Annotated in this window: 107 protein-coding genes and 2 pseudogenes (2 of these 109 cut by a window edge); 68 read left to right on the top strand and 41 right to left on the bottom strand. The window is 60.1% G+C overall.

Going from position 1 to position 115,343, the window contains the following annotated elements; all coding sequences use genetic code 11:
- From FHT76_RS18080 to FHT76_RS18070, 3 genes are all read left to right on the top strand, one after another.
- Positions 1-34, top strand: the end of a protein-coding gene (locus FHT76_RS18080; protein ID WP_183861722.1) for a thioredoxin family protein. 764 nt of this gene lie to the left of the window's left edge; 34 of the gene's 798 nt are visible here — the last part of the coding sequence; its start codon lies off the left edge, out of view; the stop codon is at positions 32-34.
- A gap of 5 nt (positions 35-39) precedes the next feature.
- Positions 40-321 carry a hypothetical protein gene (locus FHT76_RS18075; protein WP_183755489.1) on the top strand — a complete coding sequence of 94 codons (282 nt, stop codon included), beginning with the start codon at positions 40-42 and terminating at the stop codon, positions 319-321.
- A gap of 124 nt (positions 322-445) precedes the next feature.
- Positions 446-1,324 (top strand): aldo/keto reductase, encoded by an 879-nt coding sequence (locus FHT76_RS18070; RefSeq protein WP_183861724.1) that lies wholly within the window; start codon positions 446-448, stop codon positions 1,322-1,324.
- 29 nt (positions 1,325-1,353) lie between these two features.
- On the opposite strand, the gene FHT76_RS18065 is transcribed toward FHT76_RS18070, so the two are convergent.
- Positions 1,354-2,238: a LysR family transcriptional regulator gene (locus FHT76_RS18065; protein ID WP_183861727.1), complete on the bottom strand. Its 885-nt coding sequence runs from the start codon at positions 2,236-2,238 to the stop codon at positions 1,354-1,356.
- Positions 2,239-2,335: 97 nt separating this feature from the next.
- Between FHT76_RS18065 and FHT76_RS18060 the strand changes: the two genes are divergently transcribed.
- From FHT76_RS18060 to FHT76_RS18050, 3 genes are all read left to right on the top strand, one after another.
- Positions 2,336-3,082 (top strand): sulfite exporter TauE/SafE family protein, encoded by a 747-nt coding sequence (locus tag FHT76_RS18060; protein WP_183861729.1) that lies wholly within the window; start codon positions 2,336-2,338, stop codon positions 3,080-3,082.
- 162 nt (positions 3,083-3,244) lie between these two features.
- Positions 3,245-4,702 (top strand): CHAD domain-containing protein, encoded by a 1,458-nt coding sequence (locus tag FHT76_RS18055; protein WP_259185758.1) that lies wholly within the window; start codon positions 3,245-3,247, stop codon positions 4,700-4,702.
- Between the two features lie 203 nt (positions 4,703-4,905).
- Positions 4,906-5,694, top strand: a complete 789-nt coding sequence (locus tag FHT76_RS18050; RefSeq protein WP_259185757.1) for a hypothetical protein — start codon at positions 4,906-4,908, stop codon at positions 5,692-5,694.
- 69 nt (positions 5,695-5,763) lie between these two features.
- On the opposite strand, the gene FHT76_RS18045 is transcribed toward FHT76_RS18050, so the two are convergent.
- Positions 5,764-6,468 (bottom strand): SDR family oxidoreductase, encoded by a 705-nt coding sequence (locus tag FHT76_RS18045; RefSeq protein ID WP_183861735.1) that lies wholly within the window; start codon positions 6,466-6,468, stop codon positions 5,764-5,766.
- A gap of 129 nt (positions 6,469-6,597) precedes the next feature.
- Between FHT76_RS18045 and FHT76_RS18040 the strand changes: the two genes are divergently transcribed.
- From FHT76_RS18040 to FHT76_RS18030, 3 genes are all read left to right on the top strand, one after another.
- Positions 6,598-7,491: a LysR substrate-binding domain-containing protein gene (locus FHT76_RS18040; RefSeq protein WP_183861737.1), complete on the top strand. Its 894-nt coding sequence runs from the start codon at positions 6,598-6,600 to the stop codon at positions 7,489-7,491.
- A gap of 177 nt (positions 7,492-7,668) precedes the next feature.
- The gene (locus FHT76_RS18035) at positions 7,669-8,025 is read left to right on the top strand and encodes an RT0821/Lpp0805 family surface protein (protein ID WP_114713645.1); all 357 of its coding nucleotides are present in this window, start codon (positions 7,669-7,671) and stop codon (positions 8,023-8,025) included.
- Positions 8,026-8,305: 280 nt separating this feature from the next.
- A complete protein-coding gene (locus FHT76_RS18030) occupies positions 8,306-8,788 on the top strand; it encodes a ProQ/FINO family protein (RefSeq protein WP_183861739.1) in 483 nt (160 codons plus the stop codon).
- 402 nt (positions 8,789-9,190) lie between these two features.
- On the opposite strand, the gene FHT76_RS18025 is transcribed toward FHT76_RS18030, so the two are convergent.
- Entirely contained in the window at positions 9,191-9,442 is a 252-nt protein-coding gene (locus FHT76_RS18025) for a BON domain-containing protein (RefSeq protein ID WP_183861741.1), read from the bottom strand.
- A gap of 140 nt (positions 9,443-9,582) precedes the next feature.
- On the opposite strand from FHT76_RS18025, the pseudogene FHT76_RS18020 reads away from it, so the two are divergent.
- Positions 9,583-9,711 (top strand): annotated as a pseudogene (locus FHT76_RS18020) (DUF3175 domain-containing protein); the annotation flags it as partial.
- A gap of 335 nt (positions 9,712-10,046) precedes the next feature.
- Here the strand turns inward: FHT76_RS18020 and katG are convergent.
- Entirely contained in the window at positions 10,047-12,221 is a 2,175-nt protein-coding gene (gene katG / locus FHT76_RS18015; protein WP_259185756.1) for a catalase/peroxidase HPI, read from the bottom strand.
- A 446-nt stretch (positions 12,222-12,667) separates the two neighbouring features.
- Between katG and FHT76_RS18010 the strand changes: the two genes are divergently transcribed.
- Genes FHT76_RS18010 through FHT76_RS17975 form a run of 8 tightly spaced genes read left to right on the top strand, consistent with a single transcriptional unit; the run spans position 12,668 to position 20,726 of the window.
- Positions 12,668-13,399 (top strand): FadR/GntR family transcriptional regulator, encoded by a 732-nt coding sequence (locus FHT76_RS18010; RefSeq protein ID WP_183755477.1) that lies wholly within the window; start codon positions 12,668-12,670, stop codon positions 13,397-13,399.
- Positions 13,396-14,979, top strand: a complete 1,584-nt coding sequence (locus FHT76_RS18005) for an ABC transporter substrate-binding protein (RefSeq protein WP_183861747.1) — start codon at positions 13,396-13,398, stop codon at positions 14,977-14,979. Before FHT76_RS18010 ends, FHT76_RS18005 begins: the two co-directional genes overlap by 4 nt.
- A 54-nt stretch (positions 14,980-15,033) precedes the next feature.
- Positions 15,034-15,993: an ABC transporter permease gene (locus FHT76_RS18000; protein WP_183861749.1), complete on the top strand. Its 960-nt coding sequence runs from the start codon at positions 15,034-15,036 to the stop codon at positions 15,991-15,993.
- A 2-nt stretch (positions 15,994-15,995) separates the two neighbouring features.
- Positions 15,996-16,871 (top strand): ABC transporter permease, encoded by an 876-nt coding sequence (locus FHT76_RS17995; RefSeq protein WP_183861751.1) that lies wholly within the window; start codon positions 15,996-15,998, stop codon positions 16,869-16,871.
- Between the two features lie 20 nt (positions 16,872-16,891).
- A complete protein-coding gene (locus FHT76_RS17990; RefSeq protein WP_259185755.1) occupies positions 16,892-17,809 on the top strand; it encodes a dihydrodipicolinate synthase family protein in 918 nt (305 codons plus the stop codon).
- A gap of 5 nt (positions 17,810-17,814) precedes the next feature.
- On the top strand, positions 17,815-18,828 hold the full coding sequence (locus FHT76_RS17985) for an ABC transporter ATP-binding protein (protein ID WP_183861753.1): 1,014 nt from the start codon (positions 17,815-17,817) through the stop codon (positions 18,826-18,828).
- Positions 18,829-19,797, top strand: coding sequence for an ABC transporter ATP-binding protein (locus FHT76_RS17980; protein ID WP_183861755.1), 969 nt, complete (start codon positions 18,829-18,831; stop codon positions 19,795-19,797).
- On the top strand, positions 19,794-20,726 hold the full coding sequence (locus FHT76_RS17975) for a dihydrodipicolinate synthase family protein (RefSeq protein WP_183861770.1): 933 nt from the start codon (positions 19,794-19,796) through the stop codon (positions 20,724-20,726). Before FHT76_RS17980 ends, FHT76_RS17975 begins: the two co-directional genes overlap by 4 nt.
- Positions 20,727-20,743: 17 nt before the next feature.
- On the opposite strand, the gene FHT76_RS17970 is transcribed toward FHT76_RS17975, so the two are convergent.
- Positions 20,744-23,152, bottom strand: a complete 2,409-nt coding sequence (locus FHT76_RS17970; protein WP_183861772.1) for a glucan 1,4-alpha-glucosidase — start codon at positions 23,150-23,152, stop codon at positions 20,744-20,746.
- 164 nt (positions 23,153-23,316) lie between these two features.
- Between FHT76_RS17970 and FHT76_RS17965 the strand changes: the two genes are divergently transcribed.
- Positions 23,317-24,045: an ROK family protein gene (locus FHT76_RS17965; protein WP_183861774.1), complete on the top strand. Its 729-nt coding sequence runs from the start codon at positions 23,317-23,319 to the stop codon at positions 24,043-24,045.
- A gap of 43 nt (positions 24,046-24,088) precedes the next feature.
- Here FHT76_RS17965 and FHT76_RS17960 read toward each other — a convergent pair whose 3' ends face one another.
- Positions 24,089-25,045 carry a GlxA family transcriptional regulator gene (locus tag FHT76_RS17960; protein WP_183861775.1) on the bottom strand — a complete coding sequence of 319 codons (957 nt, stop codon included), beginning with the start codon at positions 25,043-25,045 and terminating at the stop codon, positions 24,089-24,091.
- Between the two features lie 93 nt (positions 25,046-25,138).
- Between FHT76_RS17960 and FHT76_RS17955 the strand changes: the two genes are divergently transcribed.
- The 7 genes from FHT76_RS17955 (at position 25,139) to FHT76_RS17925 (ending at position 33,750) form a co-directional block, all read left to right on the top strand.
- Positions 25,139-26,032, top strand: coding sequence for a 3-keto-5-aminohexanoate cleavage protein (locus FHT76_RS17955; RefSeq protein ID WP_259185754.1), 894 nt, complete (start codon positions 25,139-25,141; stop codon positions 26,030-26,032).
- 209 nt (positions 26,033-26,241) lie between these two features.
- Entirely contained in the window at positions 26,242-27,795 is a 1,554-nt protein-coding gene (locus tag FHT76_RS17950; protein WP_183861779.1) for an ABC transporter substrate-binding protein, read from the top strand.
- A 70-nt stretch (positions 27,796-27,865) separates the two neighbouring features.
- On the top strand, positions 27,866-29,371 hold the full coding sequence (locus FHT76_RS17945; RefSeq protein ID WP_183861781.1) for a carnitine 3-dehydrogenase: 1,506 nt from the start codon (positions 27,866-27,868) through the stop codon (positions 29,369-29,371).
- A gap of 11 nt (positions 29,372-29,382) precedes the next feature.
- A complete protein-coding gene (locus FHT76_RS17940) occupies positions 29,383-30,339 on the top strand; it encodes an ABC transporter permease (protein ID WP_183755463.1) in 957 nt (318 codons plus the stop codon).
- Between the two features lie 13 nt (positions 30,340-30,352).
- A complete protein-coding gene (locus tag FHT76_RS17935) occupies positions 30,353-31,186 on the top strand; it encodes an ABC transporter permease (protein ID WP_183861783.1) in 834 nt (277 codons plus the stop codon).
- Positions 31,187-31,189: 3 nt separating this feature from the next.
- On the top strand, positions 31,190-32,815 hold the full coding sequence (locus FHT76_RS17930; RefSeq protein WP_183861785.1) for an ABC transporter ATP-binding protein: 1,626 nt from the start codon (positions 31,190-31,192) through the stop codon (positions 32,813-32,815).
- Positions 32,812-33,750, top strand: a complete 939-nt coding sequence (locus FHT76_RS17925; protein WP_183861787.1) for an alpha/beta hydrolase — start codon at positions 32,812-32,814, stop codon at positions 33,748-33,750. The genes FHT76_RS17930 and FHT76_RS17925 overlap by 4 nt, the downstream gene beginning before the upstream one ends.
- A 30-nt stretch (positions 33,751-33,780) precedes the next feature.
- On the opposite strand, the gene FHT76_RS17920 is transcribed toward FHT76_RS17925, so the two are convergent.
- From FHT76_RS17920 to FHT76_RS17890, 7 genes are all read right to left on the bottom strand, one after another.
- A complete protein-coding gene (locus FHT76_RS17920; protein WP_183861789.1) occupies positions 33,781-35,004 on the bottom strand; it encodes a cyanate transporter in 1,224 nt (407 codons plus the stop codon).
- Between the two features lie 27 nt (positions 35,005-35,031).
- The gene (locus FHT76_RS17915) at positions 35,032-35,751 is read right to left on the bottom strand and encodes an aspartate/glutamate racemase family protein (protein ID WP_183861791.1); all 720 of its coding nucleotides are present in this window, start codon (positions 35,749-35,751) and stop codon (positions 35,032-35,034) included.
- Between the two features lie 71 nt (positions 35,752-35,822).
- Entirely contained in the window at positions 35,823-37,265 is a 1,443-nt protein-coding gene (locus FHT76_RS17910) for an amidohydrolase family protein (protein WP_183861793.1), read from the bottom strand.
- Positions 37,266-37,277: 12 nt separating this feature from the next.
- Positions 37,278-39,002 (bottom strand): ABC transporter ATP-binding protein, encoded by a 1,725-nt coding sequence (locus FHT76_RS17905; RefSeq protein ID WP_183861795.1) that lies wholly within the window; start codon positions 39,000-39,002, stop codon positions 37,278-37,280.
- Positions 39,002-39,901, bottom strand: a complete 900-nt coding sequence (locus FHT76_RS17900; protein ID WP_183861797.1) for an ABC transporter permease — start codon at positions 39,899-39,901, stop codon at positions 39,002-39,004. The genes FHT76_RS17905 and FHT76_RS17900 overlap by 1 nt, the downstream gene beginning before the upstream one ends.
- The gene (locus FHT76_RS17895) at positions 39,901-40,866 is read right to left on the bottom strand and encodes an ABC transporter permease (RefSeq protein WP_183861799.1); all 966 of its coding nucleotides are present in this window, start codon (positions 40,864-40,866) and stop codon (positions 39,901-39,903) included. Before FHT76_RS17895 ends, FHT76_RS17900 begins: the two co-directional genes overlap by 1 nt.
- Before the next feature lie 204 nt (positions 40,867-41,070).
- Positions 41,071-42,642 (bottom strand): ABC transporter substrate-binding protein, encoded by a 1,572-nt coding sequence (locus tag FHT76_RS17890; protein ID WP_183861801.1) that lies wholly within the window; start codon positions 42,640-42,642, stop codon positions 41,071-41,073.
- A gap of 159 nt (positions 42,643-42,801) precedes the next feature.
- On the opposite strand from FHT76_RS17890, the gene FHT76_RS17885 reads away from it, so the two are divergent.
- The 4 genes from FHT76_RS17885 to FHT76_RS17870 all read left to right on the top strand — a co-directional run bounded on the left by FHT76_RS17885 (position 42,802) and on the right by FHT76_RS17870 (position 47,736).
- On the top strand, positions 42,802-44,166 hold the full coding sequence (locus tag FHT76_RS17885) for an amidohydrolase family protein (RefSeq protein WP_183861803.1): 1,365 nt from the start codon (positions 42,802-42,804) through the stop codon (positions 44,164-44,166).
- Positions 44,167-44,214: 48 nt separating this feature from the next.
- A complete protein-coding gene (locus FHT76_RS17880) occupies positions 44,215-45,411 on the top strand; it encodes an amidohydrolase (protein WP_183861805.1) in 1,197 nt (398 codons plus the stop codon).
- Complete coding sequence (locus FHT76_RS17875; RefSeq protein ID WP_183861807.1) at positions 45,401-46,873, top strand: amidohydrolase family protein; 1,473 nt, start codon at positions 45,401-45,403, stop codon at positions 46,871-46,873. The genes FHT76_RS17880 and FHT76_RS17875 overlap by 11 nt, the downstream gene beginning before the upstream one ends.
- Before the next feature lie 146 nt (positions 46,874-47,019).
- Complete coding sequence (locus tag FHT76_RS17870) at positions 47,020-47,736, top strand: GntR family transcriptional regulator (protein ID WP_183755450.1); 717 nt, start codon at positions 47,020-47,022, stop codon at positions 47,734-47,736.
- 73 nt (positions 47,737-47,809) lie between these two features.
- Here FHT76_RS17870 and FHT76_RS17865 read toward each other — a convergent pair whose 3' ends face one another.
- The 6 genes and pseudogenes from FHT76_RS17865 to FHT76_RS17840 form a co-directional block, all read right to left on the bottom strand.
- A complete protein-coding gene (locus FHT76_RS17865; protein ID WP_259185753.1) occupies positions 47,810-48,694 on the bottom strand; it encodes a DUF2971 domain-containing protein in 885 nt (294 codons plus the stop codon).
- A gap of 136 nt (positions 48,695-48,830) precedes the next feature.
- Positions 48,831-49,877, bottom strand: coding sequence for an AI-2E family transporter (locus tag FHT76_RS17860; protein ID WP_183755448.1), 1,047 nt, complete (start codon positions 49,875-49,877; stop codon positions 48,831-48,833).
- 14 nt (positions 49,878-49,891) lie between these two features.
- Positions 49,892-50,967 (bottom strand): annotated as a pseudogene (locus tag FHT76_RS17855) (amidohydrolase family protein).
- A 566-nt stretch (positions 50,968-51,533) separates the two neighbouring features.
- Entirely contained in the window at positions 51,534-52,013 is a 480-nt protein-coding gene (locus FHT76_RS17850) for a BON domain-containing protein (protein WP_183861811.1), read from the bottom strand.
- Positions 52,014-52,076: 63 nt separating this feature from the next.
- The gene (locus tag FHT76_RS17845; protein WP_246712590.1) at positions 52,077-52,880 is read right to left on the bottom strand and encodes an anti-sigma factor; all 804 of its coding nucleotides are present in this window, start codon (positions 52,878-52,880) and stop codon (positions 52,077-52,079) included.
- Positions 52,877-53,626: a sigma-70 family RNA polymerase sigma factor gene (locus tag FHT76_RS17840; RefSeq protein WP_405049270.1), complete on the bottom strand. Its 750-nt coding sequence runs from the start codon at positions 53,624-53,626 to the stop codon at positions 52,877-52,879. The genes FHT76_RS17845 and FHT76_RS17840 overlap by 4 nt, the downstream gene beginning before the upstream one ends.
- Before the next feature lie 301 nt (positions 53,627-53,927).
- On the opposite strand from FHT76_RS17840, the gene FHT76_RS17835 reads away from it, so the two are divergent.
- Positions 53,928-54,902, top strand: coding sequence for an MBL fold metallo-hydrolase (locus FHT76_RS17835; RefSeq protein WP_183861813.1), 975 nt, complete (start codon positions 53,928-53,930; stop codon positions 54,900-54,902).
- Between the two features lie 19 nt (positions 54,903-54,921).
- The gene (locus FHT76_RS17830) at positions 54,922-55,374 is read left to right on the top strand and encodes a tetratricopeptide repeat protein (RefSeq protein WP_183861815.1); all 453 of its coding nucleotides are present in this window, start codon (positions 54,922-54,924) and stop codon (positions 55,372-55,374) included.
- Positions 55,375-55,466: 92 nt separating this feature from the next.
- Here FHT76_RS17830 and FHT76_RS17825 read toward each other — a convergent pair whose 3' ends face one another.
- From FHT76_RS17825 to FHT76_RS17815, 3 genes are read right to left on the bottom strand one after another with little or no spacing between them, the layout of a single operon-like run.
- Positions 55,467-56,402 carry a DUF2950 domain-containing protein gene (locus FHT76_RS17825; RefSeq protein WP_183861817.1) on the bottom strand — a complete coding sequence of 312 codons (936 nt, stop codon included), beginning with the start codon at positions 56,400-56,402 and terminating at the stop codon, positions 55,467-55,469.
- A gap of 34 nt (positions 56,403-56,436) precedes the next feature.
- Complete coding sequence (locus FHT76_RS17820) at positions 56,437-57,903, bottom strand: DUF3300 domain-containing protein (RefSeq protein WP_183862021.1); 1,467 nt, start codon at positions 57,901-57,903, stop codon at positions 56,437-56,439.
- A 46-nt stretch (positions 57,904-57,949) separates the two neighbouring features.
- Positions 57,950-58,264: a hypothetical protein gene (locus FHT76_RS17815; protein WP_183861819.1), complete on the bottom strand. Its 315-nt coding sequence runs from the start codon at positions 58,262-58,264 to the stop codon at positions 57,950-57,952.
- A gap of 293 nt (positions 58,265-58,557) precedes the next feature.
- Between FHT76_RS17815 and FHT76_RS17810 the strand changes: the two genes are divergently transcribed.
- The 6 genes from FHT76_RS17810 to FHT76_RS17785 all read left to right on the top strand — a co-directional run bounded on the left by FHT76_RS17810 (position 58,558) and on the right by FHT76_RS17785 (position 65,880).
- Positions 58,558-58,899, top strand: coding sequence for a DUF3302 domain-containing protein (locus FHT76_RS17810; RefSeq protein ID WP_183861821.1), 342 nt, complete (start codon positions 58,558-58,560; stop codon positions 58,897-58,899).
- The gene (locus tag FHT76_RS17805; protein ID WP_183755441.1) at positions 58,899-60,056 is read left to right on the top strand and encodes an HlyD family secretion protein; all 1,158 of its coding nucleotides are present in this window, start codon (positions 58,899-58,901) and stop codon (positions 60,054-60,056) included. Before FHT76_RS17810 ends, FHT76_RS17805 begins: the two co-directional genes overlap by 1 nt.
- A gap of 82 nt (positions 60,057-60,138) precedes the next feature.
- On the top strand, positions 60,139-61,827 hold the full coding sequence (locus FHT76_RS17800) for a SulP family inorganic anion transporter (RefSeq protein ID WP_183861823.1): 1,689 nt from the start codon (positions 60,139-60,141) through the stop codon (positions 61,825-61,827).
- Positions 61,828-61,861: 34 nt separating this feature from the next.
- The gene (gene ppk2 / locus FHT76_RS17795; RefSeq protein WP_183861825.1) at positions 61,862-62,698 is read left to right on the top strand and encodes a polyphosphate kinase 2; all 837 of its coding nucleotides are present in this window, start codon (positions 61,862-61,864) and stop codon (positions 62,696-62,698) included.
- Between the two features lie 53 nt (positions 62,699-62,751).
- Positions 62,752-63,891 carry an AI-2E family transporter gene (locus FHT76_RS17790; RefSeq protein WP_183755438.1) on the top strand — a complete coding sequence of 380 codons (1,140 nt, stop codon included), beginning with the start codon at positions 62,752-62,754 and terminating at the stop codon, positions 63,889-63,891.
- A gap of 210 nt (positions 63,892-64,101) precedes the next feature.
- Positions 64,102-65,880 (top strand): hypothetical protein, encoded by a 1,779-nt coding sequence (locus FHT76_RS17785; protein ID WP_259127478.1) that lies wholly within the window; start codon positions 64,102-64,104, stop codon positions 65,878-65,880.
- 55 nt (positions 65,881-65,935) lie between these two features.
- Here FHT76_RS17785 and FHT76_RS17780 read toward each other — a convergent pair whose 3' ends face one another.
- The 5 genes from FHT76_RS17780 to FHT76_RS17760 all read right to left on the bottom strand — a co-directional run bounded on the left by FHT76_RS17780 (position 65,936) and on the right by FHT76_RS17760 (position 72,324).
- Positions 65,936-66,868, bottom strand: a complete 933-nt coding sequence (locus FHT76_RS17780) for a hypothetical protein (RefSeq protein ID WP_183861829.1) — start codon at positions 66,866-66,868, stop codon at positions 65,936-65,938.
- Positions 66,869-67,056: 188 nt separating this feature from the next.
- On the bottom strand, positions 67,057-67,839 hold the full coding sequence (gene fabI, locus FHT76_RS17775) for an enoyl-ACP reductase FabI (RefSeq protein ID WP_183861831.1): 783 nt from the start codon (positions 67,837-67,839) through the stop codon (positions 67,057-67,059).
- Positions 67,840-67,872: 33 nt separating this feature from the next.
- Complete coding sequence (locus FHT76_RS17770; RefSeq protein WP_183861833.1) at positions 67,873-69,045, bottom strand: acetate/propionate family kinase; 1,173 nt, start codon at positions 69,043-69,045, stop codon at positions 67,873-67,875.
- A 4-nt stretch (positions 69,046-69,049) separates the two neighbouring features.
- Entirely contained in the window at positions 69,050-70,018 is a 969-nt protein-coding gene (locus FHT76_RS17765; protein ID WP_183755433.1) for a phosphate acetyltransferase, read from the bottom strand.
- Between the two features lie 56 nt (positions 70,019-70,074).
- Positions 70,075-72,324, bottom strand: coding sequence for a DUF3141 domain-containing protein (locus tag FHT76_RS17760; RefSeq protein WP_183861837.1), 2,250 nt, complete (start codon positions 72,322-72,324; stop codon positions 70,075-70,077).
- Positions 72,325-72,793: 469 nt separating this feature from the next.
- Between FHT76_RS17760 and FHT76_RS17755 the strand changes: the two genes are divergently transcribed.
- Together FHT76_RS17755 and aspT are read left to right on the top strand one after the other, a co-directional pair.
- The gene (locus FHT76_RS17755) at positions 72,794-74,419 is read left to right on the top strand and encodes a bifunctional aspartate transaminase/aspartate 4-decarboxylase (protein ID WP_183861839.1); all 1,626 of its coding nucleotides are present in this window, start codon (positions 72,794-72,796) and stop codon (positions 74,417-74,419) included.
- 50 nt (positions 74,420-74,469) lie between these two features.
- Positions 74,470-76,161, top strand: coding sequence for an aspartate-alanine antiporter (gene aspT, locus FHT76_RS17750; protein WP_183755430.1), 1,692 nt, complete (start codon positions 74,470-74,472; stop codon positions 76,159-76,161).
- Positions 76,162-76,222: 61 nt separating this feature from the next.
- Here aspT and FHT76_RS17745 read toward each other — a convergent pair whose 3' ends face one another.
- Both FHT76_RS17745 and FHT76_RS17740 read right to left on the bottom strand, forming a co-directional pair.
- The gene (locus tag FHT76_RS17745; protein WP_259185752.1) at positions 76,223-77,260 is read right to left on the bottom strand and encodes a hypothetical protein; all 1,038 of its coding nucleotides are present in this window, start codon (positions 77,258-77,260) and stop codon (positions 76,223-76,225) included.
- 4 nt (positions 77,261-77,264) lie between these two features.
- The gene (locus FHT76_RS17740) at positions 77,265-77,621 is read right to left on the bottom strand and encodes a DUF982 domain-containing protein (protein ID WP_183861843.1); all 357 of its coding nucleotides are present in this window, start codon (positions 77,619-77,621) and stop codon (positions 77,265-77,267) included.
- A gap of 132 nt (positions 77,622-77,753) precedes the next feature.
- Here FHT76_RS17740 and FHT76_RS17735 point away from each other — a divergent pair, with 132 nt between their 5' ends.
- Positions 77,754-77,921 (top strand): hypothetical protein, encoded by a 168-nt coding sequence (locus FHT76_RS17735; protein ID WP_183861845.1) that lies wholly within the window; start codon positions 77,754-77,756, stop codon positions 77,919-77,921.
- Positions 77,921-78,115: a hypothetical protein gene (locus FHT76_RS17730; protein WP_016555129.1), complete on the top strand. Its 195-nt coding sequence runs from the start codon at positions 77,921-77,923 to the stop codon at positions 78,113-78,115. Before FHT76_RS17735 ends, FHT76_RS17730 begins: the two co-directional genes overlap by 1 nt.
- A 61-nt stretch (positions 78,116-78,176) precedes the next feature.
- Here the strand turns inward: FHT76_RS17730 and FHT76_RS17725 are convergent, their stop codons facing one another.
- Together FHT76_RS17725 and FHT76_RS17720 are read right to left on the bottom strand one after the other, a co-directional pair.
- A complete protein-coding gene (locus tag FHT76_RS17725) occupies positions 78,177-79,544 on the bottom strand; it encodes a GAF domain-containing protein (RefSeq protein WP_183861847.1) in 1,368 nt (455 codons plus the stop codon).
- The gene (locus FHT76_RS17720; RefSeq protein ID WP_183861849.1) at positions 79,541-80,026 is read right to left on the bottom strand and encodes a pyridoxamine 5'-phosphate oxidase family protein; all 486 of its coding nucleotides are present in this window, start codon (positions 80,024-80,026) and stop codon (positions 79,541-79,543) included. The genes FHT76_RS17725 and FHT76_RS17720 overlap by 4 nt, the downstream gene beginning before the upstream one ends.
- Before the next feature lie 288 nt (positions 80,027-80,314).
- Here FHT76_RS17720 and FHT76_RS17715 point away from each other — a divergent pair, with 288 nt between their 5' ends.
- The 12 genes from FHT76_RS17715 to FHT76_RS17660 all read left to right on the top strand — a co-directional run bounded on the left by FHT76_RS17715 (position 80,315) and on the right by FHT76_RS17660 (position 89,491).
- Positions 80,315-80,776, top strand: coding sequence for a cupin domain-containing protein (locus FHT76_RS17715; protein WP_183861851.1), 462 nt, complete (start codon positions 80,315-80,317; stop codon positions 80,774-80,776).
- A 56-nt stretch (positions 80,777-80,832) separates the two neighbouring features.
- Positions 80,833-81,729 carry an arylamine N-acetyltransferase gene (locus FHT76_RS17710; RefSeq protein WP_259185751.1) on the top strand — a complete coding sequence of 299 codons (897 nt, stop codon included), beginning with the start codon at positions 80,833-80,835 and terminating at the stop codon, positions 81,727-81,729.
- Positions 81,717-82,331, top strand: coding sequence for a YceI family protein (locus FHT76_RS17705; RefSeq protein ID WP_183861855.1), 615 nt, complete (start codon positions 81,717-81,719; stop codon positions 82,329-82,331). Before FHT76_RS17710 ends, FHT76_RS17705 begins: the two co-directional genes overlap by 13 nt.
- Positions 82,332-82,535: 204 nt before the next feature.
- Complete coding sequence (locus FHT76_RS17700; protein WP_183861858.1) at positions 82,536-82,985, top strand: ester cyclase; 450 nt, start codon at positions 82,536-82,538, stop codon at positions 82,983-82,985.
- A gap of 228 nt (positions 82,986-83,213) precedes the next feature.
- Complete coding sequence (gene ada, locus FHT76_RS17695) at positions 83,214-84,311, top strand: bifunctional DNA-binding transcriptional regulator/O6-methylguanine-DNA methyltransferase Ada (RefSeq protein WP_246712592.1); 1,098 nt, start codon at positions 83,214-83,216, stop codon at positions 84,309-84,311.
- Between the two features lie 85 nt (positions 84,312-84,396).
- Positions 84,397-84,840, top strand: coding sequence for a DNA-3-methyladenine glycosylase (locus FHT76_RS17690; RefSeq protein ID WP_259185750.1), 444 nt, complete (start codon positions 84,397-84,399; stop codon positions 84,838-84,840).
- A 149-nt stretch (positions 84,841-84,989) separates the two neighbouring features.
- Positions 84,990-85,613 carry a hypothetical protein gene (locus FHT76_RS17685; protein WP_183861860.1) on the top strand — a complete coding sequence of 208 codons (624 nt, stop codon included), beginning with the start codon at positions 84,990-84,992 and terminating at the stop codon, positions 85,611-85,613.
- A gap of 8 nt (positions 85,614-85,621) precedes the next feature.
- On the top strand, positions 85,622-86,272 hold the full coding sequence (gene alkB, locus FHT76_RS17680; RefSeq protein WP_183861862.1) for a DNA oxidative demethylase AlkB: 651 nt from the start codon (positions 85,622-85,624) through the stop codon (positions 86,270-86,272).
- A gap of 148 nt (positions 86,273-86,420) precedes the next feature.
- Positions 86,421-86,825 carry a hypothetical protein gene (locus FHT76_RS17675; RefSeq protein WP_259185749.1) on the top strand — a complete coding sequence of 135 codons (405 nt, stop codon included), beginning with the start codon at positions 86,421-86,423 and terminating at the stop codon, positions 86,823-86,825.
- A gap of 35 nt (positions 86,826-86,860) precedes the next feature.
- The gene (locus FHT76_RS17670; protein WP_259185748.1) at positions 86,861-87,427 is read left to right on the top strand and encodes a methylated-DNA--[protein]-cysteine S-methyltransferase; all 567 of its coding nucleotides are present in this window, start codon (positions 86,861-86,863) and stop codon (positions 87,425-87,427) included.
- Positions 87,424-88,173: a 2OG-Fe(II) oxygenase gene (locus FHT76_RS17665; RefSeq protein WP_183861868.1), complete on the top strand. Its 750-nt coding sequence runs from the start codon at positions 87,424-87,426 to the stop codon at positions 88,171-88,173. The genes FHT76_RS17670 and FHT76_RS17665 overlap by 4 nt, the downstream gene beginning before the upstream one ends.
- Positions 88,174-88,405: 232 nt before the next feature.
- Complete coding sequence (locus FHT76_RS17660) at positions 88,406-89,491, top strand: patatin-like phospholipase family protein (RefSeq protein ID WP_183861870.1); 1,086 nt, start codon at positions 88,406-88,408, stop codon at positions 89,489-89,491.
- Positions 89,492-89,786: 295 nt separating this feature from the next.
- Here the strand turns inward: FHT76_RS17660 and FHT76_RS17655 are convergent, their stop codons facing one another.
- A complete protein-coding gene (locus tag FHT76_RS17655) occupies positions 89,787-90,083 on the bottom strand; it encodes a hypothetical protein (RefSeq protein WP_071224919.1) in 297 nt (98 codons plus the stop codon).
- A gap of 74 nt (positions 90,084-90,157) precedes the next feature.
- Positions 90,158-93,118: a PAS domain S-box protein gene (locus FHT76_RS17650; protein WP_259185746.1), complete on the bottom strand. Its 2,961-nt coding sequence runs from the start codon at positions 93,116-93,118 to the stop codon at positions 90,158-90,160.
- Between the two features lie 61 nt (positions 93,119-93,179).
- Between FHT76_RS17650 and FHT76_RS17645 the strand changes: the two genes are divergently transcribed.
- Positions 93,180-93,692 (top strand): GNAT family N-acetyltransferase, encoded by a 513-nt coding sequence (locus FHT76_RS17645; protein WP_259127487.1) that lies wholly within the window; start codon positions 93,180-93,182, stop codon positions 93,690-93,692.
- Between the two features lie 134 nt (positions 93,693-93,826).
- On the opposite strand, the gene FHT76_RS17640 is transcribed toward FHT76_RS17645, so the two are convergent.
- Positions 93,827-94,654, bottom strand: a complete 828-nt coding sequence (locus FHT76_RS17640) for an SDR family NAD(P)-dependent oxidoreductase (protein WP_259127489.1) — start codon at positions 94,652-94,654, stop codon at positions 93,827-93,829.
- A gap of 98 nt (positions 94,655-94,752) precedes the next feature.
- Here FHT76_RS17640 and FHT76_RS17635 point away from each other — a divergent pair, with 98 nt between their 5' ends.
- Both FHT76_RS17635 and FHT76_RS17630 read left to right on the top strand, forming a co-directional pair.
- The gene (locus tag FHT76_RS17635) at positions 94,753-95,709 is read left to right on the top strand and encodes a LysR family transcriptional regulator (RefSeq protein ID WP_259127491.1); all 957 of its coding nucleotides are present in this window, start codon (positions 94,753-94,755) and stop codon (positions 95,707-95,709) included.
- 206 nt (positions 95,710-95,915) lie between these two features.
- Positions 95,916-96,710 (top strand): potassium channel family protein, encoded by a 795-nt coding sequence (locus tag FHT76_RS17630; RefSeq protein ID WP_259127493.1) that lies wholly within the window; start codon positions 95,916-95,918, stop codon positions 96,708-96,710.
- 146 nt (positions 96,711-96,856) lie between these two features.
- On the opposite strand, the gene FHT76_RS17625 is transcribed toward FHT76_RS17630, so the two are convergent.
- The 6 genes from FHT76_RS17625 to FHT76_RS17600 form a co-directional block, all read right to left on the bottom strand.
- A complete protein-coding gene (locus FHT76_RS17625; RefSeq protein ID WP_183755413.1) occupies positions 96,857-97,600 on the bottom strand; it encodes a ribonuclease activity regulator RraA in 744 nt (247 codons plus the stop codon).
- Between the two features lie 21 nt (positions 97,601-97,621).
- Complete coding sequence (locus FHT76_RS17620; protein WP_259127496.1) at positions 97,622-98,785, bottom strand: mandelate racemase/muconate lactonizing enzyme family protein; 1,164 nt, start codon at positions 98,783-98,785, stop codon at positions 97,622-97,624.
- Positions 98,786-98,818: 33 nt separating this feature from the next.
- Entirely contained in the window at positions 98,819-99,916 is a 1,098-nt protein-coding gene (locus tag FHT76_RS17615) for an ABC transporter ATP-binding protein (RefSeq protein ID WP_183755411.1), read from the bottom strand.
- An 11-nt stretch (positions 99,917-99,927) separates the two neighbouring features.
- The gene (locus FHT76_RS17610) at positions 99,928-100,818 is read right to left on the bottom strand and encodes a carbohydrate ABC transporter permease (RefSeq protein WP_259127499.1); all 891 of its coding nucleotides are present in this window, start codon (positions 100,816-100,818) and stop codon (positions 99,928-99,930) included.
- Positions 100,815-101,774 carry a carbohydrate ABC transporter permease gene (locus FHT76_RS17605; RefSeq protein ID WP_016555152.1) on the bottom strand — a complete coding sequence of 320 codons (960 nt, stop codon included), beginning with the start codon at positions 101,772-101,774 and terminating at the stop codon, positions 100,815-100,817. The genes FHT76_RS17610 and FHT76_RS17605 overlap by 4 nt, the downstream gene beginning before the upstream one ends.
- Before the next feature lie 73 nt (positions 101,775-101,847).
- Positions 101,848-103,326: a sugar ABC transporter substrate-binding protein gene (locus FHT76_RS17600; RefSeq protein ID WP_183861883.1), complete on the bottom strand. Its 1,479-nt coding sequence runs from the start codon at positions 103,324-103,326 to the stop codon at positions 101,848-101,850.
- A gap of 203 nt (positions 103,327-103,529) precedes the next feature.
- On the opposite strand from FHT76_RS17600, the gene FHT76_RS17595 reads away from it, so the two are divergent.
- The 4 genes from FHT76_RS17595 (at position 103,530) to FHT76_RS17580 (ending at position 108,112) form a co-directional block, all read left to right on the top strand.
- A complete protein-coding gene (locus FHT76_RS17595; RefSeq protein ID WP_183861884.1) occupies positions 103,530-104,240 on the top strand; it encodes a GntR family transcriptional regulator in 711 nt (236 codons plus the stop codon).
- A gap of 55 nt (positions 104,241-104,295) precedes the next feature.
- Positions 104,296-105,462: a mandelate racemase/muconate lactonizing enzyme family protein gene (locus FHT76_RS17590; RefSeq protein ID WP_183861886.1), complete on the top strand. Its 1,167-nt coding sequence runs from the start codon at positions 104,296-104,298 to the stop codon at positions 105,460-105,462.
- Between the two features lie 68 nt (positions 105,463-105,530).
- The gene (locus FHT76_RS17585; protein WP_183861888.1) at positions 105,531-106,892 is read left to right on the top strand and encodes a mandelate racemase/muconate lactonizing enzyme family protein; all 1,362 of its coding nucleotides are present in this window, start codon (positions 105,531-105,533) and stop codon (positions 106,890-106,892) included.
- Positions 106,893-106,912: 20 nt separating this feature from the next.
- Complete coding sequence (locus FHT76_RS17580) at positions 106,913-108,112, top strand: mandelate racemase/muconate lactonizing enzyme family protein (protein ID WP_183861890.1); 1,200 nt, start codon at positions 106,913-106,915, stop codon at positions 108,110-108,112.
- A 591-nt stretch (positions 108,113-108,703) separates the two neighbouring features.
- On the opposite strand, the gene FHT76_RS17575 is transcribed toward FHT76_RS17580, so the two are convergent.
- Positions 108,704-110,428, bottom strand: a complete 1,725-nt coding sequence (locus FHT76_RS17575; RefSeq protein WP_183861892.1) for a hypothetical protein — start codon at positions 110,426-110,428, stop codon at positions 108,704-108,706.
- Positions 110,429-110,971: 543 nt separating this feature from the next.
- Between FHT76_RS17575 and FHT76_RS17570 the strand changes: the two genes are divergently transcribed.
- The 7 genes in view from FHT76_RS17570 to FHT76_RS17540 are tightly spaced (at most 23 nt apart) and all read left to right on the top strand, a layout consistent with a single transcriptional unit that may run on beyond the window.
- The gene (locus FHT76_RS17570) at positions 110,972-111,448 is read left to right on the top strand and encodes a Na+/H+ antiporter subunit E (RefSeq protein WP_259127514.1); all 477 of its coding nucleotides are present in this window, start codon (positions 110,972-110,974) and stop codon (positions 111,446-111,448) included.
- Complete coding sequence (locus tag FHT76_RS17565; protein ID WP_183755403.1) at positions 111,441-111,701, top strand: monovalent cation/H+ antiporter complex subunit F; 261 nt, start codon at positions 111,441-111,443, stop codon at positions 111,699-111,701. Before FHT76_RS17570 ends, FHT76_RS17565 begins: the two co-directional genes overlap by 8 nt.
- Before the next feature lie 5 nt (positions 111,702-111,706).
- Entirely contained in the window at positions 111,707-111,958 is a 252-nt protein-coding gene (locus FHT76_RS17560; RefSeq protein WP_183755402.1) for a hydrogenase subunit MbhD domain-containing protein, read from the top strand.
- On the top strand, positions 111,951-112,295 hold the full coding sequence (mnhG, locus tag FHT76_RS17555) for a monovalent cation/H(+) antiporter subunit G (protein WP_183861894.1): 345 nt from the start codon (positions 111,951-111,953) through the stop codon (positions 112,293-112,295). The genes FHT76_RS17560 and mnhG overlap by 8 nt, the downstream gene beginning before the upstream one ends.
- 23 nt (positions 112,296-112,318) lie before the next feature.
- The gene (gene mbhE / locus FHT76_RS17550) at positions 112,319-112,993 is read left to right on the top strand and encodes a hydrogen gas-evolving membrane-bound hydrogenase subunit E (RefSeq protein ID WP_259185744.1); all 675 of its coding nucleotides are present in this window, start codon (positions 112,319-112,321) and stop codon (positions 112,991-112,993) included.
- Between the two features lie 17 nt (positions 112,994-113,010).
- On the top strand, positions 113,011-113,379 hold the full coding sequence (locus tag FHT76_RS17545; protein WP_183755399.1) for a sodium:proton antiporter: 369 nt from the start codon (positions 113,011-113,013) through the stop codon (positions 113,377-113,379).
- Positions 113,373-115,343 carry the 5' portion of a complex I subunit 5 family protein gene (locus FHT76_RS17540; protein WP_183861898.1) on the top strand. 1,155 nt of this gene lie beyond the right edge of the window, so 1,971 of the gene's 3,126 nt are visible here — the first part of the coding sequence; it begins with the start codon at positions 113,373-113,375; its stop codon lies beyond the right edge, outside the window. Before FHT76_RS17545 ends, FHT76_RS17540 begins: the two co-directional genes overlap by 7 nt.

The following is a 115,343-nucleotide window of genomic DNA, read 5'->3' as shown; positions in this document are numbered from 1 at the left end:
GTGGCGTCGTCACGACGAGTATGGCCGGGGATAACGTTCATGCGTTCCTACGACCAGACGAAGCGCAGCGCACCGATCGAGACTCCGACCGACACGGCAGCAAGCATCGCCGACTGGCTATGCCTGGGCGCTGCGCCCACCTTCGCCATCATGGCGATCGTCACGATGGCGAACAGCGGAGCAGAGATGATCTGCTCCGCCATGCCGGACGCCTTTCCGGTGGACGGCATGACGACCATGTACCTACTGATGTGTGCTTTCCACCTTCCGCCATGGCTGCGCCTCATTTCCGGTCGTTCGGTCGGACCTGAGCACCCCTGACCTCTGCGGCACCGGAGGTGTCGCGAACGGCCGAGATTGCGGGCAAAGCGACTTGTATTGTTGCCTGCCCGCTCCACCTTTAACACCCGAGCAAGCCCCAAACCAGGCAACCGGGAGAAGGTCCGTGCCCGACAGTTCCACGATTTCAGCAGCCGCATCGGGTCAATTTTCGATCGGCAAGATCACCGTCAATCGTCTCGGCTTTGGCGCCATGCGCATCACTGGGGCCGGCATTTGGGGACCGCCGGCAGACAAGGCCGCAGCATTGGCAACTTTGCGTCGCCTGCCGGAGATCGGCGTCAATTTCATAGACACGGCCGATTCCTACGGCCCCGATGTTTCCGAAGAACTCATCCGGGAATCGCTGCATCCTTACAAAGGACTGCTGATCGCGACCAAGGCGGGCCTGACTCGGAAAGGACCGGATATCTGGACGCCGAACGGACGGCCGGACTATCTTATCGAGCGCGCGAAAGGCAGCTTGAAGAAGCTCGGTGTCGACCGGATTGACCTTTGGCAGCTGCACCGCATAGATCCGCGGGTTCCCGCCGGCGAGCAGTTCGGTGCCGTCAAGATGCTTCTTGACCAGGGCGTCATTGCCCATGCGGGCCTCAGCGAAGTTTCTGTCGACGACATAAAGGCAGCCCGCGAGGTATTTCCTGTCGCGACCGTCCAGAACCGCTACAACCTCGTCGATCGCGGTAGCGAAGACGTTCTTGACTACTGCGAACGCGAGGGCATCGGTTTCATTCCATGGTATCCGCTGGCGGCCGGCGAGCTTGCCCGCCCCGGCTCCATCCTCGACAGGTTGGCCAGGAAGTATGATGCGACGCCAAGCCAGCTCGCTCTTGCATGGGTGCTGAAACGCAGCCCTGTAATGTTGCCGATTCCCGGAACCTCGAAGGTGAAACACCTTGAGGAGAACGTTGCGGCTGCGAACATCACTCTCGATGGAGAGGATTTTGCTGCCCTCGACAAAGCTGCTCGCGAATCCGGCTCGTGAACGCGCACACCGGCCACAAACACGCTTTATCAAACATCGACGGCCAGGTGATCAAAGAGGTCTCGTGCTTGGCTCGTCAACCAATCCGGCGACTGGCAGCATAAGACCAGGCGCCGGACGGCCCATGCGTCGGCAATGCGCACCTCCGATAGCGGCAATGATCTCCGAAATCGCTTTGCAGCCGTGCCGGGAATAATGCCTATGCCGGCCCCGCTGGAAGCGAGACGGCATATCCCTTCAAAGCTTCTTACCCGGACACGCATCTTCAGCTTCGCGCCCAATCGTCTGGCATGATCCTCGACGTGGCTTTGCAGCGCGCCGTCCATGAGGCCGATAAAGTCTTCCTCCAGGACTTGGCGGAAGTTGATTTTCTTCTGTTCCGCAAGATGCCACTGTTTGCTCGCAACGACCACCAGCCGGTCCGTGGCGAAATCGCGAACGTGCAGGTCGCCTGTTTCCACGGCATCGGAGAAGATGCCGATTTCAGCGTGCCCGGCCGCAATCGCCCGCGCGATTTCAGCGCTCTGTCGCTCCTTAAGATCGAGATCGATATTGGGATGCTTGACCAACCACGGCGCAAGCTGCGTTGGAAGAAATTCCATGATCGCTGCAGTGTTGGCCAGAACCTGGATTGTCGCCCGCAGTCCCTTTGCGTGCTCGCTCAGTTCACCGCGCATATGCGCCATTTGACGTTCGATCAGCCGCGCGTGATGGGCCAAGGCCTCTCCTGCCGGTGTCGGAGATACGCCTCTGCGTCCGCGCTCCAAGAGCAAGACGCCGCAGACTGCTTCCATCGACCGCAAGCGCTCACTGGCCGCAGGAAGCGACAAGCCGACTTCCGCCGCGCCGCGCGTGATGTTGCCCGCCTCGGCAACCGCGAGAAAGAGGCGAAGATCGGTAAGGTCAAAGCGCATTCTAAAGGATTACACCAAGGCCAGCCTTCGGACCAGCCGAAGTCTGTGTTCCGGCAATCCGCATTGTGCGCGATGATCGATCTGCTATCCGCAACCGATGGAAACGACACTTGCCTCCCTCCCGCTCGTCATCGTGATCTTCCTTGTTGCCGGGGTCGTCAAGGGAATTACGGGCATGGGCTTGCCAACCGTGGCGATGGGCCTGTTGGGGGCACTCGTCTCGCCGCTTGCCGCAGCCGCTTTGTTGGTGGTGCCCTCGCTGATCACGAATATCTGGCAATTGGCGGCAGGACCGAATGTTTTTCCCGCGACACGACGCCTCTGGCCAATGATGGCTGCGATTGCCGTGGCTACGATCGCTAGCAGCGCCTTCATAACCGGCGGGCACAGCAATGGGCCAACCGCCGCGCTCGGCGCGGTGCTCATGCTATACGCGATCTACACTCTCGTCGCCCAGCCGCTTAGCATCCCGGCATGGCAGGAGCGGTGGCTTTCTCCGGCAATCGGCCTCGTGACGGGCCTGGTCACTGGTGCAACAGGCGTCTTCGTCGTCCCAGCGGTCCCCTATCTGCAATCGCTTAATCTATGCCGAGACGATCTCATCCAAGCTCTCGGACTGTCCTTCACCGTCTCGACGATTGCGCTTGCCGGCGGACTTGCTTGGCATGGAGAATACCAGGGGAGCGCCCTGATGATGTCCACAATGGCCGTCGTTCCTGCACTTGCCGGCATGATCGCCGGACAAGCTATCCGCACAAGAATAAATCCTGCCCGTTTCCGAGCGTGGTTCCTCATTGGCCTGTTTCTGCTTGGTCTGGAAATGTTCGCGCGGGCTCTACTGTAGCATGGCAGAGTTCAAAGGCCGTTTTTTCTGTGGGATTAGTTTGCAGTTTCCCCTTGCCCGAGTTTTTTGTCATCAAGGCGTTTTGTCCGGATGGCACCGCTCTATCTCTCGTCAAAGGAATTGCATCCATCGATCATCATGCGACCGAGCGGAGACCGCCATTTGGGAACCGAAACAGAACTGAAGCTTGAGCTGAGTGCCGACGCCGCGGATACACTATTGGGATCCGGCTTGCTCGGCGAGCCAATCTCCGTAGAGCCGCTGACTTCGATTTATTTTGACACACCCGACCACCAGGCATGGCAAGGCGGTTATTCGCTAAGAATTCGCAGTGTCGGCGAAGCGCACATCCAAACGGTAAAGGCGACCGGCCCGAACAATGCGATCTTCGCGCGTTCCGAATGGGAAGCGCCGGTCACCGGCAACACACCCGTGATCGATTATTCGACGCCATTGAAGGCAGAGCTTGATATCGACGCGACCGCCCCCATCCCACAGTTCTCTACATCCGTAAAGCGGCATCGATGGAACGTCGATCAGGATGGAAGCAAAATAGAAGTTGCGCTGGATACGGGCTTTGTCGTCGCCGGCGACCGCCAGACGCAGATACGGGAATTGGAACTGGAGCTGAAGGATGGCAAGCCAAACGCCCTGTTTGTGCTTGCCCGCAGAATCGAGGCGATTGTCCCAATCCATTTCGGTGTCGCCTCAAAAGCAGAGAGAGGCTACCGTCTCCTCGGCGAGCAGACGACCGCGTACAAAGCCGAAGCAGTGCACCTCAATCGCGAGCTGCGAGTGTCCGCGTCGTTCCAGATCGTTGCCGAAGCGTGCCTCCGGCAATTCCGTCTGAACGAGTCAATTCTCCTCGACCGGGCAAACCCGGCGGCGCTTCATCAAGCCCGGGTATCCCTGAGGCGGCTGCGGTCCGCCTTCTCACTCTACAAGGCAATCCTGGTTGATGCGGAATCGCGGCGGCTCAAGGACGAGCTGAAATGGCTGACCGGCGTTCTCGGAACGGCGCGCAACATAGATGTCTTGATTGCCAGGGCAGGAAGCAGCGACATCCGCGGCCGGCTGCTTGAGGCCCGCGATAGCGCCTATGACGATGTGCTGAATGCCATCTACAGCTCGCGCGCCAAAGCCCTGATGCTCGACGTTAACGAGTGGCTCCGTTGCGGGGAATATCTCACGTTGTCGGAAACCACGGAGATCCGCAACGGCCCGGTGGTCGATTTCGCGATCGAGACTCTCGACCGTCACCGCAAGAAGTTGAAGAAGCGCGGCAAGTCCCTCGTCGAGGCTGACGACGAGCACCGGCACGAAGCACGCAAGGCGGCGAAGAAGCTCAGATACGCGTGCGAGTTCTTGATCTCATTGTTTACCGGCAAGCAGGCGGAGCGAAGGTACGCCAAGTTCATCAAGTCGATGGAGGAATTGCAGGACGAACTCGGTCTCCTGAACGATATGGCAACGGCCCCGACTGTCGTTCACGAGTTGGAACTGGATTCGCATCCCGACGCCGAATCGCTGGTCGCCGTTGGCAACCGCGAAAAACTGCTGAGCGCCGCACAGTCGTCCCTGGATGACCTGATGGAACGGAAAAGATTCTGGCGCGGATGAAGCAGTACGGCACTGACATGCACCGATTTCGCTGGAGGCTGAAGCGGCTTAGCAACGGTGTCCGAGATTTCCGACGTCAGATATATGAGAACCGACATATAAGCACTTTGCGGCAAACAGAACTTAGTGCAATCTGCGATATCAGTTCAGGTCGGTGAATCGGGGCCATTTGTGACCTGAACGCGAGAGGGGACAGGTTCACTATGAGTAGCAGGATTTCGCTGATCGCATGCGCTGCCGCCGCGTTGGCATTTGTGACACCGTTGCATGCAGCAGATCTTTTGCCGGCCACGGCACCTCAGCCTCAGGCTTCGGAACCGAACGGCTGGACGTTTTCGTTCGCACCCTATTTCTGGGTCGCGGGACTCGACGGCAAAACCCAGGTGTTTGGCCTTCCGACCGTCGACATAAATCAGAGTTTCAGTGACATCCTGAAGGATCTCGACTTTGCCTTCATGGCAGCCGGCAATGCGCGCTATCACCGCTTCAGCATCTTCACCGACATAATTTACGCGCGCATAACGACGGATGCCGCCACGCCACGCGGCGTCGTCGCCGACGAAGTCGATCTCAAATCGGTGACGTTCACATCGCTGCTCGGTGTCGGCTACACGGTCTATGAGGATCCCAAGGCCCGCCTGGATGTGGTTGGAGGCGCCAGATACTGGCATGTCGAAACCAGGATCGCCCTAAACGGCGGCCTCATTGGCAACCTGTCGCGCACCGACACCGGAAACTGGGTGGATGGGCTTGTCGGCTTCAGAGGCAACTATTTGCTGACCGACAAGGCCTTTTTGACTGGTTCCGCCATGATTGGCGCCGGCGGCGCCGATTTCGACTGGGACGTGCTGGGAGCGATTGGCTACAAATTCAACGATCGAATCTCGGCAGTTGCCGGCTATCGTGCCCTCGGCGTCAATTACAGCAACGACGGCTTCACTTATGACACGATCGAACACGGCCCGATCTTGGGAGCTGTCTTCCGCTTCTGATCGATGACGTACGGAAGGCTGGAGCACGCCTGCCCATGGGACGGCGCGCTTCGCAGTATCCTCGTGACATCACACCGAGCGGGTCAATCCACCATCGACCCGAAGGTTCTGTCCCGTCATATATCCCGCCCCCGGTGATGCGAGGAAGGCAACGGTCGCGGCGATTTCCTCGCTCGTGCCATACCGCTTCATCGGAACACTGTCGCGGCGCTCCTCGGTAGCCGGAAGACTGTCGATCCAGCCCGGAAGAATGTTGTTCATACGGATATTCTCGGCCGCGTACGTCTCGGCGAACAACTTTGTGAACGATGCCAGTCCGGCCCGGAACACGGCCGATGTCGGGAACATCGGGCTCGGCTCGAAAGCCCAGGCTGTGGAAATGTTGATGATGGAGCCAGCCTTCTGCTTCTGCATGTGCGGCGTGACCAGCCGCGTCGAGCGGATGACGTTCAGCAGATAGACCTCCATGCCCCGGTGCCAGTCGTCATCCGATATGTCGAGGAGTGGCGCCCGAGGACCGTGGCCGGCGCTGTTCACGAGCACGTCGATGCGTCCCCACGCCGAGATCGCAAGGTCGACGAGCCTGCGTAGATCGTCATTGGACTGGTTCGAGCCGGTCACCCCGAGACCGCCCAGGGTCTTCGCAAGTTCCTCGCCCTTGCCCGACGACGACAGGATTGCGACCTTGAACCCATCCGCCGCAAGACGCTTCGCCGCCGCGGCGCCCATCCCGCTGCCGCCTGCCGTAATCACCGCTACCTTTTCTACTGACATCAACCTCTCCTGCTTCAAAAAGATCGGCACCGATTGCCATCTTCTGTCACACACGGAAAGCGTGATATCATTCCGGCATCGGCTACGCGAACCAATTCCCCTCTCATCAAGCAGTAGAAAAACTATCGAATGGCAGAAGGTATCCGGCGTCTTCCCTCCCTGAACGGCCTCCGTGTCTTCGAGGTCGTCACCCGGCACTTGAACTTCCGGCTGGCCGCCGAGGAAATTGGGGTGACACAGGGAGCCGTTGCGCAACAAATACGCGGCCTAGAAGCGGAATTGGGCCTGAAGCTGTTCGACAGACTCCCGCGAACATTGGCGCTGACCGAGGCGGGACAGAGCTACATCACCAACATCCGACGCGCCTTCGAATTGATCGCCGACGCAACGGAGACGCTGAAGCCGGAACCACTTCACCTGACCATCAGCGTCACGCCGACCTTCGCCTCGAAATGGCTGATCCCTCGTCTGCCGGATTTCACCGCGGTCCACCCCAACATCGATCTGCGCATCCTGGCCACCGATCGCATTGCCAATTTCCAGACGGATGCTGTGGATCTCGCCGTGCGTTATGGCCGGCTTCCTTTCGGATCGGGGCTGAATGCGGAACTTCTCTTCGACAACGTGCTCGTCGCCGTTGCCAGCCCCCTGCTGGTCGAGAAGCTTGGGCCGCCAGGCCAGGATGGCAATTTCGGGCGCTATCCGCTTCTTCACGACGCCCACGATTCTTGGCCACAATTTCTCGAACTGGCGTTTCCGGACAATCTGCCGACTGTCTCCAAAAATATCAGATTCAATCAGACGTCCTTAGCGATCGAGGCCGCGATTGCTGGCCAAGGTCTCGCGCTTACGAGCACGTTCTTCGTGGAGGATGACGTTGCGTCTGGCCGCCTCCTCCGTGTGTTGCCGAACGAACTTACGATTGGCTCGGATTTTTACGTCGTCTCGCCGCGCAAGCCTCGTCATCCGACCTCGGTGATTGCCGTAAGGAGCTGGCTCGCAGACGCCGCAAGCAGGCAATAAGGGAAGGATGCGTTCCGCGCTCCAGGCATCGTTGGAACCGGATTTTGTGGGAACGGGCCGGCAAAAACACCCCGATGAACGGAACTGACTGGTGTAGCTCCCATTTCTATAGTAGCCCTCAGTTTGAAGTCAGGATTGCATGCTACTATGCAGAACCATAATCATCGGGACGTCCGGATGACGCGAAAAAACATAGGCGTATTGCAGCTGTCTTTTGTAGCCTTGGTGCTGGCGGGATGTACGAAGGTCGAGCCCCTGGAAACCGCCGCCGTTCCACAGTCGGCCCCAGTCGCAAAGACTGATCAAGCGGTTATCGCAGACACTGTCAGCCGCGGCGACGTCGGCGTGAAGCCGCTTGCCTGGGCGAATCCATCGACGGGAAGTGCCGGCGTGATTGAAGAAATCGGCGTCGACCCTGAAAGCTCATGCCGGGCATTTGTGACAACACAGCGCACGCTCGAAGGCGAAACCCGCTTCAAAGGCCTCGCCTGCCCGTCCGGTGACTCCGACTGGAAGCTCGGACCCGCACGATAAGCATGATGGCCCGCGCTATCCTGGGCAACCGCGCCTAGACGCTCGAGACGTTTCTCATCCTCAACCACCGGCAATCACCCGGATCTCCGGCGCATAGACAGCATCGTCAGCCTCAAGACGACACGCCGACAGAAGGTCGCGGAGGCGCGCAGCCTCGCCTGCGAGCGGGGCGGAAGCTGCATCGCTCTCCTCCAGCGGCGGTCGAGCATGGCGCGCCAAAAGCTTTCGTCAAATTGCGTTCACAGTTGCTGCCTAAAAGGTCCGCAGAGGTAGTTGTGAGATGAGCAAACCCTGGACCACCAGCCGCGGCCCGATTGTCGCAAATGAAGCGGATATCCGCAAAGCCCAGGCAATCAGCGACTTGCTCATGCAACCCGTCGCTGTTCTGCCAAACGCGGTCGGCGAGCCTATCCGGCCTTTTGCGCTTGGGCTCTGGCACGAGCTGAGGCCGCTTCTCAAGCCCGACGTTGGCATCACCACGCTGCGCCGCGCGACGGGTGCCTATCTTCACTCCAAGCGCTACTATTTCGCCACCGCACAGCCCGACTCCTTGCGTTACGGCATCGATGGCAAACCGCGCGAGCCGGTCTCGGAGGGTGACCGGATTGCGGCGCAGGAAAAATATCTCGGCCTCAAGCGGCAAAGTGTGGCGCGTGAGGATGCCGACGCTCCTGCACCGATGGCCTCGCCAGCGCCTACGAAAGTGGATTTGATCCGGGCAGCCCTGCTCGAACGCCGCAAGACCTCGCCGTTGAAGAGCTAAAGCCGCTGCTTGCGGATGCAATCCCTTGGTTTGGGTGATCGTCGGATCAATCGCATTGTTTGCGGCGCTCGACCAAACTGCCGTGGTCGGAGAACCATTCGAAACGTTCGATGTTCCGCCTCGCCTGCGACCACCCACGCCACCATATGCATGGGCCCGCGAGTTTCCTGACGGGCCCTCGACGCAATACAATGGCCGCATCTGGCCGAGACCATAAAATCACAACCGCGCATTGACTGCACGTACCCCATTGGCGGTTAGGCGGCCTACCTTTCGGTGAATCTCGTGTTGGAAGCTGATCAAGTCGGCCACATCCTCGCCCTGGATCGCCGCGGCTGCTTGCGCCCGCTACGAGACTAACCTTGGCGCTCATTCCACACTCCACCTCACATTGCAACGCGATCAGCCTATAGAAATTCGGGAAAGAACAATCGAACCAGCGCAGCGGCGCGCGACCTGAAGGATCTGGTCGGCTGCGGCTTGGGTCGGAACCTGGCCTTCCAGAAAGAACAGTCCGGCCGACTCGACAATCGATAGCTGCAGGTCTTCCGCACAGCCGCAATAGGCAATTGCTGACAAAATCTCCTCGGCAAGAGAAGCCAAAGGGGCGCGTTCGCCAATAGAGGCGTATCCATCGAATTGAGGCATGAACATTATTCCATCTCCTGGAGAGGGAACGCGCCCAAGCCTGTTTCGTTCATCTGTTGTTCATCAAAACTCCCGAGGCCCGGTGCCCAAAAATTCTGGAACTAAGCGGTTGGCGCACTGTTCCAGCCTCCACTGGACGACAATCAGCCGCCATGTCGATGCTGAACTTCCATATCAACCGCGCCGGGCAGCCACTGACCAAAGCGCAGCACGCGAAACTCGAAAACGCCAAGGACGAACTCCGCAAGGACTTCGGGCGAGAGCCCGAAGCATAGGAGCCGCAATCATCTGGCATGATATTGAACGCGCGACGATCGAAGGAATTTTTATGATTCGCGGAAAGTCCATAAGCGTGAGCGGGAAGCAATCGACATCTGGATCGAATACCCAACCGCGGCTTTCTACACGTGACGGCCGATCCGACGGGTAGTGCCGACAAAATGGACCTCGTGCTCGCCGGTTTCGAGACTTACGAAGGTTAGTCCGAGGTCGCCTCAAGCGCAAATCATCGTCGAGACTTGATGTGCAAGCACATCCCTTCTGATGCACTTGGGGAGGGGAGGAAGCATGGACGCCGCTGACCGGCCGCGTCCATGCCAGATTTTACCGATCAGACGAGATCGAAACGATCGGCGTTCATGACCTTAGTCCACGCTGCGACGAAGTCCTTGACGAACTTCGCCTTTGCATCGGACTGGCCGTAGACTTCCGCAAGCGCACGAAGCTGCGAATGCGAACCGAAGATCAGGTCGACCCGCGTGCCGGTCCACTTGCGTTCGTTCGTCTTGCGATCACGACCCTCGTAAACGCCTTCGTTGCCGTCAACCGGCGACCACACCGTGCCCATGTCGAGCAGGTTGACGAAGAAATCGTTCGTCAGCGCTTCGGGACGCGAGGTGAAGACGCCATGCTCAGGCACGCCGGCCTTCAACACCCGCAGCCCGCCGACCAGGACAGTCATTTCCGGAGCGGTCAGCGTCAACAGCTGGGCGCGGTCGACGAGAGCCTCTTCCGGTCGCATGAACTGCCGGCCACCGACATAGTTACGGAACGCGTCGGCGCGCGGCTGGAGCGCGGCGAAGGACGCCGCATCCGTCTGCTCCTGCGAGGCATCCATACGGCCAGGCGTGAATGGAACGGTCACGTCGTGACCGCCAGCCTTTGCAGCCTTCTCGACACCAGCGGCACCGGCGAGCACGATCAGGTCAGCGAGCGAGATCTTCTTGCCGCTCGTTTGGGCGGCATTGAAGTCCTTGTGGAGGCCTTCAAGCACGCCGATCACCTTGGCGAGCTGCGCAGGCTGGTTCACGTCCCAGTCCTTCTGTGGCGCAAGGCGGATACGCGCACCGTTCGCGCCGCCGCGCTTGTCCGAGCCACGGAAGGTCGAAGCGGACGCCCAGGCGGTCGAAACCAACTCTTGCACTGAAAGACCCGTCGCGAGAACCTTTTCCTTCAGGTCCGCAATGTCGGCGTCATCGACGAGCGGATGATCGACGGCCGGGATAACGTCCTGCCAGATCAGGTCTTCTGCCGGGACTTCCGGACCGAGGTAGCGCACCTTCGGGCCCATGTCGCGATGCGTCAGCTTGAACCAGGCGCGCGCGAAGGCATCGGCGAACTCGCCTGGGTTCTCGAGGAAGCGGCGCGAGATCTTTTCGTATACCGGATCGAAACGGAGGGAGAGGTCGGTCGTCAGCATGGTCGGCAGCTGCTTCTTCGCCGGGTCGAAAGCATCCGGAATGGAAGCCTCGGCGTTCTTGGCCTTCCACTGCTTCGCACCGCCCGGGCTTTGGGTCAGCTCCCATTCAAAGCCGAACAGGTTTTCGAAGAAGTAGTTGCTCCACTGGGTCGGGGTCTGCGTCCAAGTCACTTCAAGGCCGCTGCCGATGGCATCGCGCCCGACACCGGTGTTGAACTTGCTCGTCCAGCCGAGGCCCTGCGCTTCCAGTTCGCCGCCTTCCGGGTCGACGCCGACAAAAGACGGATCACCCGCGCCGTGCGTCTTGCCAAAGGTATGACCACCAGCGATCAGCGCTACGGTCTCTTCGTCGTTCATCGCCATTCGGGCGAAGGTTTCGCGGATGTCGCGGGCAGCAGCGACCGGATCCGGAGTGCCGTTCGGGCCTTCCGGATTGACGTAGATCAGACCCATCTGCACGGCGCCGAGTGGCTCGGACAGCTCGCGTTCGCCGCTGTAGCGCTCATCACCCAGCCAAGTGCCTTCCGGGCCCCAATAAAGCTCTTCCGGTTCCCAGACATCGGCGCGGCCGCCGGCGAAACCGAAGGTCTTGAAGCCCATGGATTCGAGCGCGACGTTGCCGGTAAGGATCAAGAGATCCGCCCAGGAAATCTTGTTGCCGTATTTCTGCTTGATCGGCCAGAGAAGGCGGCGGGCCTTGTCGAGGTTGACGTTGTCAGGCCAGCTGTTCAGCGGAGCGAAACGCTGCTGACCGGCACCGGCGCCGCCGCGGCCGTCGGTAATGCGGTAGGTGCCGGCACTATGCCAGGCCATGCGGATGAAGAGACCGCCATAGTGGCCGAAGTCGGCTGGCCACCAGTCCTGCGAGTCGGTCATCAGCGCATGAAGATCCGTCTTCACGGCGTCGAGATCGAGCTTCTTGAACTCCTCGGCGTAGTTGAACGCCTTGCCCATCGGATCGGAGAGGCCGGAATGCTGATGAAGAACCTGAACGTCCAGCTGGTTTGGCCACCAGTCGCGGTTGGATCGACCACGGGGCGTATGCGCAACGGGACATTTGCCGGCGCTGTCGGGTTTCTGGTCCATAACGTTCTCCTTGATTGCTTTGAGTTTTCTGCCGTCCAAAGGGAACTCTTCCAAATCATCCGGTCGAGCCGCGGCACTTTCCGAATGAGGTTCGGTGCTTGAGGCGAAGACACCGGTCGACGCGCATCCTCCCTTTGCTTCTTCTTATCGGAACTAGACGATAATTCTAAGTTGGATTTACTGATCGTTACGATAATTAAAAGCTATGACGTTTTCGACATCGGCTGCAGCAAAACTTTGCCAACCGCGCTGAAACGAAGGTCTCGAAATTCGTGGTTCTGACACCCCTCTACTCGTAGCTGACGCAGCGCTCCCAATGGTCAGGAGAACGACCCGCTGCCTGCTCGATCCGAAATCCGTACCAGCATGCACACATGTTCATTTGACAGATATCCTACAAGTGGATATGTGTCTCGACACTAGGAATTTTCCGCAGCGAGATCGGCATGCCCCTAAAGACCATGAAGCCGTTGACAAGAGCCCCGTTGCTGCATGTTTCCGTGCAGGAGAGCCTGCGCGCCTACATCAACGATAACGGCCTGAAGCCGGGAACACTGCTGCCCGCCGAGAGCGAGCTTGCGACACAACTTGGCGTCAGCCGCAACTCGCTGCGCGAAGGCATCAAGGCACTTGAATCGCTTGGCGTCTTGGAATCACGGCGCGGCGTCGGAATTTTCGTGAAGGCGTTCTCGTTCGAGCCATTGCTCGACAATCTTGCCTACGGCCTTGGCGGCGCGCTCCGCCAGATCGAGGAAGTGATCGAGATCCGTCGGACGCTCGAAGTCGGCCTGATCGGCAAGACCTTGGAAACGATCGGCAAGGACGACATTGCCGAGCTCCGCGCCACCGTCAACCGTATGAAGGCGCACGCCGAACGCGGCGAATCCTTCGCCGAGGACGACCAGCTCTTCCATCGACTGCTCTTCCGCTGCCAGGAGAACGAAACGCTGAGCCGGCTGATCGACGTGTTCTGGCTCGCCTTCTACAAGGCCTCGGATTTCGTGAATCTCGACAACGTCGATCCGATGGCCACTTGGCGCGATCACGCCGCCATCGTCGATGCCGTAGAAGCCCGGGACGTGGAGGAGGCCCGCCGGCGCCTCGACCACCACTACGAAGGCATCGCCCGAGTTATCGCAACCAATAAGACAAGTTCAAATGTGGGAGGAACGCAATGAACACCCTGTCTCGACTTTCGGCTATCGCAATCGCCGCGATGATGGCAACACCAGTCGCATCGGGCTTCACCCGCCCGGCGCAAGCTGCAACCCTGTCGGGCGGCTTCGATGTTGGCCCCGGTGGCTTTCAGGGCAATTTCAATCCGCTCGCCGCAACCGCGGGCTTCACCTGGCTCAGCATCTATTTCGAACCGCTCGTGACCTATGATGCGAAGCTGCAGAAGACGGTCGGCGTACTTGCATCGTCTTATGACGTGAGCCCTGACCAGCTGACCTATACGTTCAAGCTCGTTGACGCGAAGTGGCACGACGGAAAGCCATTCACGGCCAAGGACGCGAAGTTCACGATGGAACTCGCCAAGAATGCAAAGACCGGATCTGTCCTGGCCGCTCGCCTAACACCGGTGTCATCCGTCGAAGCTCCGGACGACCACACGCTCGTGATCAAGCTCAACGCGCCGTCGGCCAGTCTCATGGATACCCTGACAAAGGTCATGATGCTCCCCGAGCACGCACTGGCCGCAATACCGGCCGACCACCTCGCCAAGAACGCATGGTGGTCGACGTCACCGATCGGCACCGGCGCGTTCAAATTCTCGAAGTACGTCAACGACCAGTATGTCGAGCTCACTGCCAACACGGACTACAGAGGCGGCAAACCGGCCCTCGAGAAGATCATCAATCGCTACTTCGCTGATCCGGCGGCTGCGATCGCCGCGCTTCGAGCCGGTGAAATCCAGTTCACCTATGTCGACTCCAATGATGTTCCGACATTCAAGGACGATAAGTCTTTCCAGGTGATCGAAGGCAATTCCTTCGTCGTCAACTATCTGGGTTTCAATCATGAATCGCCTATCTGGAAGGATTTGCGTGTCCGACAGGCGGTGATGCACGCCATCAATCGCGACGCGATTATCCAGAGCCTTTACGGCGGCGCCGCCAAGCCCGCCAACTGCGCCTACGTCGCCGATCAACTCGTCCCGAAGGGCATTGATGACTATGCCTACGATCCCGAAAAGGCGAAAGCGCTTCTGAAGGAAGCTGGCTGGGACGAGATCAACGGCGGGAAGCCGATTACGCTCCTGACCTACTACACGACGCCCTTGGCGACCAATGTGCTGGCCGCCGTTCAGGCAATGCTGGCTCAGGTTGGCATCAACGTCGTGCCGCGTGCGGTCGATGCCCCAACATACAACAGCATCGTCCTGAAGCCGGACGCAGATATCTCGCAGTTTCAGCTGGTCTATGCCGGCCTGCAAAACGGACCAGATGCAGGCAGTATCAATGTCGGGCTGAATGAAAAGCAGATCCCGCCGGCCGGCCCGAACGTCGTTCGCGCCCGCATGCCCGATCTGACGGCCGCGCTCGACGCCGCCCTGGGTGAACCTGACGCGGCAAAGCGTGACGAACGCTATCAGCAGGTCTGCAAGGTCATGAATAGCCAGCTCCCGTGGGGAACCCTCTGGGTAGCCAATCGCTATGGCGTGGTATCCTCCAAGGTCAAGGATTTTGTGTGGACTCCCGCCCCTGGCGGCGGCCCCTATCAGGCCGATCCGCAGCGCTGGTCCATCACCGAATAGGACCGCCATGGATACGAAAGGGTGGCGTTGCCACCCTTTCAGGACGGAGTTGCAATGCTGAGATACAGTCTCCGGCGCCTGGCGATCGGAATAGGCATGCTGCTTGCCTTGAGCATGCTGATTTTCCTTCTGCTGCGCCTCACCCCTGGCGATCCGATCGACGCCTATATCGATCCGAACATCCCGATGTCGCCAGCCGACTTGGCCGAGCTGCGCAGCAGCCTCGGTCTCGACCAGCCCCTGCCCGTGCAGTATCTGGTCTGGCTGCAGCAAGCCTTGGCCGGCAATCTCGGCTACTCGATCAAGCGGATGGATCAGCCGGTGCTCGGTCTCGTCCTGTCGCGCATAGGTCCCACCGTCCTGCTCATGGGAACGGCTCTCGTTATCTCGACTGTCGTCGGCATCGCCACGGGCATCATCAGCGCCGTACGGCGTAACTCCATCGCCGACCTCTCGTTCTCGGTGATTGCCCTCACAGGCATTTCCAGCCCGGCCTTCCTCAGCGCATTGATCGGACTCTACGTCTTCGCCGTGCGGCTCAAATGGATGCCATCGGGTGGAATGCTGACGCCGGGCGAGCCTTTCTCGGTCCTTGATCTGCTGCATCACCTGATCCTTCCTGCCTCGCTCCTTGCGGTCGCTCAAGCGGCTCTGATCATGCGCTATATGCGCGCCTCCCTGCTTGAAGTGCTCAATCAGGACTATGTCCGCACGGCACGGGCGAAGGGCGTCGTCGAGTTCTGGGTGATCGTCAAGCATGCGTTGCGCAATGCGCTGCTGCCTGTTGTCACGCTGATCGGCTCGACTATCGGCCTTGCCGTCGGTGGTGCAATCTTCATCGAGAGCGTTTTCAACTGGCCGGGCATGGGCCTGCTGCTGGTGGATTCCGTCGAGACCCGCGACTACCCGGTCATCATGGGCGCCACGCTCATCATCGGAGCCTGCGTGATCGTCGTGAACCTTCTGACGGACGTCACTTACGCGGTGATCGATCCGCGCATCAAGGTGGCCTGAGCATGCTGGCCAGAACCTCTAGCCGCAGTCCCGGCCCCCTCGCCCGTGCACTCGACCGCTTCCTGATCAACCGCGCCGCCGTTTTCGGTATCTGCCTGGCTCTTCCTGTCCTGGCGATGATCCTCACCTATCCCCTGTGGTGGAGCTTCAAGCCGAACGACATCGACCTTTTGGCGATGAACTCTGGCCCAAGCCTGAAACATTGGTTCGGTACCGATGGCGTCGGCCGCGATGTGTTTGCCCGCGTGATGGAGGGCGGCCGCATCTCGCTCCTCGTCGCTGCTGCGTCGACACTGCTCTCGGCCGTCATCGGCTTTCTCTTCGGCGCTGTCTCCGCCCTTTCCGGCCGCTGGGCAGACGCGGTCGGTATGCGGTTTGTCGATCTTGTGATGACGCTGCCGCCGGTGATTTTTCTCCTTGTGCTCGCCTCGATCGCCGGCACGGGCATCTGGCCGACGGTCCTCGTCATCTCACTGTTGTCCTGGCCACTTCTGGCGCGAATGGTGCGCGCACGGCTGCTGGAACTGCGTGAGCGTGACTTCGTCGTCGCCGCTCGGGGAATGGGCGCCGGCTTGCCCCATCTGCTCTTCCGACATGGGCTGCCGAACGCCGTCGATATCCTGGTGGTCTACGCCACGCTGCAGATCGCCAACGCCATCCTGCTCGAGGCCGGGCTTTCCTTCCTTGGCCTCGGCATCGCACCGCCGGCCGCCAGCTGGGGCAACATGCTGAACGCGGCCCGTTCGACGGCGGTCCTCGAACAGTATCCTTGGCAATGGCTGTTCCCAGGCGGGGCGCTCATCCTGGCGGTGCTTGCCATCAACTTCATCGGCGACGGTCTTCGGGACGCTTTCGACCCTCGCGCTGAACTAAACTGATCACTCGAAAGAAAGAGACTATGACAAAATTCAAAGGTGTAATTCCTCCAGTCGTGACGCCGCTCAATGCCGATTTCACGGTCGACTATCCGTCCTACACGCGGGTTCTGGAGCATCTCATCGAAGGCGGTTGCCACGGTGTTTTCGTGCTCGGCTCGACAAGCGAGGTGATCTTCCACGACGACAAGACGCGCCGCGAGATCATCGAGCACTCGGCAAAAGTGGTGAACGGACGCGTGCCTCTGATCGTCGGCGTCATCGATCCGACGACGGATCGCGTCATTCATCATGCGGACGTTGCCAAGCGTGCCGGGGCCGACGCCGTGGTTGCCACCGCGCCGTTCTATACGGTCACCAGCCAATCCGAGATCCTCGACCATTTCCGCTTTATCCGTGACGCGGTCGACGTACCGCTCGTCGCCTACGACATTCCGGTCTGCGTCCACGTCAAGCTGCAGCGCCAGACGACGGTGGCCTTGGCGAAGGAAGGCACGATCATCGGCCTCAAGGATTCCAGTGGCGATGACGGCAACTTCCGCTATGCCCTCCTCGATCTCGCTGATCGGCCGGACGTGTTCCTGATGACCGGTTCGGAGATTGTCGTCGACAATGCCTTGCTGATGGGCGCGCACGGGGTCGTTCCGGGCATCGCGAATGTCGATCCTCACGGCTATGTGCGCCTTTGGGACGCCGCCCGGCGTGGCGACTGGGTCGCCGCACGCAAGGAGCAGGAGCGGCTCTGCCGCCTCTTCGAAATCGTCTGGGTTGCCCAGGGCCGCGTTAGCGGCGGCGCCTCCGGCATCGGTGGCTTCAAGACTGCCATGAAGAGCCTCGGTATCATCGACAGCGCGGTAATGCCGCGCCCGCGCACTGCGCTCAATGAAGCCGAGACAGCCAGGATCAACGAGATCCTGCGCGCAACCGGTCTGCTTGGGTGACCAATATGCAGTCAGCCGAACCGATCCTCGCCATTCAGGGCCTCAAGACCATCTTCCGCATTCGCGGAGGCGATGTCACGGCAGTCAACGATGTCGACCTGACCGTCGGCGCGGGGGAGACCGTGGCCCTGGTGGGAGAATCCGGTTCGGGCAAATCGGTGACCAGCCTTTCCGTCATGCGCCTTCTGACCCGCAACATTGGATCGATCGCGGCAGGCAGCATTCGGCTTCGCCGAAAGGACGGATCCCGATGCAATCTGGTTTCGCTAACGGAAGACGAGATGCGCGACATTCGCGGCGACGACATCGGCATGGTGTTTCAGGAGCCGATGTCCAGCCTCAACCCCGTCTATACGATTGGCGACCAGATCTCCGAGCCAATTCGCATTCATCGCGGAGCAAGCCGGAAAGCGGCAATGGCCACTGCCATTTCGCTGCTGGAAAACGTCGGGATTCCAGATGCCAAGCGCCGGGCCCGTCAGTATCCGCACGAGCTGTCCGGCGGCATGCGCCAACGTGCGACGATCGCCATGGCGCTTGCCTGCGACCCGACCTTGCTGATTGCGGATGAGCCGACAACCGCACTCGACGTGACGATCCAGGCGCAGATCCTCGACCTGCTGCTGAAGCTTCAGCGCGAGCGCGGAATGGCAATGCTGTTCGTCACCCACAATCTCGGCGTCGTCGCCCAGATCGCCCATCGCGTCGCCGTTATGTACACCGGCCGCATCGTCGAGGAAGGCCCGGTCAACGAGGTCTTCAGCAATCCAAAACACCCCTACACGAAGGGCCTTCTCGCCTCGATGCCGCGGCTTGGCGATGCAACACGGATGAAACAATCAGGGGAAAAACTCGCAGCCATTCCGGGCGTCGTTCCGAGCCTGATGAACATGCCTTCTGGCTGCACCTTCGCACCGCGTTGCCAATTTGCGATCGAGGCCTGTCGCAACGCGGTGCCGGCGCTTGAAGCCGTTGGACCGCTTCATAAGAGCCGATGCATTCGGTGGCGGGAGATTTAGATGACCGAGCCTTTGCTTTCTGTTCGCGACCTGTCGAAAAGCTACACTTCCCACGGCACGCAACTGACAATCCTGAAGGACATTTCCTTCGAGATCGGTAAGGGCGAAGTCGTTGGGCTGGTTGGCGAATCCGGCAGCGGCAAAACGACAATCGGCCGCTCGGTCCTTCGCCTGGTCGAGCCGTCATCAGGCAACGTGCATTTTGATGGCGTCGATCTGACGGGGCTTTCATCCACGGCGATGCGACGCATGCGTCCGCGGATGCAGTATATCTTCCAGGACCCCTTTGCCAGCCTCTCGCCGCGCATGACCATCGGCGAGATCCTGACCGAAGGCCTGAAAATTCAGCGCATCGGAACCCGCCGGGAACGGCTCGAACGCGCCCGTGTGGCGCTTGAGCAGGTCGATTTGCCGGCAGAAGCGATCAATCGCTACGCGCACGAGTTCTCAGGCGGGCAGCGTCAGCGCATCGGCATTGCGCGCGCGCTGACACTGGCCCCGGAACTGATTGTCGCCGACGAGCCGGTGTCGGCGCTCGATGTCTCCATCCAGGCACAAGTCATAAACCTGCTGCGCGATCTGCAGCAGCGGCTTGGGCTGACCATGCTGTTCATCTCACACGACCTTGCGGTCGTGGAGTATATCTGTGACCGTGTGATCGTCCTCTATCTCGGCCGTATCATGGAAATTGCGGCGAGCCGCGATCTTTACGCCCGGCCACAGCATCCATATACGCGCGCGCTACTGTCCGCCATCCCCTCCACCGATGTCGGTGCCAAACGCCAGCGTCAGGTGCTGAAGGGTGAAATCCCGAGCCCCGCGAATCCGCCGAGCGGCTGCGTTTTCCGCACCCGCTGTCCGCATTCCATCGAAGCTTGCAGCCAGGCCGTTCCTGAGCTGCGGGAAGTCGCGCCGGGGCACCTCAAGGCGTGCATTCGCGACGATATACCTTTGGGAGCCATGCCTTGACGACGCAGAGACGACATTCAATCGCCGGCAATTGGGCGAGCCTTCTTCTCCCGATCGTGGAGGACGACGCGATCGATTTCGCTGCCCTCGGCGAAGAGATCGACATCCTGATCAAAGCCGGGGTCGATGGCATCTATTCGAACGGTACAGCCGGCGAGTTTCACAATCAGACGGACGTCGAGTTCGAGCGGATCCAGGTTATCCTCGCGGAGCGTTGCACGAGTGCCGGCATGCCATTCGTGATCGGCGCATGCCAGCCGGATCCGCACATCGCTCTGTTACGCGTTGCCCGCGCATCCGCGCTGAAGCCGCTGGCGATCCAGCTCATTCTGCCGGACTGGTGGCCGGTCACCGATCTTGAGGCAATCGATTTCCTGAGGCGCGCGACGGACCGCGCCGAGGGGACCCCCTTGATCCTCTACAATCCGCCACATGCCAAGCGGGTTCTCACGCCGCGGGAGCTTGCCGCCGTCTGTGGCCCATCGCCTGCCGTCGTCGGTATCAAGCTCGCCGATGGCGACGCCGATTGGTATGCCGCTGCCCGCGAATACCTTGCCGAGTTCGCGCTCTTTGTGCCTGGCCATCATCTCGCGACCGGCATGAGCCACGGCGTTGCCGCAGGTGCCTTTTCCAACGTGGCCTGCCTCAGCCCGCAAGGCGCCCAGTGGTGGACAGATTTGATGGCGGAAGACATCGAAGCCGCGCTAGCAATCGAGAAACGCATTTGCGCGTTCATGGATAACCACATCGTTCCATTCCGCCAAGCGCAAGGCTACTCGAATGCCGCCCTCGACAAGTTGCTGTGCGCGATCGGAGGCTGGGGGCCGGTTGGACCGAAGCTCCGATGGCCATACCGCTCTATCGATCAAGCCGAAGCTGAGCGTCTAAGACAGATCGCGCGAGCGGAACTGCCCGAACTCTTCGATTGAGCGGAGCCGGGTCACGCTCAAACCACGTCGATCTTGAAATCGGCATCTTCCCACCGCTGGGTGTTCGTCCAGAAGATTGTGAACAGAATTGTGCCTGGACTCAGCCCCTCCGTCGGCAGGTCGCAGACATAGGTGCCAAAACCCGTATCGTGGACATGACTGTCGATAACGGTTGCCCAACCGTCGGTAGACCAATGCACGAGGGCCTGTTCGGGCAGTTCGATCCGCAGTTTGCGGCCGGCAGCCATACGGGTGCGCTTGGCGTTTAGGCGCCATGCGAATGGCGGACGACCGAGCTTTGCTGCGACATACCGGGCAAAGGTTTGAGGCGGCATATCGAAGACGACGCCATCGCGGATCGAGCGCAGGAGCTTGATATGTTCCGCGTGAGCCCAGACCAAGGGCATGGCGCTGCCGGACGGACGACCGAGAAAGAGCTCGCGCTCCGGCACGTCGTCGCTATCCCATATCTGCTCCGGCAGCAGTCCGCCATCGCTTGCCGAGGCTTCCAACGCTGCCAAGAGGCGTTGCGCCTCATCGCGTCGTCCAGCGGCAAGTTCGTAATGGGCGCGCTCGCCGGTCAAAAGCGGCCAAAGCCTCCCGACACCGCGGCCAGCGAACGGGGCACCACCAACGCGCTCCCCGTAGCCGTCGTCGTTGTACCGGTACCAGTAGGATCCGGTTGGCAGGTCACGTCGCAACTCGGCATCGATCGCCGCGATCGTGCCTAGGATGCGTGGGTCGTCGGCGGCGCGAAGTCCGAACCGCACCAACGCAAGCGCGTCCGGGCTAATAAGAAGGTCTGCTTCGAGCACGGCCTCGCCATCGTCGCGATTGCGGATCGGGATGAAGTCCCGGCCGAGCGACGAGACGTCTTCCGCGGCGGTGGCAATGCGAACGTAGTAGCCGTCGATGCCAAGCCGGCGCGACAACCCCGTATCGCTGGCATAGGTCCACTCCTCGATGCACTCGTTCCAACCATCCGCCACTTCCCGCAGATATTGCGCTTGAGGCAACCGTCCGGCCGCTTCCATCGCATCGGCCGCCGCGAGCAACCCCGCGATCTCGACGGCCAGCGTAAAGGGCGAGTAGCCAGCATCCTCTTCCCAGCGATCCTGCTGGGTGGCGGGACCGTTGGTGACGATGTAGGCCGCAGCAGCCTCGATCATCGCCACGTATCGGCCTGTCTCCGACAAACCGATCACGCCGGCGCGAAGAAGCATGTCGTAAAGCAGGATCGGAAAGGCCGTCTCGTCCATCTGGATGCCGTTCCAATACGGCCGGCCGTCGAGCCAGGCATTCTGCACCCAATGGCCATCTGCCTCCTGGATCGCCGAGAGATAGTCGAGCACCGACCGCGCGTCGGCTTTGGCGCCTGCGGCAAGCAGCCCTCCCGCGGTTTCCACCAGATCGCGTGTCCAGACCAGATGATACCCGCCGAGATCGTCGTCGCTCTTGTTGAAGCCCCAGGGGATGGAAAGGCTCGCGATAATGGCGCCGGAGGCATCGTCGCGGTGGCTGGCGAGCACGCTGGTGCTGACCCGGTAACGGTTCAACTGGTTGGGATCATGAGGCTCGTCCAACGCAAGCAGGCCGGCCTGCCACTCCCGCCATCCGCTCTGATAGTACCTCAGTGCCGGCTCGATACCCTGTTCCAGGCTGAGGACGGCACGGAAAGCAGCCTCCTCCGGCTCCGCGCCGAAACCGATGGCGACCAATATCCGCCCTTGGCCCGCCTGCAGGTCGAGCGTCCCCGATAGCGCAACATTACCGGACACGGCACAGCGATACTCCTCCTTCAGCCCTTCGCCCCGCGACAACGTCTGCCAGCCATCCGAAAAACCGACATACCCGGCCGAACGCGCAAGCCAAGGCACCGAAGCGGCAACCGCAAGCGCTCGGCCAGAACCCTCGGCAAAAAGCATCGGCCTGCCCTTGAAATCGGAGCACCAGGCGGTGTTGTCGGCGCCGCCGTTGACGAGATGCGGCGCCACGAGGGCGTGCAGTTGGTAATCGGAGAGGCCGCCGATCAACGCCTCGAAGCGTAACTCTTGCAGCACCACCTCGCGCTCAGGATCAGTAAGGATCGTTTTGGTGATGCGATAACGGCCATCGCGGGCGGTGTTGATAAGGCGGAAGGCCGGGACGCCATCCTCGATTGCCTGCACCCGATGATCGGCATCACGCTTCTCTTCTGAGAAGTAACCATCGCCTGTCACGATGAAGCCGAAATCGCGGACACAGGCCATATCCAGCCGTGGCGCATAGATCTCGTTGAGGATACCGTGGCTTGCCGTGAACCAAACGGGACTTGCCGGGCCGACGGCGGTGCCGACCGCGCTCTTGTCACTTGAGGTCCAGCGCGGCTCGATCCCGGGAGCGCCGGGTGGGTCGATGGAACCGGGAGGCAAGCTCGGAAAGGTCAAGTGATGATCCTCCGCTTAGTGTGCGCTCTTTTCAGTGAGCCATCCTGGCGTTTAAATCAAGCGACACCGCATTTTCGCCCGGCGCTTGACAGAAGCTGCCGATCTTGCCCCGATACGTGGTGCGGCAGGGATGAGAGCATAGGCCGGCAGAGGAGCGCAAAGATATGGCAGACACCGTCAACACATCTGCAGCCGAACGGAAGCGCGAGCACGCCAAAGCGCCGGCCGGCCGCACTGTGCTTGCCGTCGATATCGGCGGATCGCACGTGAAAGCCGAACTCAGCAGCGGCAGCGAGCGACGCGCGGTCGATTCCGGTGATCAGATGACCGCGACCAAGATGGTAGGTGCGCTACGCGATCTTACCCACGACTGGCACTACGACGTTGTCACGATGGGTTACCCCGGTCCCGTCGCCGCCAATCGTGCCGCGGCCGATCCCTTCAACCTCGGGCCGGGATGGAAGGATTTCGATTTCGAAGCCGCCCTCGGCCGGCCGGTCCGAATGGTCAACGACGCTTTGATGCAGGCAATCGGCAGCTATGAAAACGGCCGGATGCTCTTCCTTGGCTTGGGCACCGGCTTGGGCTCAGCCATCATCGCCGAGAATGTCTGCATGCCCCTGGAACTGGCGCACATGCCCTACCGCAAGGCGACCTTCGAAGACTATGTTGGCGAGCGAGGACTGAAGCGTCGAGGCAAGAGCAAGTGGCGGAAATCGGTCGTTGATGTCGTTGATTGCCTAAGCGCGGCGCTGCTGCCTGACTACATCGTCATCGGCGGCGGCAATGTCGATCGGCTCAAGGAACTGCCGCCGAAGTGCCGGCGCGGCAACAACGACAACGCCTTCCGTGGCGGCTTCCGGGTTTGGCTGGATGACAGCCTGCGAATTTGAGCCAGGGGCTTCGAGCGACCGGGCGAGCAAGGCCTCTCGCCGCTCAATTGGGTGGCGCGCCTCGCCGGTTGCGCCGCGTCTCCCGCAGTGTCGATCCGAAGTGACCACTGAAGGCCCTGGAGAGCGATGCAGCCGAGGCAAAGCCGCTACGCGCGGCGATCTCGTGCGCGGCGAGCGACGTTTCCTCGGCAAGGCTGCGTGCGACGTCGAGCCGGATGCTTTGATAGTAGTGGCCGGGGGCCATCCCGAACTCTCGCTGAAAGAGCCGGGCCAGCGTACGCGGAGACGTCGCGGTCGCATCCGAGATCGCGTCGAGGCTGAGCGGGCTTTCGACATGCGCGCGCATGCAGGCGACGGCTTTTAGAAGCTGCGGAACGCGCGTTGCCAAGGAAAGGCTGCGCGCCCCCCGCTCCTCAGGAGCCCGCAATCGGGCATCGTAAACGAACATGTTGGAAACATCGAAGGCGAGCGCTCCACCGCCATGATCACCAATTAGCTTGAGCATGAGATCGACCACTGTTGTGGCGCCGCCGGCGGTGATCCGGTTTCGGTCGATGACGAACCGGTCCGACGTCACCTCAACATCAAGATGGATCTCGGCGAATTGCGAAAGATCCTGCCAGTGTATCGTCGCTCGGTAACCGCTCAGAAGACCTGCCTGCGCGAGCAGCCAGGCGCCGCAGTCGAGCCCACCAACGATGCCGATAGACCTGCTCAGACGCTGCAGCCGCTTCAAGATCGAGCTCTGCGCGTGTTCGCGTGCGCCGTAGCCCGCAACGATGAACAGGATGTCGAGATCAAGGGCGGTCTCGATCTCGCCGTCACACCGCATGAGGAGACCGCTCGAGCTGCGGACATCCATTCCCTCGGACGACAGCAACCGCCACGCAAACGTATTAGGGCCCGCATAGTCGCGGGCCGCGCGCAGCGGCTCGATCGCGCTGGCCAACACCATATTGGAAAAACCGTCGAAGATCAGAAAGCCACAGCTCAAACCCATTCTGTCAATTCCTGCAAACTCTTTGGCAGTTTATGCCAATAAGCGCAGGGCGGCAATTCGTATAGTGGCCTCATCGAGTTAGGAGGCCGCACCGTGAATTGGGACGTATTCATTACCTGCGCAGTCACCGGTTCAGGCGGCACCGTCAGCAAGAGCGACAGGGTCCCGGTAACTCCCAAGCAAATTGCCGAGGCTAGCATCGAGGCCGCAAAGGCTGGTGCGGCTGTCGCTCACATTCACGTGCGCAACCCTGAAACGGGTGCGCCTTCGCGGGATCCCGCTCTCTACCGCGAAGTCGTCGCGCGGGTGCGGGATTGCGGAGTCGACGTCGTCCTCAACCTGACAGCCGGCATGGGCGGCGATCTGGTACTCGGTTCCGCGGAACAGCCGCTGCCATTCAATCCGAAGCAAACGGATATGGTCGGCGCGACCGAGCGGCTTATCCATGTCGAGGAACTGTTGCCGGAAATTTGCACGCTGGACTGCGGCACGATGAACTTTGCCGAGGCCGATTATGTGATGACCAATACGCCAGGCATGCTGCGGGCAATGGCAGCCCGCATCCAAGCGGCTGGCGTCAAACCGGAAATCGAGGTCTTCGACACCGGCCATCTCGTGCTTGCGAAGCAGCTGGTCAAGGAAGGGCTGATCGACGATCCAGTGATGATCCAGCTCTGCATGGGCATCCCTTACGGCGCGCCTGACGATCCCGGCACGCTGATGGCCTTGGTCAACAATGTTCCGGCGGGCTGGACCTACTCGGCATTTTCCATCGGCCGAAATCAATTGCCCTACGTTGCGATGGCGGCACTCGCGGGTGGAAATGTCAGAGTCGGCTTGGAGGACAATCTCTTTCTTTCAAAGGGTGTCCTAGCCTCCAACGGTCAGCTGGTGGAGCGTGCCGTTTCGATCCTTTCGGCAATGAACGTTAACGTTCTGAGACCCCAGGATGTGCGAGAGAAATTGAAACTGAAGAAGCGTTGGTAGGAATGAGGCAGGACCGATCGATTTGACTGAAGCGGGCAGGACAGCGGAGAATTTTGGCTGCGGCTTACGGTGCCGCCGGCCGGAACTCGGCTATGCGATTGCCTTGCCGCGACCTGTATCCCCTTTCCATCTGCTTCGATCCAGACAAGGAGGTGCGTGACCAGCAGCCTGTCAATCGATGAATGAGAAAGCAAAAAAGGGGAACAACAATGTCTCAGAATTCCATGACCAGAAGAGGCCTGCTGCAGGCGACTGCAGCGGCGGCGCTCATATCCGCAATGCCCTCGCGCTCCCATGCTCAATCGTCGCCGAAACGCGGCGGGACGCTCCGCATCGGCCATTCCGGCGGCGCCACCTCCGACTCCATCGATCCGGCGACCTATGCAGCCGGCCCCGTCGTGACGGCCATGCTGGGCGGTGTCTGTAACAACCTCGCCGAAGTCGATGCCGACGGTAAGATCGTACCGGAACTTGCCGAAAGCATTGACCCCAGTCCCGATGCCAAGGTGTGGACGTTCAAGCTTCGCAAGGGCGTCACGTTTTCCAACGGCAAGCCGTTGACACCCGAGGACGTCATCGCTTCCTTCAATCATCACCGCGCCAAGGATTCGACCTCCGGCGCGAAGGCGATCCTTTCGGAGGTCGTCGATATCCGCAAGGACGGCGAGGCCGTTGTCTTCGAACTGAAATCCGGCAATGCCGACTTCCCGTTCCTGACGGCCGAGTATCAATTCGTCATCATGCCGGCCAATAGCGACGGTACGCTGGACTGGAAGTCCGGCATCGGTACGGGCGGCTACACGCTGGAATCGCACGAGCCCGGTGTGCGCATCAAGCTGAAGCGCCGGTCAGACTACTGGAAGACCGATCACGCCTGGTTCGACGAGGTCGAGTTGCTGACGATCAACGACGCAACCGCCCGCCAGAATGCCCTGCTGACGGACCAGGTCGACGTCATCAACAGCGTCGAGATCAAGACGTTGCCGCTGCTGCAGCGGAAGGCCGGCATTACCATTGAAGAGGTGACGGGCACCGCCCACTACCTCTGGCCCATGTGGTGCGATAGCGAGCCGTTCAAGGACGTGAACGTGCGCCTGGCGCTGAAATACGCCGTCAATCGCGAAGAGCTGCTACAGAAGATCCTGCGCGGCCACGGTCACCTCGGCAACGACAGCCCGATCGCGCCAGCCAACCGCTTCTACGCCGCCGATCTGCCGCAACGAGCCTACGACCCTGACAAGGCCAAGTTCCACCTCAAGAAGGCTGGCCACGATACGTTGAAGATCGAGCTTTCGGCAGCAAACGCCGCCTTCGCCGGCGCCTTGGACGCCGCGACACTGTTCCAGGCGAGTGCCGCAAAATGCGGCATCGACATCAACGTCAAGCGCGAGCCTGACGATGGTTATTGGTCGAACGTGTGGCTGAAGAAGCCATTCGTCACCGGCTATTGGAACGGCAGGCCGACCGAAGATTCGATGTTCTCGCTGGTCTATGCAAAGGGCGCGGACTGGAATGAAAGCCATTGGTCCAATGACCGCTTCAACCAGCTTCTTCTCGAGGCGCGCTCCAGCCTCGACGAAAACAAGCGCCGCGAGATGTATCACGAGATGCAGCAACTCGTCAGCGATGACGGCGGCGCGATCATTCCGATGTTCAGCAACTATATCGATGCCCGCAACGACAAGGTTGCGCATGGAAAGCTGGCGTCGAACCGCTTCTTCGACGGCTGGAAGCTGATCGACCGCTGGTGGAGCGCCGCTTAAGGCTCTTCATTGATTGTCGGCGCCGTCCGGAGGGCGGCGCCTGCTCCATCTCAAATCTGGCAAGGTGAACATGACTGGCACGGTGAAATCCGCCGCAGCGATCGGTGGCGGCGTCATAGGCGGCGGCTGGATCGCTCGATTTCTGCTCAACGGCTACGATGTCAAGGTCTTCGACCCGCATCCGCAGGCCGAACGCTTGGTGGGAGAAGTTCTCGCCAATGCCGAACGCGCTTATCGCAAGCTGACCCTCGCTCCCATGGCGCCGAAGGGCCACTTGAGCTTCGTGTCATCCATCGAAGAAGCAGTTCGCGATGCCGATTATGTGCAGGAGAGTGTGCCGGAGCGGCTCGATCTGAAACGCAAGGTCTATGCTGAAATCGAGAAGCACGCCAAAGAAAATACGTTGATCGGGTCGTCCACCTCGGGATTCAAGCCGACGGAGCTCATCGAGGGCTTCGCGACGCCGGAGCGCTTATTCGTCGCCCATCCTTTCAATCCTGTCTATCTGCTTCCGGTGGTCGAAGTGGTACCGGGCCAAACATCGCCGGACAATCTCGATCGTGCCAAGTCCTTCCTCACCGCCATCGGCATGAAACCGCTCGTCGTCCGCAAGGAGATCGACGCCCATATCGCCGACCGGCTTCTGGAAGCGGTGTGGCGCGAAGGACTGTGGCTGATCCATGACGGCGTCGCGACGACTGAGGAAATCGATGACGTCATCCGCTTTGGTTTCGGGCTTCGGTGGGCGCAGATGGGCCTGTTCGAGACGTACCGCATCGCGGGTGGTGAGGCCGGCATGCGCCATTTCATGAGCCAGTTCGGCCCGGCGCTGAAATGGCCCTGGACGAAGCTTATGGACGTCCCCGATCTGACCGACGAACTGATCGATATCATCGCCGCGCAGTCGGATGCCCAATCCGGCAAGCACAGCATCCGCGAACTCGAGCGCATCCGCGACGACAATCTCGTCGCCATCATGCAGGCATTGAAGGGCAACGACTGGGGCGCTGGCGCCCTCCTCAAGGAATACGAGTCCGCGCTCTATGCCAAAGCACACAGCCACGCGCGTCAGTCAACGGTCGATCCGGAAAAGCCTTTGGCGCTGCACGCCGATCGCGTTCGGGAGGATTGGGTGGATTACAACGGCCACATGACCGAAAGCCGCTATCTGCAGGTCTTCGGGGACGCAACCGATGCCTTCCTGCACTTTATCGGCATGAACAAGCATTATCTGGCCAGCGGCCGTTCGCTCTACACGGTCGAGACGCACATCAGGCACCTGCGCGAGGTGAAGATGGGAGCTCCGCTGCGTGTGGAAACGCTGTTGCTCGGTTTCGACCAAAAGAGAGTAAGAATCGTGCACGAACTCTACGGTGGACCCCAGGACGAACTCCTGGCGACGGGCGAGCATATGCTGCTGCACGTCGACACCGCAAAGTCGGCTGCTTCGCCGATCGACCTCGCACTATCGATCAAATTGGGAGAGGTGTGGAAACACCATCGGCATCTGGAGGCTCCGGCCTATGCAGGCAAGCCGGTGCGTGAAATCATGATGGAATCCGCCGCCGCCAGCTAAGGGATATCGCAATGGGGCCCATACCGAAGCTGATACTCAAGAGGTTTTCGACCGGTCTGCTGACGCTCTTCCTGGTATCGATCATCATTTTCTTCGCGATCGAACTTCTTCCGGGCGATGCCGCTCAGCAGCTGCTCGGCCAGAGCGCAACGCCAGAAACGCTTGCGGCCCTGCGCGAACAGCTCGGATTGAACCAGCCAGTGGTCATGCGCTATGTGCACTGGCTAGGCGGCGTCGCCACCGGCGACTTTGGCATGTCTCTTGCCAACAACCGCCCGGTGGGGGAACTGATCGCCGGGCGGCTTGGCAACACGCTGTTTCTCGCCGCCTATGCTGCAGCACTTGCCATTCCCCTGTCACTGACGTTGGGACTTCTGGCCGCCCTCTGGCGCAACAGCCTGTTCGACCGCCTCTCGAGCCTCCTGACGTTGACCTCGATCTCCTTTCCGGAGTTCTTCGTCGCCTATATCCTCATCCTGTTTCTGGCTGTGCGAACGAGCCTATTCCCATCGCTCGCCACCGTGGACGCCACGACCTCGCTCATTGAGCGGCTTTACATCTGTTTCCTGCCGGCCATTACCCTCACCCTTGTCATCGCCGCACACATGATGCGGATGACACGAGCGTCGATCATTAACCTGCTCGCCAGCCCCTATATCGAGACTGCGCGGCTGAAAGGACAATCGCGCTTCAAGGTGATAAGCCGTCACGCCCTGCCCAACGCGCTCGCCCCGATCGTCACGGTCGTTACGCTCAACCTCGCCTATCTCGTAACGGGCGTTTTGGTGGTCGAGGTCGTCTTTGTCTATCCGGGCCTCGGACAATTGCTCGTCGATTCCGCTGCCAAACGCGATCTCGCGGTCGTTCAGGGCTGCTGTCTGATCTTCGCTGCGATCTACATTTTCCTCAACATGTTTGCGGACATCATCGCGATCGCGACCAATCCGCGCTTGCTGCATCCGCGATGAGGAGAGAGCACGCATGACTGCCATTGTAAAATCGCTCCGCCTCTCGACCGTCCCATGGTCGGCGCGTCTCGGCCTTCTTATCATCGCCTTCTACATCGTCGTCGCGGTCTTTGCGCCGTGGCTTGCTCCCTACGGCGAAGCTGAAGTTGCCGGCGGCGAGTTTGAACCATGGAGTTCCATGTTTGTGCTCGGAACCGACGGCCTGGGGCGCGATATGCTCTCCCGGCTGATCTTCGGTGCCCGCAATACGATCGGCGTGGCTTTCGTGACCACCGTCCTTGCCTTCCTGATCGGCGGCGCAGGCGGAATGCTGGCCGCGACTCTGGGAGGCTGGACGGATGAGGTGTTGTCGCGCATCGTCGATGTGATCATGGCGATACCGCGGGTGATCTTTGCGTTGTTGTTGCTGACCATTTTCGGCACCGGAATGGTCAATCTGATATTCATCATCGCCATTCTCGACTCGACCAGCGTCTTTCGTCTGACACGTGCCGTTTCGATGAACGTGGTCGTCATGGAATTCGTCGAAGCGGCGAATCTGCGAGGCGAGAGCCTATGGTGGATCATCCGTCGTGAGATTTTGCCCAACATCCTTCCGCCGCTTATCTCGGAATTCGGCCTGCGTTTCTGCTTCGTCTTCCTGAGCATTTCTGCCCTGTCCTTCCTCGGACTCGGGTTGCAGCCACCGACTGCGGACTGGGGCAGCATGGTCAAGGAAACGGCCTCCCTGATCAGCTTCGGCGACATCACGCCGCTGTTGCCGGCCGGGGCCATCGCGCTGCTCACAGTCGGGGTCAACTTTGTCGTCGATTGGATGCTGCATCGCTCCAGCGGCTTGAAGGACTAGACGATGGGCAACGCAAAACCGCTTTTGGAAATTCGCGGCCTGAAGATGGAAGCACAGATCGACGGTGCATGGACCGAGATCGTCCATGGTGTCGATATCGATCTGAGGCGAGGCGAAGTGCTGGGCCTGATTGGCGAATCCGGCGCCGGTAAGTCGACGATCGGACTTGCGGCCATGGGCTATGCCCGCAACGGCTGTCGTATCAGCGCCGGCTCGGTCTGTTTCGATGGAGAGGAACTCGTCGGCCGCAGCGAAGCTTTTCTGCGCAAGCTTCGGGGCCGGCGCATCGCCTATGTTGCGCAGTCGGCGGCAGCGAGCTTCAACCCGGCGCATCGCCTCATCGATCAATATGCCGAAGCGCCGGTGACACATGGCCTTCTGACCAGGCATGATGCGGAACGGCAGGCCGTCGACCTCTATCGCCGCATGCGTTTGCCCGAACCCGACATCATCGGCTGGCGCTACCCGCATCAGGTTTCCGGTGGCCAGTTGCAGCGCGCCATGACCGCGATGGCGATGGCCTGCAAGCCTGATCTCATCATCTTCGACGAGCCCACAACGGCGCTCGACGTGACCACGCAGATCGAAGTGTTGGCCGCGATCCGCGATGCAGTCCGCCAGTTCGGTACGGCTGCGATTTATATCACCCACGATCTGGCCGTTGTGGCGCAAATGGCGGATCGAATTAAAGTGCTTTTGCACGGACGCGAGGTGGAAGACCAATCCACACGCGACATGCTCACGGAGCCGAAGGAAGCCTATACCAAGAGCCTGTGGTCAGTCCGCTCGATGGAGGCGGAAGATAAACCTTCGCCGGCAATCGACGTCCAGCCGTTGTTGAAGATCGACTCCGTCACAGCATCCTACGGCAGATTGAAGGTACTGCAGGATGTTAGCCTCGAACTCCATCGCGGTCGCACGCTTGCACTCGTTGGCGAATCCGGATCAGGCAAATCCACCACTGCTCGCGTCGTGGCTGGCCTTCTGGAGCCTAACAGCGGCCAGGTGTTGCTGGACGGGCAACCTCTTCCCCCGAGCTTCAAGCAACGCAGCCGGGATATGTTGCGGCAAATCCAGATCATCTATCAGAACGCCGACACCGCGCTCAATCCGCGCCAACGGGTCCGTGATATCATCGGCCGGCCGATCGAATTCTATCTCGGCCTCACGGGCGCCGCGCGCAACCACAAGGTCGATGAGCTGATGCACCGGATGGAGCTCGACCCCGCCAAGTTCGCGGATCGCCTTCCGTCAGAGCTATCAGGAGGGCAGAAGCAGCGCATCGGCATTGCGCGCTCCTTGGCGGCCGAACCCAAGATCATCATCTGCGATGAAGTGACGTCGGCACTGGATCAGCTCGTCGCCGAAGGCATACTGCGGCTGTTGAGAGAGATCCAGGAAGTGACCGGCGTCTCCTACCTGTTCATCACTCACGATCTGGCGGCGGTTCGCGCCATTTCGCACGACTGCGCCGTCATGCAAGGCGGACGGGTTGTCGAACAGGGGAAGGTCAGGGATGTGCTGCAACGGCCGGCGCAAACCTACACAAAGACCTTGCTGGCCTCGGTGCCGGACATGGATCCGGATTGGCTGACCCGCCGCCTGGAAGCAGGAGCATCTCCGAAATGATCGACGACCCTGAAATCCTGGCCTTCATCGCCAAGACGGAAGCATCCTATCCCGCGGATTCGAATGTCGCTTCGGCCGCGGACAACCGCCGCCATTATGATGCGATGTGTGCTGTCTTTCGCCAGCCTCGTCCCACGGATATCAGCGTCATCGACACTGCCGTCAATCATGTCCCGGTGCGGCACTACATACCGGCTCATGCCAGCGATGGCCGGCCTTCAATTCTCTATTGTCATGGCGGCGGATTCGTCGTCGGTTCCCTGGAAAGCCACGACGACGTTTGTGCCGAAATCGCAAGCAGCACCGGCATGCATCTGACCGCCGTCGACTACCGTCTTGCGCCGGAGCACCGCTATCCCGCTCCGATCGATGACGTTGAAACGGTCTGGCGTCATCTTGCGGTGAAAACGCCGCGACTGATTACGGTCGGCGACAGCGCCGGCGCCAATCTCTGCGCGGCGCTCGCCCTGCGCATGCGGCGCCTCACCGGCCCGATGCCGATAGCGCAGCTCTTGATCTATCCCGGCCTCGGAGGAGACCACTCCTGGCCGTCCTACATAGAGAACGCGGAAGCACCCTTGCTGCGCACTTCCGATCTCGCCGGCTATCGCGTCGCCTATTCCGGCTCCGAGCAGCCATCGGATCAGGAGTTGGAGGAAGTATCGCCTCTCAAGGCCAAGGACTTCTCGGGCCTGCCCCCAACACGGGTATTCACCGCTGATGTCGATCCGCTGCGCGACGACGGGAAGGTCTATGTCGAGCGCCTGATAGCCGCAGGCGTCGATGCCGATTGGCGCAACCACGAGCAACTCGTGCACGGCTATTTGCGCGGCCGCATCATGAGCCGCCGAATTCGCGTTGCATTCGAGGAAATCTGCCGCGCGCTACAAGAGATGGCAAAGAACGTTTCCCTCACGCCCGACTTTGCCGGTTAGGCGAGGCTCGTTGCGAGCACACCTTCGGTCCTATGCCGAGCCAATGCTGGCATGGGCCGGAAAAGTCAGGCCGATGGCGTCCTCGTAGCTCCGGGGACTGAAGCGTACGTAGAGAGCAAATACGACCACGAGGCACGCCAGGTGCATGATCCACCCGCTGGCAAAGCTGCCGGTCATGCCGTGGAGGAAGGATGTGGCAAAGGGTCCAAGCGATGCAATCAGAAAGCCACCTCCTTGCATCAGGGAGACGAGAACGCCGGCCTGCTCCGGCCGTGGCAGATGATCCAGCGCCGTGACAATGGCAAGGGAGAAACTTCCCCCGAGCCCAGCGCCGCAAATCGCCACCCACAGGACCGGCAGCATTCCCGAAAGAAATGCCAGCCCCGCAAAACCGATGGCCTGCATCAGAAGGGTCACCAGCAACCAGCCGCGGCGATCGATGCTGCGGCGCGCCAGGTTGGGCAGAAGAAGGGCTGAGACGGCCTGGCTGACCGCCATGATCGCGACCAGATTGCCGCTCTCAGCGTTCGACCAGCCGTGCGCTTGATAGTAGGGCGCGAGCCAAGCGACCATCGACGAATAACCGCTGTTTACCAGACCAAACGCGATCATCAATGTCCAGGTGCGCGGACGGCGCAGCAACAGACCTGTCAGATCCTTGTCGGGTTTGGACGCCTTGGAGTCCGACAGCACAAGGAATGCCACACAAAATGCGATCGCAGCGGGTACCGCCAGCCAGGCAAGCGCGGTCCGCCAATCGTATCCATTGTTGACGAGGGCCGGCGTCAGCCGCGCACCGACCGCGCCACCGCCCATGAGCATACCCGAATAGAGGCCGGTGACAGCAGGCACGCTGCCCGGGAATTTTGCCTTGATGATGCCGGGGAACGCTGCCTGAATGAATGCCACCCCGACGCCGCAGAGCGCCGCCGTCAGGATGAACGAAAGGCCCCCGGGTGCGACGAGCCTCAGCAGAGAGCCTACCGTCAACAACGCGAGGGCGGCAAGGATGCCGCGGCGTGTGCCGATCGCAGCTTGGATGCCAGGCGCCACGAATGCGCCGACGCCCATCAGCAACATCGGCAACAAGGTCAGCATCGCAAGCATGCTGTAGCCCATTGCCGTGTCGGCCACGATATTCGCAACGACCGGCGCCGGCGCGGTGAGGAATGGCCGCAGGTTCACTGCAATCAACATGACAAGGAGTAGCATCGGCCAATGCCGATCGCCGGCAGCCTGGGTGACCTTCAGCATTTGATGTTCCAATATTGCAAAGACGCTTTACCTCGGGCCGACATCGTGACTGCAATGTGGGGTAGCGCCGTGTGGAGTCGCTCGCGGCTGCAATTCAAGGCTTGTCAGCAGCTCCGCGAGTCGGACCGCCGCGGATACGCCTTCTACCACCGGGACCGAATGACGGTCGGATAGTTGCTGCGCCATGTCGGCCATACCGGCACATCCCAGAACGATCGCACCGGAGCGGTCCACGCGAAGCGCATCACGGATCCCCTCGCCTATGGTCGAGAGTGCCGCACTCGGATCCGCCTCCAGTCCCAGTACCGGAATGCCGCACGCCCGTACTGTCCCAACCGATGCAAGGCCGTAGCGAACGAGGTTGTCTTCAAGCACAGGGATCGAGACCGGCAGCGTCGTGATGATGGTGAAGCGCCTGGAAATCATCGCGGCGATCCGCGCGGCAGCCTCGCCGATGCCAATGACCGGCTTGCGGGTGAGCATGCGCGCGGCATCAAGGCCGGTGTCGTCAAAACAGGCGATGATATAGGCATCCATCGCGCCGCTGCGTTCGGCCCGTTCAATGCAATCGAGAAGGCCGGGGACAGCCCTCGCCCCATCGACGGCGCCTTCGATGGAAGCCGGGCCCCGATCGTTCTGCATAGCAATGATTTCAGTCGTCTTATGCGCGGCCCTCAAGGCCGCAGCGCCGATTGCGGTCGTCATGGACGATGTCGAGTTGGGATTGATAATGCCGATGCGTGTCATGAGAGAATTCCTGATGTCGCTCAAGCCAGAAACTGCCGTCGCCAACCCGTCGAACGGACTGCCGAGGCGCCCTATTCGATGAGGCTAGTATCGCGGCTGTGGCGCCAGAACATGTCAGGTGTCACCAAGAGATCCCGCAGCCCCAACCGGTCGATCAACATCTCTGTCTCGCGCTGCGCGGCATCGAGAACAGCATCCTGGTCAATGCCTACGGGGTTGCGGTCGCGGAGCAGCACGCGACCGCCAACCAGAACGGTGTGGACATCGTTGCCGTTGGCAAAATAGGTCACCCGGAACTCCGGCATGTTCGCCGGATAGAGGTGTGGGCGCCGCAGATCGACGAGAATGATATCCGCCTTCTTGCCGGGCTCCAGCGATCCGATCTCATGGTCGAGACCAAGAACGCGTGCCGCATCGATCGTGCACATTTCCAGGACCTTGCCCGGCGGTAGCCAGCTCGGATCGTGGAAATGGGTCCGATGGTAATGCATGCATTGCTGCATGTGCCGGAACATGTCCGCAGAACGATCAGGCGCCGTCGCATCGGAGCCTATTGCAACGACGACACCGGCATCGAGAAGCTCGGGAACCGGACAGCGCGCCAGGATAGAAGCAACCGCGCTTGGATTGTGAACGATGCGCGTCTCTGTCTCTGCGCAGATTGCGATTTCGCCGTCATCAACTCCTGTGGCGTGAGAGAGAAGCGTGCGCGGCCCGAGAATCCCGATCTCGCGTGCGATGCGAACGCTGCCTCTGGTATGACCGTCCTGGGTGAAGAGCAAACCGCGCTCGTCGGCCAGGCGCTTGACCTTGCGCGATTGCGCGATCGCATCCTCGGCGCCGCGAGCATCGAGGTGTTCCTGATGCAGCGTTGGCGTCAGCAGCGCGACATGCAGACGATCCTCGTGAGTGCGATGCCAGCGATCAACGAGGGTTTGGCACGTTGAAAGCTGCTGTTCGAACGAGACAGCATGGTCGAAGCGAACGGAGTCTTCCCAGCGCGCATAAGTCAGAGGTTGCGGCGGCCTTGTCGTGCCGACGGCAACGACCGAGCGCGTGCCGACGCCAAGCACGCCCTCCATATGGGCGTCGCCATAGACCGGCTCATCGGTGCGCATGACAGAATCGCCGCCGCCGAGCAAAGAAACGCCCGTCGTCACACCGAAGCGCAAGCGCTCCAAGGCCGCAAGCTGCGCCTCGGCAAACCAGAATTCCGGCGTCGAACCGACCGTGTAGGCGCCCTGGCATGCGCGATACCAGAGGTCGCTTCGCCCGCCGCCCATCGTCTTGATGAGGCCATGCCCGGCATGCGCATGGCTGTCGACCAGCCCGGGCATGATTGCCATACCACCGGCATCGATCGTTTCCCGCGCCGGATGATCCCTTGCAACCTCCTCCGAGGGGCCGACAGCGACGATGCGGTCGCCCTCGATGGCCACGGCCCCATCGGGAATGATCCGCCGCTCGTTGTCGATGGCGATCACGGCGCCGTTTCTAATCAGAATGTCTGCCATTGTTTCAAATTCTCACAGACTGGCGACGGCATTCTCTTTGGAGAGAATGCGATCAAGGGAAGGAGCCAGGCGCAAAAGTTCGCGCGTGTAGTCGTGTCGCGGTGCCGAAAACAGGGTCTCCGTATCGGCCAACTCGACGATCTCTCCCGCCTTCATCACGGCGACGCGGTCGCACATCTGGCGGATCACCGCCAGATCGTGACTGATGAACAGCATAGAGAGGCCGGCGAGATCACGCAGATCCTTGAGGAGATTGAGGATCTGCGCCTGGACCGAGACGTCGAGTGCCGAGGTTGGTTCGTCGCAGATCAGCATGGATGGCAACGGCCCCAACGCTCTTGCGATGGCTATGCGTTGCCGCTGGCCTCCCGAAAAGGCATGCGAGAACCGGGCACCGGCGTCTCCCGGCAAACCGACCGCTTGCAGCAGAGTCTTCGCGTCAAGGCGCGCTTCCTCCGCCGTCGAGGCGAGCTTGTAGAACAGGATCGGCTCAGCGATGGCCGCATTGATCCGCAGCCGCGGATTGAGCGCCGAGTACGGATCCTGAAACACCATCTGCAGCGACTGGCGAACCGACTTGTCACGGCGCGCGCCAAGCTCGGTGCCCTGGAACTCGATCTTGCCCGAGGTTTGCGTGACGAGCCCGGCGATCGTGTTCGCGACGGTGGTCTTGCCACAGCCGGATTCGCCAACGAGGCCAAATATCTCGCCCCGGCGAACATCGAATGAGACGTCCTTGACCGCACGGAAGACGGACGACTTGCTGCCAGGCATAAAGGAACGGCTGCCATATTCGACGCACAGGTTACGAACGTCGAGAACGACGTCTGTCTGCTTGGCGCCGCCGCGGCTTGTGCTCTTCGTGCGGACCGCCTCGCGGGCCTGGAGCGTGGTTTCGGTCTCCTCGCTCGGAACCGGCAGACGCTTCAGCCGCGTGTCGATCGGCGGTACGGCCGATATCAGCGTGCGAGCATAGGGTGCCTTCGGCGATGTGAGCACATCGCGCGCTGGTCCGCTTTCGATGATATGGCCGTTCTGCATGATCGTGACGCGATCGGCGATCTCTGCAACCACGCCCATATTGTGCGTGACCAGCAGAATACCCACCCGACGCACGTCGGCGAGATCGCGGATCAGCCTAAGGATTTGAGCCTGCACAGAGACATCGAGCGCCGTCGTCGGCTCGTCGGCAACGATCAGTTGCGGATCGCAGGCGAGCGCCGTGGCGATGACCACACGCTGCCGCTGGCCACCCGACAGCTGATGCGGATAGCTGCCGAGCCGGCGCTCCGGCTCCGGAATGCCAACGGCCTTCATGAGGCCGAGGGCCTTGGCGCGTGCCTCTCGCCGGCCGATTTTCAGATGTGTCAGCATGCCCTCGCACAGCTGGCTCTCGACCGTGAAGAGCGGGTTGAGGCTCGTCATCGGATCCTGGAAGATCGCGCCGACATCGCGGCCGGGAATGATGCCCGCGGTACGACCGGTACGAACATCGATCGGCTTGCCGGCGATGGCGATCGAGCCGGATGCGATCCTGCCGGGAGCCTGCAGGAGGCCCATCAGCGCGTTGCCGACGGTCGTCTTGCCGGCGCCGGATTCACCGACCAAGGCGTGAATTTCGCCGGGCTCGATCGTCAGATTGACGTCGTTGACGGCTGCGAGGGTCTCACCGTTGGCGAGCGGATATTCGACCCGCAGGTTCCTGATCTCCAGGACAGGTTGCGTAGCGTTTCTCATCAGCGTGCCATCAGTTTGGGATTGAAGCGATCTCGCAGGTAGTCACCGATGATGTTGACTGCCAGAACGAGAATTACGAGGACAGTGGCCGGCATCACGGCGATCCACCACAGGCCGGAAAACAGGAACTGGTTGCCGATGCGGATCAGCGTGCCGAGCGACGGATAGGTCGGCGGCATGCCGGCGCCGAGAAACGACAATGTCGCCTCCGTCAGGATCGCGCCGGCGAGATTGATCGTCGCAATGACCATCACCGAGCTCATCACGTTGGGCAGGATATGGCGCAGCATGATACGGCGTGGCGGCAGGCCGATGACCTTGGCAGCGCGGACATAGTCCCTCGATATCTCGACCATGCTGGAGGCGCGCACTGTGCGGGCATATTGAACCCACTCGTTGATCGCGATCGCGACGATCAGGATGAGCGGCGCCCAGGTCAGAACGGTATCTGCGTCCAGCTGTGCGCGTGCGATACCGCTGATCAGAAGCGCCACCAGGATCGTCGGGAAGCTGACGAGAATATCGGCGATGCGCATTACGATGCCGTCGACCAGGCCGCCGAAGAAGCCTGCGATGAGGCCGAGCGCGACGCCGACGGCAGCAGCGAACAACACCGCCCCGATACCAATGAGGATCGAGATCCGCAGGCCGAAGAGGATGACGGAAACCAGGTCGCGGCCCTGGTTGTCAGTACCGAGCAAGAAGCGAGGGTCGCCGCCCTCCATGAAGATCGGGGGGATTTCCATGTCCATCAGCGAGTAGGACGAGACATCGCGGGGATCCATTGGCGCGATCATCGGCGCGAAGATCACAAGCACCAGCATGATCGCCAGAACGAGGCAGGCAATCATCACGGAAACCGGCGGGAGCCTATGCAGTAGACGAGCTTGCGTGGCCATTATCGTGTCCTCAAGCGGGGGTCGATGAAGGTGTAGAGAATGTCGACGATCATGTTGATCAGCACGAACAGGAAGCCGACAAACAGCAGGTAGGCCGAAAGAACGGGAATGTCCGGATAGCCAACGGCATTAGTGAACAACAGGCCCATGCCGGGCCACTGGAACACCGTTTCCGTGACGATCGCGAAGGCGATGAGCTGGCCGATCTGCAGGCCAGTCACTGTGACGACAGGCATCAGCGCGTTGCGCAGCGCCAGACGCCCATAGATGTAAGAGCGCGGTAGTCCGCGCGCGAAGGCGAAACGAATGTAGTCCGACGAGAGCACGTCGATCATCTCGGAGCGGACGAGACGCATGATCAGGGTCAACTGGAACAGGGCGAGCGTGATCGACGGCAGGATCAGGGACTTCAAGCCGGAGATCGTCAGGAAGCCGGTTTGCCAGAAGCCGAGATCGACGAGATCGCCGCGCCCCGATGAGGGCAGCCAGCGCAGATTGACCGCGAAGATGAGAATGAGCAGCAACCCGGTGACGAAGGTCGGCATGGAAATGCCCACAAGCGTCAGCGATTGGGTCAGCCGCGACCAGAAGCCGTTCGGCTTCAGCGCACAGACGACACCGAGGGGGATGCCGACCGCAAGCGACATGACGGTGGCGACAAGCACGAGTTCCAGCGTCGCCGGAAGCCTGCTCAGCAGCAGGACGCCAACCGGTTGTTGGTAGCGGAAGCTCGTGCCGAAGTCACCTTGCAGCACCCGACCGACAAACTCGATGAATTGCACGACGAGCGGCTTGTCGAGGCCGAGGGTGGCGCGAAGCGCGTCCTTCTCGGCCTGGGTTGCGCCTTCCCGAACCATCGCGGCGACAGGATCGCCGACGAACCGGAACATGATGAAAGCAATGGCCGTGACGGCCACCATCACCAGAATGGCCTGAAGCAGCCTTACCGATAGAATCCTGAACATCAGAAAGTACCTTGCAGGAGCGCGCTCGGCCGATCGGCTAAACTGCGCTGCTTTGCGTATTCCGTTCCCTCGTCCGAACGCGGAACGGATCGAACCGGCCTGACGAACGCCATCGTGCGTCGTCCCATTGGATAGGGCTTATCACCCAATTCAACGCGTGATCCCGAGGTCCTTGCGTCACTCGGGATCACGGAAGCGGCTGGTTTACTTCAGCTGTGCGAACCAGGGGCGCACGTACTCATCAGCGAACTGCGGAATCTCCACCTTGTCGCTCATCGCCCAGGCAACCGGCTGCTGGTGCAGCGGCAGGTAAAACGCCTGGTCATGGGCGATCTGGAAGGCGGTCTTCAGCATACCGACGCGCTTGCCTTCATCGAGCTCGACAGACGCTGACTTGGTCAGGGCATCGATCTTTGCGTCGGAAAGGCCGTTCGGGTTGCTGCCGCCGTAGTTGCCGTCGTTGGTCGCCAGGAGCGCCTGCAGGACGCTATAGCCGTCCATCGGAGGCAGGGAGGCCCAGCCGAGCATGTAGACGTCGAGATCGCCCTTATCCATACGCGGAAAATACGTTGTCTTGCTTTCGACAGCGACATCCGCCTGCACGCCGACCTTGGCCCACATGGACGCGATCGCCAGGCAGATCTGCTCGTCGGCGATGTAGCGGTCGTTCGGGCAGGCCAGGCCAACCTTGAAGCCGTCAGGATATCCCGCTTCCGCGAGCAGAGCCTTCGCTTTCTTGGCATCATAGGGCAAGGGCACGTCGATCGACTGATCGTAACCGGTGACTTCGGGGGCGACGAGCATGCCGGAGACGCGTGACTTGCCACGCATCAATCGCTTCTGGATCGCATTGACGTCGACCGCGTGCCAGAGGGCCTGTCGGACCTTCACGTCGAGCAGCGGATTGGGCTTGCCGGGTGCGGCATGCAGTTCCGGCCGGAAATTGAAGCCAAGGAAGATCTCGCGAAGCGACGGGTTCTCGACGACCTTCAGACCCGGGGTGCTACCGATCCGGTCGATGTCCTGCAAAGGAACCGGCGCGATCATGTCAAGTTCGCCGGAAAGCAGAGCGGCCACGCGGGTTGCGTCCGACGCGATGGGGCGGAACTCGACGCCGGTCAGGTTATGCTGCGGCTTGTCCCACCAGTTTTCGTTGACGGCAAAGACGGAACGAGAATCAGGCTCGTAGGTCACCAGCTTGAAGGCGCCGGTGCCGTTGGCATGGTTGCTGGCATAGGTCGTGACGCCAGTGGAGGCATTGCCGGGCTTCAGCGCCTGATGTTCTTCCATCCACGGCTTGCTCATGATGTAGATTGCCGCAAGATCGTTAAGCAGAAGCGGATATGGGCCGCGCAGGATCAGGTCGACCGTGTAGTCATCGACTTTCTCGACGCCGACGACGGCGGAGAGGTTCTCGCGGTTGCGCGCGCCGGGATCAATCTGGCGCTGGATCGTCGCAACGACATCGTCAGCATTGAAGGGCTGCCCTTCGTGGAACTTCACGCCCTGGCGAAGGTGGAAGCGCCAGCGTGTTGGCTCGACGACTTCCCATGACGTTGCGAGCGCGGGCTCGAGCACGAGATCCTTGTTACGGCGCACCAGCGGATCGAACACCATGTGGTGCACGCTCTGCGTGAAGCTGTCGACCTGTGCGTTCGGATCATACGAGATGACATCGCCGGCCGACGACCAACGCAGGGTCTTTGCAAGCGACGGCGTCGCCAATGGCACCAGGATTACCAACCCTGCCAGGAGGGTCTTCAGATAGTCTTTCACATCAGTCTCCCATTTTTGGTATACATATTTGTCATCTTATTGGATACGATTGTTCCCGAGCATTAAAGTACATATGATGTGCACAATATCAAGCGCAATATTCGATTTTGCTTGATTGTGTACAAAATGCTCGCAAATATTCTTGAGGGAGGAGCCGCAATGGCGAAGGTTTTGCTGATCGAGAACGGTGTCGTCATCACCATGAACCCGGAACGGCGTGTCCTGGAAAAGGCACATCTGCTGATCGAAGACGGACGAATCTCGGCCATATCGGACGGCGCGATTGCCGCGCCCGCAGACGCTGAACGCATGGACGCCACGGGCATGGTGGTCATGCCAGGCCTCATCGACACGCATGCGCATGCCGGCCACACCTTGACCAAAGGGCTGGGCGATGGCTCTGAACAATGGATGGATACGACCGGACGCGTCTACGCGCAGGCGACGGATACCGAATTCTGGGCCGCCGAGGCGGCGTTATCGGCCCTGGAGCGGATAAAATGCGGGACCACCACGGCCGCGCTCCTCTTCGGCGGCGGCCCGGATATCATGCGCACGGAGGCGCCCGAAGCCGCCCGTGCTCATCTTGCCACGATCCTCGACATGGGTGTGCGCGAGGTCCTCGCCATCGGGCCAAACCGACCGCAACGGCACGTCTATCGCACATACACCGGAGATGCGTTCGTTGAGACCCCGGTCTCTACCGAGGCGCAATTGGCCGTATGTGCGGAGCTAGCCGAGGAGTGGGCAAAACGCGACGATCGCATTCGGATTGCAATGTCCCTTCCCGTCTTCGATGCCAGCGAGTTGCAGAATCAAACTGTATACAATCTATCAAGACAGTTGCGAGATCTTGCACGCGAGAAGAGTACACTGCTCGTTCAAGACGGTCATCGCTCCGGCTCCATTGCTGCCAATGCAGCTGCGCTAGAGCTTTTCGATGAACGCTCGCTTCTTGCCCACTGCATCGACCTGACAGAGGAAGACATCGCCGTCTTGAAGCAGAGCGGCGCGAAGGTGGCCCACAATCCGAGCGCACTGATGTCTGTATCCGGTCGCTGCCCTGCCCCGGAGTTGATCGAGCAGGGGATCACCGTGTCGCTGGGTACGGATGCCGCCGCCCCCGACCGTTCGTTCGATATGTTCCGGAATATGTTTCAGGCTCATCGCTACCATGCACGGCACTTCCGGGACGACCGTGTCCTGCCACCGATGCAGCTGCTGGAAATGGCAACGATCGAGGGCGCGCGAGCACTATCGATGGAACACGAAATCGGTTCACTTGAGCCCGGCAAGCGCGCCGACATCATCCTCGTCAACATGCGTCAACCACACCTCTGGCCACCTGCGCATCCCGTGCAGAGGATCGCACGCTTCGCAAACGGCGCTGACGTGGACACAACGATCGTTGGTGGTCGCGTTCTGATGCGCTCACGCAAGCTCGTCGATCATGACGAGGACGCGATCCTCCATCGTGCAGGTAGGGCTTTCCGGACGATGATGGGACGAGCGCAGCTTGCCTGACGGCGAAGAGGCAATATCGGCAATGGCAGGCAGACCAGGGAGACGACCGTGACTGCAGACATTCTTATCCGCAACGTCAGCCCACTCGGTGGCGCACCGGCTGACCTCTATATCCGTGACGGTTGGCTTGCGCAGAACCCCGCGCAGAAGCCGGCAATTGAAATTGACGGGAGCGGCCACATCGCGCTGCCCGGTCTAGTCGAGGCGCACACCCACCTCGACAAGACGCTGATCGGCATGGACTGGTTCGAGAACAGCGTCGGCCCGACCCGCAACGACCGGATTCTGGTCGACCGGTGTGCCAAGCGGGAGCTCGGCATTGATGCACGCCGCCAGTCTGCACGCCAGATCATGCAGACTTTGGCGTTCGGGGTCATGCACATCCGCAGCCATGTCGACGTGGACACGGAAATCGGCATCGCCAACATCGAGGGCGTCATCGAAACCCGCGACAGGCTCAAGGACCTTGTCGATGTACAGATTGTCGCCTTCCCGCAAAGCGGCATGCTGGTTCGCGAGGGCACGCTTGCTCTGATGGAAGAGGCGCTGAAAGCCGGTGCCGACGTCGTCGGCGGGATCGATCCGGCAAGCATCGACCGCGATCCCGTGCGCCATCTCGACGCGATCTTTGCCCTTGCCGAACGCTATCAGAAGCCAGTCGACATTCATTTGCATGAACCGGGAGACCTGGGCGCCTTTTGCCTCGAACTGATTCTGGAGCGCACGCGCGCACTTTCCCTGCAGGGCCGGGTAATGGTGAGCCACGCCTATTGCCTCGGCATGCTCGACGGCCGGCGGCAGCGTTCGCTCATCGATGCGTTGGAAGCGGAGCGTATAGCGGTGATGACAGTCGGAAGCCCGTCGGCGCCGGCGTTGCCACTCCGCATCCTGCGCCAGTCCGGCGTTGTCATCGCCTCCGGCTCCGACGGTATCCAGGGCACCTGGGAGCCGTGGGGCAACGGCGACATGCTGGAGCGCGCCAAATATCTTGCACAACGCAACGGCATGACCAACGACGCGGACCTCAGGGACACGGCGAGCATCTGCACTTTCGGTGGCGCCGAAGGCATTGGATTAACGGATTACGGCCTCTCTGCGGGCTGCCGGGGTGACCTTGTGCTCGTTCGAGCCCGAACGCTCGCCGAAGCGGTCGCACTGACGCCGCAGAAGCGCACAGTCATCCGTCGCGGACGGGTCGTCGTACGTGACGGCGTGATGAGCGAGGAACTGCCGAATGTCAAATGACGCATGGAGGACCAAAGAGGCCGGCCCGACGCTTTTGAGTGCACGCTGGGTCGTCGGACATCAGAACGGCCGCCATGTCCTTTTCGAGAACGGCGAAGTCGTCTACGAGAGTGGCCGGATCGTCTTTGTCGGCCATCACTACAAAGGCCCGGTCGCGCGCCGCATCGACCACGGCATGGCCCTTATCGGTCCGGGTTTTATCGACCTGGACGCGCTTTCGGATCTCGACACCGGCGTGCTCGGCCTCGATCATCAGCCCGGCTGGAAGAAGGGACGCGTCTGGCCGCGCGATTATGTCGATGCGGGGCCAGTCGAGATGCTCGACCCCGAAGAGTTGGCGTTTCAGAAGCGGTATGCTTTCGCCCAACTGATCCGGAACGGCATCACCACCGCGCTTCCCATCGCCTCGCTCTTCTATCGCGAGTGGAACGAGACCCCGGAAGAATTCGCTTCCGCGGCCGAGGCGGCGGAATCCCTCGGACTTCGCGTCTATCTCGGGCCGGCCTTTCGGGCAGGTCATTCCGTCGTCGAACCCGATGGCAGTATCGTCGTCGAGATAGACGAACTTCGCGGCGTCGAAGGGCTCAAGACAGCAATCGAGTTCTGTGCCACGCACGAAAACCGCAGCGGCGGGCTCGTCCGCACGATGCTATCTCCCGACCGGATCGAGTTCTGGACAGCCGACCTCCTGAGGAGAACGGCAGAAGCAGCACGCGATCTTGATGTGCCGGTTCGCCTCCATTGCTGCCAGTCATCATTCGAGGTCGAGACAATCCGGCGTCGCTTCGGCATGACGAGTGCCGGCTGGCTCCAGCAGATCGGATTTCTCTCCGAACGAGCGCTGCTGCCGCATGGGACCCACGCCGATCGCAATGATCTCGACATCATCGCCGGAGCCGGCGCAACGCTGGTCCACTGTCCCCTGGTGATGGCAAGACATGGAGCCGCCCTCGATCATCTTTCCCGTCTCCGCGGGAGCGGCTTGCGGATCGGCATGGGCACCGATACCTGGCCACCCGACATGATCTTGAACATGCAGCTCGGCCTGATGCTCGGTCGTGTAATGGCAGGCGAAATCGACACTCCGAGGTCGGCCGACCTCTACGATGCAGCGACAATCGGCGGCGCCGACGCACTTCACCGCCCTGACCTTGGACGGCTGCAACCGGGAGCCGCGGCGGACATCGTCGTCGTTGACCTGTCGAACGATCGGCTCGGAGAGATCATCGACCCCATCGCCTGCCTCATGACGTCCGCATGCGGGCGCGACGTTCACTCCGTCATCATCAACGGGCGCACAGTGATGGCGGAAGGCCGAATCCCGGGCTTCGATTTCGAGGCGGCACATCAGCGTGCGCAGGCGCAATTTGAGCGCCTCGTGGCACGCTATCCCGAGAGAACCTGGCGTCATCCTGCGATCGACGAGATCTTTCCTCCCACGTATCAGAGGCTCACAGCATGAAAAACGTTGGGATCATCGGGATGGGCGAAGGCAATCCTGCCGTTCCACGCCTTTACGTGCTCAACGACGCAGTGGTAGCGTCGCCATTCTCTGGGTCTGCACACACTTTACGTCATTGCACGCTTGGATTTTAGATTAGGACGGTCATGGCCTCGACACTTCGCGATAAGAATCAGAAATCGGCGGTATCCAAGTCCGATGCCGTGTACCGCACCTTGAAGCGTGCGATCCTCGATCAGGCGCTTGCGGCCGGCACAAAGCTGCCAGAGGACTCGATCGGCGAGCGGCTCGGTGTAAGCCGCACCATCGTCAGGCAAGCGCTCGCCCGGCTGAACGGCGAAGGCCTGATCGAGTTGCGCCCCCACAAGGGCGCGTGCGTCGCGCAGCCCAGTCTCGAGGACGCTCGCCATATCTTTGCCGTCCGCCAGGCACTCGAAACGCTGGTTGTCGACACGTTGATCGGGACGTTGACCCCGCAGCAGATCCGACAGCTCGAAGCCCATGTGGATGCGGAGGACGCGGCACGCACCAACAACACGTCGGCGTCCATCCAGCTGGCGGGCGAATTTCACGTGCTGCTGGCCAAGCTGACGGAAAACGATGTGCTCCTGCGCTACGTCACCGAACTGGTTTCGCGCTCATCGCTGATCCTGTCGCTATACGGACGCCCGCATTCGCCTGACTGCGCGGTGTCTGAACATCGGGAACTGATCGCCGCCCTCGACAAGGGCGAGCGGGAACAGGCCTGCTCGCTGATGCGGCATCATATCGATGCCATCACCACTCGGGCGCTACTCAAGGGCAACTCGGAGAAGGATTTCCCCGATTTGCTTGCGGCGTATGCGAGGGAAGAGGGATTGTAAGGCAGGCAAGGCGCCAGTGCGGAAGGGTTCAAAAGCCGTCACCGCCCGCGATCATATCCAGAAGAAAGTGCGATTACAGCGAACGGTATGGAATCTCTGACGGCCTTGAAGCCTCAATGGTCAAGTGCTTGGTGGCGATCGAAGCCGCCTGGAGAATTCGCTCCTTCTGCAGGCTCGGGCCGGCAATCAAGGTGTCAATTCCGATGTTCGTTCGTCCGCGATCATCTTGCCCCAGATCGAGGTCGACCTCGAAGTACGGCACCAGCATCGTTGCCGTCCCGCGGACTTTCACGGATTCGTGGTCAACCGGCACAAACTTGGAAATAATGCGCCATTCACACTCCTCGCGAAACGAAGGATCCTTGAACGCACAGGCGAGTTGTTGGTAGCGGGTGACGATCTGGTTTGCCAACTCTTCGACCCGCTCATTGCCCAAGGCAGTGGTGGCATCGATCGCCGTTAAGGAGTGATCTATGAACTCCTTGGCGAGCGCAGCCTTCTGGCTCTGCTCATAGATGCATTTGATGAGGCGGAAGCCCGACCGCTCCGCAATCTTTTGCAGGTCGCGGACCAAAAATCCCAGACATACGCCTCCTCCAACACCATATCCCCTCCACTGGCTGAGCAGATCGTCGTCTTCCGCAAAGGATGCCGTGTAGACATATCCCTGCTTGAAGTAGTCAACGAGAGAGGCGACCCGAAGCAATACGGCCTGATGTCCAGCGGACGCGTCCTTTGCGCGGGTCTCGGCTTCCGTTTTCAGGTAGCCAAGGCCGTAGACGAACTCCTCTGAATCATTGAGGTAATGAATATTTGTCGCCCACATCATTTTCGAGCCGACAATACCGAGAAAGCCCTGAAGCGTTGTGTAGTGGAAGAGACGCGGCTGCAAAGTTGCTGTGGCCCTCCCGGTGGATTCCGGCAAAAGGGCAAGGTGACTTTCGATCAGGTTGGGCATAGGTCGAGCTCCGTTAAGGCATAACCACGCTACTCGTCTACAATACAGATAGGCATCCGCCTATCACCAGCGAACCCACCGGTTGATCTTCCAGAGACAATCAAGACACCTAAAGACAGGATCGCCAAATCTTGCCCTACGGCGGTCGCGGGTTACCGTCGCGGCCCGTTCCGAACAGCTCAACGACCCACCGACTTGAGGGATGGTGACGACAAAACGTCAGCAAGGCGATCGAGATCGGCACGCCAATGAACGCGCCGAATACTCCCCAGAGATAGCCCCAGGCGAATACTGAAAACAACACGATAACAGGAGAAAGCGACAGCGCACTGCCTGAGACGCGTGGCTCGATGTAGCTACCGACGGCGAACTGTATGAGATTCAGCCCGATGAAGACCGCCAATACCGACTGCCAACTGTCGAATTGGATGAGGGCAAACATCGTGGGAAACAACGTTGCCACGAGCGGACCAACAAACGGGATGTAGTTGAGCGCGAACGCTATGATACCCCATTCTTCGGCGAGGGGCAGACCGAGTGCGCGTGTGAAGATCCAGACAAGCAGACCAGTTGCGATGCTCATCACCGTCCTGATTGACATGTAGCGGCGAAGTTTCTGTGCTGTTTCCCGGCTCCCGTTCAGTAGGAGCTCTCTCGCCGACTGGCTTCGCATCGCGGCAATCCTGCGGGCAAAATCCTCGACCTCCATCATCCCAAGCACAACGTACGTCAGCGCGATGAGCCAGAAGCTCAAGGCGCTGTTGACGTGGCTGCTCACGGTCTGAACAGCGCGTAGAATGGAGGTCGTTGAAAAGCTGTCGACCGAGAGCACCGCAACGGCTATGCCCTTGTCCTCTAGCCAGGCACGGATTTCTTCATAGTGCTGCTGGAAGCGGGAGGCATCGGCAATGACCCACCGCCCCGCCTGCCCAAAGGACCAGGCCACAATCCACGCGAACACCACAAAGGCCAATACGACAACAAGCAGGCTCACAAGGAGCGCAACGTAGCGTGGAACGATCCGTTGCATCCTCTGCTGTACAGGCCAGAGAAGAGCAATCACCAAGAGGGCAAACGTCAGCGGAGCAAGGACAGTCCTTGCCATCGGCAGCATTGCAAGGACGAGAAGTACCGCAATCAGGACCCAGGTTGCGGAAACCGCCCTCTCGCCACTTTCCCGCATCGCTTCCTCGTAGCCTAGAGTGTGTTCTTGAATATCCGTCCGTCCTTGATGACGACACTCAGATTCTTTTGCGGATCTTCGATCATCTGCAGGTCATCAAGCGGATTGCCGTCCCAAACCAGGATATCGGCAAACGCCCCTTCTTCGATAACGCCGAGTTTGCCGCCATACGGCGTCCGCAGACTTGAAAGCGCCAGAAGGTCCGCATTACCGGACGTCGCCATGCGCAACGCCTCGGCATTGGTATACCAGTTGGCAAGATGGGTCAGCATGGTATTCTGGCGGGGCGTCAGTGCCGGAGAAAAGAGCACATCGGAACCCCAGGCGGTCCTGATGCCATGTTTCTTCGCAAACTCGTAGATCTTAGGGGTTCCGGCAAATAGCTGCTTGATACGCTCCGCACCCGGGCCAGTTTGTGAGGCCGCATCGTCCATGGTCAGGAAAGGCTGGGTGCTCAGCCAGACGTTCTTATCCACGAACATCCTTGCTGTGTCTTCATCCATCAGATGCGCATGCTCGACACACGCCGCTCCGCCGACGAGGGCACGCTGCACTGTCTTCGGTGCGTAAGCGTGAACGGTGACGTAAGTATTCCAGTCCCGCGCCACATCGACTGCCGCCCGAATTTCGTCCTCGCTGAAAGTGGTCATGTCTAGCGGACTGCGGGCGACGAAACGCCTCCCCCTCCGACGAGCTTGATCTGTGAGGCGCCCTGGAGAAGCTGTTCACGCACGCGTCGTTTCAGGTCGCCTACATCGTCGACGATAGCCGAGCTACCCATCATTTCACTGAGGCTGAGTTGACCATCTCGTGCAGGTATTTCGAATGGCTTGCGCAGGTCGGCGTGACCGCCGGACGTTGTAATCATCGCCCCTGAGGGGAAAATTCGAGGTCCCGGAATAGTGCCTTCATCGATTGCCTGCTTGAAGGTAAAGACGGGTCCGCCCAGGTCCCGCACGGTCGTGAAGCCTCGCATCAAGGTGCGCTCTGCTTCGGCTGTTGAAGACGCAAAAATGATGCCTGGATCCCCGACCATCAATGTTTGCAGCGGCACCGCGGCATATATCGTATGCCAGTGCGCATCGATCATACCTGGCATCAGAACGCGGTCACCGCATTCCATGATCGTTACATCAGAAGGCGGTGCACTGTTGGTTTTATCGATGGCAGAGATCTTGTTGCCTTCGACCAGCACCTGAACGCCCGTCTGCAGTGTATCCGACTTGCCATCGAACAGCCGCACCTGAGTAAGAAGTAGCCGGGACAGTGGCGCTGGCGTCTGTGCGCTACCCACGCCGGGAAGCATCCCGGCAACCGTGGCCGATCCGATCCCGGCCAGAAAGGTTCGTCGCGAATAGTCGCTGAGATAGCCAGATCGTCGCTGCAGAAGCGGATTTGCGCAGCCGCAACCGGCGTCATGAACAAGGTGTCGATACTTTCTGCCCAATCGGAACATTCGCATTCCTCCTAACCAGCGGCACCCCGACTATGGCTAGGAACCTAACATTGTATATGAGCGGACGCTACACGTGAGTGGCGCAGTCTGGTCTCGAAGATGCCCGCGATATCTTGCAGCCAACTGATGTACGCCTGGTGAAAGGCGTCCATTCGAGTGACTGACAAGGGCAAGCGATCACAAGCCCAACTGCCGTTGTGTCAATCGTCAGTGGGAATATGCGAGTCGACCCCGGTTGTTTCGATCTTGTTACGGACATGATGCACGCCATCGACCGCAAGCGCTGCGAGCTCGACTTTCCGGGCCATTCCGATTGTTTCGACCTCTCCTTCGAGGGTTACGACATGGCCATCTGCATGAACCTCAATGCCGCCGACATCAACGTCGGGGATGTTCTCTAGGTTTTCCGCCACTTTCGCTTCCAGCTCATCGCTGTCGTCGCGGTCGATGAGCCCGGGGCGTAGCGAGTCCCTGAAAGGATTCTCGTTGCCATCCTCATCGACGCCATCCACCCGGAAGCCGCTGCTGGGTTCTCGCCTAGAGGCTTCGCCATAGGCACCGTTTTCCGAATCGGCGCCCGTCTGTCCCTTGTCGGCATAAGGCCAGCCGTCGTCGATATTGCGCTCCTCAAAATCGCGATAATCTTCTTCACGCGACAGTTCTTTATCCTTCCCAGGCATGATGATCTCCGCCGGTTGCTTCTGGGAGAAACTCATCGGCCTGGAAATGGTTCAGGGATGGTGTCACTCCGTACCGACGTGCGTCGACGCCCTAAACAGTTTCTCGAACTCGGCGAGATCGCTGGACGCGACGTCGGAAATCGCCCAGAAGGCGAGACCGCCGTCCGACCACAGAGCCATGTTGTATCCATCAAGCACATCCGCGGCCTGCGTGGACGACACAGCCGGCCAGATGAAGAGGTTGATGACGTGCCCATGACGTCGGAAAACAAGGGCAGCGACGGCTCGACCGCCAATGTAGTCGACACGCCCCCCGACCAACGGGAAGCCGTCCTTTGAAAGATCGGTGACCGGTGGCGAAAAATCGATCTTGCCGTTGAACCAAGGCTTGACCGTGTGCTGGTCTGACGTCTGCACGTCGGTCAGATGATCGGCCATCATCGAGCGAACATGGCTTGCCAAAATCTGATCCTGCAAGAGCAAGGTCGGGGACGGTACGCTCGCAAAGATTATCAGACTTGCTGCAAGTGCGGCCAGCGATGGGACCAAACTCCATAACCGCAGGAAATCGAGAGCCTGACGCCAGCCCGACCGCCGTCCTAGCGGCAGACTGGATAACGCCCCATGCTCGAAGGACAGCATCGACATGACCTGCGAGTGCAATCCCTCCGGTGGTCGCCATTTGACGCCGTCCTGATCGATGATCTGTCTCACAGCCCGGACCCTTTCAATCTCCGCTTTGCAATCCGAGCAGGTGGCCAGATGTTCCTCGAACCGCGCCGCACGATCGGAATCAAGCTCGCCATCGGCAAAGCCGTGCAGCATGGTGCGCCATTCGCAGTCCTTCTGATCGGCTTCGTCGCTCATCTGACTACCCCGGCTTTATTGCATTCGTCCCATGCCTCGCCAAATTCGCGCCGCGCTCTAGCAATCCGAGACATGACGGTCCCAACGGGCGCATCGATAACGTCGGCGATCTGCCGGTAGGACAGATCTTCCAGTTCGCGCAGAACAAGGACTTCCCGCATTGCCTCAGGGAGGCCGTTGATGACATCACGCACGCGCTGCTGCTCGCTACGACGGATCGTCGCCGTTTCCGGCGTGTCCTCCTCCGAGGCGATCTCGTTCTCTCCGATGTCGTCGGCGTCCGCGCCGCCGCCATCGCTTAGCTGCCGCTCGAACCGCGCTTTGCGCCGATCCTGCTGGCGCCAAGCGTGACAGCAGTTCCTGACGATGGCAAAGAGCCAGGAACGCGGGTCGCCGCCGCGATATCCGCCGAAGCTGCGGTAAGCGCGCAGGAACGCCTCCTGAACGATATCCTGTGCTGCATCCGCGTCGCGGCTTAGAAAGCGAGCGAAATTGTAGGCCGCGTCAAGATGGGGAAGGATCGTCTGCTGGAAGCGCTGCATGAGTTCGTGCTGCGCACTCGCTTCGGCGTTGGATGCGTCCTGCTCTGCACCCACCCTTGCCGGAGCCATCAGGTGAAAGAGCTGCATTGCAGCTTTATGAAGCACCGCAAATGGTGACAATCGCGTCTGAGACCGCCGAAGGGCCAACCATCCCAACACGTCGTCTGATTCCGATGAATAGGCGGTCTGGGCGTCGGTCATCATTTTCCAGCCTCAGCAGCAAGGGATTCTAAGCGCGACACCCACATCCACGCAATGCGGCCATCTGCCATCAAGACCTTCCGCCGCACGCGTTTATTCCACCGCTGCACCGATTTTATTTGCCCGTGGAAGGACATCAGCCGCGGGCGGCAGAAACTTCTCAACATTTCCAGACACTTGAGAAACCACAGTCCAGTACCGGGAATAAGCACCGAGGAGAGCCGATCTAGTTCGTTAGCGATGGGCAGCACTTTGCCTGCGGCCTTCGCTACCCGAAATGCCATCAACAAGAGGAGGCATGCTCATGCTCACCATGTCACGTCGCGCTGTCCTGGGATCGGCAGCCGCCGCTGCGGCCTTCGGCCTCTCGTCGAAGCTCGAATTCGTACTGCCGGCACTCGCCGCAACGCCGCTGGAGCCAACAGTCGGCTTTTACAAATACAAGGTCGGCGATGTTGAGGTCACGGCGATCTATGACGGTATCTGGAAAAAACCGCACGATCCGAAGTTCATCAAGAATGCCTCGATCGACGATACCAAACAGGCGCTCTCAAACGCGGGGCTTACCACCGAATTCATGCCGATTCCGTTGACCGTCGTCGTCCTGAAGCTCGGTAATCATCTGGTCATGATGGATGCCGGCTCCGGCGTCGGCCAATGGCAAAGCAACGCCACGCACCTGCCGGCAAACATGGCTGCCGCCGGCATCGATTACAAGAAGATCGATACGATCATGCTCTCACATTTCCACCCCGATCACGTCTGGGGCCTGATGGAAAAGGAAACCAATTCGCCAGTCTTCCCGAACGCCGAGATCGTGGTCAATGCTGTGGAATACAACTGGTGGACAGAGCCTGGTCGGGTCGAAAAACTCGCCGAAGGCCGCAAGCCGGCAGGCAAGCGTATCGCCGATGTCTTTCCCAAATGGAAAAATTGGAAACTCGTTGACGACGGAGCGGAGGTTGCGCCCGGCGTCCGGCTTCTCGCGGCGCCGGGTCACACGCCAGGCCATTCCACTTACCTTGTTGCCTCCGGCGACAAGCAACTGCTCGTTTCCGCCGACATAATGTACGTGCCGGCGCTGCTCGCTCCCCATCCCGAATGGCAGGGCAGCTACGATCAGGACGGGCCGATGGCAATCGATACGCGCCGTCGCCTCATCGACCGCATCATCGCCGACGACATCGCCATTTGCGGATCGCACTTCCCCTTCCCTGGCTCAGGCACCTTCGTCAAGGACGGAAGCGCCTACGGCTTTACTCCGACAATCCATGCCTAAAGGCTCAAAGGAGACTAACATGAAACGCATGCTCTCAGGCTTCGCCCACTTCTGCGCTGCAGCCGTCTACCTTACGACATTCCCGGCCTTTGCTGTCGACAACATCGAATCCACGACGGCTCCTGACCTGACCTCGGTACGTGCCAAGATTGAAGCCAGGAACTATGCTGGCGCCCTCGCCGAGCTTCGCGACCTCGCCGACAACAACCAGCAGGCCGATGTTTACAATCTGATGGGATTCACGCTTCGCAAGACTGGCGACTACAGGACATCGCTGACCTACTATACGAAGGCACTGGAGCTGCAGCCCGACCACAAGGCGGCACGCGAATATCTCGGCGAGCTCTATGTCGAAACAGGCGACCTACCCAAAGCCGAGGAGCAGGTGGCATTGTTGAAACAACTCTGCCCTGGCGGTTGCGAGGAGCTCGAAGACCTACAAAAGGCGATCAGTATGAAGAACGCTAACTGACCTATCAAACGAGCATGAGAGCGGGCGGACAAGCCGCCTGCTTTCAGGATTGCGAGGGGGGGACGGGCGCGTGCTCCGTAGTTCTGCGCGTTTCAGTCCCGCACGACCGTCCAGTTATCGTCGGGGTTGAACTCCTTGATCGCCGCGGCGCGCTGCTCGGTCTCCGGTCCGAGATCGCGCTGGTAGACGATGTTGGCACCGTTGACGATGAAGGTCTGAACCCCGGTCACACGATACGTGACTGGCCAGGCAATCAACGCAAAGCCGCCCGTCATGTTGCCGTTGACGATGTAGCTCTGCTTTCCGCCGATCACGTTGGGGCCCTGGGCGGTCAGGATGCGATAGCGGTAGCCGTAATAGCCTTCGCCACGCTTCGCCTTGCTGAAGGCGGCGGTTTCTATCAGCGGCCCGGCCGGGCTTTCTTCGTCAAAGGCACCGGGCTCCCAGTAGAGGCCGTCACGTTGTCCCGGAGTGCTGATCAGCTTCTGTGCGAATTCGAAGAGACCGTCCTCGTCCTCGTCGATCTGCGCGTAGGCGTACTGGGCATTCACATAGTCATGCATGGTCTGGATCGTCGAGAGTTCATTCTGGCCGACGCGCCGATTGACGATCTCCTGCAGGCCGACTTCCGTATCGAATGCCCATTTGCCGTCCTTGTTCTTCGACAGAGGAAATGGCAGCGGCCACAGGATGTCACCAATCAGAACAACTTTTCGATCGCCGAGGTCCTGCAATTTCAGTTGTCGTGCAGCACCCTCGCGGATCGTTGCGTAGCTTATCATCGCCTCGTTGCTGGCCTGCAACTTGGCCGCATCCAGCCCGAGAAGTTTAGCCAAGCCATCAACGTTATTGGCGCCCAACACGGTCTTGAGCTGTTCGAGCGCCGCTGCTGGGTCATCGAAAGCCGGCGGCGTGCCGGCCTCGAATTCCTGAAGATTCGTCTGACCCTGGGACATCGATGGGGCCGCCCAGGCCAGGGAGAGAGCCGTTCCGAGCAACAGCGGGATCAATTTCAACTGTAGTCTCATGGTTTATCTCCGGAAATCTGAATAGCTAGACACCCTATCGCCGACCGCCGCCGCCGCGACCGCCGCCCCCACGACCACCACCACCACGGCCGCCGCCGCCATGGGGAATCGGGCGCGAGCGTTGGGCAGAGGGACGTGGACCACCGCGCTGCCCGCCGCCCATGCTCTGTCCGCCTCGCTTGGAAGCCACCGCCTCACGCCGGCCGGATTGGACATTGCCGAGGGCGCTCGATTGGCGCGAACGGTTGTCGGGCCGCGCCGCCATCTTCGGCGCACTTGACCTGTTCTTGGCTGCCGGCCTTGACGGACGGTTGGCAGCGTTACCCGGCCGATTGGCCGCATTCCCCGGACGTGCATCCACACGATTGGCCACGTTGCCGGGGCGAGCATCGGGACGCGCCGCGCCTGGCCGGTTGGCGGCACGATCTCCCGCACCGGGTCGCTGCTTCAGGCCCTCCGCCGTGCTTTTGCGGATGTCGTCTGCGCGAGCGCTGACATTTCTGGTTCCCTGTCCACGATTTGCCTGCCGGTCGCTGACCTTGTTCTTTAGCTGGTTGCGGTTATCGGACTGCAGGCTGGATTTGATCGCCGAGCGGTCGATATTCGCAAGTTGATTTCTATCGATGTTCAGCTTGCTGCGATCGACCTTGGTCCAGTCGACGTCGTTCCAGTTGACCTTGCCGCTAAAATTCCGGTCGTTGAAGCAATTGTTGCAGTCGATATCGAGGTCGCCGCCCCAATTGCCGCCCCATACTCCCCAATCATCCCAGTTGACGATGGCCCCCCACGCAATGCCCGTAACGGCTGCAGCGAAGAACGCTGCGCCTGGATAGTAATAGTTGTCATACGAGTTCGGATAATAGGAGATCGGCTCGACCGCATAGCCCGGCTCGTAGAGCATTTCTGGCGGATATTGCGGAATATAGATTTTCTCCGGATTGGTCGGCCGAATGACGACGTTCTCGTTCTCTGTCACCACCGTGATCTTGTCGTCCGATTTGATGACATTTTTCGCCACCGCTTCGTCACGAAGCTGCTGGATGGCGATCAGCACATCCTTCTGCTGGTTGGTGATCGCATCCCCCAGCGATTGCGTCCAATCGAGGTCTTCGCTCATCATCTTGACGATATCAGGGTAGTTCAGAAGCGATATGACGCTTCCGTCCCAGTCGTCCTTCGGCTTGAGGTTGGTGTCCTTCTTCTTCGCCTCGAGGAAACGCTGCGCCTCGATAATCTCCAGCGGAAACAGCGAGGCAGCCGAGATCGCGGCTACCAGCTCATCCGGATAAAGCGCGATGCGAGCCACAAGCACTTCCATTTCGTCCTCGGAGAGGAGATCCGTCTCCGGCTCCGGCTGAGGCTGCGCGGGCGCGGTCGTCTCTGCCGCCGCAGGCTTCGGCGTGGGCGTCGCAGTCTGTGAATAGACCGGCGGCACCGCCTGCATCGAGATGATCGCCAGGGCAGAAAGCCCCGCAAGCAGCTTGAAGGATCTTGCTTTCATCACGCATTGACCTCCTTGCATGAAACCTTCGATTGAATGTTCAGACCTATCGCAGCTTGGGCCTTGCCAGGCCCCATCGACTGAGCGTCACGATTTTCGATTGGGACAGCGCCTCGCCGATCTCGGCGACAAGCGCCTCGACAAGGCTCGCATATTCCTGGCGCCGAGCTTCCCTCACGTCATCCGGAAGACCGTCCACATTCGCCAATGTCTCGGCAGCGGCGGCCAGGTCTTCACACATGCTGCGAAAGGTTTCGCTTGCGCGAAACAACTGCCGCACCCGCTCGACCTGCCCTGAAAAATGCGCCTCGGCGATCGCGAGCGCGGACAGTTCTGCCGAATTGCTTTCTCCCGACGTCATGCCGCCCCCCGCTGTCATAGTCGCGTCAAGCAGATGGCGGCATCATATAACGATAGCCGGGAGCGTAAGCGTAACTTACGCGATCCTACGGCGTGATGGCCTTCGACCTGGAGGGACATTTTCTGCCCCGCAGCCAAGCATGACAGCCGCCCGAGAACCGTCTTCAGCAGCGGTGAACCTACGGATTCGATAGAGGTTACGCGATGCTACGGGCCTTTACCCCAAAGTACGTCTAGTATTCCGTCCTCGGCTGTGACCGGATGGGCGCTGCAAACAGCCGAAAAGGAGGGACCGTGTTTCTCGACTACTTTGCACTGGGAGTGTTGGTCTTCATGGTGGTCACCCTCTTCTATGCGGTGATTGCCATCCACGACATTCCGCATCTAATCGCCAAGGCCAGAAACCATCCGCACCAGGACGCCATCCATGTTGCCGGTTGGGTGAGCCTGTTCACGTTGCACGCAATCTGGCCCTTCCTGTTCATCTGGGCCACGCTCTACCGCGAAGATCGCGGCTGGGGGATCCGGACGGATGGCAAGTTGTCCCCTGAGGCCGAAGCCAATGCCGAAATTGCCCGCCTTCATGCACGGATCGCGGAACTCGAGGCGCAGTCGCCGGAGAAGGAGAACGCCTGATGGATCTGCTCCTCATACTCACTTATGCCGCAATCTGTTGGGTGATCTTCAAGGTCTTCCGCATTCCCGTGAACCAGTGGACGCTTGCAACGGCAGTTCTCGGCGGAATCTTCCTGATTTCCACCCTGTTGCTGCTCATGAGCTACAACCACCCCTATTCCAGCGATGGGCGTATCTATTTTACCTCCGCTCCGGTCATTCCGACGGTCGGCGGTCAGGTCGTGGAAGTACCCGTCACGCCAAACGCTCCGCTGAAGAAGGGCGACGTCCTCTTCAGGATCGATCCTCGCCCCTACCAATATACCGTCGATCAGAAAAAGGCGTCGCTTGCTGAAGCCAAGCAAACTGTCCTGCAACTGAAGGCGGCTCTCGACGCCGCCAACTCGGCCGTAACTGGTGCGGAAGCATCAAGAGACAGGTCGTTGCAGGCGTTTGAGAAATTCCAGGCCTCGAACGAAAACGCGAAGTCGAGCGGTAGGGGCGCCGTGTACTCTGAACTGGAAGTCGAGAACCGGCGCGGCATCTACCTGACGGCCGAGGCCGCCGTCGATACGGCGCGCGCACAGGCGGCACAAGCCCAACTTGCTTATGAATCGGAGATCAACGGCACAAACCCCACTGTGGCGCGACTGCAGGCCGAGTTGCTCAACGCCGAATACGACCTCGACCAGACCACCGTCCGGGCACCAAGCGACGGTTATGTGACGCAGGTCTTTCTCCGGCCCGGCATGATGGCAAATCCCCTGCCCTTGCGGCCGGTGATGGTCTTCATCAACAGCGAGGATCGAATGCTGGCAGCCGCCTTCATCCAGAACTCGCTCCAGCGCGTACGCGTCGGCGACGATGCCGAGGTGGCCTTCAAAGCGGTACCCGGCAAGATCTTCAAGGCGCGCGTCCAGGAGGTCATCGACGTTATGGCGCAGGGCCAGTTGCAGCCGAGCGGCGCCTTGATCGATCCGCAATCACCCGAACGAGTTTCACCGGGACAAACGCTGGCGCGCATCGAACTCCTGGAAAGCACCGACGGGTACCAACTGCCCGGAGGCGTCGTCGCCGAAGTTGCCGTCTACACACATTACTGGCACCACGTTGCCGTCTTGCGCAAGGTCCTGCTGCGCATGAGCAGCTGGATGAACTACGTCTTCCTCGAGCACTAATACGCATCAACTTTTCCGGTCGCCGCTCGAGTGTGGCGGCCGGCCAGACTCTCGGAGACTACAAAAAACAAAGGAGCCCGAGGTGATAGGCAGCCTACCAATGTTGCGCGGCTTAGCCGGCTTCAACAAGGACTGGCTTCGTAGCGATATCCCAGCTGGGCTGTCGATCGCTGCCGTGGGCTTGCCGAGCGCCATCGCCTATCCCGCGATTGCCGGCCTGCCGCCGGAGACAGGCATCTATGCCAGCATCGTTGCTCCGATCGCCTATGCAATCTTCGGTCCCTCAAAGCTTCTGATCGTTGGCCCTGATGCCGCCACGATGACGGTGCTTGCCGCGGCGATGGCAGCGATCATCGCAGCCGAGCCTGCGGCCGCCAGCGTCGACCGCGTCGCTATCGCCTCGGCCCTCGCCCTTGGCGTCGGCGTGTTCTGCATCTTGGCAAAGCTGCTGCGGCTCGGCGTCCTCGCGAGTTTCCTGTCGCGTCCAATCTTGGTCGGCTTCTTTGCAGGGGTGTCGCTGTCTATCCTTGTCGGACAAATCAGCCGCTTCACCGGAGTAAAGATCGAATCCGACGGTCTCCTTGCACCGATCGTCGAGATTCTCAGCAAGGCCGCCTTGGTCCACTGGCCGTCACTTCTATTCGGACTCGCTATGTTCGCGCTGCTCTGGATCGTGAAGGCTTTGGACCTCAAGATCCCGGGTCCTGTTCTCGTGGTTGTTATTTCCGTCTTGCTCTCCGCGCTCTTCGACTTCCGCGGACACGGCATGGCCGTCGTCGGCGATATTCCAAGTGGCTTCCCGAGCTTCTCCCTGCCGGCAGTCCATCAGATGCCGCTTAGTCAGCTCGTTCTTGGTTCGGCTGTGATCTTTCTCGTGAGCTTCGGTGCAGGCATCGTAACCGCGCGAAGCTTCGGATCGCGCACCGGCGAAGAAGTCGATGCGAACCAGGAACTGATAGGCCTCGGCGCAGCCAACATTGCACCCGGTCTGTTCGGTTCATTTCCCATCAGCATGTCGGACTCGAGAACCGCCATAAATCTGTCGACCGGCGGCGTTTCCCAACTGGCGGGACTGGTCTCCGCCGCCACTCTGGTTGCGGCTCTTGTATTCCTCCACAGCGCCCTGCGGATCCTGCCGATCCCCGCACTCGCTGCCATCCTTGCAACCGCAGCCATCAGCCTGATCGACGTTCAGGAACTCAAGAAGATCTGGCACATCAGTCGCATGGAGTTCGTCTTTGCGCTGATCGCCATGTGGGGCGCGATCAGCTTCGGCGTCCTCAACGGCGTGGTCGTCGCCGTGGCCGCTACCTTCGTCTACCTCCTGCGCAAGACGATGTTCCCGCGCGACGGCCTCCTTGGCCACATTGAAGGTCGACACGGTTTTTTTGACCTCACTCGCTTCCCGGATGCTCGCCCTGTCGAAGGCGCTGCCGTCTTCGCGATCCAAGGCAACATCCTGTTCTATAACGCCGACTACGTACGTACGCGCTTGACGACGGTTGCCAAGGAGCTCGCCGCCGGAACCAAGTGCTTCGTTCTCGACGCCAGTGCCATCACGCACGTGGATAGCACCGGCGCCGTCGCACTCGATGCCGTGGCGGATGCCTTGGCGGAACGGAACATCGTCTTTGCCATCGCCGATCTCAGCCAGGAAAGCCGCGGCGTCCTTGAGCGTGCCGGAGTCATCAAGAAGATCGGCACCCACAATCTTTTCAATGGTCGGGAAGAGGCGTTGCGCGCGCTGATAGGCAATTCTGCAGAACAGTGAAAGTGCACAGCGACATAGAACAATGGAGGGAACGATGGACGAAGCATACGATGTGAAACAAGAGGCTTCAACGGAACGCAAAGGCAAACACAAGAAGGCCAAGTCCTGGGACTACGACAAGGAGATCAAGCGGCTGCAGATTGAACTGTCGCATCTGCAGGCGTGGGTAAAGAAGTCGGGCGCCCGCATCGTCATTATCTTCGAGGGCCGTGACGCCGCCGGCAAGGGTGGCATGATCAAGAGGATCACCGAGAAGGTCAGTCCACGCGTATTCCGCGTCGTCGCCTTGCCCGCACCCACCGATCGCGAGAAATCCCAGATCTACATGCAGCGTTATATTGCGCACCTGCCGGCAGCCGGCGAGATCGTGATCTTCGACCGCAGCTGGTACAACCGAGCCGGTGTTGATCGCGTGATGGGCTTCGCCAGCGAGAAGAAAGCGCAGCGCTTCCTCGAACTGGCGCCCCGTTTCGAGGCGGCCATTGTCGAAAGCGGCGTCATTCTGCTGAAGTACTTCTTGACCGTCAGCGAGGAAGAACAGGAACGCCGCTTCAAGCGTCGCATCGATGATCCGGTCAGACAGTGGAAGCTCAGCCCAATGGACGTGGAGTCCTACCAGCGTTGGTGGGACTATACGCGGGCGTACGACGAGATGCTGCGGATGACGGACAGCAACCACGCGCCATGGTGGATCGTGCCTTCCGACGACAAGGAGCGCGCCCGGATCAACTGCATCTCGCACATCCTGCAGTCGATCCCTTACGAGCGGGTAAAGTTCCAAGCACCGGATCTCGGCAAACGGCAGAAGCGGCCGTCGAATTACATGGAGGATCAGAGTCTTAGAAACATCGTACCGGAGACGACGCGATGACGCCTGATCCATTCAGCCACGTCCTGTCGAAACTCTTGGGATAGGCACACACGATGGAGCAACAGACGAGCGGGACCGCGATTGGAGCCAGTCCCGCGCAGATTTCAGTGGAAGCCCGGGTCAGCGACCTGGTTCGGATCGGCATCATTGGGCTCTTCGCCTATTGGAGCCTGCAACTGATTGCGCCATTCGCGCTGATCGTCATCTGGTCGGCGATCCTTGCGGTGGCGCTCTTTCCCTTGTTCAACGGCCTGTCCAAGCTGCTCGGGGATCGGCCCGTGCTTTCGGCCACGGTTATCGTTATCGCTTGCCTTGTGCTGATCATCGCACCGCTGGCGCTGGTCGCCGTCAATTTCGCTGACGCGACGCAGGACCTCGTGGCTCAATTGAAGTCCGACAATTTCACGCTACCCGCAGCGCCGGAAGCAATACGCGGTTGGCCTGTGGTCGGCGAGCGCCTTTATGCCGGCTGGAACCAGGTGGCAGGCAATCTCGCTGAGGCGATCATGAAGTTCCAGGCGCCTCTTCGCGAAGTGATGGGTGTTATCCTCGCCAAGCTTGCGTCGATCGGCGGTGGAGTGTTGAGTTTCGTTGCTTCCATCATTCTCTCCGGCATCTTCCTCACCATGTCTCCCCGCCTCGCCTCAACCATTCAGGTACTAGCCGGCCGCATTGGCGGTGAGAGGGGTGTGGGCTTCGCGCGGCTGGCGGGATCAACCGTTCGCAACGTCTCGCGCGGAGTCATCGGTGTTGCACTGCTTCAGACACTCCTCTGCGGCCTGTGTTTCGCGTTTTTCGATATCCCGGCACGCGGAGCCCTGACCTTTCTCGTGTTCATGCTTTGCCTGATGCAACTTGGCCCGGGTCTTGTCCTTATCCCGGCCATCGTCTGGGCATGGTTCTCCTGGCCGACGTCGATCGCGTTTGCCTTTACCGTCGTGGCGATCCCGATCACGGTGGTCGACAACGTCTTGAAGCCGATCCTGATGTCTCGGGGACTATCGACCCCAATGCCGGTAATCCTCATCGGTGTCATCGGCGGAACCCTTTCCCATGGCCTGCTCGGCCTGTTCTTAGGACCGATCGTCCTCAGCGTCTTCTATGAGTTGCTGCGTGCCTGGGCTTGGCCTTCGGAGGCGCCAGATGCAGCGATGAGTTCTCCAACAGTCCCGGAGCGCGCGAAGGTAGATTGACACCTGCCAGCACAGCGCCGCGCGGCTCGGTGCACCATTCTCTGCAAAACGCCGAGAAGCCTGCAGCGCTACGTGTCGGCTTGTTGTATCCCGTGCTATCGGCAGGCAACCATTTCAGGATGGGTCTGACGCAGCGGTTGCAGCCTTCGGTAGTTATGCGCTAGTATCAGATGTAGCTAAATATTTGCGTGATCTCGTTAGGGCGTCATCATGAGCAGCGCAATAATCAAGCCAATGAGGCCGACGGCCGAGGAAGTCTACCAGCAACTTGAACGAATACTCTCGAGCGAAGAGTTCCACTCGCCGGAGCGAGGTCGGAGGTTTCTGGAATTCATCATAAACGAGACCTTGGAGGGACGATCGGAGTTCCTGAAGGCCTTCACGATTGCCAACGAGGTTTTCGGGCGCCAAGTCAACTTCGACGCCCAAAACGATCCCGTTGTCAGGATCGAAGCTGGTCGCGTTCGACGCGCCCTCGAACGCTACTACCTCGTCGCCGGACAGATGGACAGCGTAACGATCACCATACCGAAGGGCGGATACAGGCCGTATTTCGAGTATGCTGATTGCCCGCCAAGCCCGACGTTGCCGACGGCGCCTGTAGGTTCGGCGCCATCTACGGAACAGGACGAGACTGAGCGGTCGCTTCCCCGGGTCGGACGCCCCATCCGTCAACAATTGATGGGCCTGACGCTGGGCGCTGCTTTGCTGGTCGGAGCCACCTCGCTTCATGTCTTCCTCACGCCGACATTTTCGCTGTTCGGCAATGATCCGTCTGGAACATCGCCAATAATACCATCCGAACCGCGAATCATTGTCGAGACGTTCGACGGCGGCGGCCTTTCAAGCACCGCCGCCAATCTCGCGCATGGCCTGCGAGACGAAATCATCGGCAAGCTCGCGAAGTTCGATGACATCGTCGTGATTGCGGATTCGTCAAAGACCGAAGAGCGAAGCCAGACCGCTTATGGCTTAGAGGGCAATGTCCAGCTCGACGGGGACAGGCTGCGGCTCGCCGCTCGGCTGGTACGTCAGTCAGACGGGGTTGTAATCTGGGCCAACAACTACGATGCGGATGTTCGCGTGCAGGGCAAACTCGAGATTCAGGCTTACGCTGCCGAACAGATCGCCAGCGCCGTCGCTGAGCCGTACGGTGCGGTCTTTAGGGCCGACACCGACACAATCGTTCAGCAACCCCAGGCTGGAAGTGCTGATGCCTATGCCTGCAGACTAGCCTACTACAGCTATCGTCGGTCGATGGATGCTCAGAGTCACCAAGCGGCGCGCGATTGCCTCCAGCGAGCGACGGAAATGTTTCCAAAGAGTGCCGCTTCCTGGGCACTGCTGTCTCTGACCTATCTGGATGAAATGCGGTTTCGCTACAAGCTCGGCACGTCGCCCACACCCCAAACATTGGAACTCGCCACTGCCGCCGCGGAGACAGCAGCATCGCTCGCCCCCAACGACGCGCGCGTCCTTCAGGCTCTCATGCTGGTAAGTTTCTTCAGAAACGACATCGACAAGGCGCTGCAGGCGGGCGCAGCCGCCTACGCCGTGAACCCCAACGACACGGAAGTCGCGGGCGAATACGGTCTGCGACTGGCGATGTCCGGGAAATGGGCATCGGGCTGCGAGCTGATTTCGAACGTTGTCAACCGGGGTGTGGGACCGAAGGGATACTATGAAATCGGCATGGCATTGTGCGCCCTCATGAGAAACGACATCCAGGCGGCAGAACTTTGGTCTCGCATGTCCGACCTGGAATACAATCCCATGCATCATCTCGTGCTGCTTTCGATCCTCGGCGCAGCCGGGAAAACAGCCGACGCCAAGCAGGAAGAGAATTGGCTGAGTGCCCACGCACCAGGATTGATGAAGGACATTCGCCGGGAGGTCTCCTTGCGCCTGCAACGGCCGGAGGATCAGGAGAGATTTTTCAGGGGCCTACGAGCCGTGGGTATCGCAGTTGAACCTGCGGGGCAAGGTTGACGGCGGACACGTTTTGGACGCCCTCCGGCAGGGGCCTGCCGTCCCCGCCTTCTGATTACTGCCGCATGGATATCGCATCGGCAACCTTCCGTGCGATCTCATCCTGGATGTCGAGGATGCCGCCTTCGCGAAGAGTGTTGTCATAAGCGCCTGTCCAGACCACGGCCCCGTCGGCTCGATCAACCAACCGAATTTGGACGTGCAGCCGGCCATTCTCTGTCTCTAGGCTACCTTGCAAAAAGAGTTGCCCTTGATCTGCAGCGAGAGAGGCTTCTGTCCCTAACGCCTTAACCGCGATTGAGTTGACCTTGGTCAGCTGCACGATAATTCCGTCGGTCAACCCCTTGGCAATATCCGCGTCGCCATCGCCCCGACCTATGCCGACCAAAGGCTCGACGACGATCTGCGGTCGCAATACATCTCGATCAGGCGAAGTCGCGACGAATATGGGGCGAAGCGAAGCGAACAATCCTTCGATTGGACGGATCAGCGCGAAGACGCCTACTGCAAAAACGACAACCAGCAACCCAATCGGCAGCACCAGTTCGCGATACGCAAGGCGGCGTTTCTCTTGCGCCGCCGAGGGCTCATCATCGGCTCGCATCGAACGGGTTTCCGGTCCGACGTCCAGCTGGCCCGAAATGAAACTCGGTACGTATCCGCCCTTGGGAATGGTAATCTGGATGGGATCACTTTGCCCGGCCACCAGATAGTAACGCTCCAGCGCGCGGCGAATACGCCCGGTCTCGATACGAACCACCGGGTCGTTTTGCGCATCAAAGGAGGCATCACGGCCGAAGACAGCCTGGGCAATGGCATAGGCTCTCAGATTCTCCAGCCGCCCCGCCAAGGCTTCGTCGACGATGTACGCTAGAAACCTTCGGCTGCGATCCGGAACCTGGAACTCTGCGCTCGACAAGATGCGGTCGAGTTGATCCCGGACCCTTGCGGGTTCGGGTGAGAGATTTTGTCCACCCGGCGAACTCATTGCCTCCTCCCGCAAGCAACTGCAAGTACGCTGCATCTAACCAGTTTGGAACGCATGGTATCCGAGCAAGCGGCAACAATCTGGCAACGTCCACTCAGTAGCTCCGCATAGTTGAAGTCGATTCACGGGAGGCCCGCAAGGACCAAGCAGCAACTCCCAGTACAATTCCTGAGATTCACCTCGGCCGGTCAATCGATAATGTGGTAGCCGCCGTCGATGTAGATGGTATCGCCAGTGATCAGGCGCGCGGCGTCATGGGCCAGGAAGGCCGTTGCCATGCCGACATCGTCGATCGAGACGAGGCTGCGCGTTGGGGCCGTTTCCTGGGCCTTGTTCAACAGCTCGTCAAATTCCGGGATACCGGAGGCTGCCCTCGTCGCCAAGGGACCTGGCGAGATGGCATGAACACGAATGCCCTTCGGTCCAAGTTCGGCGGCGACGTAGCGCACGGCGCTTTCCAGCGCCGCCTTGGCGACACCCATGACGTTGTAGTTCTTCACCACCATCTGGCTGCCGTAGTAGGTCATGGTGAACAGCGTGCCGCCGCGTTTCATCAATGGCTCGGCAAGATGAGCCATGCGGATGAACGACCAGCAGGAGATATCCATCGTCTTCAAGAAGCCATCCTGCGGCACATCAACGACGCGTCCCTGCAGCGTATCCTTCGGCGAGAATGCAATCGAATGCACGACGAAATCGAGTTCACCCCATTGCTCCGAGATACGGTCGAAGACGGCCTCGAGCTGTCCCGGCACACCAACATCCAGCGGCATGACGATGGGCGCGTCCAGTGCCTCGGCCAGCGGCACGACATGAGGCTTGGCCTTGTCGTTCAGATAGGTTACCGCCAGTTCCGCACCCAGGGCGCGAAATGCTCGGGCGCAGCCCCAGGCGATCGACTGATCGTTGGCGATACCGACCACCAACCCGCGTTTTCCTTCGAGAAGCTTGGCCTTTACCTCTGGAATCATATCAACCCCTCTCTTTCTAAACGTGTGCGCCGCCTACGCCGCGATCAGCGCAAGCGTGTGCCGCGCGATCATCAGTTCCTCGTCCGTTGGCACGACATAGATGGCGACCTTGCTGTCGTCGCGCGAGACAAGCAGCTCGCCGGCCTCATTCCGCACCGGGTCGAGCAAAGCGCCAAGCCAACCGAGTTTCGTAGCAATCCTTGCGCGCATCATCGGCGAATTTTCACCGACGCCCGCCGTGAACACAAAGGCGTCCACGCCCCCGAGTGCGGCAGCCAGCGCGCCGGCATTGAGGCCGATGCGGTGGACGAAATGGTCAAGCGCGAGCTTTGCGCCCGCCTCGTCGCTGGCAAGCAGGTCACGCACGTCATTGCTGACACCGGAAAGTCCCTTGAGGCCTGACTCCTTGTAGAGAAGGTCCTGCAGTTGCCGCGCCGTCATGCCATGCTGCTGGAGGAGGTAAAGCAACACACCAGGATCGATCTGTCCGCATCGCGTGCCCATCGGCAGGCCATCGAGCGCGGTAAATCCAAGCGTGCTTTCGACGCTCACGCCTTGATGCAAGGCGCACATCGATGCGCCGGATCCTAGATGCGCAACGATAACGCGTCGCTTGCCGATGGAGGGTGCAATTTCCGCCAGCTTTCCGGCGACATATTCATACGACAGCCCGTGAAAACCGTAGCGCCGAACACCCTCCTCGAAATAATGCGCCGGAATAGCATAGTGATCCGTCATCGGGTCGTGGCCTCGATGAAAGGCCGTGTCGAAGCAAGCGACCTGCCGAAGCTCGGGTTGCCGTTCCAAAAGCACGCGGATAGGCGCGAGGTTGTTGGGCTGATGCAACGGTGCCAGCGGCGCATACTGCTCCAGTTCGCGAAGCAACGTCGCGTCGATGCGCACAGGGCCTGAATGGTTCGGACCGCCATGCACAACGCGGTGGCCGACGGCGATCAGTCGCCCCTCCTGCCGCTGCCGTAGCCATTCCCCTACCAGACGCATCGCCGCCGGCAGATCGGGAACATCCTCGCGCGGATAGTTTTCGTTCGCCAACCGCTCGCCGCCGGCGCTCTTGATGGTCAGGTGAGGTGCGCTTCCGATCCCTTCCATCTGACCCTTGATCAGCCGCACCAGCGAACTCGCAACCGAAAACACTTCGAATTTCAGGCTCGACGAACCGGCATTCACGACGAGGATGGTATCCATGGCATCAACTACCCTGTATCGGTGCCGTGCGGCGACGTGCATCGGCAAGCAGGACTGCGACGGCACAGGAGGCAAGACGCGCCCTGACGGAATCCGCGCGGGATGTCAGGATGATCGGCACACGGGCGCCGAGAACAATGCCCGCAGCGTCCGCCCTTGCGAGGAAGGTCAAGTTCTTCGCCAGCATATTGCCTGCCTCGAGATTGGGCACGACCAGGATCTGCGCGCGGCCGGCGACCGGCGACTGGATGCCCTTTATCCTCGCCGCCTCCGGGTCTATCGCGTTGTCGAAAGCAAGCGGTCCGTCGAGAATGCCATCGGTGATTTGCCCGCGCTCGGCCATCTTGCAAAGAGCGGCCGCGTCGATGGTCGAAGGGATTTTCGACGTCACTGTTTCGACAGCCGAAAGGATTGCCACTCGCGGCACTCCGAGGCCGATCTGAGTGAAGAGATCGATCGCGTTCTGAATGATGTCCCGCTTGGCATCGAGATCCGGCGCGATATTGATTGCCGCGTCGGTAATGAACAAGGTCTCCGAGTAGTGCGGAACATCCATGACAAAGACGTGGCTGATCCGGCGTGCCGTCCGTAGCCCGGTGGTGGATGAGGCCACCGCCCGCATGAGCTCATCCGTGTGCAGGCTTCCCTTCATCAGGAGGTCGGCGCCACCTTCCCGGATAATCTCCACCGACTTCGCCGCCGCTGCGTCGCTATGCGGTGTGTCGACCAGTTCGAATGGCGAGATATCGAGGTTGTGTGACTGGGCGACCGCTTGCACCTTCTCTGCTGGCCCGACAAGGATCGGGCGCATCAACCCGACCTCGGCCGCCTCGACCGCTCCACGCAGCGATGTCTCGTCGCAAGGATGGGCGACAACCGTCTGCATCTGCGGCACCTGCTTTGCCTTTGCGACCAGCCGTTCATATTTCTCGTGACGCCCGGCTTCTTCCCCGATGTTGTCCAGATCCGACATCTGCACATGCTCCATGTTGAAGGACGAGTACAAGCTCGACGGTAGTTGGCTCTCGTTCAGTTCGCGCGCCTCACTGCCTTGAGGGGCGTCGGCTTCCGCGGCTCCGATGCGGGTCCGGCAAGCGGCTCGCCGGAGAGGTCGAAGAGCCCGATAACTCTCTGCCAGCGCCGCTCGGCTTCTTCCGAAAGAGGCCCACGCGCGTTCAAGACCCGCTGCAGAGACGACAAGGCTTCGCGGCGAATGTCTTCCTCTGCAGGAAGCAGGCAAGGTATCGCACTAACGGCAGCTTCCTCATCGATCACCAGCATGAGGAATTGATCGCGGATCAACGCCTTGAACTCGGCCAGCGTCATTGCCGGCATTCCGTCCTCGGCGTTGCGCATCCGACGGATCGCAGCAAACCCACGCTCGTCGGCTGCGCCGCTTGCCATGGCGACGTAGAGCAGACTGCGCGCCAGGCCTTCGCGAAGGCCACCATTGCCGATCTGCGCTTTGAGTTCGTCGACTCTTGTCTGGAGGACCTGACGATGAAAGCCGGTCTTGCTCGCACGTCGATGCGGCTTTGTGTCGGACGGATCGATCCCGACGGCTGCCTGCAAAAGCGGAGAGCCATAGACGGAGAGGAACGTCGCTTCGCTTAGCGCCTCCATTCCTTCACGCCATGCCTCCAGCCCCGCAACAATCTGCTGGGAGAATGCCTGCTCCAACGCCAGGAAGGGATTCCCCGCGGCAACCGGACGCCGTTCGTCCTCTACGTCGACGGCAAGGTCCGCAATCGGCGCCATCAATGGATTGACGTCAGAAAACAGTTCGTATTGCAGCCGGAGCGGGTGCGCGCCGCGCAATTGGTTCGCCGTCCATTCGGTCACCATCGCGCGGACCACAGGCTGGAGGAAAGTACGATAGAGCGAGAGGTTGATATCCGACACCTTTGCAACAGTCGCGAAACGGCGATCGTCCTCGGCGTCATTGCAACCAAGCGCACGGATGTCGTCGAGCGTTCTTGTCTCGCAGCGCATGATCCAATCGCCTTCAACGAGATCCCCGCCGATGGTCTCATCGGTCCTTGGCTCGAAGATCGCCTGATAAAGACCGGGCGGCAGCGCATCGATCAGGTCGATATTGCTGGAGAACTCCCCGTGTTCCTTGCGTGCGACGCTCGCCGACACGAAGATGCCGAGATGGCCGACTGTTTCATGGACGGTGTAAACGATCGTCTGCCCGTGCGCCCGGATCTCGTTCACATCGTCATAAAGGTCCAAGATCCAGCCCAGCGCTTGTGCGGGCGGCGTGATGTTGTCCCCCTTCGAGCAGAAGACGACGATCGGGGCGCGAATGTTGCGAAGATCTAGGGCCTCCCCCTTCGATGTCTCGATGCGACCGGCGGCGAGATTGTTGCCGACGAAGAGTTCGTCGACGATGAACTGGATCTCCTCCGCGTTCAGGCTAACATGTCCGCCCCACCACTCCTCGAAGCCGAGATAGCGCGGCGCCTCGGTGTCGATTTTCGAGTAGAGGTTATATTGCTTGGTCCAGAGCGTGTTGGCCGGGTTCTGGTTTTCGAAATTCTGTACCAGCCAGGCGCCGTCAAAGGTTCCGTGGCCGAGGTCGCTCGTGAGCGCGGTGAGCCAGGTACCACCCAACAGCCCGCCGGTGTAGCGCATCGGGTATTTGCCGCGCTCACCCGCCCAATAAGACAGCGGCGCCCCGGCAATGATGATCGAGCCGAACAACTCAGGCCGCATGGCGGCCAGCATCATGACCGCCCACCCTGCCTGACAATTTCCGATCACACAGGGTTTGGCGTCGGCCTGCGGATGCAAAGAGATGACTTTCTCCAGAAACACGGCTTCGGCAAGCGCAATGTCTTCTATCGTCTGCCCCGTGACAGGCTCCGGAAGGAAGCCGATGAAATAGCAGGGATGCCCGGCTCGCAGCGCGACACCGATTTCGCTGTCCGCCTTGAACCCGCCAATGCCCGGCCCGTGTCCGGCCCTCGGATCCACGACCACGAACGGCCGGCGCTTCTCGTCGACCTCGATCCCGCTGGGCGAGATGATCCGAACCAGTGCGTAGTTGACGGGTTTCTCGAGGGAGCGCCCATCGAGGACAATCTCGGGCGTGAAGCTCAGTACGTGCGGAGCCGTCGCTTCGGCATGGGTCCGATACTGATTGCCGCGCTTTCGCATCACATCCCAGAACAGCACGCTACGCTGGGCAGCATCCAAGGCGTAATCGAAGAAGAAGCCGGCAGGACCGAATTGAGCGGCGAAATCGGCTTTCGGAAGATAGGAAGGATACCGCATGCCAAATCTCCTCATTCACGCTCTCAGCGAGAGACCAAAGATCTATGCTTGAATGATATTCTCGATCTGCGTCCGCTCTGTGAAGGAACTGCCCGGCGGCCAGCCACCTGTTTGTTAGCAGTTGCAGCATAACAGCGCCCGACGGCTGCACCTACGTATCTTACGGTAGTATACGCTGTTGGTGAGCAGATATCACCGGAGCGGCGGGCGCCTTCATCCGGAACGAAGTGTCGATCGGCCGCCAGCGCTGTCGGACGCACGTTCGTGACACGTCAATCCTGCTTCTCGCACCCATTCATAATGGGCTTATGAAAAAGGGGTGAAGTGTGCGTAGATTACAGGATTCTACTCTTCCTTGCGGCGTAACTTACTTCCATGTCAGGAGAGTTCGGCCGATTATCCCCGGAACGTAAGCACAACGGCGGCGTCCACGCAATTGGCGAGCGCTGCGTGACGGGGAGGAATGGTCATGCCAGACGCTGGTATTTACGCCAAGTTCGAGGACCTTAGCCCGTTTGAGATCAAGGACGAATTGATCCGCCTGGCGCAGGCCGACAAGGCAGGGCGCGTTTATCTCAACGCCGGGCGAGGCAATCCGAACTGGATCGCAACGCGGGCGCGCGAGGCGTTCTTCCTGCTCGGGCAGTTCGCGCTCACCGAGGCCAAGCGGGTCTCTTATGACGAAGCAGCCGGTCTCGCGGGCATGCCTCCGACGGATGGCTGCTACGGCCGCCTGAAAGCCTGGGTGCAGAAACGCAAGGGCGACCCCGATACTCCCGGCGCCGAGACGCTCGAGGCGGTTGTCGATTTTGCCGTCAAGAAATTCGCCTTCGAGCCGGATAAATTCGTCAATGAATTGACGGATTCAATCATCGGAGACCACTACCCCGTCCCCGACCGTGCGCTTGTCCACAACGAAGCGATCACGCACGAATACCTGATGTGGGCCATGTGCGCCGGCCATCGTCCGAGCGCGAAATTCGACCTATACCCGGTCGAGGGTGGTACCGCGGCCATGTGCTATATCTTCAAGGCCCTGAAAAACGCCCGGCTGCTGAATTCCGGCGACACGATCGCGCTGGTCACGCCGATCTTTACGCCATATCTGGAAATGCCACACCTCGAAGATTACGCGCTGAAGCAAGTTCATGTTTCGGCGGAGGCTGAGGACCGTTTCCAGCTCACCGATGAAGACCTGAAAGCGCTCGAGGACAAGTCGGTCAAGGCGCTGTTCATCGTCAATCCCGGCAATCCGTCGGCTGTTGCGCTTGATCCCGAGTCGATGGGACGTCTGGTGAAATTCGTGAAGACGAAACGCCCGGATCTGATGATCCTGACGGATGACGTCTACGGAACCTTCGTGCCGAACTTCGAGTCGGTGATGGGTCATCTGCCGCACAACACGATCGGCGTCTATTCTTACTCCAAGTATTTCGGCTGCACCGGCTGGCGCCTAGGCGTCGTCGCCGTCGCCCAGGACAACATCTTCGACAAGGCGATCCGCGCGCTGCCGGAATCTGCCCAGAAGCTGATGGACGCCCGCTACAAGGCACTCACTCCGCATCCGCGAGAGATCAAATTCATCGATCGCATCGTCGCTGACAGCCGCGATGTAGCGTTGAACCACACCGCCGGCCTGTCGCTGCCGCAGCAGGTGATGATGTCGCTGTTCGGCCTCGTCGAGATGATGGACGAGGACAAGATCTATCAAAAGGCCTGCATGGCCATCTGCCAACGGCGCTTCGACAAACTGATGAACGGGATGGGGATTGAGTTTCACGCCCGCCCCTATTTCGACCGCTACTACGGCATCATCGACTACGAATTCTGGGCGCGGAAGTATGTCGGCGACGAGGTGACCGACTGGGTCAAGCAGAACGTCCATCCGCTCGACATCGCCTTCAAGCTCGCCGAAGACCACGGCATCGTGGTTCTGAACGGATCGGGCTTCGATGCCCCCAACTGGTCGGTGCGCGTATCGTTCGCCAACCTACCCGACGAGGCTTACGACTCGATCGGGCGCGCAATACGAGCGGTTGCGCGCGGCTATCTACAGGCCTATCGCGCGTCAAAGGGCGAATTGGCGCAGCCCTAGCGGGCGACGAACACTCCGTCGCATAGTTCTACTCAGGAGATCACGCCGTCATGTTCGAATGGTTCGCCGAAACGCTTCGAAAATATCCCGAGATCGCGATCTTCCTATCGCTTGCGATCGGCTACTTCGTCGGAAAGTTCACCTATAAGGGTCTCGGCCTTGGGGCCGTCACCTCGACCTTGCTTGCGGCCGTGGTCATTGGTCAGCTCGGAATTACCGTGTCGCCGAACGTAAAATCGGTATTCTTTCTCATGTTCCTTTTTGCGGTAGGATACGGCGTCGGCCCGCAATTTGTGCGTGGCATCGCAACCGATGGCCTGCCGCAGGCTGCCTTTTCGGTGATCGTCTGCATCTACTGCCTTGCCGTTCCGGTGATCCTTGCGATGTTGGCGGGTTATGATATCGGTTCCGCGGCCGGTCTTTATGCCGGGTCTCAGACGATCTCGGCCTCCATGGGCCTAGCGACGGACGCGATAAACCGCGCCGGCCTACCGCCCGACCAAGTAACTGCGACGCTCAACGCGATGCCCATCGCCTATGCGGTGACCTACATCTTCGGCACGGCGGGATCGGCAGTCATTCTCGCGCTTGTCGGTCCAAGACTTCTTGGAATCGACCTCGTCGCCGCCTGCAAGGACTATGAAACCCGCCACAGCGCCGCGGCAGAACTTGGTGGGGCAGGTTCGGCCTGGCACCGTTTCGAACTGCGCGCATACCGGATCAAGCCCGGTGGGCCCGTGGTTGGCCTGACGGCCGCGAAGGCTGAGGCGCTTATCCCAAACGCACGGGTTTTCGTAGAGCGCATCCGTCGGGACGGCGTGATCCAGGAGGCGACGGCCGATACGGTTCTGCAAGCTGGCGATGTCGTTGCCGTGGTTGGTCCTACCGATGTGCTGGTCAACGTGCTTGGTCACGAAGCGGAGGAAGTCAACGATCCCGAACTGCAGAATGTCCCAGCTGAAGGCGTCGACGTATTCGTTACCAGCAAGGAGATCGATGGCAAGAAGCTCTCCGAGATTGCCAAGTCGCCAGCCGCGCGTGGTGTATTCCTGCGCAAGATTGTGCGCGGAGCTACCGCGGTCGTCATCCCCATCCTGCCCGACACCGTCCTACACCGCGGCGACATCCTGACACTCGTCGGCCGCTCAAAGGACATTGCGGCCGCCACCAAACACATCGGCTATGCCGACCGAGCCACCGACGTCGCCGATGTCGCCTTCATCGGCGCTGCAATCGTATTGGGCGGGCTCGTCGGCGCGTTCGTCCTGAATGTTGCGGGCATACCGCTGACCCTCTCGACCGCCGGCGGCGCATTGATCTCGGGCCTTGTCTTCGGCTGGCTGCGATCGGTGCACCCCACATTCGGTCGGATTCCATCGTCGACCGTGTGGTTCATGAATTCGGTGGGCCTGAACGTCTTCATCGCGGTCGTCGGCCTTACCGCCGGGCCCGGCTTCGTCGCAGGTCTCAAGGAGCTCGGCGTCAGCCTGTTCCTCTGGGGCGTCGTCGCGACCACCATCCCCTTGATCCTCGCGATGTACACCGGGAAATATCTGTTCAAGTTTGACCCGGCCATCCTGTTCGGCGCCTGCGCTGGCGCCCGGACCACGACCGCGGCCCTTGGCATGATTACCGACGCTGCGAAAAGCCAGGTTCCGGCCCTCGGCTATACCGTAACATACGCCATCGGCAACACGCTGCTGACGATCTGGGGCATGGTTGTCGTTATGCTGCTTGGCTAGTTGGCGACCCGCGCGGTATCCGAGCTAGTCGGCATAGCGGACCCATGCGGTGAGCAACTTCTTACGGCCTCAGGCATTTGCAAACGATGGTCGAACCGCGTACCGAACATGACGGGTCGTTCACCGGTGTCCACTGCGCCAGTTCTCCTGAGAAGGTGGATTTCACGAAGTCCCGAATTTCGTCCTGAACCGGACTGATCTCGCGTGGGAGGCTGAAGCAACTCCCAGTTTGACCAGATGTGAAGTCTAGATAGTCGAACGTGGTCCAGCCACCGGCCTTTTGTAGAAGTGTGTCTCCCTTAAACCCCGGCGAATGGGCAGCAATTTCAATCTTCCTCAACCTGGCAGGATCCTCGTTGCAAAACCAAACAGGATCGTCTTGCTGCCAGCTCTCCACCGTGCAACTGGCCCCAGCGTAAACGCCCATAATGGTATTTCCCCACGCATCGGCCTCATTCACATCAATGATTTTAAGAAGATACGGCCAGGTGGTCTCAACGCCAGTATCGAAAACTCGCACCATTTTGAGCGTCCCGTTACGAAACTCACCCTTCAGGTCAATTCCATCGGCGGACAGCTCGTCAACAATGGAGACGAAATCTGGATAGGGAAGCCCATTAATCGAAAGGAGGCTGATGTTCTCCTTTACACCACGAATATGCTCGAAGTTTTTGCTTCTTAGCGCCTTGATGATCCGAACCGTCGAATCAGCACCGCGCCTTTTGACACCCCCGACGGCCACCACGTAAGCGCCTGAGGCGCGACCTGCGAAATAGTCCCATCCCTTCTGGTCCGCGCCGTTCTCCAGCAATAGGTCGACCATACGGTCATCAGCCTGCGCCTGTAGAGCTTCCTTTACAAAACTTCGTTTGAAACGCCCATCGGCAAATCCATTTCCGTCGATATTCCCGCGGCGTAAGATGTTGCGAGCGCTAAGAAAATCGTTCGCCCGTATCGCTGCTATCAAAGCGCGACCATCATCGGTAACGGGATCTGCGAAGCTAACTTTTGGCAATCCGCAGGTAAAAAAGAACAGCACTAGCGTCACTGCGATGAAGGGCGGCCGCCATCGCGTGTACCGTCGGGGAGCGGCAATCATCTGTTTACCTTGGGCCGTCCTCTAAAGGGCGGACCTTCCCCCCGGCGTGCGCTCTGGGGCGCTGCTCATCATTTCTTGGGTAGTTCTTTTGCGATTTTTCTCCGTCGTCCGGAAGAACGCGAAGCCCCGCTTCGTGCGCCGCAATTACGAAAGCTGCCCGAGCTGTCGCTGCGTCAGTGTAAAATTCCATCGCCTCCAGGGACGCCATCAGAGCGCTGTGAAACGACGGACGACTTTTCGGCCATTTGCTGCTTAGGAGCATGGCGGCGAGATCTGCGACTGTATCAGCATGTCGATATCGGCCGTTGCCTTCAATTTCGACGTCCATCGGACTGATAAAGACGGGGATTTCGCCAACCATGCCCCTAACTCCCTTGACTTTTCCGTATTGATAAATGGAGGCCGATTCGCTTTCGTCCAGAGCACTGAGCCCGCACGTCCTTGACTTTTCATTGAATGAGAACAAAATAAGAACATTCCCATGGAGGCTCCTATGACCCATACAGAGCAAGTCATTGCAAATGCCCTGGCAGCCGTAGCCGCGAGTAAGGCTGAGCGCGAACGCGATGCCGAACGCCGCAAGCGCGTATTTGGCAACATCGAGATCGGTCGCCCCCTGCCCGTTCTGAAAGGCCAGCAACTGAGCTTGGATTTACACTGATGCTGCCCGTGGCCAAGGAAGACGTCGATTTCGAAGTGCAGGCAGCCCTCGCCTGGCATGACGACGACGTGAATGCGACGATTGCCACACTGCTCGAGGACATCAGGCACTTGCGGCAGCAACTGTCACTGGCCAAGAGCGCCATGAGCCGGGGCATAACGCGCGGTTGGGCTCCTCAGTTTGAACGCAAATGAGCATGCAAAGTTTGTCAACTGAGATCGACCTACGCCTTGAAAGGATTAGACTACCGACCGGCTAGAGCCTCTCGAAGGTCGTCTCGTCGGAGGCGGTGACCTCGAGGATGAGCGGTCCTTCCGCCTTCAGCCTGACGCGGCCTCTGCTGACGCGGACGAGGCGTACGGGCGCCTGCTTTTCGTCGAGTCGGCGACGCAGCAGCAGAAGCCGGGTTTCAAGATTGTCCTTGATCTCCGGCATCCGGGAACCGACCGCAAGCCGCATTTCTCTGTTCGTGAATTCGGTCCTGCCGTCGCTCAGATGCCAATCGAGCATCAGGCGCAGCAAGGTCCCGGCAACGCCCTTCACTATGTAGGTTCCGTCGACGAACACACTGTCGTCGAAGCGGTGATGGACGACGCGGACTTCCCGCCCGGCGATAACAGACTCGGGCATGCCGACCGCCGGCTTCAATTCGGCCGCCGCCGCTTCCCGCTCGCTGGCCCTGAGGGCGCTGGCCGCCTGTCCAACCAGAATTTCGAGAGCAGCCTCGTCCTCTTCGCGGAAGGCGAGCCGCTCGGTGCTCTCGATGAAGAGTACACCTGTCACCGTTCCTTGGGCGGTCATGGGAATGGCGATCTGGCTCATGGCCGTCGACAATTGCGGGAAAGCGACAGTACGCGTGGCATTTTCGGTCCGTTCTGCCTCCAGACCGATCGCCTCTCCGAACCGGCGCACGCGGCTCATGTCGCTAACCTTGATCGTCTGGCCGCTCGTCGCAGCTGCGCCGATCAATCCCTCGCTGCCGGCGATTTCCGATCCGAGACCCGAGCGCTCGTAGCCTATGCTACCGGTGGTGATGAGGCAGCCACGATGGCTGTCGTGGATGAGCACGAGCGCATGATCGTATCCGAGGACGCGCTGGACGCCGCCGAGCAGACTGTCGATGATCTCATCGGCTTCCGCCTGTCGCTCGATGACCTTGATCGCCTCAGAAAGGGCGGGAAGGCTGACGGGCGCGCGGCCCGTCGCGGGTGAGCCTGTTTCCGCCGGCGATGGAACCTTTTCTATTCCGTGCACTCGGAAAATATCGGCGCTTCTGAGCCGCATGACATCGGACATGCCGACCTGCGCGCTACTCGCCTTGAGCTGGCGGGCGATCCTGTCGAACAGTGTACCGGTATCAACGGAACGAACAAAACCGATGTCGAGCAGGAACTGATCGCCGGTGAAGCCGTCGACCACGATCAGTGTGACCTTGGGATTGGCGCGTACATTCGCCGCCGTCTTGGCGAAGAACTGGTTGGAAAGCGCGACATGCTCTTCATCGACCCGCACCACATGCGAGAGATAGGAGATGTTCGGCATGCCATCGGCCGACGCCGTGGCGATGATGGACGGAATGACGCCCTCGAAGCAGGCGGAAAGATCGGAAAGCCGCAGGTTCATTGAGACCTCGCACCAGTCTGCGTGCCTGCCAACATGCCCGCGAGCGGGCCGGGCGTCTGTATGTAGATTTCACTGATCATGAGCCGAGCGACGCGCGCCTCTCGTGCCGTCAACCATGGAGCGATAAGGCGCCGCGGCACGCCGAGGGATTCCAGCTCGTCGGTCGCTGCCATTATAAAGTGGTCGGCGCGATCGAGGTCGGGTGTTTCCGTCTCCCGCATCTCGGCGGACCCCTTCAGTTGAAAACTGACATAATCCGACGGGCTGACGAAGGTGACAGCGAGCCGCCCGGTCTGCCGGATACAAGCTTCGAGCCGTGGCCACTGCCAAGCGGAAAAGATGACGTCGACTGTCTCGCGGTCTTCCAGGGGATGGAAGCCGACACCGCGTCCCGCCGAAGGACGGCCGGTCTCGTCAGCCGCGGCGATAATGCACATCAGCGGCCGATTGAAAAAATCGAGAAGCCTGTCGTCGAACCTCACTGCCGTCCCCCATTGCGCGCATCCCCGATCTTCTTAGCAAACTTTTAGGATATTCGGCATGGCTTGCACATTCATTTAGGAACGCCGGTTTTCGCGGTGCGCTATAGAAATGCCGTACCGGCTGGACGGCCCGGACAATTGTCATCTGCACGCCATCGGCGGCCTCGTGCGGCCGGGCAAAAGACATTGGCACCGCGCCCCGGTAGTCGGAGCGCGGTTCGGATTTCTGCGTCCTGCCGCAACAGTGAAAGCATCGACGATCGATGCATTCCGAACCTGGAGAGCAAGATGAAAAAGTTTACCTATGCGGCGGTTTCGCCGCCGAGGCATGGGACGCGAGCAATGGCGTTCGGTAAGCATGTGATCCGCATGATGGCGGACAATACTGGCGGTTCCCTCGGCATGTACGAGGCCTATTTGCAGGCCGGCGAAGGCTCGCCACTGCATATACACGAGCGCGAGGACGAGTTCTTTCGCGTCCTTAGCGGGCGCTTCGGCTTCTGGTGCGGCGGCGACTATATCGAACTTGCCGAAGGCGGCTGCATCGCACTGCCGCGCGGCGTGCCGCACCGCTTTCGCAATGTCGGGAAGACGGAGGGCCGCCTCATGGGCGTCGTCACACCGGGCGGGTTCGAAAGCTTCTTTCCGATCGTCGAGCTCTGCAAACCCGAAACGCCCGAGCAGATCGCCTCGGTCGCCAAGGACTTCGGTCTGGCCTTCCCGCCCGAGGACGACCGCGAGGTCGCCTGAACCACCCCAGCACAACACCGGAACTGAACAACGGTCCATTGAAAGGAGATCGAAGGATGACACACGTGCCTTCGAACGAAAACGCTATGCCCCTGACAGCCACGCAGCTCGATGCCTATCTGACCCGGATCGCGGTCGAGCGGCCGTCGCGTCTTGACATCCGAAGCCTATCGCAGCTGCACCGCGCGCATCTCATGAGCTTTACATGGGAGGCGGTCGATGCCTTCATGGGATGGCCCTCAACGATCACCCCGGCTGGGGCCTTCGCCAAGATGGTCGAACGGCGGCGCGGCGGCTGGTGTTACGAAATGAACGGCCTCTTCGGTGCCGCCCTTGCCGCACTTGGCTTCCGCGTGACCCGCCTGTGCGGCGGCGTCGACCGGGAAAGGCTCGGCGACATCGCCATCGGCAACCATCTGACGCTGCGTATCGACCTCGATCGGCCCTATCTTGCCGAAGTCGGCGTGGCGGACGCCATCATCGAGCCGGTGCCACTCGCCTCAGGACCATTCAGCCAGCGCGGCTTCGACTTCTCGATCATGCCAACGGACGACGGCTGGCTCCGCTTCAACAACCATGTGCACGGCATCGCGAAAAGCTTCGATTTCCAGGCCGACCATAGCGACGAGTCCGCAATGGTCGCAACGCATGGCTGGCTGATGCAGGATCCAGGCTCCCCCTTCACAAATGCACTCGCGGTCCTGCGTCACACGGCGGACGGTTATGTCGCACTTCAGAACGACCGTCTGAGCCATGTGACGGCGAACAGCGTCACCGAGCAGCGCATCACGAGCGCCGGACATCTTTCCGACACGTTCGAGACCTGTTCGATCTCGATATCCCACAACCCGGCCACGTCTGGGAGCGCCTCCAGGCCATCAGCCGCGACAAGGCGGCTTGAGCCGATGCCCCGCATCATCCCACATCCGAGGAAACATCCATGCTTCGCATAACCACATTCGCCCTTGCTCTTGGTTTGAGCACGACGCTCGCCCTTGCCGCCGCCACAGATCCGGCGCCGACCGGGACCTATAAGACCGACCCCTCGCATTCGAGTCTCAGCTGGTCCTTCGACCACTCCGGCCTGTCGCACTACACCGCGCGGTTCACCAAAGTCGATGCGCGACTCGACTGGAAGCCGGAACAGCCGGAAACCTCCACGCTCTCGGTTGCGATCGATCCGCTCTCAGTCCGCACCGACTATCCCTGGCCGGAGAAGGTCGACTTCGACGCAGAAATCGGTACAGGGGAGACCTTCCTGGCAGCCAAGCCGATCACTTTCGTCTCCAGGACGATCCACGTGACCGGCGAGAACACCGGCACGGTCGAAGGCCTCCTCACCTTTCGCGGCGAGACACACCCGGCAACGCTCGACGTCACCTTCAACGGCTCGATGGCCAAGCACCCAAGGATGGGTGTCCCGAAGATCGGCTTCTCGGCAACCGGCAGGATCCGCCGCAGCGAATGGGGACTGGATTTCGCAATCCCCGAACTCGGCGACATCATCACCATCGCCATCGAAACGCAGATGGTGCCTGCTGATCACTCATTCTAGTGAAACGAATGCGATGCAGGTCCGGCCGGATCTGCATCTCTTCACTGGGCGGGCGCGCCTTTCGCCTTTGATGGGATCGCCCAGCACACCCGTTTCCAATTCGAAGATAAGAACCGGAGTTTGGTCGCCGGAAAGCTCAAATATCCGTTTCATCAGGTCATCGAGTGGTTTCGATGGTCGCACGATTTGAAGAAAGGACTTCCCATGAGCAAGGAAGAGGACAACAAGGCCGTCGTGGTTCGCTGGTTCACCGAATTCTGGGGCAAGGAGGTCAATCTTGCTGTTATCGATGACATCGCGGCACCCGACATGCTCCTGCAATATTCCCTGCATGAACCGCGCCGCGGCCGCGAGGACATCAAGGCGTTCATGACCGACTTCCGAGCCGCGTTCCCCGATCTCAACTTCTGGGGCACCGCCGACCTGATCGCCGAGGGCGACTATGTCGTCGGCCAGTGGGAAGGCGGCGGCACGCACACCGGCCCGGCCTTTGATGACTTCCTTCTCGGCGGCTTGCCGGCCGCAACCGGCCGCAAGATGCGCTTCACTGGCAAGACCGTGCTGAAGATCGTCGATGGCATGATCGTCGAAGAAAATGGTCTCGACGATGGTCTGACTGCAATGATGCAGCTCAGTCTGATCGATAAGGCCTGAAACCTGACAGCGCTAGCCCACCTGGCTGCTAATCTTGGTCAGGAGAACCAAGGCTCGCACAGCCCCTGTGCGAGCCTCATCTGCCTTCACCTCCAAGCGAACCAGGCGCTCTGTCGACAACCTGCGCAAGATCCGGGTGGTTTTTGCTTCATGTGAGAGCGAGGATCGGAGTGTGGCCCCTTGCGGATCCAAGGCACGGTCGATCTGGAACGAATTCGGGTAGAAACCATGAACATGAACATCCGCCCCGCGCCAACCCTTCGCACGTCGCACCCTTTCGTAGCGGACGATCCTCGCTGGGCGCGTATCGTCACTCGCGACAAGTCCGCGGACGGTAAGCTCTGGTACTCGGTTTCGACGACCGGCGTCTATTGTCGGCCCTCGTGCCCGTCGCGCACGGCGAACCCGAAGAATGTCACCCTGCACGACACGATCGAAAGCGCCCGCGCGACCGGCTTCCGGGCCTGCCGGCGCTGCAATCCCGACGGTCCTACACTCGAACGCGGGAAGGCCGCGCTCGTCGCGAAGGCCTGCCGGATCATCGAGGACAGCGAGGAAGAGCCCTCGCTGGAGGATCTGGCAGCTGCTGTCGATCGCAGTCCGAGCTATTTCCATCGCATGTTCAAGGCATCGACGGGGCTGACCCCGAAGGCCTATGCAGTTGGCCAGCGCGCCAAAAAAGTGCGTGAAGGCCTCGAGACCGGGACGAGCGTCACCGAAGCGATGTACGACGCCGGCTTTAATTCCAGTGGCCGCTTCTATGAGAAATCGAACGGCATGCTTGGCATGACGCCGACCCAGTATCGTGACGGCGGCACCAACGAGGACATCAAGTTTGCAGTCGGCCAATCCTATCTCGGCGCGATCCTGGTGGCGTCCAGCACGAAGGGCGTGGCTTCGATCCTACTCGGCGACGACCCGGAGGCGCTGGTTCGCGATCTTCAGGATCGTTTCCCGAAGGCGCGCCTGATCGGCATGGACCGCGACTACGAGGCGCTGGTCGCCCAGGTCTGCGGCTTCGTCGAAAATCCCGGCATCGGCCTCGATCTGCCGCTCGACGTTCGCGGCACGGCGTTTCAACGCCGGGTATGGCAAGCTTTGCAGGAGGTTCCGGTCGGCGAGCGCGTGTCCTATTCGGAAATCGCCCGCCGTATCGGCGCGCCGCGCGCCACCCGGGCGGTCGCCGGTGCCTGCGCTGCAAACAGTATCGCGGTCGCCATTCCCTGCCATCGCGTGGTGCGCAACGACGGGGCGATTTCCGGTTATGCCTGGGGCGTTGATCGCAAACGAGCATTACTCGACAGGGAAGCGCCCCAAAGTGCATAAGCTGGAAATCGAATGTATGAAGGCCTTTTCGTGCTGTGACGCCTCCGTAGCCTTCCTCGCCAGCCATGACGAGGACTGGGCCAGATTGATCAAGCTGGTCGGCCCTTGCCGGCACGATGCCAAAGCCGCCCGCGAGCCCTACCAGGCGCTCGTGCGGGCGATCGCTTATCAGCAGCTGACGGACAGGGCCGGCGACGCTATCATCGGCCGTCTCAAGGGGCTATTCGAGGGTCGCGATTTCCCGACCCCGGAAGACCTGATCGCGGCCGAGGTCGACCCGCTGCGAGCCTGCGGCTTTTCCGCCAGCAAGATCGCCACCATCAAGGCGATCGCGAAAGGAACGCTGGACGGCCTGATCCCCACCCGCGACATCGCCGCCACCATGGACGACGAGGCGCTGATCGAGCGCATGACCGTCATCACGGGAATCGACCGCTGGACCGTCGAAATGCTGCTGATGTATTCGCTGGAGCGGATGGATATCCTGCCCGTCGACGATTTCGGTGTCCGCGAGGGCTATGTGTGCTGAAAACGCTGCCCGAGCAGCCGCAGCCGAAGCATTTGCGCGAGATCTCGAAGACGTTGTGGGCGCATCGTACGGTCGCTGCGTGGTATCTGTGGCGCATGCCGCGCGAATGCGGAAACGTGTTGACGTAAATACGGCCCAAGAAGAACGCCATGCCGCTTCAAAACCGCGTTACGCCTTTCGGTGAGATCGTCGCCATTTCGCAGCGAGGCCTGTTTACCGGCAATCGCGGCATCATCCATGATCCCGCAACGAAGACATTGCTGCGGCGGCGCTGGGCGACCCGGGCCTGGCTCATCTGCACCTGCGCGTTCAAGGGGCGCCGCCGCGAAGTGATGGCGGGCCGGAGTTGGACCGAGCTGTTTTTCCTCGATGAGGCTGTAGGGCTCGCCGCCGGCCACCGCCCGTGCTTCTTCTGCCGGCGCGAGGCCGCGGAACGTTTCCGGACCTGCTGGGCAGCAGCAAAGAGCGAGGCGCGGCCGACAGCCGTGCAGATGGATCGCGTGCTGCATGCCGAACGGCTGGAGCGCGGCCACAAACGCCTGCACCCGATCCCCAGCCGGTTAGCCGACCTGCCGGATGGTGCGGTCGTTGCGACCGGAGAGGCTGCTTACACGCTACAGGCCGGTCGCGGCCATCGCTGGACCGAAGCGGGTTACGACAGGCCCGAAATCCTTCACGACGCCGGCTGGCTGCTGACGCCGCCTTCGACGCTGATGGCGCTTCTTGCAGGCTATCGGCCCGTCGTTCACCCTTCCATCCATACGACGCAATAGGCCCTCACATGCCCGATCTGCTTGACATGCTTGCCCCCGCTGATCCCGCGACCGAAATTATGGCCGAGGGTGCCATGTTGCTGCGCGGTGCGGCTCGTCCCTACGAGAAGGATCTCCTCGTCGCGCTCGCAGACATCACCAGCCAGTCGCCGTTTCGGCACATGGTCACGCCGAGCGGCTTTACGATGTCGGTGGCGATGACGAATTGCGGCAGGGCCGGTTGGGTCACGGATCGCACCGGCTATCGCTACGATCGCAACGATCCGGAAACCGGCCATCCCTGGCCTTCCATGCCGGACTGCTTCTTCAACCTAGCAGTCGAGGCCGCGACGCGGGCGGGCTATCCGGACTTCCGTCCCGACGCCTGCCTGATCAACCGCTACGACCCCGGCGCCCGTCTTTCGCTGCATCAGGACAAAGACGAACGGGACTTCGCCAAACCAATCGTATCGGTTTCGCTCGGCCTGGCGGCGACCTTTCAGTTCGGCGGCCTGAAGCGGAGCGATCCCGTGAAGAAATATGCATTGCGGCACGGGGACGTGGCGGTTTGGGGCGGCCCCTCGCGGCTCTTCTATCACGGTGTTCCCGAATTAAAGGATGGCGTCCATGCGATCGTCGGACGCATGCGCATCAATCTCACCTTCCGGGGCGCCTTGTAGCGCTCCATCTTCTTTCAGTTTGACGACAACAATCGGAGCGCCGCGGGAACCGCCTTATGGCCAAGTGGATCGTTAATTGGGGGGATGTGCGATTGTCGGATTTTTGCGATCTGGCCGCGTGAGGGCTAGCATAAGGAAACGGACGCTCATGTTTTCACAGGGCGGATACGGCGCCAGCACGAGCCGGCGCAAACTAGTCGGAACCAACGCCGTCGACATGTTCGTTGCGCGCGCCCAGGGCAATCCGGACAAAGCCCTCGTGATGACATGTATCGGGCAACTCGTAATCGCCGGCCATGCCGAGTTTCAAATGCTCGGCAACGGGGAAGTCGAAGTCCTGTTCACCTCGGGCGAGACCCATCTTCTCGCAGAGACGACAATCCTCAGGCTCGCTTGGTCTATCGATCAATCGGAGCGGCATGCACGCGCGGGCGAAGTGGCTCGAACTCTGGTCATGGGCCGGCCGCGAGCGTCTGGCGCTTCCCTATTTCCCCAGGCGAAACTTCGATTTGAAAGCAAGGATCGGAGTTTGGCGATGCGGCCCCGGCGGTAGGTTGGATCATCCGATCAAAGCAAGGAGTGACGGCAATGAATCTCATCGTCGAAATGAACACGCCGCGGACAAAGCTGCACCTGAAGCCCGCCTCGCCTCCCGCCGATGTCCTATCCTATGCGGTCGCCGCTTGCGACTTCGGCAGGGTGTTGGTCGCACGCAGCGCCAGTGGCGTTTGCGCGATCCTGCTCGGAGACGAAGCCGAAGAGCTGACGGCCGATCTCGCCAACCGTTTCCCGCAATCCACACTCGTTGCAAGTGAGGATGCCGTGAAGGACGACGTCGCAAAAGTCCTGCAATATATAGAAAAGCCTTCCGGCGGGCTCCATCTGAAGCTCGACTTGAGAGGCACCCCGTTCCAGCGCCGCGTCTGGGAAAAGCTGAAGACCATCCCGGTCGGCAGGACGGTCAGCTACAGGGAACTGGCGAGTTGGCTCAGCCCGCTCGCCAGTTCCCGTGCTGTCGGCAACGCCTGCGCCGCCAATCCGATCGCGCTGGCCATTCCCTGCCATCGCGTCGTGCGCGGCACCGGCACGCTTGCCGGCTATCGCTGGGGCATCGAGCGCAAGCGTGCCCTCATCCAGAAGGAAGCGAAGGCATGAACAAGAACGCGATCGACATGGTACCGGCCTCAACGGTTGCATCCGCGGAAGCACGAATTGTCGCCTACGACTGGACAGCGCTTGCCGACGAACTCGACGGCTTCGGTTGCGCCGTCCTTCCCCGCCTTCTCACGCCCGACGAATGCAACAACATTGCGTCGCTCTATCCCGACGAAAGCCACTTCCGCAGCCATGTCATCATGGCGCGGCACGGCTTCGGGAAGGGTGAGTATCGCTATTTCAAATATCCGCTGCCCGATCTCATCGGCGGCATCCGCACGGCGCTGTATCCCCGCCTTGCCGTTGTCGCCAACGCATGGAACGAGCGAATGGGACTGGAGCAGCGGTTTCCAGACGAACACGCCGCATTCCTGCAGCAATGCCACGACGCCGGGCAGACGCGCCCGACACCGCTTTTGCTGCAGTATGTCCCAGGCGACTTCAACTGCCTTCACCAGGATCTTTACGGTGACCTCGCGTTCCCGATCCAGGTGGCGATCCTGCTCGCAGAGCCGGGCCGTGACTTCACAGGCGGCGAATTTGCACTGACCGAACAACGACCGCGCATGCAGAGCCGCGTCGAGGTCGTACCGCTTCGCCAGGGCGACGCTGTCGCCTTCGCTGTCCACAATCGACCGGTCCAGGGCGCCAAGGGGAATTACCGCGTAAACCTGCGCCATGGTGTCAGCCGTGTGCGCTCCGGCATGCGTCACACCGTTGGGATCATCTTTCACGACGCGCGTTGATCTCACAATTCCGGCGGCGCGCTGCCGCAGCGCCGGAATTGAACTTTGATTGGCTCTGCCAGTGCCAGAGGCCAGCCCGGCGGCGGCCCGTCAACGGCAGCGATCGTTGCGAATGCAAAACGCTGACCTTGACCTTTACATCTGACTTTCTGCGACAGAACTCCTATGAATTGCCTATTGCTGCGCTGCAATAATCGCCATAGGGTAGAGATGCTGAAATGGGAAGGTCCGTATGCCGCCAAGACCACGCAGCAATTCTCGCCCCGCGCGATCCGGCAAAGAGCCAATCGCTATTGATCTCGCCCTGCAGGGTGGTGGAGCGCACGGCGCGTTCACCTGGGGGGTCATTGAGCGGATTATCGACGAGCCCGGACTTATCATTTCAAGCATCAGCGGCACATCCGCCGGGGCGATGAATGCGGTCGTCCTTGCCCACGGCTTTGCAGTGGATGGAGAGACGGGGGCAAAATTGGCGCTGGAGGCGTTCTGGAGCCGCGTCAGCGAGGTTGCGCGCTTCAGCCCGTTTCAACGCACCGCACTTGACGTGTTGACCGGCAACTGGTCGCTCGACAATTCCCCGGCCTATCTTTTCTTCGACGTGATGAGTCGGCTGTTTTCGCCCTATGAGATCAATCCGGGCAATATCAATCCGCTTCGGGATATCCTCGAGGAAAGTGTTGATTTCGAGCTTCTGAAACACTCTCCCATCAAACTGTTCATCAACGCGACCAACGTGCGGACGGGTCTGCCACGGGTCTTTCGCAACGCTGAACTGAACGCCGATGTCGTGCTGGCATCCGCGTGCTTGCCGATGTTGCATCAGGCGATCGAAATAGACGGCGATCCTTATTGGGATGGCGGCTTCTCAGGCAATCCGCTTCTCACGCCGGTGGTTCGCGAGAGTGCGGCGCGTGACCTCGTGCTTGTTCAGGTCAATCCGGTCGAGCGCGCAGGCGTTCCCAAAACCGCGCGTGAAATTCTTAACCGCGTCAACGAAATCTCATTCAACTCCAGCCTGAAGAAGGAACTGCGAGCGATGGCCATACTTCAGCGGATGCTTTCGGAGAGCGGCGTTGCACCGGATGAGATTGCCTGGGCAAAGGAATGGTCGAGTGTCCGGCTCCACCGTATAGCCACGCCGCCGAGCATGGCGGAATTGAACGCGTCATCCAAGATGAATGGCGAATGGGAGTTTCTATCCATGCTCCGGCAAGAAGGGCAGGCAACCGCGCACGAATTTCTAGCACTGCATGGGGCAGATATTGGGACGCGGGCGACCTTCGATATTGAAAGTCTGCTCGATACGGTTCTGCAATAGGCGCTAGGAACCGTCATGGATATCATTGGTCGTCGTCATGACCAATCTTGTGATGTCGTTCGCGACCTTGCCGCGTATCGACGCGAGCTTCCTTGCCGAACCGGGCTGGGGCGCCACCTCGCTTTAGCGGTATGCGGGGTTTCGCATAAGGACGGTTATGTCGATCTCGCTATGGCGGCTATCGCAAGTGCGCTTGTCGCCCTTGTCGCCGTGATCACGATCGGAAATCTCTTCGGATCATTCTGACGGCCCGAAAGCAGTAGCGCTAAGCAAACTCGATTGACCATTGGGGGCGCTAAGCAATTCGGTCTAACATCCGTACGATATCTACGGGGTCGTAGGGTTTTGCAAGACGCAAGCAACCTCGGAATTTCTCAGGCATGCTTTCGGCCCCATATCCGCTGAGAAATAGGAAAGGGATGCCCCGTTTTGCCAGTTCCTCGGCAACGGGATACGACCTTTCACCATCCAAATTGATGTCGAGGATCGCGGCGTCGCACGGTTCATCGATGGCTGCACGAAAAGCAGTCTCGAGATCTCGGAACGGGCCAACCGCCACGTAGCCGGCCTCCACCACATCCTGCTCGAGCATCAGGGCGAGGATCGCCTCGTCTTCGACTAGGAGAATTCGCCGTGGTGTATCGCTAGACTTCGGCACAATACACCCTAACCCGCTGCTCGCCGGCGGCTTTGGAAACGATCGCGAACCGGCAGCGACAATGAACACCGAACTCCTTGCCTGTCGTACTCGATGTCCACTTTTCCGTTCAGATCAGCGGCAAGGATCTTTTCTAGCAGTAGTCGGCCAAATCCGGACCGCGTCGGCGGATCGACCAAAGGTCCGCCATGCTCAGTCCACTGGATCCGCAACCCGTCGTCGTGCAGTTCCCAGTCGACCGAAACATAACCACTCGCATCACTGAACGAGCCATACTTCGCCGCATTGGTGGCTAGCTCGTGGAAGGCGAGACCAAGTGCCAGCGCGGGCTTTGGCGGTAGGGAAACGAGTGGACCAGCCATACGTATGTTTTGGCCGTCCTCGCGCCGGAAGGGTGATAGCTCGTCATCCAGAATGGTCCGCAACGACACGCCGGACCACTCTGTCTCAGCAAGTCTTCCATGTGTTTGGGCAAGTGCCCTGATCCGGGCCTCGAAGGAGCGGCAGTCCTCCCTTGCACTGGAGGAGAAAGACTGCCGCGCAATAGCAGTGACTGTAGCGAGCCGATGGCTGAGCTCGGCAATGAGTATCTCTCGCTGCTCTTCGGCCTGCTTTCGCGCAGTAATGTCCATGCAAATGCCACTAAGTTTCTTCAGTGCGCCGTTGCTTTCCTCGAAGCAACGACCAAAGGCTTCCAGCCACCGTTGCTCTCCATCCGGAAGCAGCGCTCTGTAAATGGCGTGATAGGGCTCTCGTTTCGCCGCGGCGGTATGGATAGCGGACTCGACCTCGGCGATATCCTCCGGATGGATGTCTCGCTTGAAGTCAGAGAACGACCCGTCGAAAGAACCAGGCTGACGTCCATGGATCAACTCCAATCCTGGCGACCAGATGATCTTGCCAGAGGTGAGGTCCCATTCCCAAGCGCCCATACCTCCAGCCTCAAGGGCCAACTGCAGTCGCTGCTCACTCTCCCGCAGTTCTTCTTCCGCACGTAGGCGGCTTTGCTCGGAACGAACCCGCTGTATGGCGAAGCCGAGTTGTCGAGCGATCGCTACGGCGACAGTTTCCTCCTCCGTGCTGAACGTATGCGGTTGATCGTAGTAGGCCATGAATTTCCCAATCACCCTCCCCTCACCGAACAAGGGGATGAATGCGAGCGCGCCGATCTTCTCCGCCTCGATAGTCGCTCGCAACTCCGCTGGCAGATCGGCCTCCTCGAGGGTCGACACATACATCGGCGTCGCATCGGTTGTTTCTGCCGTCCACGGGGAATGGCCGTCGACAGCGTGCCTGTATGCCTGTGACAAGCCCCGCCACGCGACGAAGCGCATCACCTTCTGGTCATCGAAAAGCAAGATCGACGCTCGAGCGCATCCCAACGCGCTAGTGATTGCATCGAGGGCAGCATCAAAGGCAAGCTGCAGCTCTGACCCGTGATACAGGCGGTCCGTCATGCGATGGAGCACCGCCTGCTCCGCCGTTCGCTGCGCCAAAGCTTCCTCGGCGCGCTTCCGATCGGAGATGTCGCGGGCGATCTTCGACGCGCCGACAATCCGACCCTCCGCATCCTTAACGGGAGAGATGGTGAGCGAGATGTCGACAGGCGTTCCGTCCTTGTGCACGCGAACGGTTTCATAGTGCTCGATCCGCTGACCGCGTCGGATGCGATCGATGATATCCGCCTCTTCAGCAATCAGCTCATCGGGGAACAACGTTGTAACCGGTCTTCCAACGATCTCCACGGCCGTGTAACCAAACAGCCGTTCGGCTCCTTGATTCCAACTCGTAATGATGCCGTCGAGGCCCTTACTGATGATTGCATCTTGCGAAGACTCCACGATAGAAGCCAGCCGCCGGGCCGCGAGTTCCGCCTGTTGGCGATGCTCAAGTTCATTTTGAACGGTGCGCAGGAGGCGGGCGTTATCAATTGCCATCGCAGCATGTGAAGCGATCCCGGCCACGATCTCCTCAGTTTCCTTGGTAAAGACACCCGGCCGGCTATGGCCGAAAAAAAGGCCGCCCAGGACTTCGCTACTGCGTGATACCACCGGAACCGCCAAGTAACTCACGACTGGCAGGTGTCCCTTGGGCATGCCGTGATGCGGCTCGTTGTGCCCGTAACGCGCGTCCTTCCTGATGTCGTCAGAGCGAACGATGCCCTCCCCGCGGAAGGTAGGCTCAAAGACGCTTGTATTACGCGGCACTCCGAACCTCTCGAACGCTTCCCGCGGCGCCCCTGAGAGCGTGTAAAGCGTCAATCGTTCGCCTTTTGCGTCATTGAGATTGTAGAAAAAGGCGCCGAATTCGGCACCCGAGAGGCTCGTTGCGTTGTCAGTCACTGCCTGGACAACTCGTTCCAGTTCGAGGTCGCTCGACACAATGTGCGCTACATTGTTGAGCGTTTGAAAGCGTCGCTGTACCGCCTTTTGCCGGGAAATATCGAGAATGCTGACAAGCGAATGCTCGCAGTTTTTGCCCTCCCAGGCGATCGTCAGGAGGATCTCGAGATGCTGCCCTTTGAGCGTACGGACATGAGCCTCGCTCTCAAAGCGCTTGCGGCCCTCCCAGAGGGCGACGATCTCGTCGAGGAAAACTTCCGACGTTTCTGGGAGGAAAGTTGCGCCCAGATCACCGGTAAGCTCGACTTTGTCGTGAGCCTCGAAGAGCTCCATGGCGTAGACATTAACGTCTCGCACGTGAACCAATTTGACCGCATCCGCTGTCGCTTCGGGATGCATTTGAAAGTAGCCACGTATATCGTCAACCCCGTCTGCGCGAAGCTCTTCCAATCGTGCTACCAGGCGAGAGAAGTCCTGATCCCACAATGCAACATGGGCACCATCGAAAATCCGACGATAATGCGCCTCGCTTTCATCAAAAACCTTCCAAGCGGCGCGCTGTTCCTGAGCATCGAGAACCGAGCAAGCCTCCGTAACCATGAAGTCCCCCATCGAAACGATATACAACGCAACTTGCTCCAAATGGTTCCGCAGTTCCTGAGCGAACGGGGCGTCACTCAAAGACTTCGTGAGGCAGGCGAGAAGTCGGATCGCAATTCCGCGCTGGGCAGCACGGATCAAGCCAAACGACGACGGCGACACACCTCAGCCGGACGATTTGCGCGAGCGGCGCAGGAACTTGAAGAGCCGCCGCTTTCCGCATCGTGTCGCGATCAAGGACGGCGCGGTTGTAGGCTATGCCTACGTCGTCCTGTTTCGCAAGCGACCTGCCTACCGCCACACCGTCAAGCGCTCGATCTATGTTCACCACGACCACCTCGGCCAAGGCATCGGTCGCCTGCTGATGCACGACCTGATCGACGCTTGTGCCGCCGCCGGCTTCCGGCAGATGATTGGCTATATCGACGCCGAGAACACTGCTTCGCTCATGCTGCGCGAACGGTTCAATTTCGTTCGCGTCGGTCTGCTGCGCGGAGTCGCCTATCGCTACGGCCGTTGGGCAGACAGTGTTATGGTTCAGTGCTCGCTCGGTCCTGGCTCGACCGCGCCGCCACCTCCCCCGCCACTCTCCACCCGTTGAGGCGCAATTCCAAGGCCGCTGACGGAGCGGGACACGAGTGACGTCGCGGCCTTCATCGCCCTCCACTTGAGCACGGGCGAACTATTTGTCGTACCGCCATGCGTTACATGGCGGATCGGGTTGAAACGGCCTCTTTATGCCTCTACGAAATCAGTACCCCGTGTGATGGCCTCCCATGCGTCGATCTCCTCGACGACCTGATCGATTTTGCTTCGTGTACGACGCAAAGCGTCGCTTCCTAGCAGGAGATGAAGAGGAGGGTTGTCAGAGTTCACGAGTTCCAAGATCGCCTCCGCGGCCAGGACCGGATCTCCGGCCTGCCGGCCATCGGCAGCGTCAAAGGCCGCCGAACTTTTCCCGATTGTTTCAGCGTAGGCTTCACCGGCGGCGTCGCTCTTGCGGATTGAGTGGGCCGACAGGAAATCCGTTCGGAAGGCACCCGGAGCGACCGCGGTGACTTTAATGCCAAAAGGCTTGACCTCCGAGGCAAGACCTGCGGACATGCCCTCAAGGGCTGCCTTGGCGGCGGAGTACATCGCGGTCCCGACACCGGGCGCGCGGCCTGCGACGGACGTTATATTGATGATGTGACCACGTCCCTGCGCTCTCAGATATGGCAGGGAAGCCTTGATGATGCGAAATGGGGCGAAGACGTCGACGGCGAAAAGTCTTGCGACATCCTCGTTGGCGGCCATCTCGAGCGCGCCAAGCAGGCCGTAACCGGCGTTATTGACGACGATATCAATCTGACCCGCGATCTCAAACGCCTGGCGGGTCACAGTCTCCGCGGTCCCACCATCGCTCAGGTCGGCTGAAAGAACGTGCAAACGACCCGAACCGTCCTCTACCGGCCGATCGGTTCCCCGGGCCGTGCCAATGACAGTATCGCCCCTTGCCAGCGCTGCCTCGGCCAGCGCTTTTCCAAGCCCGCGTGAAATGCCGGTAATGAACCAAGTGGTCATGAAATGCTCCTTTGCTTTCGGTAGGAAGGAGCTTGCCACACCGCCTGGCGCTGTATAATCCGCAAAAAAGTAAATGTCCTTGTTAGGTGGACTTAACAATGCAAGACATGTTGGCGGACAGGCTCCCGGCGGGGAACGACTACAACCAAATGCGCGCTTTCATCGCCGTTGCCGAATACTTGAGCTTCAGCCGTGCCGCTGAGGTGCTCGGCGTATCGCCGTCGGCACTCAGCCAGATGATCCGCAGCTTCGAGAAGCGGGTCGGAATGCGCCTTCTCCACCGAACGACGCGCAACGTGTCATTGACGGAGGGTGGCGAGAACCTCTTCCGACGGGTGCGACCGGCGGCGTTCGAACTGGGGGACGCCCTCGCACAGACAAGGATTGCTGGCGAGCGGCCGGCAGGCACTGTCCGTGTACACGCGTTCCGCTCGGCCGCGCAGAAGCATATCCAACCAATCCTCAAGAGCTTTGCCGAACGCTATCCCGACATCGTGCTGGACATCACGATCGATGATGAGACGGTTGACATTGTGGCTGGCGGCTATGATGTCGCGGTGAGGATCGGCGAGGTGATCGAACGAGATATGGTCGCCGTCCGTCTGGGGCCCGAATTGCGGCAACTGGCTGTCGCGACACCCGACTATTTCAGCCAGCATGGTCGCCCCGAGCATCCACGTGATCTTGTCCACCACCGATGCGTACGGTGGCGCTGGCCTGGACATCAGGCACCCTATGCCTGGGAATTCTTCGAAAACGACGCGTGGTTCAGCGTCGCCGTCAACGGTCCCCTCATCTTGAGCGACAAGGAGACGGCGTTGAATGCTGCGCTTCAAGGGGTAGGAATAGGATTTGCGGTCGAGGACACGGTAGCGGATTATATTGGGCAAGGGCGGCTAGTCAGTTGCCTCGAAGCTTGGTCCGCACCGTTCCCGGGTTGGTTTGTTTGCTACCCGCAGCAGCGGCAGATGGCGCCTGCCCTGCGAGCGTTCATTGATGCCGTCAGATCAGGTCCCGATGCTGGCCTATCAGGAGAAGCAAAGGTTGTCGTTTGAGCGAACGGACGAGCTTGCGCGTCTCTTCGACGTGCGACCGCCGTCGAGTGAAGGTAACGCAGACGCATATTGGAAGTCGATCGCTTCAATCTTCTCTGTGCTCTAACGGCCGGATGACCACTTCGAACCGAATGCAGACGACCGCATCGTCCGCAATCTCAAATACCGAGACTTGATGACCATGCCTAGGAGCCTAGATTTCGACTATGGGCATCTTTGACGTCGGGGACGGCACGCACCGAAAGGATTTGAAGCAGGGTCTGCGCCGGATCGAACGAGCCGACGGCCGGCAAGCATTTTTGCTACAGGCCGCGTTTGCGCTTGTCGATATCGCTATCCTCGCCTTCTTCATCTTGGGGCCATACCTCCGTTCGGGCCCCTCTTATCTCATTATCGATTACGCTATCGCCGTTTGGATCGCAGTGGAAATGATCGCCCGCGCGATTGCGGCGCCATCCATTCGCCAATGGATCCTTCGCCCAATGACGTGGATTGACGTGGTCGTCCTGGCAACCCTCGCCTTCCCGGATTTGCTGTTTAATTTCGCGTTCCTTAGAGTCCTTCGACTTTGGGCGATCGGTCGAAGTCCGCTGATCAAGGAAGCTCTCAACAGGGCGGGCTACGTTCATCTTCTCGATGTTGTGAGAGCGATCATCAACTTCGTGGTATTCCTCTTCCTTATCACCGGCTTCGTCTATACCTCGTTCTTCTACGACAAAGTTGGGGGAGAAGGGTTCGTCGACGCGCTTTATTTCACGGTCGCGACCGTCACGACGACGGGCTTCGGAGATATCACGCTTCCCGGCACTGTTGGAAAGCTCACATCCGTCGTAACGATGATCGTTGGCATCTCGCTGTTCGTGCGACTGGCCCAGGCGGTGGTCCGACCCCATAAGGTCACATATGCCTGCCACCGATGTGGACTACTGCGACATGACGCGGACGCCGTTCACTGCAAGGCCTGCGGCGAAATCCTAAACATTCCTGACGAGGGCTCGTAAGGCTGCAGGCGATCCAGAGCATCCGATGGCGACTGGATCCCGGCTGCGGAATCGAAAAGCGGATACGCCACGGCGAAATTCGACTTTTCCTGTAGGTCGGTTATACCCCGGAAGGTGTTGGGCCCACCGCAATCAATAGGCTGGCTTCAGTTCTCGAAGCGGTTTGTTTTGCGCCACTCCTCGTACTCTCCGCGGGCATCGTCATGCAGTGGATAGTAGCGCTGCAACGACCCACCCTCCATAAGCTTCATTCGCGAGAACTCCTCCCAATCGTGATGCTTTTGCGATTCCTCGATCACCTTCGAGGCCATTGCGACTGGAAGCACGACCACCCCGTCGTCGTCTGCGACGATGATGTCACCGGGGATTACAGTGACACCACCACAGGCAATCGGGACGTTGACGGCATTGGGATAGATGCTGGTCTGCACATGATAGTTGGGCGTCCAGCCGCGCAGCCATAGGGAGAGATCTAGCTTCTCGACATTGGGCCGATCGCGCATGCACCCATCGATCACGATGCCGGCGCCGCCTCTGCCCTTGAAATACGTCGACATCATATCGCCGAAGACGCCCGAACTCATGTCGCCGCGGGCGTCGACCACGACCACATCGCCCTCTTGCGCGTGATAGAGCACGTGGCGGTGCAACTGCGTCTCCGGATCGGCATATTCTCCCTCGCTGAAGAGGTCCGGTCGCTGCGGCAAGAATTGAAGCGTCAGGGCCGGCCCGACGATCGATTTCCCGCGGTTCTGCGACACGGGACCGACCATGTGCGGATTGCGGAAGCCCATGTGGCCAAGTGTGCCGGCAACCGTCGCGGCGCCGATTTCCTTCAGTGCGTCGATCAGCTCCTTGGGCGGTCGCGTAATGTCGGGCGTATGCGTCATTTTAGACTCCGGTGGATGAAACTACCAGTTTGTGACAGAACCGTCGCGGCGCTTCAGGTGAGGCGCTTCCCAGAAACGAAAGCTCTCCGCCTTGACCGCCTCTTCGTTGACTCCCACACCGAGCCCCGGCAGATCGCTGACCGGGTAGTTGGGGCCGTCGAGGCGTGGCTGCACGGGGAAGAAGTCGGAATTATCGAAGCCCAGCTTTGCTTCGGGAGCCCTAGTCTCGAGCCAAGCGAAATTCGGCACCGCTGCGGCGAGGTGGATGGTTGCGGCTGTGCAGACTGGCCCGAGGGGATTGTGGGGCATCAGGTCCACATAGTGCGCCTCGCTCCAACCCGCGACCTTCATCGCTTCGGTGAGCCCGCCCACATTGCAAACATCGAGCCGGTTGAACTGATGGATTCCACGTTCGATGTAGGGCAGGAATTGCCACTTGCTGGCAAATTCCTCGCCTATCGCGAACGGGATGTCGGTCATCGTGCGCAGGGACTCGTAGGCCCCGGGTGTCTCGTCTCGTATCGGCTCCTCGAGGAAATCGAGCACGCCGCGGCCGAGCTTGTTACAGAAGCTCGCCGCCTCGGCCACCGACAGCCGATGATGATAGTCGATGCCGAGGACGACGTCGTTGCCCAACGTCTCGCGCGCCTTGTTCAGCATGGTTGCTGTAGGCCCGATCGACTCGCGCGGCTCAAAGATGTCCTTGCTGCTTTGCCCGATGGGGAAGAAGCGGATCGCCTGCCACCCTTGCGCGCGTAGTTCGCGAGCTCGTTCAATGGCAACATCGCCCTCGGCTTCATCTCCGGTCGAGGCGAAGGTAGGAATGCGGTCGCGCTGCTTGCCGCCCAGCAGTTGGTAGACCGGCACCCCCAACGCCTTGCCTTTGATGTCGTGAAGGGCAATGTCGATTGCGGAAATCGCCGCCTGCAGAACGCGCCCGCCTTCGAAGTATTGGCTGCGGTAGAGTTCCTGCCAGATCCGACCAATCTGCATCGGGTCACGGCCGATGAGAAACTCGCGAAAGTGCTCGATCGCGCCGGCCACGGCCATCTCGCGACCGCTTAAGCCGCTCTCGCCCCAGCCGAAGAGGCCGTTGTCGGTCTCGACTTTGACCAGCATTTGGTTACGCGTTCCGACCCATACCGGATAGGGCTTGATCGTCGTAATTTTAAGCTTCGTGGTCATCCACGCCCTCGTTTCACACGCATCCGCTTGGTCTCAGTTGGCCTTGAGGGCCATTTCTGTTTCACCGTCGAACAGATGCATCCGCTCCTGATCGAATTCGAGCCAAATCTGTTCATCGGGCGCGACGGCGATGGTCGGCGGCACACTGACATTGACGATGGCGCCGGACAGAAACGCTTGAACGAAGGTGACATCTCCGGTCGGCTCTACCGTGTAGGCCTTGGCAGGGACGCTTCCGGGCATCGCACTCTTGTGCAGCTTGATCGTCGAGTGACGTGCGCCGAGCACGACTTTCCTGGTTTTGGCCCTTTCGACCTTCCGGGCGTTATTTGGCGAGAGCTCGAGACGCCAGCCCTCCGCGCTGGTCAACACAGTGTTTCCGCTTGCCGTTGATGCCTCTAGCGGAACAAGGCTCATTGCCGGGCTGCCCACGAAGCTGGCGACGAACATGTTGACCGGGTGGGCAAAGACCTGCGCCGGCGAATCGTATTGCTGCAGGTAGCCGCCGTTCATCACCGCCATCCTGTCGGCCATGGTTACCGCTTCGAGCTGGTCGTGCGTCACGTAGATGATCGTCGCCTTGAGGTCCTGGTGGAAACGCTTGATCTCCGACCGCATCTGCACGCGCAGCTTTGCGTCGAGGTTGGAGAGTGGTTCATCCATTAGAAATACCGCCGGATCGCGAACAAGGGCACGTCCCAGGGCCACGCGCTGCTGTTGCCCGCCCGAAAGTTCGCGCGGCTTGCGCTCGAGCAGCTGCGTCATGTCGAGCACTCGCGCTGCTTCCTTGACCTTCTTGTCGATCTCGTCCCTTGGCAGTTTGCGCATCTGCAGCGGGAACGCGAGATTCTTGTAGACCGATTTCTGCGGATAGAGCGCGTAGTTCTGGAACACCATTGCGATATCCCGGTCCTTGGGATCCAGGTGGTTGACCACCCGGTCGCCGATGACGATGTCGCCAGATGTGATGGGGATAAGCCCCGCCACAAGATTGAGCGTGGTTGTCTTGCCGCAGCCTGACGGGCCAACAAGCGCAACGAATTCGCCGTCGTTGACCGTCAGCGAAACATTGTTGACAGCTTTGAAGCTGCCATAGGTCTTGACCAGATCTTTGAGGACCACGTGGGCCAACGGCAACTCCCCTAGTGCTTGACTGCGCCTTCCGTGAGGGCGCGTACGAAGTATCGTTGCAGGACGAGAAACAGGACCACGACGGGCACGCTCATCATGAAGCTGGCCGCCATCAGGCCCGGAAAGTCCGTCGTATTCTCCGAGAAGAAGCGCTGGATGCCGACCGGCAGCGTCAACTGCTCGTTTTTGGAGAGGAAGGTGTAGGCGTAGATGTACTCGTTCCATGCGCCGATGAAGGAATAGATCGCCGTGGCAATGATTCCTGGCGCCGAGAGCGGCATCACGATCAGGACAAAGGCCTGGAACCGCGTTGCGCCGTCGATGCGCGCCGCCTGCTCGAGTTGCACCGGGATGTTGTCATAGAAGCCCTTGAGGAGCCAGATTGCCAGCGGCAGGCCGAATGTGAGGTAGGTGAGGATGAGCGACCCATGCGTGTTTACCAGCCCGATCGCGCGCATCAGGATGAAGAGCGGCACGAGAAAGATCACTGCCGGGAACATGTTGCGAAGCAAGACGGCGAAGAACAGAAAGTTCCGCCCCGGGAAGGTAAAGCGTGAAAACGCGTAGGCCGCAGGAACTGCCACGATCACCGAAAGGATGGTCGTGGCGGTGGAGACGAAAAGGCTGTTCCAGAAGAAGCGCAGGAAGTCCTGGCCGACGCTGTTTTGCGGATCGAGCAGCTTCTGGTAGCTGGCGAGCGTGGGTTGGTCCGGCCACCATTGCGGCGGGAATTGCATGGCCGCGAAGCCGGACTTGATCGAGGTGATCAGCATCCAGATCATCGGCAATGCAGTGTAGAGCAGCATGAACACAAGGAAGATGCGTCCGCCCCACCGCCATCCATCGATGCGCATGCGGCGACGCCCCTGGTCTCGATGAGGAGCCTCGGCAATTGTGCTCATTCGCTCGCATCCCTCTGCTCGTTGCCGCTCAGCGCACGGACGTAGAAGTAACCGAGCGACATCAAGATCAGGAACAGCAGCACCGAATAGGCCGATGCCACTCCCCAGCGCTGGCGGCCGAAGGCGAGCTCATAAATGTGCGTGATCCAGATATGCGAAGCGTTCGACGGCCCGCCGCCGGTCATGATCCAGGGGATGATGAACGAATTGAAGTTGGCCACGGCAAGTAGAAGGATCGTCACCGTCGAGACGTTTCTCAAGTGCGGAAAGGTGACGTGCCAGAATCGCTGCCATGCATTGGCCCCGTCCACCTTTGCGGCGCGCAGCAACTGGTCGGGAACCGTCTGCAGGCCAGCCATCATCATGATCATGGCAAACGGAAACTCTCGCCAGATATTGACGACGATCAGCGAGGGCAGCACGGTGCTGACGCTGTCGATGAAATTCGGCGGCCGATCCGCCAATCCGAGGCCGACCAGCACCGCGCCAATGATCCCAAAGTCCGAATGGTAGATCCACTTCCAGATGTAGGACGCGGCGACCGCGCTGATGACCCAGGGAATGATCAGGACGGCGCGCAGGATGCCACGGCCGATAAAGTCACGATGGAGCGCCAAGGCGCAGGCAAACCCCAGGACAAATGAGATGAAAGTGGACCCGAGCGTCCAGATAAGAGTGTTCGAGGTGACCTTCCAGAACACCGGACTTGTGAGGATGGCGATGTAGTTGTCGATACCGACAAAAATCTTGTCCCGGAGCTGTAGGCCGGGAGGCGTATTAAAGAACGAAAGCTCGATCGTGTAGTAGATAGGGTAGGCAATGACGATGAGCATCACGGCGATCGCCGGAAGCACGTACGCGTAGTCAGCGCGATGCTCCCAGATCTTTTGCAGCACGCCTGGCCTATCGGGTTGCAGTCTTCGGCGAGTCTCGGCCTTGCCAGTCAAGATCGTCACTGTGCGGTGCCCTTGTTCGTCGGAACAAACCGGCTGCGATCGGGGCGCAGCCGGTCAGATCTTCAGGCTTGGACTAGAGTCCGCCGTCCATCAGGTCTTTTACCTTCTTGGCTGCGTCGTCCGCTGCCTGGTCGACCGTCATGGCTCCGGTCAGGGCATTCTGCAGCATGTCCGGGACGATGATGTTCATGATCTCGGGGGACTGCGGCAGTGCCGGGAACGGGATACCGTATGGCAGCATCGAGGTCGTGACATCGAGGAATTTGATGCTGTCCAGACGTTCCTTCATCCATTTGGTCTTGAAGCCGTTAAGGTTTCCCGGGTTCGAGCCGGCATAGGCCATCTTCAACGACCACTCGGGGCTCGTCCACATGCAGATGATAGCCTTTGCAGCCGGCTCGTCTACCTTGCCGCCCTCGACATATTCGGGCTTCAGGATGTGAATGTTGGAACCGCCAAACACGACGGCGCGCTTGCCGTCCGGGCCAGTCGGAATAAGGCCGTAGCGCATGTTGTCGATGACCGTCTGCGCCTTGGCCTTGTCCGTGTCCGTCGCCTTTTTCTGCAGGTCGAGCATGACGTTGTAGTCGGACGGGTGCGAGATCATCATGCCGAGCTGGCCAGCGAGGAAGAGGGGCTGGTTGTCGGCCTGCTGGTTGGTGAGCGCCGAAACCGGAACCGACTTGTCGCGAACGTACATGTCGTAGGAGGCTTGCAATGCCGCCTTGCTCTGCGGGCTATTGAGCTCGACTTCCTTGTAGGCCGGGCTCGCGGTTGCTTCGTCGAAGACGCCACCACCATAGGCCCACAGCTGCGGCATGAAGCGGTACGGCGTATTGCCGGCATTCTTGCGAGCCACGAGGCCGTAACCTGATATGCCGAGCTTGTCGTGGATCTGCTTAGAATACTTGACGACATCGTCCCAGGTTGCCGGAGCCTTCTCCGGATCGAGGCCTGCGCGCTTGAAGACGTCGGCGTTCCAGATGAACGCCATCGTCTCGTTGTTGGTGGGAATGCCGTAGGTCACCCCATCCCAGGTCACGGCCTTCATTGCGCCTGGCCAGAAATCCTCGGTCGAATATCCAACGTCCTCGGGTTTGAGTGGCTGCAAATAGCCCTTGGAGGCGAACTCGGTGCCACCCAGGATTTGCAGGCGGACCGCCATCGGCGCTGCATTGCCAAGGAGCGCGGTCCGGAACTTGTCCAGCAGGTCATTATAGGTGAGGGCTTGTTCCTCAAGCTGGATGTTTGGGTAGGTTTTGCGGAAGGTCTCGAAGAATTCCTTGTAATACTGGCGCAAAAGATCGGGGTCGCCCTCGAACACGCCTTGATACCAGAAAGTCAGTCGTCCCTTGTAATCGAGCGGGGTGACCTTGGCGCAATCGGCCGCCGTGTCGAAGTTCTCTGTGCCGGCAATGGAGCGCACATATTGCGGCGACCACTGGCTCAAGTCGACCGACGCCCCCAGCGCCGACGCGGACATCAACGATACCATCAAAGCAGTGGAGACAGTGCCGCGCAGGACGGCACCTCCGAGTGAAATCCTCGTCATAGGCATCCTCCAGGTTCTCCCATGCCGCTCTGCCTCGAGGCGAGCGGTCTTTGCTCGCCGGCTGGGCGTTGCCGCCAATGTATCCGTTCGAGCTGATTATACGTTTTCAGATCATGGATTGCCTGTCAATCGGAGAAATCGTACATTGTTTGTGGAAAGATCGCGTGATATCCGAGCAATCTATGTATTGATTGGAGACAGTCTTGGCCGAAACGAGCGATTTTAAAGCACAGCCACCCGATGGGATCGACGCTATCGGGGCCTCCAGCGAGGGCGCCTCGCTTTATCAACTGATCAGGGATGACATCATCGAAGGGCGGCTCGCTGCCAACGAACGGCTTGTCGTCACTGATCTCGCCCGGCGCCATGGCACCTCAACCAACCCAGTGCGCGAGGCTCTGCAACTGTTGCGCGGCGAAGGTTTTGTTACCTTCGTTCCTAACCGCGGAGCGCGTGTCCGGCCTATTGATCAGGACTTTGTTCGAGACATCTACGAGATAGGAGTCTTGATCGAGCCGGCACTGACGCGATGGTTCGTGAGTATGGCCACCGTCGAGGACATTGCTGAACTCGAACGCATCCAAGGGTTGATTGAAGAGAACGACTTCGCCGATACGGTCAGGCACAGCGAGCTGGACACCGCCTTCCACACCGTAATGTACCAGAGGCACTACAACCGCCACGCAGCCGAGCTTTGGTGGAAGCATCGCGAAGTGCTTCGAGCCGTGAGCCGGCGTTTCGACTTCACGCTCGCTCGGCGCGCCGCGATCCTTCGCGAGCATCGCGAGCTCATCGAGCATGTAAAAGCGGGAAACGCGAACGAGGCAGGCGAACTCATTGCACGCCATGTCGAAGGCTCCGGCCGGCACATCCTAGAACACATGCGTGCGCGTAACGCCGCTCGGGCAGGATAAAATACCTGGCCCCGCAACATCGCTATCCCGACCACTTCTGACAAAGGCAGTTGATATGAAAATCACCAGCGTTCGGCCGTGGCTAATCAAGTCCGATGCTTCTTATTGGGGAGAGTTTCTGTTCGTCGAGGTGACGACCGACGCGGGGGTGAGCGGCTGGGGCGAGATCACCACCACGACAAGGCTCGCCAATCGCGCCCTCTGTACGATCCTGCGGCAGATCGGTGCCGCTGTGACGGGCGAGGACCCGGCGCGTATCGAGTACCTGTGGCACAAGATATTCCGCAGCTTCACCTACATGGGCAGTCGCGGCGCCGCAGTCGAATGCGTCAGCGCCATCGACATAGCTCTTTGGGACATCCGAGGAAAAGTCCTGGATAAGCCGATTTACGAGCTGTTGGGTGGGCCGCTACGCGATGAGATCGCGCTCTACACCCACCCGAACCAGGCTAAGTTTACCAGCAAAGAGGCTGTGGTCCGCGAAATTCGAGACATCGTCGAGTCTGGCCACACTGCGCTCAAGTTCGATCCCTTCCCCCACCAAGGCCGCACCGCCGATGGGCTGCCTCGCGAACAGCGGGACGGCTACCTCGATGGCAGCATGACCCGCAAGGATGAGCGCGAAGCCGCCGAACTCACGGCTCTCATCCGCGAAACGGCGGGCCCTGATGTCGACATCCTCATCGATGCGCATGGCCGGTTCGACGTCCCGACCGCCATTCGACTTTGTCGGAGCCTCGAGGAAGCTGGTCAGATCGACTGGTTCGAGGAGCCCTGTCCGCCGGAGAGCCTCAACGCGCTGAGACAGGTCCGTGAGAAGGTCAGTGCCGCTATCTCTTGGGGGGAGCGCGGTCACACGAAGTGGGATTTCGTGCCGGTGCTCGAAAACAAGCTCGCTGACTACATTATGCCTGACGTCACTTGGACCGGCGGCATTACTGAACTCAAGAAGATTTCTGCCCTGTGCGAAGCCTACTACATCCCGGTCTCGCCGCATGACGCGGCAGGGCCGATCAACGTGGTTGCGGGAGCACAGGTGATGATGACCGTTCCTAACTTCTACAAACTCGAAACATCGGAGTGGAACCTTGGCAAATACGATCACCTCATCGACCGGCCGCTCGATGTTTCGAACGGCAGTCTCAAGCTTACGCCCAAGCCTGGTCTCGGCGTTGAGATGAACCGCGACTACCTTCAAAACCATGAGATAGAGCTGGACTAACTAGCAACGCACCACGCCGCCCCAGCGCGCGCGGCGATGAGCCCCGCCCACCAAAACGAGGATAAATCATGCCAGAGGCAGATGGAGCCGACGAGGCGCTCAATCGGGTGAACATGTATTCCAAGCCGTCCGACCTTCGCATCACCGACATGCGGGTAGCGGAAATTGTCGGGGCGCCGTTCACCACAGTGCTGCTTAAGATTTACACCAACCAGGGCATCGTCGGGCTTGGCGAGGTGCGCGACGGCGCCAGCGCCACTTACGCGCTGATGCTGAAGAGCCGGTTGCTTGGCGAGAACCCTTGCAACATCGATCGGCTGTTTCGCCGGATCAAGCAGTTCGGCGGGCACGGTCGGCAAGGCGGCGGTGTATCGGCAGTTGAAATCGCGTTGTGGGATCTTGCCGGTAAGGCCTATGGCGTCCCGGTCTACCAGATGCTCGGCGGCCGGTTTCGAGACAAAGTGCGCGTCTACTGCGATACCGACGCCACCGTGCCGAGCGGCACCGAGACCGGAAAGCGCCTCAAGCAGCGCATGGAGCTCGGCTTCACTTTCCTCAAGATGGATTTGGGACTGATGCAGATTGCGGATGTGCCCGGTGCGGTCGTGTTTCCTGCCGGCTCACTGGAAGGATACCGCGACCATCCCAGTCGCGGGCCATTGAAGACCATCGAAGAGCGCCGTGTGCGCAACGCTGCGTACGATTTGCATAACGTCCAGCACCCGTTTACCGGCCTCCACTTTTCAGACAAGGGCCTCGACCTGCTTGAGCAATACATCGCCGAGGTTCGCGAGGTCATCGGCATGGATGTGCCGCTCGCCATCGACCATATCGGCCATATCTCGATGCAGAACGGCATTCGCCTTGCCCGGCGAATTGAAAAATACGTGCCAGCCTGGCTCGAGGATGTGATCCCATGGCAGTATACCGAGCAATATCGCCAACTGCAGGACGCCACCACGGTCCCGATCTGCACTGGTGAGGACATATACCTCAAAGAGGGCTTCGAGCCTCTGCTCAACAGCGGCGGCGTCGCCGTCATCCACCCGGACCTGCTCACCAGCGGGGGCATCCTCGAGACCAAGAAGATCGGCGACATGGCGCAGGACAAGGGTGTCGCCATGGCCATCCACATGGCGGAAAGTCCAATCGCCGCAATGGCCGCGGCACATGTCGCGACCGCGACCGAAAACTTCACGGCGCTTGAATACCATTCCGCCGATGTCGACTGGTGGGACGATATCGTCACGGGCCTTCCCAAGCCGCTGGTGAAGAACGGCTTCATCACAGTTCCCGACAAGCCCGGCCTGGGGATTGACGACGTTGTCGATGAGGTGATCTCGCAGCATCTGCAACCGGGTGTTACCGGCATTTGGCAGCCGACGGATCACTGGGACGATGAATATTCCTGGGATCGCACCTGGAGCTGAGGCAAAAAGGGAAAACGAAGATGAAGATCACCGATCTCCGCTGCGCCGTTATCGGGAAACACCCGATCGTCCGCATCGTTACGGACGAGGGCCTCTATGGCTTGGGCGAAGTCGAATTCACCAAGTCCTATCTCAAGCCCTGGGTGCTGCATTTCCGCGAGGCGCTGGTCGGCGAGGATCCGACCGACGTCGAGAGAGTAATGCTGAAGATCCGCCAACGCGGCTCTTTCAAGCCGTACGGCGCGGCGGTGAGCGCTATTGAACATGCGCTTTGGGACATTGCTGGCAAGGCCGCGGGCGTGCCCGTCTATAAGCTGCTCGGCGGCAAGGTGCGGGACAAGGTGCGCGTCTACAACGGCTCGATTCGCCAGAAACGCACGGGCGATCGGCCGGAGGATTACGCCGCTGACGTCAAGTGGATGATGGAGCAGCCGCAGAACTTCTTCATGGTCAAACAAGGCATCTCGTTCCACTCCAACATGAAGGACACCATCGAGGGCTTCCACTACGGCGTGACGCAGAAGAAGGCCGGCTATCACGGTGCCATGGACCAGGGCGTTATCAGCGAACGCGGTTTCAATCACATGCTTGACTGCGTGATCGCGATGAAGGAAGTGCTGGGCGACAAAGTCAGTCTGGCGCTCGACTGCGGCCCGGGCTGGATGCTCCCCGATGCGATCAAATTCGCTCGCGCGGTCGAAAAATACAATTTGATGTGGCTCGAGGATATGCTGACAGGCGACTACGTGCCGTGGGTCAATCCGCAGGCCTATCGGGAACTGACCACTTCCACCTCTACGCCAATCCACACCGGAGAGCAGATCTACCTGCGGCACAATTTCAAGGAACTGATCGAGACGCAGGCGGTGCGCGTCATCGGCCCCGATCCAGCCGATATTGGCGGCATTGCAGAGCTCAAATGGGTCGCCGAGCACGCCTACATGCACTCGATCCTCATGGCACCGCACGGCACCGCAAACGGCCTGCTGGGCCTCGGCGCGTTGATCAATGTCTGCGCTACGCTGCCGGCAAATTACGTCGCCTTCGAATATCCGAGCGCCTCCGACCCCTGGTGGGAGGATCTGGTAATCGGCTTGCCGCCGCAGATCGTGAAGGACAGCATGGTGGACCTACTGGAAGCGCCGGGCCTGGGGCTCGATATCGACGCCGAAAGGGCCAGGAGATATCTCAGAGAGGAAGATTCGGGGTTCTTCGACTGAACCTCACTCCACACGCGCTGAGGCCAAACGCAAAAAGCGTCCTCGACGCGTATGCGTGAGGAGCTTTCTACGAGGCGACTTGAATGGGCAACTGCCGGCGAGGCGGCGTCGAAAGCGGTGATGCGGCATAGGTCGGAGCGCAACCTCCGGGTACCGCCCCCCTGTTTCGACATTCGAATTCCTTGGACGCCACAAATACTACCTTATGGGTCCCGACATCCTGCCAGCTTATCAACGCGACGCTCGAGGGATAGTAGTGCGTCTGCAAGAGCCGGCACGCACTCAAGACCGGATATCCACGAGCCACATGCGAAACGCTCTTCTGCTGGCATTTTGCGACCGATAATCCGGGCAATACTCCGATGTTCGGCCCTCATGATGCGCTGGCGGAATCCATCGGATTGCCGGCCCTGTCTGTTTGAAATCCAACTGTCACTCCGGTCTGACCTCTGCGCACTTCACCGGCGAGAGCGGCGATTGGATAGCATCCTGACGAAGTACCGAATGAAGGATGCACTACGCCGATCGTATCCAGATAGCCTTTTTGCGATCAAACTCCTGGCCCTGCCAGAGCGCTCAAGGTGTCTGGCCTTATTGCGATTTCACCAGTCCCGAGAAACCGGCGACAGCCAGTAGGCTGAGCGCCCAGCCGATCACCGACTGGAAGAAATAGTACCTCAAAGTGAAGGTGCCGGTTGGTTTCAGCGAGTCCGGCCGCCAGTACTCCTTTTGTCCGATCGACGCCACCGGCAGAAGAACATCAAGCGAATACATCAATGCATTGAATTCCGGGTAGCTGGCTGCCTCCGGCTGATTGCGAAAACAGGTCAGTTGGTTCTGCCCGACTTCGGCACGTCCCCTCAGATCCTGTCCCGCAGACGGCATGAAGCGGGTTTCGGTTCGTTGCAGATCGCACATCGTCCATTCGGGGGAGCGCAGCACGACCGGGCTATTCGGTTTCATCGCGCCACTTCGGTAGGCAATCCCAAAGACCCCAGCGCCAATCGCCCAGAAGAGCATCAGCCAGACCAGCGCCAGAAGTGGCTGCCGCCCATAGCGCAGCGTCACCGCAAGGATGGCGTCCATAACCGCCAGGACGACCCTCAAGGCCGGGTTCTTGGCACGCGCCCGACGTGCCTTTCGCTGCAGCCGCTCCTTGGTGATGAGGACAGCGCGGGCTTCCTCGTCATGGCCCATTTCCCTAAGGACCTTCGACAGCTGCTCATAGGGTTGAGGCCAGAAGTCCGCCCCCCAGCGTTCAGGCGTTTGGCGTGCAAGCCAGTCAAGGCGGCTTTCCGCGTCCGCAGGACCACCGATAAAAGCGCCGTACCGGCAACGGTTTAAAAGCAAGTCGCCGGTTTTCGGCCAACTCGCCATCTCGTCATCAATCGCACCGATTGTCGTGGCTGTCAGGTCGAGTGTGCCCTCGACCGATGCGTTTTGCCGCAAAAAGAATGCGCCGTCGATCGTGGTTCGATTGAGCCGCAATGCATAGCCCCCCGGCTGCGAAAGTGAGGCCGACGTGCAATCAATGTCGCCACCAAATCGGGCACCGAGCAAACGTGTCTCGCCGACAATGATTGCCCCTCTTAGGGCGAGGTCGCCTGCCGCCACAATCCCGTCACCGTTCAGGACGACTTCTCCCGGCCGCTCCAGGCGAGCCCCGACCGCATTGACGTCACCACCAAGGCGGACGGCAGAAAGATTGAGACCACCACGCACATCGGCGCCGCGCAGCAGAATGCCCCCACTGGTTTCCAGTCCATCGGCGTCGAGCGCGATGCCGTCCGGCGAAGCAATCGAGACGCCATCCGCTTCGATGCTGCCGCCGATACGCGCGCCGGGGAGCCGGATTTCGCCAGTTACGATCGCGGCACGAAGCGAGAGGCAGCCCCGTGCTTCGAGCCTATCAGCCTGCAATCCGGGCAAGGCTGAGCCATCCAGGAACAGATTGTCGATAATCGCGGAGCGCAATATCGGCGAGGCTTCGAAATGGCAGTCCTTAAGGCCAATGTCGCGGGGAATTCTGCATCCCTCGAGGTCGAGGATACCGGTGATCCACGCTCCGGTCAGCCTTAGCCCTTTTTCATGGAGACGGTATTCATCGTTGCCGAGAATGAGATACCGCAAAAGCTCCGCCCGCACCGTTCGCTCGGGATCTTCGTCTCGCGGGCGCAGGCCGTCGCCTAAACGGTCGAAGTCGCCCATTTGGAGATGCGCAACCACCTTTTCTTCTGCCACGCTGAGCGGGCGATAGTCAGCAAGGCTTAGTGCGGCGGGAACGGCAGATACCGATTGCGAGGCTTTCTCGTTCATGAAATCGGCATCCGTTTGGATCCGGCTACATCTATTGATCCGACACAGCGTTGCAGGGGAGCAAACCTACGCGATTTGCGCATCATCCGATCGACTTGAGATGTCTGAAAATTCATAAGATCGTTCCCTCCAGCACGACGTCTACGCTAATCCCCGCCGGTGGGCGTGTCGCCAATCAAATGGGCGTTCCGACGTGGCACAGAGCATGTTCCGCACGTAAGCCTTGTGCCAGCGTGATTGATTTCGCCGTTTTGGATACAGGTCAAGAGATGGCACAAAAATGCGCTCCGATGCGGCGGCATATCGGACCACAGGCATAGTTTCTGGATTCAGTGCCGATCACAGTCCGATGCAGCCGATGCTAATGTGTTGCCAAGACCGACCAAAACTCGCGGATCGACATCGCCGCGCGAGTAGATGCATGAACTTAAACCTACCGACCCGGAATGCGCGCTACCACTCCACCTGAACCCGTTGAAAGCCTGCGCGATGCCAGACGACCAAGCAACATCCCAACCGCGCCGATCAGGATTGCCACAGGGCGTGGTCCTTCTCGCAAGCTTCCTGTTTGTGGTCTGGCTGGTGGTCAATTCATCGGTTGAAGCCCCGATCGTGGCCGTGGGCGCTCTGGTATCTTTCGTCTTGGCATCGATCTTCGTGCGTCGCGGCGATGCCTGGAAGATCACGGTAACGCCAACCAAGGTTCTGCATTCCATTGCCTATACCGGCGTTTTCCTCGTCGAGTTGGTAAAGGCAAATATGAACATGCTGCGCTATGTCTACGCGCCGCGCATTGTTATTCGTCCGGGGATCGTCAAGGTCAGGATGCCACTCACATCGCCGATCGGTCGGCTGGTCCTTGCCAATTCAATCGCGCTTACGCCCGGCTCGCTTGTCATGGATCTTAGAGGTGACGCCCTCTTCGTTCATTGGCTTGACGTAAAGACCACCGACCCGGAAGAAGCGACGCGGATGATCATCGGTCCTTTTGAGAAGCACCTGGGGGCGGTATTTGGCTGAAATCATCCTGCAGATTGCCGTGGTCCTGATCTTCTTCAGCATCGTCTTTGGTGTGCTGCGGCTGATCATCGGCCGCACGGCGATCGATCGTGTGGTGGCGATCGACATGCTGACCGTTGTGACTATCTCGTTGATAGCGCTCTACGCCCACATATCAGGACGCTTTGTCTATATCGACGTTGCACTTGTCTACGGACTGCTGAGCTTTCTGGCGGTTCTTGCCATTGCTCGTTTCCTGGAAAAGGGGCCATAGCCGCCATGCTCGAGATGCTCATCCTGTTGGTGTGCGGGAGCATTCTGGTGAGCGGAGTGCTGGCCGTCTTGCTGAGCAATCTCATGGCGGCGATGGTCAGCGCGGGTCTCGCAAGCCTGTTTGCGGCCGCGTCCTATGTGCTCTTGGCCGCGCCAGATGTCGCCATGGCCGAGGCAGCGATCGGCTCGGGCCTGGCAACACTGATCTTCCTTTACGCGATCCGCAAGACCAGAGGCGCAGGAGCGGTCGATGAGTGAGCTGATCGGCAGTCTGACGATCCTCGTTGGGGCGTTCTTCCTCTTTTCCGCGGGTATCGGGCTGCTGCGCATGCCTGATGTCTTCACCCGCATCCAAGCGGGCACCAAAGCCTCGACCTTGGGCAATATTCTCGTTCTTGCCGGACTTGGCATCTATCATCCGGACTGGTCGTTGAAGCTTTTGATCATCGCCTACTTCGTGCTGATGACCAATCCGCTGTCGTCACATGCGCTGTCGCGGGCGGCGCACGCAATCCGTACGCCGATGGCGGCGGCGACCGTCGTTGATGCCCTGCGCGACGAGAACGACCGTGCTGGCAAAGAGGGCTCGGCATGAGGCGCGTATTTGGCCTGCTCTGTGTGCTGATATTCGGCGTCATCTTTGCTTCACTCGTGAGCGACTATGACGAGCGCCAGACGCTCTCGGCGCTGGCAGTTCACTATCTGACTGAGGTGCCCGCCGATCTTGGTGCGCCAAACGTTGTGACCGGAATTCTGATTACCTTTCGGGGATTTGATACGCTCGGCGAAGTCGCGGTGCTATTCATGGTGGCGGCGAGTGTGGGCCTGCTCCTTACGGGCGAGGCGGGCGGGAAAGCACCTTCCCGCGATAGCGCATCCCATATCATTGGTCGCGGCCCGAGCGAACTGGTGCGCAATGGTGCAGAGGTGGTTCTTCCGCTGATCTTCCTGTTTGGCGCCTATGTCATCATGAATGGTCACCTGTCGGCCGGCGGTGGTTTTCAGGGGGGCGCAGTCGTTGCTTCCGGTGTCATGCTCCTGATGCTCGCCTACCCTTCCGGATCGATCAACCACGGCTTTCTCAGCACAACGGAATCGCTTGCAGGTGTGTTCTACGTCCTGATCGGCATCGTCGGTATTGCCTTCGGCAGCGGGTTTCTGGACAGCCATATTCTACCACGCGGCAATTTTGGGACGCTGATCAGCGCCGGGGCGATCCCGCTGATTTCGGCGCTCCTGGGCATCAAGGTCGGCGCGGAATTGAGTGTCATTATCGACCGGTTTCGCAGCTAGACGAGATGGGAAGCGCCATGGGGCTGCCGATATCACACATACTTCTGGCCACCGGATTTCTTCTCATCCTCATTGGTTTCTGGGGAATGCTGAGACATCGCAACATCCTTCGCATCATCATCGGTTTTTCGCTGATCGACACAGGCATGCACATCGTCCTCGTGGCGACCGGCTATGTCACCGGCGGGACGGCGCCGATTATCGACGAGGCACTCAGCGCTTCAGACGCGGCCAAGCACGCCGTCGATCCGATTCCGGCCGCGCTCGTCGTTACGGCCATTGTCATCGGCTTTTCGGTGACTGCAATCATGCTGTCCTTCGCGATCCGACTCCACGCCGTGAGGAAAACACTCTCGATTGACGCGCTGACGGAGTCCAAATGGTAGACAGCCTTCTGCAGCCGCTGAATATTTTCTTGCTTGGCATTGGCGGAGGATTTCTCATCCCCCTGCTCTACCGTATCGCCAAGCCATTGCCGGCGGTTGGTTTCGTCGTGGCGATGCTGGGAATGACCGTCATTTCATGCGTCTGCCTTTGGCGAATCCACAACGGCGAGCCGACCTTCGAGATCCTGACGGCTGGCAGCGTGCCACCGTTCTCGATCAATTTGCGGTTTGGTCCATGGGAAGGTTTTTTCTCTGTTTGCGTCAATGTTGTCGGGCTTCTTGGCGCCTGGCATCTCTGGGAGCGGCTGCGCTTAAACTATTCGGCACTTCTGCTGTACCTGATCCTGATCATGGGCATCAACGGGATGGTAATGACCCGCGACCTGTTCAACCAGTTCGTGTTCCTGGAGATCATGTCGATCGGGACCTACGGGCTTCTTGGATTGGAGCGGACCCCGGCAGCGCTTGCGGCCAGCTTCAAGTACATCATGGCGACGGTGCTCGCCTCCTCGTTCTTTCTTTTGGGCGCCGGGCTCCTCTATCATGTGACCGGTACACTCAATATCGACGAGATGGTCACCAACCGGGCGGCGATAACCGGGCCGATCGGGGCGACTGCGCTGCTGTTCGTGCTTGCCTGCCTCGTACTCGAGCTGAAGCCGTTCCCTGCCAACGGTTGGGGGCTCGACGTCTACGAGACGGCCCACAGCGGCATCGCCGCGCTTTCCTCCGTCGCAGTGTCGGCCGGCGTGTTCTTCGCTCTTTTCAAGCTGCTGCCGCTCTTTGAAGATCAGCTGGGCATTCTCGCAGTGTCGGGCGGCGTCACCTTCCTATTCTCCAATCTCGTTGGGCTGAGGCAGACAAGCGTGCAGCGGATGCTCGGCTACTCCTCGATCGCACAAATGGGGCTGCTGGTGCTGGCGCTTGCGCTGCTCCACCACCTCGAGGCCGAGCAGTCGCTGCCGCTGGTTGTCGGGGGTCTCTTCGTCAATCATCTGTTGGCCAAGGCCGGCCTGTTCTGGCTTGCCGGCATCGTCGAGCGCACCGAGGTCGACCGTTGGTCCGATATTGCCGGAAATCGTCTTTTGCTCTCGATCCTTGCAGTGTTCTTGGTCGCTATTTCCGGGCTGCCGCCCTTCCCAGGGTTCTGGGCGAAATGGGAACTCGTAATGCAAGCTGCAGCTGGGGAGCGATCTGTCTGGATCGCTGTCATCCTGGTCGGATCGCTGCTTGAGGCAGCCTATATGTTCCGCTGGTTCAAACAGGCGACGCGACCGCCGTCGAGCGCGAAAGACACCAGCTCTCCGACAGGAAACCCTGCCTCGCTCGAGCTTTCTCCATTCAGGTTGTTTCCGGTGGTGGCCAGCGCTGTGTTGCTGTTTGTGAGCGGCACCGTGGCGGCGGCTCTTGCGGGCGCAGCGTCCCCATGGCTTGTCGCGCCCCTTTGTGTCGGTGGCCTGCTTTGCCTTCTCGATGGGCTTCCGGGTAGGATCAAGTGCGTATTGATGCTGGCGGCGGTGCTGGTTGTCGGATCGTGGATCGCTGCCGACCTCGAAGGTTTGCCCCGACTGTTTGCTGCACTTCTTCTTGCCGGCGGTCTGGTCATTGCTTTTGCCAGTCTCTATCGGGCCGATCCTCGCCAGGGCTTCTATCCAATGATGGCGATCCTGCTTTTGTCGATCGCCGGTCTGTTGCGCGCCGCTACCAGCCTGGAGTTCTTCTTCCATTGGGAAATCATCACTCTCTCTTCCTATTTCCTGATCGCGCAACGGCCCGGTGCTCACTCCTATGTGTTGCAGTTCCTGCTTTTTTCCCTGGTATCGGCCTTTTGCCTGCTTGCAGGCTTTGGCGTTGCCACCGATGCCAACCGCAGCACCGCGCTTTCGGCTTTCGCTACGGCTGGCCCGGATGCGGCGCGTGCCTTCATGTTCCTCGCGATCGGCTTTCTGATCAAAGCCGGCGCG

Source organism: Rhizobium sp. BK176 (genome assembly GCF_024808055.1).
This window is presented reverse-complemented; position numbering and strand designations above follow the sequence as displayed.

Coding starts and splice junctions, on each gene's coding strand:
- FHT76_RS18075 (WP_183755489.1), top strand. CDS start 40: ATGCGTTCCTACGACCAGACGAAGCGCAGCGCACCGATCGAGACTCCG.
- FHT76_RS18065 (WP_183861727.1), bottom strand. CDS start 2,238: ATGCGCTTTGACCTTACCGATCTTCGCCTCTTTCTCGCGGTTGCCGAG.
- FHT76_RS18060 (WP_183861729.1), top strand. CDS start 2,336: ATGGAAACGACACTTGCCTCCCTCCCGCTCGTCATCGTGATCTTCCTT.
- FHT76_RS18050 (WP_259185757.1), top strand. CDS start 4,906: ATGAGTAGCAGGATTTCGCTGATCGCATGCGCTGCCGCCGCGTTGGCA.
- FHT76_RS18045 (WP_183861735.1), bottom strand. CDS start 6,468: ATGTCAGTAGAAAAGGTAGCGGTGATTACGGCAGGCGGCAGCGGGATG.
- FHT76_RS18040 (WP_183861737.1), top strand. CDS start 6,598: ATGGCAGAAGGTATCCGGCGTCTTCCCTCCCTGAACGGCCTCCGTGTC.
- FHT76_RS18035 (WP_114713645.1), top strand. CDS start 7,669: ATGACGCGAAAAAACATAGGCGTATTGCAGCTGTCTTTTGTAGCCTTG.
- FHT76_RS18030 (WP_183861739.1), top strand. CDS start 8,306: ATGAGCAAACCCTGGACCACCAGCCGCGGCCCGATTGTCGCAAATGAA.
- FHT76_RS18025 (WP_183861741.1), bottom strand. CDS start 9,442: ATGTTCATGCCTCAATTCGATGGATACGCCTCTATTGGCGAACGCGCC.
- katG (WP_259185756.1), bottom strand. CDS start 12,221: ATGGACCAGAAACCCGACAGCGCCGGCAAATGTCCCGTTGCGCATACG.
- FHT76_RS18010 (WP_183755477.1), top strand. CDS start 12,668: ATGCCCCTAAAGACCATGAAGCCGTTGACAAGAGCCCCGTTGCTGCAT.
- FHT76_RS18005 (WP_183861747.1), top strand. CDS start 13,396: ATGAACACCCTGTCTCGACTTTCGGCTATCGCAATCGCCGCGATGATG.
- FHT76_RS18000 (WP_183861749.1), top strand. CDS start 15,034: ATGCTGAGATACAGTCTCCGGCGCCTGGCGATCGGAATAGGCATGCTG.
- FHT76_RS17995 (WP_183861751.1), top strand. CDS start 15,996: ATGCTGGCCAGAACCTCTAGCCGCAGTCCCGGCCCCCTCGCCCGTGCA.
- FHT76_RS17990 (WP_259185755.1), top strand. CDS start 16,892: ATGACAAAATTCAAAGGTGTAATTCCTCCAGTCGTGACGCCGCTCAAT.
- FHT76_RS17985 (WP_183861753.1), top strand. CDS start 17,815: ATGCAGTCAGCCGAACCGATCCTCGCCATTCAGGGCCTCAAGACCATC.
- FHT76_RS17980 (WP_183861755.1), top strand. CDS start 18,829: ATGACCGAGCCTTTGCTTTCTGTTCGCGACCTGTCGAAAAGCTACACT.
- FHT76_RS17965 (WP_183861774.1), top strand. CDS start 23,317: ATGGCAGACACCGTCAACACATCTGCAGCCGAACGGAAGCGCGAGCAC.
- FHT76_RS17960 (WP_183861775.1), bottom strand. CDS start 25,045: ATGGGTTTGAGCTGTGGCTTTCTGATCTTCGACGGTTTTTCCAATATG.
- FHT76_RS17950 (WP_183861779.1), top strand. CDS start 26,242: ATGTCTCAGAATTCCATGACCAGAAGAGGCCTGCTGCAGGCGACTGCA.
- FHT76_RS17945 (WP_183861781.1), top strand. CDS start 27,866: ATGACTGGCACGGTGAAATCCGCCGCAGCGATCGGTGGCGGCGTCATA.
- FHT76_RS17940 (WP_183755463.1), top strand. CDS start 29,383: ATGGGGCCCATACCGAAGCTGATACTCAAGAGGTTTTCGACCGGTCTG.
- FHT76_RS17935 (WP_183861783.1), top strand. CDS start 30,353: ATGACTGCCATTGTAAAATCGCTCCGCCTCTCGACCGTCCCATGGTCG.
- FHT76_RS17930 (WP_183861785.1), top strand. CDS start 31,190: ATGGGCAACGCAAAACCGCTTTTGGAAATTCGCGGCCTGAAGATGGAA.
- FHT76_RS17925 (WP_183861787.1), top strand. CDS start 32,812: ATGATCGACGACCCTGAAATCCTGGCCTTCATCGCCAAGACGGAAGCA.
- FHT76_RS17920 (WP_183861789.1), bottom strand. CDS start 35,004: ATGCTGAAGGTCACCCAGGCTGCCGGCGATCGGCATTGGCCGATGCTA.
- FHT76_RS17915 (WP_183861791.1), bottom strand. CDS start 35,751: ATGACACGCATCGGCATTATCAATCCCAACTCGACATCGTCCATGACG.
- FHT76_RS17910 (WP_183861793.1), bottom strand. CDS start 37,265: ATGGCAGACATTCTGATTAGAAACGGCGCCGTGATCGCCATCGACAAC.
- FHT76_RS17905 (WP_183861795.1), bottom strand. CDS start 39,002: ATGAGAAACGCTACGCAACCTGTCCTGGAGATCAGGAACCTGCGGGTC.
- FHT76_RS17900 (WP_183861797.1), bottom strand. CDS start 39,901: ATGGCCACGCAAGCTCGTCTACTGCATAGGCTCCCGCCGGTTTCCGTG.
- FHT76_RS17895 (WP_183861799.1), bottom strand. CDS start 40,866: ATGTTCAGGATTCTATCGGTAAGGCTGCTTCAGGCCATTCTGGTGATG.
- FHT76_RS17885 (WP_183861803.1), top strand. CDS start 42,802: ATGGCGAAGGTTTTGCTGATCGAGAACGGTGTCGTCATCACCATGAAC.
- FHT76_RS17875 (WP_183861807.1), top strand. CDS start 45,401: ATGTCAAATGACGCATGGAGGACCAAAGAGGCCGGCCCGACGCTTTTG.
- FHT76_RS17870 (WP_183755450.1), top strand. CDS start 47,020: ATGGCCTCGACACTTCGCGATAAGAATCAGAAATCGGCGGTATCCAAG.
- FHT76_RS17865 (WP_259185753.1), bottom strand. CDS start 48,694: ATGCCCAACCTGATCGAAAGTCACCTTGCCCTTTTGCCGGAATCCACC.
- FHT76_RS17860 (WP_183755448.1), bottom strand. CDS start 49,877: ATGCGGGAAAGTGGCGAGAGGGCGGTTTCCGCAACCTGGGTCCTGATT.
- FHT76_RS17850 (WP_183861811.1), bottom strand. CDS start 52,013: ATGCCTGGGAAGGATAAAGAACTGTCGCGTGAAGAAGATTATCGCGAT.
- FHT76_RS17845 (WP_246712590.1), bottom strand. CDS start 52,880: ATGAGCGACGAAGCCGATCAGAAGGACTGCGAATGGCGCACCATGCTG.
- FHT76_RS17840 (WP_405049270.1), bottom strand. CDS start 53,626: ATGATGACCGACGCCCAGACCGCCTATTCATCGGAATCAGACGACGTG.
- FHT76_RS17835 (WP_183861813.1), top strand. CDS start 53,928: ATGCTCACCATGTCACGTCGCGCTGTCCTGGGATCGGCAGCCGCCGCT.
- FHT76_RS17830 (WP_183861815.1), top strand. CDS start 54,922: ATGAAACGCATGCTCTCAGGCTTCGCCCACTTCTGCGCTGCAGCCGTC.
- FHT76_RS17825 (WP_183861817.1), bottom strand. CDS start 56,402: ATGAGACTACAGTTGAAATTGATCCCGCTGTTGCTCGGAACGGCTCTC.
- FHT76_RS17820 (WP_183862021.1), bottom strand. CDS start 57,903: ATGAAAGCAAGATCCTTCAAGCTGCTTGCGGGGCTTTCTGCCCTGGCG.
- FHT76_RS17815 (WP_183861819.1), bottom strand. CDS start 58,264: ATGACGTCGGGAGAAAGCAATTCGGCAGAACTGTCCGCGCTCGCGATC.
- FHT76_RS17805 (WP_183755441.1), top strand. CDS start 58,899: ATGGATCTGCTCCTCATACTCACTTATGCCGCAATCTGTTGGGTGATC.
- ppk2 (WP_183861825.1), top strand. CDS start 61,862: ATGGACGAAGCATACGATGTGAAACAAGAGGCTTCAACGGAACGCAAA.
- FHT76_RS17790 (WP_183755438.1), top strand. CDS start 62,752: ATGGAGCAACAGACGAGCGGGACCGCGATTGGAGCCAGTCCCGCGCAG.
- FHT76_RS17785 (WP_259127478.1), top strand. CDS start 64,102: ATGAGCAGCGCAATAATCAAGCCAATGAGGCCGACGGCCGAGGAAGTC.
- FHT76_RS17780 (WP_183861829.1), bottom strand. CDS start 66,868: ATGAGTTCGCCGGGTGGACAAAATCTCTCACCCGAACCCGCAAGGGTC.
- fabI (WP_183861831.1), bottom strand. CDS start 67,839: ATGATTCCAGAGGTAAAGGCCAAGCTTCTCGAAGGAAAACGCGGGTTG.
- FHT76_RS17770 (WP_183861833.1), bottom strand. CDS start 69,045: ATGGATACCATCCTCGTCGTGAATGCCGGTTCGTCGAGCCTGAAATTC.
- FHT76_RS17765 (WP_183755433.1), bottom strand. CDS start 70,018: ATGTCGGATCTGGACAACATCGGGGAAGAAGCCGGGCGTCACGAGAAA.
- FHT76_RS17760 (WP_183861837.1), bottom strand. CDS start 72,324: ATGCGGTATCCTTCCTATCTTCCGAAAGCCGATTTCGCCGCTCAATTC.
- FHT76_RS17755 (WP_183861839.1), top strand. CDS start 72,794: ATGCCAGACGCTGGTATTTACGCCAAGTTCGAGGACCTTAGCCCGTTT.
- aspT (WP_183755430.1), top strand. CDS start 74,470: ATGTTCGAATGGTTCGCCGAAACGCTTCGAAAATATCCCGAGATCGCG.
- FHT76_RS17745 (WP_259185752.1), bottom strand. CDS start 77,260: ATGATTGCCGCTCCCCGACGGTACACGCGATGGCGGCCGCCCTTCATC.
- FHT76_RS17740 (WP_183861843.1), bottom strand. CDS start 77,621: ATGGTTGGCGAAATCCCCGTCTTTATCAGTCCGATGGACGTCGAAATT.
- FHT76_RS17735 (WP_183861845.1), top strand. CDS start 77,754: ATGACCCATACAGAGCAAGTCATTGCAAATGCCCTGGCAGCCGTAGCC.
- FHT76_RS17730 (WP_016555129.1), top strand. CDS start 77,921: ATGCTGCCCGTGGCCAAGGAAGACGTCGATTTCGAAGTGCAGGCAGCC.
- FHT76_RS17725 (WP_183861847.1), bottom strand. CDS start 79,544: ATGAACCTGCGGCTTTCCGATCTTTCCGCCTGCTTCGAGGGCGTCATT.
- FHT76_RS17715 (WP_183861851.1), top strand. CDS start 80,315: ATGAAAAAGTTTACCTATGCGGCGGTTTCGCCGCCGAGGCATGGGACG.
- FHT76_RS17710 (WP_259185751.1), top strand. CDS start 80,833: ATGACACACGTGCCTTCGAACGAAAACGCTATGCCCCTGACAGCCACG.
- FHT76_RS17705 (WP_183861855.1), top strand. CDS start 81,717: ATGCTTCGCATAACCACATTCGCCCTTGCTCTTGGTTTGAGCACGACG.
- FHT76_RS17700 (WP_183861858.1), top strand. CDS start 82,536: ATGAGCAAGGAAGAGGACAACAAGGCCGTCGTGGTTCGCTGGTTCACC.
- ada (WP_246712592.1), top strand. CDS start 83,214: ATGAACATGAACATCCGCCCCGCGCCAACCCTTCGCACGTCGCACCCT.
- FHT76_RS17685 (WP_183861860.1), top strand. CDS start 84,990: ATGCCGCTTCAAAACCGCGTTACGCCTTTCGGTGAGATCGTCGCCATT.
- alkB (WP_183861862.1), top strand. CDS start 85,622: ATGCCCGATCTGCTTGACATGCTTGCCCCCGCTGATCCCGCGACCGAA.
- FHT76_RS17675 (WP_259185749.1), top strand. CDS start 86,421: ATGTTTTCACAGGGCGGATACGGCGCCAGCACGAGCCGGCGCAAACTA.
- FHT76_RS17670 (WP_259185748.1), top strand. CDS start 86,861: ATGAATCTCATCGTCGAAATGAACACGCCGCGGACAAAGCTGCACCTG.
- FHT76_RS17665 (WP_183861868.1), top strand. CDS start 87,424: ATGAACAAGAACGCGATCGACATGGTACCGGCCTCAACGGTTGCATCC.
- FHT76_RS17660 (WP_183861870.1), top strand. CDS start 88,406: ATGCCGCCAAGACCACGCAGCAATTCTCGCCCCGCGCGATCCGGCAAA.
- FHT76_RS17655 (WP_071224919.1), bottom strand. CDS start 90,083: ATGCTCGAGCAGGATGTGGTGGAGGCCGGCTACGTGGCGGTTGGCCCG.
- FHT76_RS17640 (WP_259127489.1), bottom strand. CDS start 94,654: ATGACCACTTGGTTCATTACCGGCATTTCACGCGGGCTTGGAAAAGCG.
- FHT76_RS17635 (WP_259127491.1), top strand. CDS start 94,753: ATGCAAGACATGTTGGCGGACAGGCTCCCGGCGGGGAACGACTACAAC.
- FHT76_RS17630 (WP_259127493.1), top strand. CDS start 95,916: ATGGGCATCTTTGACGTCGGGGACGGCACGCACCGAAAGGATTTGAAG.
- FHT76_RS17625 (WP_183755413.1), bottom strand. CDS start 97,600: ATGACGCATACGCCCGACATTACGCGACCGCCCAAGGAGCTGATCGAC.
- FHT76_RS17620 (WP_259127496.1), bottom strand. CDS start 98,785: ATGACCACGAAGCTTAAAATTACGACGATCAAGCCCTATCCGGTATGG.
- FHT76_RS17610 (WP_259127499.1), bottom strand. CDS start 100,818: ATGAGCACAATTGCCGAGGCTCCTCATCGAGACCAGGGGCGTCGCCGC.
- FHT76_RS17600 (WP_183861883.1), bottom strand. CDS start 103,326: ATGACGAGGATTTCACTCGGAGGTGCCGTCCTGCGCGGCACTGTCTCC.
- FHT76_RS17590 (WP_183861886.1), top strand. CDS start 104,296: ATGAAAATCACCAGCGTTCGGCCGTGGCTAATCAAGTCCGATGCTTCT.
- FHT76_RS17585 (WP_183861888.1), top strand. CDS start 105,531: ATGCCAGAGGCAGATGGAGCCGACGAGGCGCTCAATCGGGTGAACATG.
- FHT76_RS17580 (WP_183861890.1), top strand. CDS start 106,913: ATGAAGATCACCGATCTCCGCTGCGCCGTTATCGGGAAACACCCGATC.
- FHT76_RS17575 (WP_183861892.1), bottom strand. CDS start 110,428: ATGAACGAGAAAGCCTCGCAATCGGTATCTGCCGTTCCCGCCGCACTA.
- FHT76_RS17560 (WP_183755402.1), top strand. CDS start 111,707: ATGCTCGAGATGCTCATCCTGTTGGTGTGCGGGAGCATTCTGGTGAGC.
- mnhG (WP_183861894.1), top strand. CDS start 111,951: ATGAGTGAGCTGATCGGCAGTCTGACGATCCTCGTTGGGGCGTTCTTC.
- FHT76_RS17545 (WP_183755399.1), top strand. CDS start 113,011: ATGGGGCTGCCGATATCACACATACTTCTGGCCACCGGATTTCTTCTC.